Origin of the sequence: Sphingopyxis sp. DBS4, assembly GCF_024628865.1 — a bacterium.
Taxonomy (GTDB): domain Bacteria; phylum Pseudomonadota; class Alphaproteobacteria; order Sphingomonadales; family Sphingomonadaceae; genus Sphingopyxis.
The window spans coordinates 359,879-469,639 of sequence record NZ_CP102384.1 but is presented as its reverse complement, the minus strand read 5'-3'; the positions used below and the strand labels follow the sequence as shown (position 1 = coordinate 469,639).

The following is a 109,761-nucleotide window of genomic DNA, read 5'->3' as shown; positions in this document are numbered from 1 at the left end:
AGCCGGAACATCCTTAAAATTCAGATAAGGGCGATAATCCATCTGCTCAGCGAGCAGGAAAGGTAGGACAAATAGCGATACAACGAACAAATATTGTAGAAAATTACACTACAATTATTCCTTTTCTGATTATCAATTCCATCAAATAAAGATGGTTTGGATCATCTGCGCGGCTTGGTAGTGGAAATCGGTTCGCCTTTGACAGCCATCAAATCTCCACTGGCTCCCGCGCCGCCGCTGGGAACGCGAAGAAACAGGCGACACGGCGCGTTCGCTGTTCGCAATGCCATGCAAGCCGGCCAGCCTTGTCGCTGCCGGCAGCAAGCCAATGAGCAAATGACTCGCTAATTCAGCGAACCCAGGGAAAATCTGACACGCAGATCATACCGCGAGGCTTTGCTGCGTTTGCGTATGTCAAGTGTAGCTGCTAGCGGCTCGCCTATGGCGATGATTTTTCAGAAGCGGCGGTTTTCTGCGGGTCACCCCACGTATATTTTAGTCTTACAACCCCTTTGGCATTGATCATGTCGCGAAACCCGAACAGCCCCGGCCCGGCCGCATCCGGTCCCCTGACCGCGTCGATCCGCGAGCGGTCGATCGTGCTTGTCGGACTGATGGGGTCGGGCAAGTCGACGATCGGCCGCCGCCTCGCGCAGCGCCTCGGCATGGCCTTCGCCGACGCCGACGACGAGATCGAGCGCGCTGCGGGCATGACGATTTCCGACATGTTCGCCAAGTTCGGCGAAGCGCATTTCCGTGACGGCGAACGCCGCGTGATCGCGCGGCTGCTCGCGGGGAAGCCGCACGTCCTCGCCACCGGCGGCGGGGCCTTCATCAACGACGAGACGCGCGCACTGATCCTGAAGGACAGCCTGTCGATCTGGCTCGATGCCGACATTCCGACGCTGGTCGAGCGCGTCGCGCGGCGCAGCCACCGCCCCTTGCTCAAGAACCGCGATCCGGGGCAGGTGCTCCGCGAACTCGCCGCGGTCCGCAACCCCATCTATGCCGAGGCGCACATCCGCGTCAGCTCGGCGTCCAGCCCGCACGAATATACGGTGCGCGCGATCTTGGAGGCCCTGTCGAAATGGAACGCCTGACCGTCGAACTGGGGAGCCGCAGCTATCCGATCCTGATCGGCGACGGGCTGATCGGCGAGATCGGCCGCCACGTCGCGCCGCTCCTCAAGCGCCCGCGCACGATGATCGTCACCGACGAGCATGTCGCGCCGCATTATCTGGACTCGGTGAGCGCCGCGCTGGCGGCGGAGGGCGTTACGGTCTCGTCGCTCGTTCTGCCCGCAGGCGAAAGCTCGAAAAGCTGGGCCGGGCTCGCGCGCCTGACCGAATGGCTGATCGGCGAAGGGGTCGAGCGCAGCGATCATGTCATCGCACTGGGCGGCGGCGTGATCGGCGATCTCGTCGGTTTCGCCTGTTCGGTCGTCAAGCGCGGCTGCGCCTTCGTCCAGGTGCCGACCACGCTGCTCGCGCAGGTCGACAGCAGCGTCGGCGGCAAGACCGCGATCAACGTCACCGCGGGCAAGAATCTGATCGGCGCCTTCCACCAGCCCGCGCTGGTGCTGATCGACCCGGCAACGCTCGCCACCCTGCCGCGCCGCGAGCTTGGCGCAGGCTATGCCGAGGTGGTCAAATATGGGCTGATCGACGATGCCGCCTTCTTCGCCTGGTGCGAGGCCAACGGCGCGGCGCTGCTCGCGGGCGACGGCGATGCCCGGCATAAGGCGATCGCGCACAGCGTCGCCGCCAAGGCGCGGATCGTCGCCGCCGACGAGCGCGAAACGCAGGACATTCGCGCGCTGCTCAACCTCGGCCATAGCTTCGGCCACGCGCTCGAGGCGGAGACCGGCTATTCGGATCGGCTGCTCCACGGCGAGGCAGTCGCTGCGGGCATGGTGCTCGCGCATCAATTTTCGGCCGCGAACGGCCTCTGTCCGCCCGAGGACGCGGCGCGGGTGCGCGATCATCTCGCCAGCGTCGACCTGCCGCACAGCCTCGCAAGCGCAGGGATCAACACCGGCGGCGCGGCGCTCGCGGCGCATATGGCGCACGACAAGAAAGTGCGCGGCGGCAAACTGCCGCTGATTTTGACCCGAGGGATCGGACGGAGCTTCGTCACCGAGGATTATGGACTGGATAGCGTGGCGGCGTTTCTCGATGATCGCTGACGGCAGCAGTTAACGACCGGAAGCGGACCTATCTTCTCCCCTCCCTGCAAGGGAGGGGCGGGGGTGGGTGGCCGCCGAAGGCGGCGCTCTTCCGCGTTGCTCGCTACGCTCGCTACCCGCCCCTAACCCCTCCCTTTCAGGGAGGGGAATATCCGCTCCCCACCCCATAGCAGGCATCGCCTTCAAATAGGCCTTTCCTACATTATCCGGCTATGCCAGCCTTCATCCGGCTCTTTCCTTTGGTGAACAAAAGAGGTCGCTGTCTAACTCGCGGGTGCGGTCATGGCGGGGCGCGCCGAACGCGTCAGCACGCCGCGAGGTCCAAATCGGAGCGCGCACAGGGCTGAACTTTCCTGAACTTTGGAATGGCCAAGCGGCCTCGCGACGGCCGGGCCGAGCGATTAGGCCGCCTGACCGGCTTCGGCCTCTTCGCGCGCGCGTTTCGCCGCGGCACGCCGCTCGCGCAGCGCTTCGAGCACGCTGGCCGCCTGCCGACCGCCGCCGGCGACGAAGCGATAATCATGTCCCGCGCCGAGGTCGCCCTCGCTCATCTGCATGCCGAGCCGCTCGGCATCGAGCTGGCGCAGCGCCATTTCGACATCCTCGATCTCGCGCGGCGCGACCTCGAGTTGCTCGAGCGCCATCGCGCCAAGCGCGATCGAGCTTTCGAATACCTCGCGCACCGCGCCGACCGTTCCCGCCCCGTCGATCGCCAGCAATTGCCGCCGATCGAACACGCGCGTCAGCACACGCGCATTGGGGAACGCCTCGACCACCGGCGCCAGCGCTGCGGCGTCGAGGCTGCGGTCGTCGGTGCAGAAGATGATCAGCCGCGCCTCCTCGGCCCCCGCGCGGCGCAGCACGTCGATGCGCAGCCCGTCGCCGAAATAGACTTTGGTGTCGAAGCGACCCGACAGTTCGATCTGGCTCGGCTTCTTGTCGATCAGCGTCACCGAGCAATCGACCGCGTGGAGCATCTGCGCGACGATCTGGCCGAAGCGGCCATAGCCGATGACGAGCGCCGACCCGCGCGGCGCATTTTCGGGATCGTCGAGATCGGCCTCGCTGCCCGGCGAATATTCCAGATTGCGCGCGAACAGCATCAGGAACGGCGTCGTCATCATCGACAGGGTGACGACCGCGCTGAACAGGCTCGCCGCCGCCGGCGCGACGAGCATCGCATCGGCGGCCTGGGTAAAAAGCAGGAAACCGAATTCGCCGCCCTGGCTCAGGAGCAAGCCGAGGCCGAGCGCGGTGCTCCACGGCTTGCCGAACAGGCGGACGAGCAGCGTGAGCACTGCGGTCTTGACCGCGACCAGCCCGGCGGCGAGCGCGAGCACCAGCAGCGGCCGCTGCATCACGACGCCGACGTCGAGCACCATCCCGACCGCGAGGAAGAAGAGGCCGAGCAGGACGAGGCGGAACGGCTCGACGTCAGCTTCGATCTCGTGCCGATAGGGCGAATCGGCGAGCATAACCCCCGCGATGAACGCCCCCAGCGCGGTCGACAAATGGAGGCTGTGCATGAAGGCCGCGCTCGCCAGCACCGCGAGCAATCCGACGACCACGAACAATTCGCGCTCGCCATAGCGGCCGACGAGGCGGAGCAGCGGATTGACGATAAAGCGGCCGACCAGCACGAGGATCAAGATCGCGCCAACCGTCGTCAGCGCCATCTGCCACCCCGGCGGCGCCGACGGATCGGCGGGCGCGCGCGACAGCGCGGCGATGATCGTGATCATCGGCACGATCGCGAGATCCTGGAACAGCAGGATCGAAAAGGCCTTTTCGCCGAAGGGCGAGTTGATCCGCCCCGAGCTCTTGAGGCTCGGCAGCACCTGCGCGGTCGATGACAGCGCGAGCGGCAAGCCGAGCGCCAGCGCCGCCTGCCAACTGAAACCCAGCGTCACGAAGATCAGCCCGGCGAGGATCAGCCCTGTGACGACGACCTGCGCGAGCCCGAGTCCGAAGATCGCGCGGCGCATGTCCCAGAGCCGCCGCGGGTGGAGTTCGAGGCCGACGAGGAAGAGCAGAAAGGCGATGCCGATCTCGGCGAAGGCGAGCTTCGATTCGGCGCCGCCGACGAGCCCCAATCCGTGCGGACCGACGAGCGCGCCGGCGATCAGATAGCCGAGCACCGCGCCGAGACCGAGGCGACGGAAGAGCAGCACGAACAGCGTCGCGACCCCGAGCAGGATCGCGCCTTCGAGCAGCGCAGCGTCGGTCGCGGTTTCGCTGACGGCCGCAGCCGCCCCGGCCGCGAGACCCATCAGGCTCATGCCGGCGCCGCCTGTTCCTCAAGCGCCGCGACCGCGGCATCGAAGGGCAGCAGGATCGCCCCGTGACGCGCGGGATAGGCTTGCGCGGCGGCGAGCAGATCGAAGCCCGGCCATTCAGGCGACCCGCCCTCGCCCGCGAACCAGCTTGCGATCGCGTTGCGCGCGGCACGGAGTTCGGTCAGAGTCTTGCCCACCGCGTGGCGCGCGAGCAGCGTCGCCGATGCCTGCCCCAGCGCGCACGCCTCGACATGCATGCCGATGCCACTCACCCGGCCGCGATCGTCGGCGTCGACGTCGAGGATAATCGCGCTGCCGCACAGCGGCGCGCGCATCGATATGCGGTGGCGCGCGCCTTCGCGCGGCGGGAAATCGACCGACCCCACCGCGAGCGCCAATATGTCGCGATTATAGAGCGCGCCGCTCATGGCGCGCTCGCATCCGCCGCGGCCTGCTTGTCGGCGTCCACCTGCGCCGACCGCGCCTCGGCCCGCCGCTCGGCGATCACCTTGCTCAGCGCCGCACTTGTCGCGCTCAGCGCGGGATAGGTGCGGCTGTCCGTCATCCACGCCGGGCGCTGCGCGTTGCCGTAGCCGATGTCGTAAAGCAAGGTCGCCGCCATGAAGAGCAGGGTCGCGACGATCAGCCCCTTGATCGCGCCGAAGCCCGCACCCAGCCCGCGGTCGAAGCCTCCGACAAGCGAAGCGCGACTGCGCTGCCCCATCGTCCGCGATCCCCATTTGGCGAGCGCGAAGACCCCGCCGAACAGGATCACGAAAGCCAGCATCGCCGCGCCGCCGGGCGCCTCGATCCAGCGCGCGACGAAATCGGTGACGAGCGGGTGGAAAAAGCGCACCGCGAGGATCGCGAGGACCCAGGCGAGAAGCGACGTCACCTCCTGCACCAGCCCGCGCAGGAAGCCGAGCACCGCGCCGCCGCCGACGAGAGTCAGCACGATGATGTCGAGGGCCGTCAGATTTGCCATCGGACCGCAATCCAAAAATCACGCATGAAATACAACCGTTCGTGCTGAGCTTGTCGAAGCACCGTCCTTTTCTCCTTCCGGCCAGAAAGAACAGCCCTTCGACAAGCTCAGGGCGAACGGAATAACTTGATGTCAGCCGATCTAGTCACGCCCGAGCATCAGATCAACCAGTTCGCCCAATCGGGCAAAGCCGGTGACGCCGATCCCGTTCACGCCTTTCATGCCCTTTGGCCCCCAACCACTCGAAAAGCCGAGCTTCGCCGCCTCGCGGAGGCGCAGCGCGTCATGGGCGACGGGGCGGATTTCGCCCGACAGCGACAACTCGCCGAAAACGATCGCATCGGCAGGCACCGGCCGCTCGCTGAACGCCGAAATCAGCGCCGCCGCGACCGCGAGGTCGGCAGCGGGATCGGTGAGGCGATAGCCGCCCGCGACATTGAGATAGACTTCGGCCGCACCCATCTGGAGCCCGCAACGCGCTTCGAGCACCGCGAGCACCATCGCGAGCCGCCCGCTGTCCCAGCCGACAACCGCGCGGCGCGGCGTCGCGCCGCTGGCGAGGCGGACGGTCAGCGCCTGCACCTCGACCAGCACCGGCCTTGTGCCTTCCAAGGCAGGGAAGACCACCGATCCCGGTACGTCGCGGCCGCGATCGGTCAGGAACAGGCTCGACGGGTTGGCGACTTCGCCGAGCCCTTCCTCGCCCATCGCGAACACCCCGATCTCGTCGGTGCCGCCGAAGCGGTTCTTGACCGCGCGGAGGATGCGATAAAGATGGCTGCGCTCGCCCTCGAACGCCAGTACCGTGTCGACCATATGTTCGAGCACGCGCGGCCCGGCGATCGTCCCGTCCTTCGTCACATGCCCGACGAGCACGATCGCAGCGCCGCTGTCCTTGGCGTAGCGGATCAACTCCTGCGCGCTTGCGCGGACCTGGCTGACGGTCCCGGGGGCGCTGTCGATCAGGTCGCTGTGCATCGTCTGGATCGAATCGATGACGACGAAATCGGCGGTGCGACTATCAAGCGTCGCGAGGATATCGCGCACCGACGTCGCGCTCGCCAGCGCCACCGGCGCATCGCCGAGCCCCAGCCGCTGCGCGCGCAGCCGCACCTGCGCCGCGGCCTCCTCGCCGCTGATATAGACGACCGACTTGCCCGCCTTCGCGAGCCGCCCCGCCGCTTGCAAGAGAAGCGTCGATTTGCCGATCCCCGGATCGCCGCCGATCAGCGTCGCCGACCCCGCGACGAAGCCGCCGCCCAGCGCCCGGTCGAACTCGGCGATACCGCAGAGCATCCGGTCGGGCATGACGCTGTGCGCGTCCAGCGTTTCGAGCGCCAGCGTCCGCCCGCCGCGCGACAGGTCGTGCTTGGCCGAAAAGACGGTTTCCGCCGCCTCTTCGACCAGCGTGTTCCACTCGCCACAATCGGCGCATTGCCCCTGCCAGCGATAGCTGACGGCGCCGCAATTCTGGCAGACATATTGGCGTTTCGCTTTGGCCATGCGGCTTCGCATAGTCGGAACAAAGATGGAACGCCAGCAGATTATAAGTTCGTCATTGCGAGCGGAGCGAAGCAATCCAGGGCGGCTTGTCGCGCCCTGGATTGCTTCGCTCCGCTCGCAATGACGGGGAAAGGGTTATAGGGGATCAGCAACACCCGAATCACCCATCCAGCAGGAACGCCCGCGCCATGAAATTCTTCGCCGACACCGCCGAGATTGCCGACATTCAGGAGTTGGCCGCGACGGGCCTGCTCGACGGGGTGACGACCAACCCGTCGCTGATCGCCAAGTCGGGGCGGGACTTCAAGGAAGTGACGAAGGAAATCTGCGCCATCGTCGACGGCCCGGTGTCGGCCGAGGTCGTCGCGCTCGACCATGAAACGATGATGAAGGAGGCGGAGATTCTCCGCCGGATCGCCGACAATGTCTGCATCAAGGTGCCGCTGACGATCGACGGGCTCAAGACGTGCAAGGCGCTGACCAGCGACGGCACGATGGTCAACGTCACCCTCTGCTTCTCGGCGACGCAGGCGCTGCTGGCGGCAAAGGCGGGCGCGACCTTCGTCTCGCCCTTCGTGGGCCGCCACGACGACAATGGCTTCGACGGGATGCAGCTCATCGCCGACATCCGGCTGATCTATGACAATTATGCTTATGACACCGAAATCCTGGTGGCGAGCGTGCGCCACGGCATTCATGTCCTCGAAGCCGCGAAGATCGGCGCCGACGTGATGACCGCGCCGCCGTCGGTGATCAAGGGGCTGTTCAAGCATGTCCTCACCGAAAAGGGCATCGAAGGCTTCCTCGCCGACTGGGCCAAGACCGGACAGTCGATCTGACCTGCACGGAGGATTAGATTGCGGTGTGTCCCCGCGAAGGCGGGGACCCAGAGCGTTACAATGCCATTGTAGTATTCGCCGCTCTGGGCACCCGCCTTCGCGGGTGCGCACGCTTGTTTGGGCACGCCCGCCCTTTCCAGTTGACGTAAACGTTAACTCGCGCCGATACTCGCCCGAAAGGGAGAGATTCGCATGACCGACAACGCCGCCCCCGCCGTCCTGACCGAACGCCAGGGCCATATCCTGACCATCACGATCAACCGGCCCGAGGCACGCAACGCGGTCAACGCCGCGGTCCATGTCGGCATCGGCACCGCGCTCGACGAAGCCGAAGCCGACCCCGACATCCGCGTCGTCATCATCACCGGCGCGGGCGACAAGGCGTTCTGCGCGGGCGCCGACCTCGTCGCGCTGTCGCGCGGCGGCGCGCTCCAGCCCGACGACAAGGCGCAACAGGCGTGGGGCTTCGGTGGCTTTGCCGCGCACCCCATCTCGAAGCCGGTGATCGGCGCGGTCAACGGCTTCGCCTTCGGCGGCGGCTGCGAACTCGCGCTGATGTGCGACCTGATCGTCGCCTCCGAAAATGCGCAGTTCGGCTTGCCCGAAGTCAAGGTCGGACTGTTCGCCGCCGCGGGCGGCGCCTTCCGCATCGTCAAGCAACTGCCGCCCAAGCTGGCGATGGAGCATCTCCTGACCGGCGATCCTTTCGATGCCGCAACCGCGCTGCGCTATGGTTTCGCGAACCGCGTCGTCCCGCTCGCCGACCTCATGCCGACCGCCATCGCGCTCGCCGAGAAGATCGCGGGCAATGCGCCGCTGTCGGTGCAGGCCTCGAAGCGCGTGGCGCTCAGGATGCAGGACGGACAGATCGCCGGCGACGACGCGCATTGGGCCGACAACAGCCGCGAGCGCCGCGCGCTGATGGCGAGCGAGGACGCCCGCGAAGGTCCGCGCGCCTTTGCCGAGAAGCGCAAGCCCGTCTGGAAGGCGCGTTGATATGGCGATGACCGATCCCGAGCGCATTCCCGTCATCATCGGCGTCGGGCAGGTCAATGACCGCCCCGACGATCCCGATCAGGGGCTCGATTCGCTCGGGCTGATGGTCGCGGCGCTCAAAGTAGCCGCCGAGGACGCAGGCGTACCGCTCGCCGAGATCGACAGCCTCGCGATCGTCGACCAGATCAGCTTCCACCATCTCGGCAAGCTCTGCGAACCGCTGGCGGCGGCGATCGGCGCCAGTCCCGCGATCAGCTATCAGTCCGCTGCTCCGCACGGCGACACGCCGGTGCGCCTGCTCAACGAAGCGGCGAACCGCATCGGCGCGGGCGAGGTCAAACTGGCGGCGGTCGTCGGCGGAGAAGCGCTGCGCACCGCTGCGGGCCGCGCCGCCAAAGCCGCGAGCGGCGAGGACAAGAGCTATAACGCGGTGCGTCAGGTCGCGACGCGTCGCGAGCCCAATTACGCGCAGAAGCATGGGCTTTCGGCGCCGGTCGACGTCTATCCGCTCTACGAGAATGCGACCCGCGCGGCATGGGAACAGAGCCTTGAGGACGCACAGTTCGAAAGCGCCGAAATCTGGTCGCGCTTTTCCGAGGTCGCGGCCGCAAATTCCGGCGCGTGGATCAGGAAGCCTGCCTCGCCCGCCGACATCCTCCGCGTCGACGAGCGTAACCGCCCGATCGCCTTTCCCTATTCGAAGCTGATGGTCGCCAATTCGTCGGTGAACCAGGGCGCGGGTTTTCTCGTCGCCAGCCTCGCCGAAGCGCGCCGCCGCGGCATCGCCGAGGATCGCCTCATCTATGTCGGCATGGGCGCCGCGGCGAAGGAACCCGCGAGCATCCTCCGCCGCGACCGCTACGACGGCAGCGTCAGCATGGAGACGTCGATCACGCGGACGCTCGCGCTCAATGCCATGACCGCCCAGGATTTCGACTGCGTCGAGCTTTACAGCTGCTTCCCATGCGTGCCGAAGATGGCGCGCCGCATCCTCGACTGGCCGTCGGACCACCCCGCGACAGTCTTCGGCGGCCTGACCTTCGGCGGCGGCCCGATCGCCAATTATATGAGCCACGCCGTCGTCTCGATGGTCCAAAAGCTGCGGGGCGAAGGCCGCTACGGCTTCCTCTTCGCCAACGGCGGTTTCGCGACCGACAATCATTGCATCGTGCTGGGGAACCGGCCGATCGCGGCGGCGAGCTTTCCGCAGGATTTCGACTATCAGGCCGAAGCCGAGGAAAAGCGCGGCCCCGTGCCCGAACTGGCCGAGGAGTATGCGGGGCCGGCGACGATCGAGAGCTACACGGTCTTTTACGGACGCGACGGCGCGCCGAAGGCCGGCGTCGTCGTGGCGCGCACGCCCGAGGGCAAGCGCACCCTGGCGCACGTGGACGTGAGCGACGCTGGGACGCTGGCGTTCCTGACCGATGGGAAGGCGGAGCCGGTGGGGACGAGTGGGGAAATTGTCGCGCTCGATGAAGGCTATGGGTGGCGATCCTGAGCCTCTCCCCTCCCGCTTGCGGGAGGGGAGCTAGAGGTCGAACGAAACCCCCTGCGCCAGCGGCAGCGCGTCCGAATAATTCACCGTGTTCGTCGCGCGGCGCATATATTGGCGCCACGCGTCCGACCCGCTTTCGCGCCCGCCGCCCGTCTCCTTCTCGCCGCCGAAGGCGCCGCCGATCTCGGCTCCGCTCGTTCCCAGATTGACGTTGGCGATGCCGCAGTCGCTCGCCGCGAGGAAGCGTTCGGCCTCGCGCAGGTCGGTGGTGAAGATCGCCGACGACAGCCCCGCCGCGACCGCATTATGCTGGGCGATCACCGCGTCGAGATCATCATAGCGCATGACGTAGAGGATCGGCGCGAACGTCTCCTCCAGTACCGGCCCGACCTGCCCCGGCATCTCGATCAGCGCGGGGCGGACATAGAAGCTCGCGCCTTCGCCCACGCGCTCACCACCGTGCACGATGCCGCCCACCGCCTTCGCGGCGGCCAGCGCCTCCTGCATCATCTCGAAGGCGGCGCGATCGATCAGCGGTCCGACAAGCACCTCGCCCTCCAGCGGGTTGCCGACCGCGACGCTGGCATAGGCCGCCTTCAGCCGCGCGACGAAATCATCATAGATGCTGTCATGCAGGAACAACCGCCGCGTCGTCGTGCAACGCTGTCCCGCCGTCCCCATCGCCCCGAACGCCACGCCGCGCAGCGCAAGGTCGAGATCGGCCGAGGGCGCGACGATCACGCCGTTGTTGCCGCCGAGTTCGAGGATCGCGCGTGCGAAGCGCTGGGCGAGGCGTGGTGCGACGGCGCGCCCCATCCGCGTCGACCCGGTCGCCGACACCAGCGCGACGCGCGGATCGTCGACCAGCGCTTCACCCGCCTCGCGCCCGCCGATCAAAAGCTGCGACAGGCCTGCGGGCGCGTCGCCGAACCGCGTCGCCGCGCGCGCGAAGATCGCTTGCACGGCGAGCGCGGTCAGCGGCGTCTTTTCCGACGGCTTCCACACGACGCTATTGCCGCACACCAGCGCCAGCGCCGCGTTCCACGCCCATACCGCGACCGGGAAATTGAACGCCGAAATCACCCCGACGACGCCAAGCGGGTGCCAAACCTCCATCATCCGATGCCCCGGTCGCTCGGTCGCGATGGTCAGGCCGTAAAGCTGGCGCGACAGCCCGACCGCAAAGTCGCAGATGTCGATCATCTCCTGCACCTCGCCCGCGCCTTCGGACGGAATCTTGCCTGCCTCGATCGTCACCAGCGCGGCAAGATCGTCCTTCGCAGCGCGCAGTTCCTCGCCGAACAGTCGCACCAATTCGCCGCGGCGCGGCGCCGGAACCGCGCGCCAGGCACGGAACGCAGCGACCGCCTGATTCAGCGCCGCATCGACATCGGCAGCGTCGACGACGCGCACCATCCCGATCTGCTCGCCAGTCAGCGGCGTCAGCGCCGGCATCGATCCGTCGCTCCACGCCGTGCGGTCCACGCCCAGCGCGTCGAGGATTCGCCCGGTCTCCTGGCCCAGTTGAAGCATAGCATGTCCCTTCTTCGGCGCCTTCGCGCCTTGCAGTTTGCGGCTCGCGGGTTATCGACTCAAGCGAGCAAAGCAAAGCCCATTGGGAGAGTCGCCGTGTCGTCCGAATTGCCTCCGTCCGAACCCTTCGTTCCCGTTCCCGCCGACGCCGCCGCGAACACCCATTGCACCGCCGCCGATTACGATCGGCTCTATGCGCAGAGCATCGCCGATCCCGACGCCTTCTGGGCCGAACAGGCGAAGCGCCTCGACTGGGTGACGCCGCCGACGAAAATTGCCGGCTGGTCCTTCGATCCGGTCGACATCAAATGGTATGAGGACGGCGTCCTCAACCTTTGCCATAATGCCATCGACCGCCACGTCGCCGCCGGACATGGCGACCGTACCGCGATCATCTTCGAGCCCGACGCCCCCGACGGCGAGACGCGCCACATCAGCTATGCCGCGCTGCTCGCCGACGTCATCCGCTTCGCGAACACGCTCAAGAAGATGGGCGTCCGGAAGGGCGACCGGGTCACCATCTATATGCCGATGATCCCCGAAGGCGCGGTGGCGATGCTCGCCTGCGCGCGGATCGGCGCGGTCCATAGCGTGATCTTCGGCGGCTTCTCGCCCGAGGCGATCCATGGGCGGATCGAGGATTGCGCCAGCGACTGGGTGATCTGCGCCGACGAGGGGCTGCGTGGCGGCAAGACCATCCCGCTCAAGGCCAATGTCGACAAGGCGCTCGAACGCGTCGATGTGAAGGCGGTGCTCGTCATCGCCCACACCGGCGGCGACGTCGCGATGAAAGAAGGCCGCGACCATTGGTACGACGCGCTGTCGGCCGACGTCGGCGCCGAGTGCCCGTGCGAGCCGATGGACGCCGAAGACCCGCTGTTCATCCTCTACACCTCGGGCTCGACCGGCAAGCCCAAGGGCGTGCTCCACACCGTCGGCGGCTATGCGGTGTGGGTCGCCTCGACTTTCTTCTACGGCTTCGACTATCGGCCGGGCGAGATTTTCTGGTGCTCGGCCGATATCGGCTGGGTCACCGGCCACAGCTACGTCGTTTATGGCCCGCTTCAGAACGGCGCGACGAGCCTGATGTTCGAGGGCGTGCCCAACTATCCCGACCACGACCGTTTCTGGCGGATCGTCGACAAGCACAAGGTGAATATCCTCTACACCGCGCCGACCGCGATCCGCGCGCTGATGCGCGAGGGCGACGATTATGTGACGCGGCACGACCTTTCTTCCATCCGCCTGCTCGGCAGCGTCGGCGAGCCGATCAATCCCGAAGCGTGGCGCTGGTATCATCAGACCGTCGGCAAGGGCCGCGTTCCCGTCGTCGACACCTGGTGGCAGACCGAAACCGGCGGCATCATGATCACCACCCTGCCCGGCGCGCACGCGATGCAGCCGGGAAGCGCCGGACGCCCCTTTTTCGGGGTCCGCCCGCAGCTCGTCGATGCCGAGGGCGTGGTGCTCGCCGACGAACAGAGCGGCGGCGCGGCCGAGGGCAATCTCTGCATCACGCATAGCTGGCCGGGGCAGGCGCGCACGCTCTATGGCGATCACGACCGCTTCGCCGCGACCTATTTTTCGACCTACAAGGGCAAATATTTCACCGGCGACGGCTGCCGCCGCGACGGCGACGGCTATTGGCGGATCACCGGACGCGTCGACGACGTCATCAACGTCTCGGGCCACCGCATGGGCACCGCCGAGGTCGAAAGCGCGCTCGTCCTCCACGACCTCGTCGCCGAGGCCGCGGTCGTCGGCTTCCCGCACGACATCAAGGGCCAGGGCATCTACGCCTATGTCACCTTGAACGCCGGGGTGGAGCCGACCGATGCGGTCGCCGCCGCGCTCAAGCAGCAGGTCCGCACCGAAATCGGCCCGATCGCGACCCCCGACCATATCCACCTGACCCCCGCGCTGCCCAAGACGCGGTCGGGCAAGATCATGCGGCGGATTTTGCGCAAGATCGCGGAGAATGACTTCGGGTCGCTGGGGGATACCTCGACGCTGGCCGACCCCAGCCTGGTGGACGGGCTGATCGAGGGGCGGAAGAACAGGTAATGCTCCCCTCCCGCTTGCGGGAGGGGTCGGGGGAGGGCCTGTTTTAAGTCAAGGGGCGGAAGAGCTACACGCCCTCCCCTAACCCCTCCCGCAAGCGGGAGGGGGACCTAGAAATGAAAGTCCGGCAGTTCCGCCAGCGCGATCCCCAGCGCTTCGGCCCAGCCGTCGGCGACGCTCTGATAATAGGGGTCGTCGCGCTTGAACCGCCGTTCGCGAACGCTTACGAAATCGTCGCGCTCGTGGACCTTGAGGTCGATCGGCAGATCGACCCCGGCGTTCGCCTGAATCGTCGAATCGAACGAGACACACAGCAATTTCACCGCATCCTCGAACGACATCACCGGATCGTAGGAGCGCACGATCATCGGCCGCCCATATTTGGTTTCGCCGATCTGGAAGAAGGGATTGTCCTCGCCCGATTCGATGAAATTCCCCTCGGGATAGATCATGAACAGGCGCGGCTCGCTGCCCTTGATCTGGCCGCCGACGATCAGCGAGGCACGGAAGATCGATTCCGCCGCCGGCCCCTCGACGCCGTAGCGGGTGACGATGCCGCGCAGCGTCTCGCCGATGATCGTCGCGACCTGGAACATCGACGGTGCGGCGAGGATCGACGGATGCCGGTCTTCGGGCGCCTTGGTGCGCTCGTCGAGCAGGCTGACCACCGCCTGCGTCGTCGCGAGATTGCCCGCCGACATCAGCGTGATGACCCGCTCGCCCGGCACATGCCAGCTTCGCATCTTGCGGACCTGCGAAATGTCGTCGACGCCCGCATTGGTGCGGGTGTCCGACATGAACACCAGCCCCTTGTTGAGCCGCATACCAACGCAATAAGTCATCGAATCCCGTTTTCCCCCGCCCGGTTCCCGTCCGCTTATTGCTGGACCTGCAACTGGACAACCAGATTTTCCTCCGCCGCGCCATAGCGCATGCCGCGAACCGGGGCGGCATCGCGATAATCGAGCCCCGTGGCGACGCGGATATAGCGCTGGTCGGGCGAATGGCCGTTGCTCACGTCGAAGCCGATCCAGCCGATATGCTCGAAATAGGCCTCGGCCCAGGCGTGGGTTGCATCCTGCTGCGTGCGGTCGTTCATCATCAGATAGCCCGAGACATAGCGCGCCGGGTGACCGAGATGGCGCATCGCGGCGATGAAGATATGACTGTGATCCTGGCAGACGCCGCCCTCGCCCGCCAGCGCCTGCTCGGCAGTCGTCTCGGCATCGGTGACCCCGGTGCGCCAGGGCAATTTGCCGAGGATCAGCACCGACAGCGCATGGGCGCGTTCGATATCCGACGCGAAATCGCGCCCCAGTTGTGCCGTCAGCGCGCGCACCCCGCGTCCCGCGCGCGTCAGCGGGGTCGGGCGAAGGAAGGTCCACAGCGGCATCACGCCGCGATGCGGCCCGATCACCCCGTCCCACGTCACCAGCTCGACCTCGCCGGTGCAACGGATCGTCAGTTCGCGCACGCCGCCCTCGACCGACACCAGATCGACGCCATTGCCGTGATGATCGGCATAATGAAGCTGCCGCTCGCCTCCTTCGATCGCGATCGTCCAGCCGTGGATGAGCTGCTGTCCCGGCCGCTCCTTCGGCGTCAGGCGAAGCTGCTGGAGCGCATAGGCGACATGACCGTCGAATTGATAATGGGTGCTATGATCTACGCGCAGTCGCATCGTCACTCCACGAACCGGTAATCGCGCTCGACCTGGCGCGCGAGCGCTCCGGTGGCGCCGAGGAAGCCGCTCAGATATTCGTGCAGCCCGCCGTCGAAGATCGCCTGGATCGGCGCCGACAGCCGGTCGCGGCACAGCGCCGCGGCCATCCGTCCCGCCTCGGTCTCTTCGTCATAGCCTTGCTGGATCCGCCCCAGATGCTCCTCCACCCGCTCGCAGCAAAAGGCCAGGCTGCGCGGAAGCTGGCGATAGAGGATCAGGAATTCGGCGATCTTCAGCGCGCTGATCTCCGCCCCATAAAGCCAGCGATAGGCGCGGTGCGCCGACACCGAGCGCAGGATCGTCTCCCACTGCACATTGTCGATCGAGCCGCCGATATGCGCGACCGACGGCAACAGCAGATAATATTTGACGTCGAGGATGCGCGCGATGTTGTCGGCGCGCTCGAGGAAGGTGCCGAGCTGCGCGAAGTGAAAGCCGTCGTTACGCAGCATCGTCCCGTTCAGCGCCCCGCGTACCTGCCCGTTCTGGCGCCGGATCGCGGCGAGCACGTCGGGCAGATCATCCTCACGCACCTGTCGCTTCAAGAGCGCGCCCAACGTCATCCAGCTCGTATTGACCGCTTCCCACACCTCGCGGGTCAAGTGGGTGCGCGCGGTGCGGGCGTTGTCGCGCGCCTGCTTGATGACCGACAGGATGCTCGACGGATTGGCCGGGTCGCGTAGCATGAAGTCGACGACGCGTTGCGAGGCATAGTCATCGCCATGCACCTGCCCGAACCGCACGTCCTGCCCCGCGGTCACCAGCACCGACCGCCATTCGGCCTTGGCGGTGTTCGACCGCGTCAGCGCGATGCGGAATCCCGCGTCGATCAGGCGGGCGTTGTTCTCGCTCCGCTCCAGATAGCGCGCCATCCAGTAGAGGCTGCCGGCGGTCTTGCCTAGCATGGGCGCGCCTCCATCCCCTCTCGCAAGCGGGAGGGGCAGCGAGGCTTGGCAGCTTGCTGCCTAGCCGCAGCGGGGTGGGCAAGCGGCGGTGCGACACTGCCCACCCCGCTGCGACTAGCGAGCAAGCTCGCAAGTCTCGCTGCCCCTCCCGCCTGCGGGAGGGGGGCACAGCGCGCATGCGAGATGACCGCCATCCCCATCAATCCTCCAGCACCCAGGTATCCTTGGTCCCGCCGCCCTGGCTCGAATTGACCACCAGCGATCCCCGGGTCATCGCGACGCGCATCAGCCCGCCTGGCGTGATGATGATCCCCTGCGGCGACATCAGCACGAAGGGACGCAGGTCGACGTGGCGCGGTGCCAGCCCCGCCCTGGTGAAGATCGGCCCGGTCGACAGCGACAGCGTCGGCTGCGCGATATAGTTCGCCGGGTTGGCCTCCAGCTTCCCTCGGAACGCGGCGATCTCCTTCTTGCTCGCGGTCGGCCCGACGAGCATCCCATAGCCGCCCGAACCATGCACTTCCTTCACCACCAGTTCGGGCAATCGGTCGAGTACTTCCTTGAGATGCTCCACGTCCGAACAGCGCCACGTCGGCACATTGGGGAGCAGCGCTTTCTCGCCCGTATAAAATTCGATGATGTCGGGCATATAGCTGTAGAGCGCCTTGTCGTCGGCGATCCCCGTCCCCGGCGCATTGGCGATGGTGATGCCGCCGGCGCGATAGACGTCCCAGATGCCGGGCACGCCGAGCAGCGAGTCGGGCCGGAAATTGAGCGGGTCGAGGAAATCGTCGTCGACGCGGCGATAGAGAACGTCGATCGGACGATAGCCCTGCGTCGTCCGCATCTGCACGCGCCCGGCGACGACGCGCAGATCATGCCCCTCGACCAGTTCGGCGCCCATCTGGTCGGCGAGGAAGCTGTGCTCGAAATAGGCGCTGTTGTGGATGCCGGGGGTCAGCACCGCGACCGTGGGCGTGCCCGCGCATAGCGGCGGCGCGCAGGCCGACAGCGATTTGAGCAGGTTGAGCGGATAATCGCTCACCTCGCGCACCGAAATCCGCGCGAACAGCTCGGGGAACATCTGGAGCATCGTCTCGCGGTTTTCGAGCATGTAGGAGACGCCCGACGGGGTGCGGGCATTATCCTCGAGCACATAAAATTCGTCGGCGCCGGTGCGCACGATGTCGATGCCGCTGATATGGGTATAGACGCCGCCCGGCGGGTCCATCCCCATCATCATCGGCAGAAACGCCTCGTTGCGCGCGATCAGTTCGGTCGGCACGCGCCCGGCGCGCAAAATCTCCTGCCGGTGATAAATGTCGTGGAGGAAGGCGTTGAGCGCCCGCACCCTTTGCTCGATCCCGCGCGACAGCCGCCGCCATTCGCCCGCCGAGATGATGCGCGGCACGACGTCGAAGGGGATCAGCCGCTCGTCGGCCTCATCCTGTCCATAAACGTTGAAGGTGATGCCGGTAGTGCGGAAAAAGGCCTCGGCCTGCTGCGTCTTGCGCTGGATGCGCGCCGCGTCCTCGTTGGCGAACCAGTCGTGATAGTCGCGGTAGGGCGATCGGACCTCGCCCGCCTGTCCGGCGTCCGCATGGCCCGTCATCTCGTCGAAGAAGGAAATGCCCCAGCCCTTTCCACGCAACATGCCAACGGTCCGGCCGCGCGCGATGATCCGGGCGTGCGCGGCCCCTTCATTCCTGCCTGCTGCGTCGCTTGTCTGGCTACGCGGCCGTCAAGCTTATGGAGAGGATGCTAGCACCGCCGCGCGGGAAGGCAAGAGCCCTAGAACATTGAAAATAATGAGCCCACCCCGGCTCGTCGCGCCGAGATGAAAGTTCAAAACCCGAACAACAGCCGCACCCCCACGAACCCGACGAGCAGCGCGGTCAGCCGCCGGATCAGGGTCGCGCCGCCGGCGCGGACCGCAAGCTGCGTGCCGATCGCACCACCGATCAGCACCGCGACCAGCAGCGGCCAGTGCCCCGCAACCGCGTGAAGCATCGCCCCGCCCTTGCCCTTGATGAGCTGGCCGGTCAGCCCGAACAGGCTGTTGACGAGGATGAACAGGCTCGCGGTCGCGGCGACCGAGCGCGCCTCGGCCCAGCGGATGAGGTGGAGGATCGGCGCGAGGAAGATACCGCCGCCGATGCCGACGACACCAGCCAAATAGCCAATCCCCGCCGCGATCGGCAGCAACAGCTTTGCAGGAAGCGCGACGGGCTTCGCCGCCTGCGGCTGGAACATCAGCGCCAGCGCGGAGGCGAGCAGCGACAGGCCGAGGAGCAGGACGAGCAGCCCCTGCTTGACCGGGGTCAGCCCGCCGAGAAAGGCAAGCGGTGCCGCGACTGCGATCAGCGGCAGCGCCTTCGCCCACGGCATCACCCCGGCGCGCGCGAAGCGGATCGTCCCGCCGGTAACGACGATGACGTTGCACGCAAGGCTGATCGCCGGAACCAGCCCGACCGCGACGCCGCCGAGCAGCAGCAGCGCGGTATAGGTCGACCCGCCGCCGAACCCGACCGCGGCATAGAGCAGGGCGGTCAGGCCGAAGAAAGCGGCGAGGCTGGTCATGATTGTTCCCTTCCGGTGCGCCCATGCACTCCGTCATTGCGAGCGAAGCGAAGCAATCCAGGGCGGTTTGCGCCTACCCTGGATTGCCGCGCGGCTTCGCCGCTCGCAATGACGAATCAGGTACGAATCCGTCAAAGCTGCCCATGGCAATGCTTGTATTTGCGCCCCGACCCGCACGGGCACGGCGCATTGCGGCTGATTTCCAGCGCCGCATAGGGGTTTTCCCCTTCGGGCAGGTCGGGCCGCGGCGCCTGCATCGGCGGCAGCGTGTTCGCGATCACGCCCAACTCGCCCGCATCGATGTCGGCGCTGTTGTCCTCGCCGGTGAAGGGGTCGATGTGGGTGGTCAGGAAGTCGGGCAGTTCGGGCAGCGCCGCGGGCTCGGGCTCCTGGAACTGGAAATCGATCCGCGCGACGGTGCGCGTCACATCCTCGCGGATGTTCTGCAGCATCCGCTCGAACAGCGCGAAGGCTTCCTGCTTATATTCGTTGATCGGCTGTTTCTGCGCATAGGCGCGCAGGAAGATCGCCTGGCGCAGCGCGTCGAGCGTCGAGAGATGGTCCTTCCAATGATGGTCGAGGGTCTGGATCAGGATCGATTTCTCGACATTGTGCCACGTGTCCTGATCGACCTGCGCCGCCTTGCCGGCGGCCGCGGCATCGGCCATCTCCTGCAGCCGCGCTTCGAAGATTTCGGGGTCGAGCTCGTCTTCCTGCATCCAGTCGTCGATCGGCGGCGACAGGTCGAGGATATTGGCGACGCGTTCCTTGATCGCCTCGATGTCCCATTGCTCGGGATAGCTTCCCGGCGGGCAGGCGTCGGCGATGATCGCATTCACCGTCTCAGCCCGCATCTCGGCCATCACGTCATCGACGGTTTCGCTGTCGATAATTTCGCCGCGCTGTTCATAGACCACCTTGCGCTGGTCGTTCATGACGTTGTCATATTCGACGACCTGCTTGCGGATGTCGTAGTTGCGCGCCTCGACCTTCTTCTGCGCGGTCTCGATCGCCTTCGACAGCCATTTCGACCCGATCGCCTCGCCGTCCTCCAGATTCTTGTTCATCATCTTGGAAAAGAGCGTGTCGGGGCCGAAGATGCGGAGCAGATCGTCGTCGAGGCAGAGATAGAATTTCGACAGGCCGGGGTCGCCCTGACGCCCCGAACGGCCACGGAGCTGGTTGTCGATGCGGCGGCTTTCATGGCGCTCGGTCGCGAGCACGAACAGCCCGCCCGCGGCGCGCACGGCTTCGCGCTCGGCGGCGACTTCTTCGGTGATGCGCGCGATCGCGGCGTCGCGTTCGGGACCTTCGGGCACGTCCCTCAGCTCATCCTCGATGCGGAACTCCTCGCTGCCGCCCAGCTTGATGTCGGTGCCGCGGCCGGCCATGTTCGTCGCGATGGTCACCGCGCCCGCGCGCCCCGCCTGCGCGACGATATGCGCCTCGCTCTCGTGGAAGCGCGCGTTGAGGACGCTGTGCGCGACGCCTTCTTTTTCGAGATAGGAGGAGAGGAGTTCCGACTTCTCGATCGACACGGTGCCGACGAGCACGGGCTGGCCGCGCTCCTGCGCCTCGCGGATCGTGCGCGCGATCGCGCCGAACTTGTCGGTGATATTCTTGTAGAATTCATCCTCGTCGTCCTGCCGCGCGATCGGGCGGTTGGTCGGGATGGTGACGACGTTCATCTTGTAGATTTCGAAGAATTCGGCCGCTTCGGTCGCCGCGGTGCCGGTCATGCCGGACAGCTTGGGATACATGCGGAAATAATTCTGGAAGGTAATCGACGCGAGGGTCTGGTTCTCGGGCTCGATCTGGACGCCTTCCTTGGCCTCGACCGCCTGATGCAGGCCGTCGGACCAGCGGCGGCCGTCCATCATGCGGCCGGTGAATTCGTCGATGATGACGACCTTGCCGTCCTTGACGATATAATCGGTGTCGAGCTTGAACATCACGATCGCCTTCAGCGCCTGGTTGACGTGATGCACGACCTGGGTGTTCTCGATATCGTAGAGGTTGCTGCCCTGAAGCAGCCCCGCGGCTTCGAGCAATCGCTCGACATGCTCGGTGCCGTCCTCGGTCAGGCTGATCGATTTCGCCTTCTCGTCCTTTTCATAATCCTCCTCGACGAGCTGGTGCACCACCTCGTTGACGCGGATGTAGAGCTCCGACTTGTCGTCCGTCGGGCCCGAGATGATCAGCGGCGTGCGCGCTTCGTCGATCAGGATCGAGTCGACCTCGTCGACGATGCCGAAGTTGAATTCGCGGTGGACCATCTGCGCGCGGTCGAACTTCATATTGTCGCGCAGATAGTCGAACCCCAGCTCGTTGTTCGTCGCATAGGTGATGTCGCTGTTATACGCCTCGCGCCGCTGCATCTCGTTGAGGTTCGGAACGATGATGCCGGTGGTCAGGCCCAGGAAGCCATAGACCGCGCTCATCCATTCGGCGTCGCGCTTGGCGAGATAGTCGTTGACGGTGACGACATGGACACCCTTGCCTTCCAGCGCGTTCAGATAGCAGGGCAAGGTCGCCATCAGCGTCTTGCCCTCGCCCGTCGCCATCTCGGCGATCTCGCCGCGGTGGAGGACGATGCCGCCGATCATCTGGACGTCGAAGTGGCGCATGCCGAGCGTACGCTTCGACGCTTCGCGCACCGTCGCAAAGGCTTCGGGCAGCACGTCGTCGAGCGTCTCCCCGGCATCGAGCCGGTCGCGGAATTTCTGCGTCTGCGCCTTCAATTGCTCGTCGCTATAGGCTTCGAGCTCGGGCTCGAAGGCGTTGATCCTGGCGACGATCTTGCGGATCGAATTGACGTAACGCTCGTTGGACGAGCCGAACAGGCTCTTGGCAAGACTGCCGAACATAATGAATTTCCTTGGATTTCGATGCGATCGGGGCGGCATGGGCGCCGCGCGGTCTATAAAGAAAATCCCCGCGCGCGCGCAGGGAAGCGGCCCAGGACAAGGGCGGCGGCGGAAAAGGCTATTCGAGGGCGCGATCGACGCCGGTCAGCAGGCCGGGCAGATGCGGCGGCGGCGCCTTGCGCGGCTTGCCGGTGCTGGGACCGCTGCTCGCGCGGCGCGTGGGCGTCGTGGCGGCAGGGCGACGGTCGCTGTCGCCGGCGTCGGCCTTGCCCGCGCTTTCGGCGAGCAACACCAGCGACCCCATCGCCATCGGAACGGCGGGCGCGGCAACGGCCCGGTCTGCCGTAGCAAAACCGGTCAGCAACGCCAAAAGGGTCAGCAACAGCCGCAAGAATCGCCCCTCCAAAGATCGGGAGCGCAGATCATTGCATCCCGATGCCTGAACATAGGGTGAAACGGGCGCGGCGTCCAGACTTTGCTTATGGTTCCACCGAGCTGCCGCGGCCGGGCTCGGGCTCGACGATCGTTTCCGCCCGCATCGTCACGCGGCGCGTGACCGGCTTGCCGGCGGCATCGGTGAAGGGGATGTAGCGAACGCTCCCGCCGAACATATCACAGGGATTGCCCTCCAGCGGCAGGCCCACCGGAAGCCCGGTCGCCGAAAATTTGCAATCCCTGGCGATGCCGTCCGCACCGACGACAATAGTCATCGTCGCCGCCATCGGGCTCGACAGCGGGAATTTCCGGTGCGCGGGTTCGGCCGTCGCGCCCGCTGTCCGCGGCAAGACCCAGCTGAACACGGCCGGAACCTCCGATTTGACCGGCGTCCCCGCGCTGTCGAGCGCCGGCTCGAACCGCCCGTCGCTCCGCATCAGGGCGCAAGCCGCGGTATCGAGGTCCCTGACCATGCTGCTCTCGGTCACGGCGCAACGGATCACCTTGCCGGCGGCATCGAGGCTCAGCATCATGCCGACATCGCCTTCCTGCCGCGCCGCCAGGGCGGCGGGAGGATAATGGGCGGCCGCATCGAGAGTCACCATGGCGGGGTCGGGAAGCGGAGCGCGCGGCAATCCGCGGCGCGCCTCGTCGACCCGGAAACCCGATTGCGCCAGGCGTTCGAGATAATCGTCGGGAATCTGCCAGCGGATTCGGTTGGCGTAGGTGCCACCGACGCGCACGCCCTTGTCGTCGCGCTGCGTCTCGAACCTCGCGCGCTGCATGACCAGCCGGCACGTTGCATCGTCGAGCTCGGCATGGCCGCTCGACGCGGTGACCTCGCAGCGGCGCGGCAGTCCGTCGGGACCGACCGTCAGGCGAAACCCCGTCGTGCCTTCATGCGTGTCGCGCAGCGCCGTGATCGGATAATCATCGGTCGTGACCCAACTGCCGGGGTCGGTTGCCGGTCTGAAATGCAGCGGATCTTCCGTTCCATCCGCAGGGGCGCCGGCCTGCGCGGCCAGCAGCAACATCATCCACAACATTTGCGCATCCTCCCCCGTCAAAGCCCCGGATTCAGACCCTTTACCTCCAGCAGGAAACTCTTGGGCTTCTTGAAAAACTTGCTCTTGCGGTTGACCTTCAGCCCGACGACCTCGGCCAGTTCCATCACGAAATGAACGCAGTTGGCCTTGTTCAGGCTATAGCTCGGCTGCTTGCGGTCCTGCCATTCGCGAACCTTGGCGATCAGCCGCGCATAGGTCGCGTCGTCGACGGTGACGCTGAACTGCCGGTCGCTCTTGGCGATATAATCGTCCTTCGACGTCTGGACATAGCCCTTCACCGACCCGAGCAGGATCGCCGGGCTGACATTCTTCGCGGTGAAGCCGAAATTATTGTCGATCGCCTGCCCACTGCCGTCGAGCGTGCCCTTGACCGTGATGAAGGCGTGCGGAAAGCGGTCGCCGAAATCATGGCTGTAAAAGCTGACCGTCACCGCCGCCTCGGCGGGAAGCGCGGTGCCGAGGCAAAAGGCCAGCAAGGTCAGGAACATCAGGCGCAGGCGAAACATTGCCGCCCTGATAGCGACGCCACCCGCCCCTTGCCAAGCCGCGATTGCGGCTTGACGCGCCCGCCGGCTTCGCACCATCTGGTGCTGACATAAATGTAAGGGAGAGCGGGCGTGGCACGAAAGGCGATCTTCATCACCGGCGGCGGTTCGGGTATCGGCCGCGCGACCGCGCGCCATTTCGCAGCGCAAGGCTGGTTCGTCGGCATCGCCGACGTCAATGCGCGAGGGATCGACGAGACCGCGGCGCTGCTGCCCGAGGGCGCCTCGTCGCGCCACATCATGGACGTGCGCGACCGCGATCAGTGGACGGCCGCGCTCGACGCCTTTGCGGCGGTCAGCGGCGGACGGCTCGACGTCCTGTTCAACAACGCCGGAATCGGAACCGGCGGCCAGTTCGCCGACATGGCGCCGGAGGAGGCCGACCGGCTGATCGCGATCAACTTCGGCGGCGTCGTCAATGGAATCTACAGCGCGCTGCCGCTGCTCCGCGCGACGCCGGGATCGACGATCCTCAACACCGGCTCGGCGTCGGGCTTTTACGGCGTCGCCGGGCTCGCGATCTATTCGGCGACCAAATTCGCGGTGCGCGGGCTGACCGAAGCGCTCGAGATCGAATTCGCCAAGCACGACATCAAGGTTCGTTCGCTGATGCCGGGCTTCATCGACACCCCGCTGCTCGACCAGGTCGCCGCCGACAGCAACGAGCCCGCACGCGACCGCCTGTCGTCCAGCGGGTTCGAGATCGTCCCCGTCGAACGCGTCGCCGAGGCGGCGTGGGACGCGGTCCACGGCGCCAGGGTGCACGTCACCGTCGGCAAGATGGCCAAACGCCTGTCACGCCTCGCGCGCTTCTTTCCGGGGCTGATCGTCAAACAGTCGAAAAAGGTCGACGGGCTGGGCGGCGCGGCGCACTGATCCGGCTTGGTGTACCGATGCCTGCATTGGGGTGGAGATCTGCCATCCCCTCGTTCGTCATTGTGGCCTGGACCCGGGATCTGGTCGGCAGGACCGAGTAATCACTCCAAAGTTCAGCAAAGTTCAGCCCATTGCATTCCCCGATTGAGACCTCGCGGGGTGCAGAACGCACCCGGCACGCCTCGCCCTGGCCGCATCCGCAAGCTGGGCCGCGACCGCTTTTATCCACCAAATGAAAGAGCCGGATGAAAGCTGGCACAGCCGGATAATGTAGGAAAGGCCTATTTGGAACCGATATCGGCTTTGGGGTGGGGAGCGGCCGTTTTAGGGCAACGCATGCTGCCCCTCCCGCAAGCGGGAGGGGAGAGGAGCAGCCGCAATCGGTCGAAACCCGCCGCCGCTACTTCCCCGGCCCGCAGCTCACCGTCCCGCTGCCGAGGTTGCGCACGGTGCAGGCGGGGCGGCCGAGCACGACGGTCTTGCCCACCCCGCGCGTCGTCACCGCCGCGGTCTTCACCGCGTTCAGGATATGATCGCCCGCGCCTTCGCTGTCGCTGACCAGATCGTCGACCGAAAGCCTGCCCGCATCGACGACTCCCGCGCCCGACAGCGTCATCTGACCCTGCTTGGCCTTGCCGGCCAGCGTCATCGTGCCGTTGCCGATCATCGCGACGCTCAGCCGGTCGGCGTCGATCGCATCGACGCTCACCCGCCCCGGCCCGCGCAGCCCGATCGTGACCCGCGCGCCCTTGAGGCGGTCGATCCGCAGCGACCCCGCCCCCGCGAGCGTCGCAGCGCGCAGGTTCGCGGCGTTGATGCGGATCATCACCGGGCCGGGCGGGGTGCGGCGATTTTCGTCGCCCGCATATTTCTTTTCACCGATCACCAGTCGCCCGTCGCGGGTTTCGAGCGTCAGCCGGTCGAGCGCGTCGGTCGATCCGGTCGCCACCGCGCTCACCGGCGCGCGGGTCACCACCTCGACATCGACGTCGGTGCCGATCTCGATGGTCTCGAAGCTGGTGAGGCCATAGCGCTTCTCGGCCGCAGTCGCGGCGCCGGACAGGAGCAGGGCGGCGGCCGCGACGGCAGCCAGGCGCGAATAGCTGGTCATGTTGCCGCCTTACTGCGTTCGCAGGAGACGCGCCACAGGATGTTCCAGATGAAGCCGTCCTTTGGCCTCTCTGTTCCCCCGCCCTTCGACTGCCCGCAGAGCGGGCGCTCAGGATAAACTTCAGCCGCAGGCTGAAGGCGGGGGTCCATCTCCTGCTGGCGCAAGGTGGAACCGACCGGAGATGGGTCCCCGCCTTCGCGGGGACACGCAATGTTTGAACGCGAGCGATCTACCGGCAGGTCGCGGTCCCCGATCCCATTGCGTGCGTCGAGCATTTGCCGCCGCCGCCGATCGTCGCATCGCCCGAGCCGAGTATCTTGATGTCCGCGCTCGCGGTCGCCTGCGCATCGACGTCGCCCGATCCGGTGATCGACACCGCGAGCGTCTGCGCGACCAGCCCCTCGGCGTCGATGTCGCCCGATCCGGTGACGCCGAAATCGCCGCTGTCGATCGCGCCGCCCTTGACCTCGATATTGCCCGAGCCCGAAACGTCGAGGTCGGCGCTCTTCGCGGTCAGCTTCGCGACCGCGAGGTCGCCCGAGCCGGTGACGTCGAGCGTCGCTGCGTCGGCGGCCAGCGTGTCGGCGTCGATCGACCCCGATCCGGTCAGCTTCAGCGCCTGCAGCTTCGGCATGGTGATGCTGATCTCGACCCCTTTGCTGTCGTGGCGGGTGAAGCTGAAGCCTTCGCGCTTGCGGCCGATCGACAGCGTTGAGCCGTCGAGCACGATCTCCAGCTCGTCGAGTTCGGCCTGCGGGCCCTTGGCGCTGATCGAGAAGGCGTCGCCCTGGCGGATGGTGACATCGTCGGGGCCGGTGACCTTGACGCCGGTGAAGCCCTTGAGGTCGAAGTTCTGCGTCGCCGCAGGGCCAGACGCGACCACCCGCTTGCCGTCCTTGCTGCTGCTCGTCCCTTCGGCGCTGCACGCCGACACCGTCATGGCGAGAGCCAGCGGCAGAACCGCTATCGTCCAGTTTCGCATCGTCATTCTCCGCTCATTCTTTTTTCGTGTGTTACTTGATTAACACAGGGAGAAGGACTTGTCCACCTACCAGCGGAGCAGCGGCGCGAGCAGCACCCGCCCGGCGACGGCCCACAGCGGGATGGCGAGCCCGTGCCAGAGCGCGATATGGATCATATCGTTCGAAGAGCAGCGGAGCGCGACCGCCGCGGCGCCCGCCGCCCCCGCAGCGATGCCGACGACCCAGCCGGCGCGCGCGGGCGATGTCGGCGCGCCGCCTTTCAGCCAGGCGAACAGCGCGGCCCCGACGCCGATCCCGGCGATCAGTCCGTCGAGCGTGCAGCGCATACCATGATCGGGCCGCATTTCGGTCATCGCGCCGTGGCTGTCGGCAAACCCCATGAACAGTGCGGTCAGCGGCAGGGCGAGCGCGGCGAGCCCCGCCCAGCGCCATCCGCCATAGTCGCGCCCGACGCCCGGCAATCCCATGCGCAGCGCGCTCCAGCTCGCGGCGAGCGCCAGCGCGACGATCAGCCAGAAGGCGAGCATCGGCAGCGGCGCCATCGCCTCTCCCGCAGCGAGGTCGTGGCGCATCCCGAACAGCCAGAGCAGCAGCGCGCCGCCCGCGATCCAGCCCGCTGCGACCCACAGCCCGCCGCGCAGCACGCGCCGCGGGCGCACAGGCTTGAGCTCACCCGCCAGCCCCTCGATCAGTTCGTCGATCGACGCGTCGCTCATCTCACTCGCTTTCCACCAGTCCCGCGAGCGTCTTCAGCCCGCGATGGATGTTCACCTTGACCAGCGACTCGCTCTGGCCGCTGATGCGTGCCGCCTCGGCGATCGAGGCGCCCTCGATCTTGACCAGCGTGATCGCCTGCGCCTGCCCCGGCGGCAGCCGCGTCAGCAGATGGTCGAGGCTGAGCCGCGCATGCACCGCCTCGTCCTCTGCCGCGACCGCCGCGTCATGGTCGCCGAGCTCGGCCTCGTCGCGCTGGCGGCGAAGCGCGTCGATCCAGCGATAGCGCGCGATCGCCGCGAGCCAGGGCAGGAAGGGGCGCCCGCTGTCCCAGGTTGCAAGCTTGCGGTGCAGCGACACGAGGGTTTCCTGCACCAGATCGTCGATCTGGTGCGGCGCGATGCGGCGCGCGAAATAGCGGCTCAGCCATCGGCGGCAATCGGTCAGCAGCGCGCGATAGGCCGCACGGTCCCCGCGCTGCGAAGCAGCCATCAGGCGCGCGAGCGACGGTTCGTCGGGGCTCATCGGGGCACTCTATCAAGGATCGCGGCAAAGGGCATCGCCCCCGGTTCGCGGGCGCGGGCGCGCCGGTTACGCGCGCGGACGAAATTTCGCGCCATCTTGTCGCCACCTTCGCGGTGCAACAGACACGCTTTCCTTCCCGACGAGAGAGACGATGAGCGTAGCCTTCCGCCGCGAGAGCGACGACGAACATATGGAACCGGCTTTCGAATGGCCGATCCCGGTGGGGCCGAACCTCGTCACGCCGCGCGGCGCCCGCCTGCTCGCCGAGGAGGTCGCGCGCCTCGAGGCCGCCGTCGCCGCGACAAGCGAAGAGGAGGCGCGCAAGAAGCTGCTGCGCCGCCTGCGCTATGCCGGCACCCGCCACGCGACCGCCGAGGTGCAGGATGCGCCCACCGCCGATGTCGTCGGCATCGGCAGCCGGGTGCGCTACAGGCTGAACGGCGCCGAGCGTGCGGTGACGATCGTCGGCCATGACGAGGCCGACCCCACAGCGGGGCTGATCGCTTTCACCGCGCCGCTCGGCCGCGCGCTGATGGGCGCTGAAGTTGGCGACACGGTCGAATTCCAGGGGCGCGAGGATGCGATCACCGTCCTTGGCGCCGAAGCCGATCCGGAGGCGAACGCATGAAGGACAAGTTCGAACGCCACAAGCAACCGTGGACCGCCGCCGAGATCGACAAGCTCCACACGCTCGCGAAAAAGGGCATGGCGCTCAAAGCCATCGCCAAGGCGCTGACGCGCAGCGAGGAATCGGTGAAGATCCGCGCCAAGGCCGACGGGCTGTCGATCGCGAAGCTGCGCTGATCGTCCAATGACCGCTTTTGATTATGATGCCGTCGTGCTGGGCGCCGGCGCGGCCGGGCTGATGTGCGCGGCGGTCGCGGGGCAGCGCGGCAAGCGCGTCCTGCTGCTCGACCATGCCGAGCAGGTGGGGAAGAAAATCATCATTTCCGGCGGCGGGCGCTGCAACTTCACCAACATCCACACCGCCGCGGATCGCTATATCTCGGCGAACCCGCATTTCGCCAAGTCGGCGCTCGCACGCTATACCCCCGCCGATTTCATCGCGCTCGTCGATCGCTACGGCATCGCCTGGCACGAGAAAACATTGGGCCAGCTCTTCTGCGACGGCTCGGCGAAGCAGATCGTCGCGATGCTGCTCGAAGAATGCGCCAAGAACGGCGTCGATGTCCGCTGCGGCCAGCCGGTGCGCGAGGTCACGCACGGCGACGACCTGTTCCGCGTGACCTTCGGCGAGCAAAGTTTCACCGCCCCCAATCTCGTCCTCGCCACCGGCGGCCCCTCCATTCCCAAGATGGCCGCGACCGGCTTCGCCTATGACCTTGCGCGCCGCTTTGGCCTCAAAATCGTCGAGCCGCGCCCCGCGCTCGTCCCGCTCACGCTCGGCGGTGACGATGTGCTGTTCCGCGACCTCTCGGGCGTCGCGACCCCGGTCGAGGCGCGCGCGGGCAAGGCGGCGTTCCGCGAGGCCGCGCTCTTCACCCACAAGGGCCTGTCCGGTCCCGCGATCCTCCAGGTCAGCAGCTATTGGCGGCACGGCGAGCCGGTGATGATCGATTTCCTCCCCGACGCCTCACCGGGATGGCTGACCGAAGCCAAGCGCACGCGCCCGCGCGTCCCGCTCGCCGCGGCGCTGCCGCTGCCCGACCGGCTGGCGCGCACTCTCGCCGATCGCCTCGCGCTCCCCGGCGAGATCGGCGCCCAGACCGACCGCAAGCTCGCCGACGCCGAGGCGCAGCTCAAGCGCTGGATATTTCACCCCAACGGGACCGAAGGCTTCGCCAAGGCCGAGGTCACCGTCGGCGGAATCGCGACCGCCGGGCTCTCGTCGCAAACAATGATGGCCAAAAGCGTTCCGGGGCTCTATGCGATCGGCGAAGCCGTGGACGTCACCGGGTGGCTGGGCGGCTATAATTTTCAATGGGCCTGGGCCAGCGGACATGCGGCAGGCCAGGCCCTTTAGGAAAAGCTCGTAACCCTTCGTCACCCCGGACTTGATCCGGGGTCCATTCAGCGCTTCGTGGCAAGTGATGAATGGGTGCCGGATCAAGTCCGGTATGATGAATTAAAGAATCGGCGGCGCAGCCCGCCACGGAAAAGAAGAAAAATATGTCTTTCGATCATCTTTCACCCGTCCTTGCGGACGCCCTCACCGCGCGCGGCTATGAGGCGCTGACCCCCGTCCAGGCACAGGTCGTCGAGGCCGAGGCCCGCGGCCGCGACCTGCTCGTTTCCGCGCAGACCGGGTCGGGCAAGACCGTCGCCTTCGGCCTCGCCATGGCCGACGAACTGCTTGAGGAGGGCCGCCTGCCCTTCGCAGCGGCGCCACTCGCGCTGATCGTCGCCCCGACGCGCGAGCTCGCGCTGCAGGTCAGCCGCGAACTCGCCTGGCTCTACGCCAAGGCCGGCGCACGCATCGCGACCTGCGTCGGCGGCATGGACGCAAGCCGCGAACGCCGCAATCTCAATCAGGGCGTGCATATCGTCGTCGGCACCCCCGGCCGCCTGCGCGACCATCTCGAACGCGGCGCGCTCGACCTCGAAAGCCTGCGCGTCGCGGTGCTCGACGAGGCCGACGAGATGCTCGACATGGGCTTTCGCGAAGACCTAGAGGAAATCCTCGACGCGACCCCCGACACACGCCGCACCCTGCTCTTCTCGGCAACGATCCCGAAGCCGATCGCGCAGCTTGCCAAGCGCTATCAGAATAATGCGCTGCGCATCTCGACCGTCGGCGAGGATCGCGGCCATGGCGACATCGCCTATCAGGTGGTGACCGTCGCCCCCGCCGACATCGAAGGCGCGGTGATCAACCTCTTGCGCCTGCACGAGCCCGACACGGCGATGCTGTTCTGCGCGACGCGCGACAATGTCCGCCGCCTTCACGCACGGCTGGTCAATCGCGGCTTCGCGGCGGTCGCGCTGTCAGGCGAGCATAGCCAGAACGAGCGCAACCATGCGCTGCAGGCATTGCGCGACCGCCGCGCGCGCGTCTGCGTCGCAACCGACGTCGCCGCGCGCGGCATCGACCTGCCGAGCCTGTCGCTCGTCATCCATGTCGAAATCCCGCGCGACGCCGAAACGCTCCAGCACCGCTCGGGCCGCACCGGGCGCGCGGGGAAGAAGGGCACCGCGGTGCTGATCGTCCCCTATCCGCGCCGCCGCCGCGTCGACGGGATGCTGCGCGGCGCCCGCATCACCGCCGAGTGGATGAACGCGCCGACCGCGGCCGACGTTAACGCACGCGATCAGGAGCGGCTGATCGAAAAGCTGCTCGCGCCGCAGGAGCATGAACCCGAGGATATCGAGCTCGGCCAGCGCCTGCTCGCCGAACGCAGCGCGGAGGACATCGCCGCCGCGCTCGTCCGCGCGCACCGCGCGACGATGCCGCCGCCCGAGGATCTGATCGACGCCGGTCCGCGTCCGCGCGGCGAGCGTCCCGAACGCCCCGAGCGCGGGGAGCGTTTCGAGCACGGCGACCGGGCCGATCGCGGCGAGCGACGCGACCAGTTCGACGACAGCGTCTGGTTCAAGCTCAACATCGGCCGCCGCCAGAACGCCGACCCGCGCTGGATTCTTCCCCTCCTCTGCCGCCGCGGCCATGTGACGAAGCACGAGATCGGCGCGATCCGCATCGGGCCGTCGGAAACCTTGTTCAACATCCCGCTCGCCATCGCCGACCGCTTCGCCGAGGCGGTGATGCGCACCGCCAACCAGGACGGCGAGGACGACAGCGGGGTTGCGATCACCCCGGCGCCCGGCGGCGCGACCTATCCGCCGCGGCGCGAGAAGGGCGCTCACAAGGGATCGCACAAGGGCGGCGGCCCACGCGGCGACGGGCCGCGGGGCCCCCATGGCAAACCCGGGGGGTTCAAGGCCAAGCCCTTCGGCAAGGGCAAGCCGCGCTCGCCCCGCTGACTCACCCCTCCTCTGAAGAGGAGGGGCTTATATCGCATCAGACCTTGCGTCACCTGTTCGCTCGCCCCAGATGGGCTGCACCAGCAGGAGAGCGGCCATGCAGGCGATCGAAGCCTTTATCGAAACGCAGGGCGGACCCGAAGTCATCGACTGGCGCGAGGTCACGCTCGGCGATCCGGGGCCCGGCCAGGTCCTCGTGCGCCAGACCGCCGTTGGGCTGAACTATCTCGACACTTATCACCGCGACGGCACCTATCCGATCGAGCTTCCGGGCGGGCTCGGGGTCGAGGCGGCGGGCGAGGTGGTCGCGGTCGGTGCCGACGTCCACGGCCTCCAGCCCGGCGACCGCGTCGCGACCTTCGGCCCGCAGCGCAACGCCTATGCGAGCGCGCGGATCGTCCCCGCCGCATCGCTGTTCAAGCTTCCTGCCGCCATCGACGACGACACCGCCGCCGCGGCCTTGCTCAAGGCCTGCACGGTTGAGATGCTCGTCGAACGCTGCGCGAAAATCGAGGCAGGCTGGCCGGTGCTCGTCCACGCCGCTGCGGGCGGGGTCGGGCTGATCCTCGTCCAGTGGCTGAAGGCGATCGGCGCGACAGTGATCGGCACCGTCAGCACCGAAGCGAAAGAGCAGGTCGCGCGCGAGGCAGGCGCCGATCATGTCATCCGCTACAGGCAGGAGGATGTCGCGGCGCATGTTCGCGAGATCACCGACGGCCAGGGCGTCCCCGTCGCCTTCGACGGCATCGGCATGGCGACCTGGGCGGCGTCGCTGAAAGCCACGGCGCGGCGCGGGCTGATCGTCAGCTACGGCAATGCCGGCGGGCCGGTGACCGGAGTCAACCTCGGCATCCTCGCGCAGCATGGGTCGCAGTTCGTCACCCGGCCGACGCTGTTCGACTATTATCTTCACGCGGGCGAGCGGGCCGCCGGCGCGGCGCGGGTGTTCGAGATGATCGAAAGCGGCGCGGTGAAGATCACCGTCGGACAGCGCTATGGTCTGCAGGACGCAGCGCGCGCGCATGCGGACCTGGAGGCGGGGCGGACGACGGCGTCCAGCTTGCTGATTCCGGAGCATAGCTAGCTCCCCTTCCGCTTGCGGGAGGAGCAGCGAGGCTTGCTCGCTAGTCGCAGCGGGGAGGGTTCGGCAACGCCACATGCCCTCCCCCAACCCCTCCCGCAAACGGGAGGGGAGCTGTTACCCCTTCAACCGCTCCGCGTGCCACGCCACATGCTCGGCCATGAAGGTCGAGATGAAATAATAGCTGTGGTCATAGCCCGGCTGCATACGGATCTCGGCCTTCTGCCCCGCGCGCTCGCACGCCTCGACCAGCAACTCGGTCTTGAGCTGTTCGGCGAGGAAATTGTCGGCCTCGCCCTGATCGACGAGCAGGTCGGGCACGCGCAGTCCCTGATCGAGCAGCGCGCAGGCATCATAGGCCTGCCAATCCTCACGGTCGTCGCCGAGATAGCCGCCGAGCGCCTTTTCCCCCCACGGGCAGCGCGACGGCGCGACGATCGGCGAGAAGGCCGAGACCGAGCGGAAGCGGTCCTGATTGCGAAGGCCGATGGTCAGCGCGCCGTGCCCGCCCATCGAATGGCCGGTGATCGCCTGCCGCGTCAGGTCGGCGTCCGCAAAGTTGCGGAGGATCAGCGACGGCAGTTCATCCTCGATATAGGAGCGCATCCGGTAATGCTTCGCCCATGGCTCCACGGTCGCATCGACATAAAAGCCGGCGCCATGCCCGAAATCATAGGCGGCATCGGCATCGTCGGGCACCTCCTCGCCGCGCGGACTGGTGTCGGGCGCGACGAAGATCACGCCATGCTCGGCGCAGGCGGCGCGATACTCGCCTTTCTCCATCACATTGGCGTGGGTGCAGGTCAGCCCCGACAGATACCAGAGCACGGGCAGTTTCGCATCCGGCGCATGGTCGGGGATAAAAACCGCGAAGGTCATGTCGGTGCCGGTCGTCGTGCTGGCATGTCTGTAGACGCCCTGCGTTCCGCCATGGCTGCGGGTGGTCGAGACGGTTTCGATGGTCATGCGGGGTCCTGAACCGGAATGGGCGCGACGAGGGGATGATGTCCCCAATGACGCAAGAGGTCGAGTATCGTTGCACCGCCAAGCCCGAGGGTCGCGGTGTTGCGAAGCGGGTGGACATTCACCCGGTCGGCGGCCGCCAACCCCGCGTCGAGTACGACGGTAATGCTGCCCGGCGGCGCATTGATCGCGGCGAGCGGCGTCACCGATCCCGGTGCGATGCCGAGCAGCCGGTCCATATCCTCGGCCTTGCCGAAGCTCACGCGCTTGCTGCCGATCGCGGCGGGCAGCGCCTTCAGGTCGACACGCGCCGCGCCCGGCACGGTGACGAGCCAGAACGCCCCGCCACTGTCCTTCAAAAACAGATTCTTGGTATGCGCGCCCGGAATCGCGGCGTTCACCTCGTCGCTTTCGGCGACGGTGAACACCGCGACATGCTCGTGCGCGGCAAAGGGAATGGCGAGGGCATCAAGGTCCGCCATCAACCCCGCTTCGCCGCGCATCGCCATCCTTACATCCGGTGCAGCGCGCAGAGCTTGTTGCCCGCGGGATCGCGCAGATAGGCCAGATACATTTTCATGCCATTGCCCTCGCGCACGCCCGGCGGGTCTTCGATCGCGGTGCCGCCGGCTTCGACGCCCGCCGCGTGCCACGCGTCGGCCTGTTCGGGGTTCGCCATCGCGATGCCGATGGTGCAGCCGTTGCCCGCGGTCGCCGGCTGGCCGTCGATCGGCGCGGTCACCAGGAACAATCCGCCGTTATGCATATAGATGAGCCGGCCCTTCTCGTCCTGAATCCCCGGCTTGCCACCGATCGCCTGAAAGGTGGCGTCGTAGAATTTCTTCGACGCCTCCATGTCGTTCGACCCGACCATATTGTGACTATACATGTTCCGCTCCTCCTGATTCTGGTTGCGAATCGATACCTACCCTGCGCCGCCGATCAGGGCCAGCCGCCATTCTGCTCGGCATTCCCCGAAAGTGACGAACCCGAAAGCGGCGCGACCGGTCCTAGCGGAAAACCACCGTCTTGCGCCCGTCGATCAGCACGCGCTGCTCGGCGACCCAGCGCACCGCCCGCGCGAGCACCTGCGCCTCGATATCGCGCCCGGTGCGGATCAGGTCGTCGACCGACTGGCGATGGTCGACACGCTCGACCGCCTGCTCGATGATCGGCCCCTCGTCGAGGTCGCCGGTAACGAAATGGGCGGTCGCGCCGATCAGCTTCACCCCGCGCTCGTGCGCGCGGTGATAGGGCTTGGCGCCCTTGAAACCCGGCAGGAAGCTGTGGTGGATATTGATGCAGCGGCCCGCGAGCTTCGCCGACAAATCGCTGGACAGCACCTGCATATAGCGCGCGAGCACCAGATAGTCGGCCCCGCCGCGCGCCATCAGGTCGAGGATCGCGGCCTCTTGGTCTGCGCGGTTGGCGTCGCTCACCGGCAGATAGTGGAACGGCACGCCGTGCCATTCCGACAGGCGCCGCAGCGCCTCATGGTTCGAGACGACGCCGACGATATCGATCGCGAGGTTGCCGGTCGACCAGCGGTGGAGCAGATCGTTGAGGCAATGGCTGCCCTGCGACACCGCGATGACGAAGCGCGGCTTCGCGGCGCGGTCGCTGATCCGTGCATCCATTTCGAAGCGCGCGACGATCGGCGCGAAGGCCGCCTGCACCGCGGCCAGCCCCTCGGGAAAGCGCGGCCCCGCGCCGCGGAACTCGACGCGCATGAAGAAGCGGCCCGAATCGAGGTCGGCATATTGCTGGCTGTCGAGGATGAAGCCGTCGGCATCCGCAAGCAGCCCCGTCACCGCGGCAACGATGCCGACCTTGTCCTCGCACGCCAGCGTCAGGATATAGCGCGCGGCAGCGGTCGAACCCATGTCAGCCCGAAATCTTGTGGAAAGCGCAGAGCTTGTTCCCGGCGGGATCGCGCAGATAGGCGAGATAGAGCACACGCCCCTCGGTCGCCTGACGAATCCCCGGCGGATCCTCGGCAGTGGCGCCGCCATTCGCGAGGCCCGCGGCGTGCCACGCGTCGACCGCCTCGGGCGATGCCGCGAGCAGACCCAGCGTATGGCCGTTGCCGCACGCTGCCGTCCCGCCATTGACGGGCTGCGTAATGAGCAACCGCCCGCCGTCGTGAGCGTAGATCAGCCGTCCGCGTTCGTCGATCCGTCCTTCGGGCACGCCGAGCGTTCCGAGCACCGCGTCGTAGAAATTCTTGGTCGCGGCGATATCGTTCGCCCCCAGCGTCACATGGCTGAACATTTCGGGTGCCTCCGCTTCAGTAGACGACGACGCTGCGGATGCTTTCCCCCGCATGCATCAGGTCGAAGCCCTTGTTGATGTCTTCAAGGCCCATGACGTGGGTGATCATCGGGTCGATCTCGATCTTGCCCTGCATATACATGTCGACGATCTTCGGCACGTCGGTGCGCCCCTTGGCGCCGCCGAACGCGGTGCCGCGCCAGTTGCGCCCGGTGACGAGCTGGAACGGGCGCGTCGCGATCTCCTTGCCCGCCTCGGCCACGCCGATGATGATCGAGGTGCCCCAGCCGCGGTGGCAGGCTTCCAATGCGGTGCGCATCACCTCGGTATTGCCCGTCGCGTCGAAGGTGTAATCGGCGCCGCCGTCGGTCATCTGGACGATCGCCGCGACGACATCCTCGCGGCTCATGCCCTTCGAATTGAGGAAGTCGGTCATGCCGAACTTGCGGCCCCAGTCCTCGCGATCGGGGTTGATGTCGACGCCGATGATCCGGTTCGCGCCGGCAAGCCGCGCTCCCTGGATCACGTTGAGCCCGATACCGCCCAAACCGAAGACGACGACATTGTCGCCGACCTGCACCTTCGCGGTGTTGATCACCGCGCCGACCCCCGTGGTCACGCCGCAGCCGATGTAGCAGCTCGACTGGAACGGCGCGTCCTCGCGGATCTTCGCGACCGCGATCTCGGGCAGCACGGTGAAGTTGGAGAAGGTCGAACAGCCCATATAATGGAAGATCGGCTGACCCTTGTATGAAAAGCGCGTCGTGCCGTCGGGCATCAGCCCCTTGCCCTGCGTGGCGCGGATCGCGGTGCAGAGGTTGGTCTTGCCGCTGAGGCAGCTTTTGCACTGGCGGCATTCGGGGGTGTAGAGCGGGATGACATGGTCGCCGGGGGCGACGCTGGTGACGCCCGCGCCGACCTCGCGCACCACGCCCGCGCCCTCATGCCCCAGCACGCTCGGAAAGATGCCCTCGCTGTCGAACCCGTCGAGCGTGTACGCATCGGTGTGGCAGATGCCGGTCGCCATGATCTCGACCAGCACCTCGCCGGCCTTCGGGCCTTCGAGGTCGAGTTCGACGATTTCGAGCGGCTTCTTCGCTTCGAACGCGACGGCGGCACGGGTCTTCATGGGGCGGTCTCCTTCTCGGGCGCTCCAATCAGGCAAATGCGGCGGCAATGCAAGATCGGAGCGCGCAGCGACGCGGGCGGCATAGCAATTCGGCGTGATTTTATTCGGAAGGTCATAAAGGTCACGCCACGCACCCCTCTTGTTTCGCTTCCCCGGCGACCAAAGCCGGGAGCGAGGCGCAGGGCAGTGACGGGCAGGATCGCGGCGGTCATGGCAAGCAGGCTATGTCCACGAAATAATGTAGGAAAGCCCAATTTTAGCGCTCTGGGCGGGGCGAGGCGAGCGACGCCCACCTCTCCCGCTTCGTCATGCTGAACGCGTTTCAGCATCCATGACGCTATCCGGTCAGGGCGGTGCCAGTTGTTTTTCGCACAAAGACACGAAGCCACGAAGATGTCGCGTCGGCCGCGAAGCGGCTTTCTCTTGTGACCGTGCGACCAGCCGCACCGTTGATGGGGAAATGGACCTGTCGGCCCAAGCCTTCTTCTTCGTGGCTTTGTGGCTTTGTGCGAAACAAAAAGCGCAGCGTTGAAGGACAGATCAGGCCATGGACCCTGAAACAAGCCTGTCCTGAGCCTGTCGAAGGGTTCAGGGTGACGAGAATGGAAAGGTCATGCGCCTCTCACACGCCCCTCCCTTTCGTCACCCCGGACTTGATCCGGGATCCATTCAAACCAGCGCCGGACCAATGGATCCCGGATCAAGTCTGGGATGACGATGAAATAGAGTTGCGCTCGCCTCGCTTCTCCGCCCGCTGCGCCCGCAGGAGGAACCGATCTGGGCGGTCTATCCGCAAAGGCGGCATTTGCTGCCGAAGGTGCGGCTGCTGATCGACAAGCTGCGCGAGGAGTTGCCGGGGGCGTTGCAGCGGAGTGGGACAATATGACGCAGAATGGAGATTTTATTGAACAGCGTTGCAACGACTCATTTAGGACGAATTGCCAAAAGTAATCCCGAACTCCGCCAGCCTCACGGGAGCGAAACCTGATGCGCCGCAATCTTTCACCGTGTCTGATCGCCGCGGTTGCCGCCTCGACAATGATCGCAGTTCCCGCGCGAGGAGACACGCCTTATGACCCGGATGCCTATTACTGCCGGGAAGAGCCAACAAGTCCAGAGTTCGGAACGTTGCAAGCCTATATCTACGCCAACAAGCGAAGCGATTATCGATCCTTTGAGGGCGAATGGCGCAGCAATACAAAGGCTCCTCGGATCAGGGCTCATTGGGGCGGCTCCCTTTTTTCGCGAGACAGGAATGTCGAACGCGGGATCATTCAATTCTCTTACAACAACGTAGTTTCGGCGAACAAAGTCAGGATTCACATTGGCAGTTGCCCGATGAATCAAAAATCCTGCAAAAGCGCCCGGGACTACGCGAGCGACTTCAAACAAGGTGGTGGCTATCTCTCCGTATCGAACAACTGGGGAGCCGTCGTTTCGATCGGGCGAGCTAAGCGGAATTTGTATATCCAGATTCAAGACGAAGCGGGTGCCGTGCTTCGTGAAGACCGGCTACCGATGGCAATGCTGCTGAATGTCGAAAAAGAAATGAGTCGGCTGATGGATGCTGCTTCCGAAAAGCAAGCGCGACTCAAAGATCAATGCATGGCGCGCAAGCCCCTCAACACTCCACCACACTGACCGCCAGCCCGCCCTTCGACGTTTCCTTATATTTATCCCGCATGTCGCGGCCCGTCTGCAGCATCGTCGCGATGACCGTGTCGAGGCTGACGACATGCGTGCCGTCGCCGATCATCGCGATGCGGCTGGCGTCGATCGCCTTGATCGCGCCCATCGCGTTGCGCTCGATGCACGGGATCTGGACGAGACCGCCGATCGGGTCGCAGGTCAGGCCGAGGTTGTGCTCCATGCCGATCTCGGCGGCGTTCTCGACCTGCGCGTTGGTGCCACCCAAGGCGGCCGTCAGCCCCGCCGCCGCCATCGAGCAGGCGACGCCGACCTCGCCCTGGCAGCCGACCTCGGCGCCCGAGATGCTGGCGTTGCGTTTATACAATGCGCCGACCGCGGCCGCGGCGAGCAGGAAGGTGCGCACGCCCGCGGCGTTGCCGCGATAGCTGCGCCGGTAGTAGCGGATCACCGCGGGGATGATCCCCGCCGCGCCATTGGTCGGCGCGGTGACGACCTTGCCGCCCGCGGCGTTTTCCTCGTTCACCGCCATCGCCCACAGGTTGATCCAGTCCATCATCGCCATCGGATCGGACAGGTTCGCTTCGTGCCGCTCGCGGATGTCGGCGGCGATCTGCGGCGCGCGACGCTTGACCTTGAGCCCACCGGGGAGGACGCCGGTGCTGCTGCATCCCGCATCGATCGAGCCATCCATCGCCGCGGCGATTTCGTCGAGCCCCGCCTCGACCTCGGCAAGGCTGCGGTGGACGAATTCATTGTCGAGCATCATCTCGGCAAAGCTCTTCCCCGACGCGGCACCCATCGTCATCAGGTCGGCGCCCGAAGTGAAGGGAAAGGGCAGTTCCACCTCGTCCTCGGCGCCGCGACTGTTGCGCCCCGCCTCGTCCTCGTCGACGACGAAGCCGCCGCCGATCGAGAAATACATCCGCTTCGCAAGGATTTCCCCATCGCCGTCGCGCGCGGTGAAGCTGAGGGCGTTGCTGTGGAAGGGCTGGCGCTGCTTCATCTGGAAATGCAGGTCGCTCGCCGGCTGGAACCGGACGCGCTGGCGGCCGAGCAGATAGAGGAAGCCTTCGCTCGATGCGCGGTCCCAATGCGCCTTGATCGCGGCGAAGCTGGTCGAGGCCGGGATTTCGCCGGCGAGCCCCGCGACGACCGCGGTGTCGGCGGCGTGCCCCTTGCCGGTCAGCGCGAGCGAACCATAGAGGTCGGCCTCGACATGCGCGGTTTTTGCGAGCAGGCCATGCTCGTCCAGCCAGACGGCAAAACGCCGCGCGGCGACCATCGGGCCGACGGTATGCGAGCTCGAGGGTCCGACACCGATTTTGAAGAGTTCGAAGAGGCTGATCGTCATGGCGGCGCTATATAAGACGCATCGCCGGGGCGATAGGGACAGCAACGCCGAAATAAAAATCCTCCCTGCGGCGAAGCCGTGGGGAGGTGGCAGCCCGCAGGGCTGACGGAGGGGCAAGAGCGCTGGCGCCGTAGCCCCTCCACCATCCTTCGGATGGGCCCCCTCCCCACCGCTTCGCGGCAGGGAGGATCGGTTCGTCAGCCCGGATAGGTCCAGGCGCCGTCGCGCGCGAGATTCTCGGCGGCGAAGTCCCAGTTCAGCAGCTCGTCGACCACCGCGTCGACATAGGCGGGACGCAGATTCTTGCGGTCGATGTAATAGGCATGTTCCCACACGTCGATCACCAGCAGCGGCTTGATCCCCGCGGTGACTTCGGTGCCGGCGTCATGCGTATCGGTGACCGACAGCTTGCCGTCCTTCGCGACGAGCCAGGCCCAGCCCGACGCGAAATGGTTGACCGCGGTGTCCTTCAGCTTCTTCTTGAGGTCGTCCAGCGAACCGAAATCGCGGTCGATCGCCGCGGCGAGATCGCCCGACGGCGCGCTCTTCTTCGGCGACAGGCTGTTCCAGTAGAAGGCGTGGTTCCACGACTGGGCGCTGTTATTGAACAGCCCCTTGTTGCCCGCGCCCTCGGCGTGGTGGATGATTTCCTCGAGGCTCTTGTCGGCAAGCTCGGTGCCTTCGATCGCGGCATTGGTCTTGTCGACATAGGCCTTGTGGTGCTTGCCATGATGGGTCGCGAGCGTGTCGGCCGAAATATGCGGCGCCAGCGCGTCCTCGGCATAGGGCAGCGGCGGGAAAGCGATCGTCATGGCAGTCTCCATTTTCTGATTGGATAGGCCCTTAATTCGGCGCTTCGCCGGATGGTTGCAAGCCCTGCGCAGGCAATTTTTCCTTCCCCGCCCTCAACTCAGGTCACCATCGCGCGCAGCGCCGCGATCCGGTCGGCCTCTTCGGCGGGCTTGTCGCGGCGGATGCGCGAGATGCGCGGGAAGCGCATCGCCAATCCCGACTTGTGGCGTTTCGACGCATGGATCGAATCGAAGGCGACTTCGAGCACGAGCGACTTCTCGACCTCGCGCACCGGGCCGAAGCGGTTCAGCGTGTGGTCGCGAACGAATTTGTCGAGCCATTTCAGCTCCTCGTCGGTGAAGCCCGAATAGGCCTTGCCCACCGGCAGCAATTCGCCCGCGTCGCTCCAGCAGCCGAAAGTATAGTCGGAATAGAAGCTCGCGCGCCGCCCGTTGCCGCGCTGCGCATACATCATCACGCAATCGGCGACGAGCGGGTCGCGCTTCCACTTGTACCAGAGCCCGGCGCGGCGGCCCGCCACATAGGGCGCATCGCGCCGCTTCAGCATCACCCCCTCGATCGCCGCGTCGCGCGCGCCGGCGCGAAGCTGTGCCAGATGCTCGAAATCGCGCGCCTCGATCACCTGCGACAGGTCGAAATGGCTGGCGGCGAGGCGCGGCACGAACGCCTCCAGCTGCCGCCGCCGCTCGCTCCACGGCAGACCGCGCAGGTCGTTGCCGTCGACGCCAAGCAGATCATAGACACGCACGAAGGCCGGATAGTCGGCGAGCATCTTCTTCGAGACCGTCTTGCGCCCGAGCCGCTGTTGCAGCGCGTTGAAGCTTGCCGCTTCGCCGCCCTGCACTTCGCCGCGCACGAGCAATTCGCCGTCGATCACCGCATCCTGGTCGAAGGCCGCGACCAGCTCGGGAAAGGCAGCACTGATCTCCTCGCCGCCGCGGCTGTAGATGCGCGTCTCGCTACCTCCGCGCACGATCTGGACGCGGATGCCGTCCCATTTCCATTCAGCCGCGAAACTGTCGAAGTCGATCGCCTCTCCCTCCAGCGGATGCGCGAGCATGAAGGGGCGGAAGAAAGCGACGTCGGCAAGATCGGGCCGCGGCGCCCTCCCCTCGCCCCACGCGAAGAGCGGCGCATAGGGCGGCGGAATCGCGTGCCACAGCTCCTCGACATCATCGACGGGCACGGCGAAGGCCTGCGCAAACGCCTGCTTCGCGAGCCGAGCCGACACGCCGACGCGCATCCCGCCGAGCGCGAGCTTGAGCAGCGCATAGCGCCCGTCGGCATCGAGCCGGTCGAGCAACGACGCAAGGACCGCGGGCGCATCGCTGCGCGTCGCGGCAGAGAGCGCGTCGACGGCTTCGGTGACGCTGAGATCGGCTTTCGGCGCTGCCGCATCCGGCCACAGCAGCGCCGCCGTCTCTGCCGTATCGCCGACGAAATGCCGCGACAGGCGGAACAATTCCTCATCCGCCCGCGCGCCGAGCAGAGCGCGCACCGTCCCCGCCTTCACCGCCGGAAAGTCGAGGCTTTCGGTCAGCGCGGCGATCGCCCAGCCGCGATCGGGGTCGGGGGTGTGGCGGAGGTAATCGACGATCAGCGCCAGCTTCGTATTGCGCGAGCGCGTGTAGATCAGCCGATCGATCAGGGCCGCAAAGCGCTTCACGCCTCCTCCTCCAGATCGCGGCCGACGAGGTGCAGCGCACGCGCCTTGCGCTGGGTCAGTTCGCACCAGCGCAGCAGGCCATCTTCGCTGCCATGGGTGATCCAGCTTTCCCTGGGGTTCACCTCCGTGATCGTCGCGGTGAGTTCGTCCCAGTCGGCATGGTCGGAGATGACGAGCGGCAGTTCGACCATCCGCTGCCGCGCGCGCTGGCGCACGCGCATCCAGCCCGACGCCATCGCGGTGACCGGATCGGGCAGACGCCGTGACCAGCGGTCGTTCAGCGCCGAGGGCGGCGCGAGGACGATCTGCCCCGCCATCTCGGCCTTGTCCGCCTCGCTCACCAGCCGCAACTCGCCAAGGTCGACGCCGTGCGCCGCATAGAGCGCGCACATGCGTTCGAGCGCGCCGTGAATATAGATGGGCGCGCTCCATCCGGCGGCGCGCAGTTCGGCGATCACCCGCTGCGCTTTCCCCAGCGCATAGGCGCCGACGAGCACCGAGCGGTCGGGCTCGGCGCGCACCGCGCCGATCAGCTTGGCGATCTCGTCATGGGTCGGCGGGTGGCGGAAGACCGGCAGACCAAAGGTCGCTTCCGTGATGAAGATGTCGCACGGCACGACCTCGAACGGCGCGCAGGTCGGGTCGGGGCGGCGCTTATAGTCGCCGGTGACGACGATCCGCTCGCCGCGATATTCCATCGCGATCTGCGCGCTGCCCAGCACATGCCCCGCCGGGTGGAAAGAGAAACGCACCCCGCCGCGCTCGAACCCGTCGCCATAGAGGAAAGCCTGATTGTGTCTCGCTGCGGCGTCGACGCCGTAGCGCAGCGCCATGATCGCCAGCGTCTCGGGCGTCGCGAACACCGCGCCATGGCCGCTGCGCGCATGATCGGCATGGCCGTGCGTCACCGCGGCGCGTTCGACCGGGCGCGACGGATCGATCCAGAGGTCGGCGGGCTTTACATAGAGCCCATGTGGGTGCGGTTCGAGCCAGGGTTTGCCGCGCGTCGTCATCCTGCCCGCTTAGCATAAAGAACAAAGAAGGAACAAATCCCTTCGATGGTTCAGGCCTCGCGCCAGCGCGCCGGCAGGGCGACGTCGACGATCAGTCCGCCGGGCTCCCAGCGCCGCTCGATCGTGCCACCCAGATTGTTGCGCACGCTGCGCTCCATCAGCAGCGTGCCGAAACTCGTCCGCTCGGGCGGGCCGACGACAGGAGCGCCGCCGCTTTCGGTCCAGGTGAGGCGGAACAGCCGCGGTTCGCTTCCTTCGGGATCCTGCGTCCATGTTACCTCGACCTGACCTTCGGATCCGGTCAGCGCGCCATGCTTGGCCGCATTCGTCGCCAGTTCGTTGAACAGCAGCGCCATCGCGACCAGCGCATTTTCGGGAAGCAGCAGGTCGGGCCCCGACCAACGGATGCGCGGAAAACTTGCCTCCACCTCGCGCATCAGCGCGTGCATCGATCCGGTCATGAAATTGGCGCCGAGCAACACATTTTGCGCACGATTGAGCGCGTCGAGGCGGCTGCTGATCCGCTCGACATAATCATCGACGTCGCGCGCCGCGTGCCGCGTCAGCGAGATGATCGCGCTGACCGTCGCGAACAGGTTGCGCATCCGGTGGTGCAGTTCGCGCATCAGCAGATTGGCGTTTTCCTGCCGGCTCTTCTGTTCGGTGATGTCGATGCTGATGCCGGTCAGCACCGCGTCGTCATTGTGCACGTCCCAGTCGCCACGGATGCCGAGCCAGCGTACCCCGCGCTCGGGATGGACGATGCGGTGCTCGACCGCATAGGGGGTGCCGCTTGCCACCGCCTCGTCGATCGCCGCCTGAACGCGCGACCGGTCGTCGGGGTGGATGCGCTCGAAAATCCCTTCACGGGTGCGTAGCGCGCTTTCCCAGTCGGCGCCCCACAGGTCAGCGACCGCGCCACGCCATACCGCCGTTGCGGCGCGTGAATCGTAGCGCCATGTCGCGATTCCCGAATAGTCGAGCGCGCGCTCGAGCGTGCGGCGCGCCTCGTCTCGCTCGACGACGATGCGGCGCAGATCGGCCTCGGCCATGATGATCGCCGCGAAATCCTCGAGCCGCTCAAGCTCGCGGTCTTCCAGAAGCGCGCGCTCGCGGCGATCGATGATGCAGAGGGTGCCAAGCACCGCGCCATTGTAGGCGCGGAGCGGCACCCCCGCGTAAAATCGAATGAAGGGCTCCCCCGTCACCAATATATTGTCGCGAAAGCGATCGTCGGCGCGGGCGTCAGTAACGATCAAGGGGGCATCGCCGGCCACCACATGCTGACAGAAACTGATGTCGCGCGGCGTCTCCTCGATGTCGAGGCCATGCGCGGATTTGAACCATTGCCGGCAATCGTCGACGAGCGTCACGAGCGAGATTGGCGCATCGAACAGGTCGGCGACCAGCTTGGTGACCCGGTCGAATGCCACCTCGCGGCCGCTCCCCAGCAGCCGATATTCGCGAAGGGTATCGAGTCGCCATGTCTCGCGCTGCGTGGCATCGCCTTCCCCACCGTCCGCCAAGGCCGCTCCCCCTGTTCCTGTCCCCGCCGGTGTCGCTGCACCGATATCCGCGCCGGGCCGCTCTGCCATGAATCGAGTTCCTAAAAAAGCATTGTGGCGACCCCAGGAAAAACGGAACAATTCCGCTCCCTTAGGCCCAATTCGCTCGCGTCCCGGCAGAGTCTACGCTTTGCGCGCCAACAAGTTGCAGCAAAGCGGGACGCCTTGCCGACGGGAACCCGATGCGCGCGCCCCGCGTATCCCCTTTTGACAAGAGGGAGCATCATGATGAGCTTGGGAGAAGAAATCCGCGGACATCTGCCCTTTCTGCGGCGCTACGCGCGCGCGCTGACCGGCAGCCAGCAGCATGGCGACAATTTCGTTCACACGACGCTGGAGGTAATCGTCGCGGCCCCCGATGAATTCCGCACCGGCCCCGACACCCGCATCGATCTCTACCGTAATTTCCACCGCATCTGGGAAAGCGCCTTTCTCGACGACGGCGAAGGCGACGACGAGGAGGATCCGCTCGTCCGCGCCGCAAACCGCCGCCTCGCACGGATCACGCCGCTCGGCCGGCAGATGCTGCTGCTCACAGCACTCGAAGGCTTTTCGGTCGCCGAAACCGCGCGGATCACCGGCACCGATGCCGCCACGGTCGAAACGCTGCTCGGCGAAGCCGCGGGCGATATCGACCGCGAAGCGCGCACCTCGGTCCTGATCATCGAGGACGAACCGCTGATCGCGATGGAGCTCGAACAGATCGTTCGCGGCCTTGGCCACGACGTCGCGGGCATCGCCACGACGCACGACGACGCGATCGCCGCTTTCGAGGACAGCGACGCGGGGCTCGTCCTCGCCGACATTCAGCTCGCCGACGGCTCGTCGGGGATCGACGCGGTTCAGGACATATTGGCGGTCGCGCCGGTGCCGGCGATCTTCATCACCGCCTTTCCCGAGCGGCTGCTGACCGGCCATTGCGTCGAGCCGACCTTCCTGATCTCCAAGCCGTTCCGCGAGAATACGGTGCGCGCGGCGATCAGCCAGAGCCTGCTTTTCACACCGCAGCTCGCGGCCTGACCTTTTCCCGATGCGTCATCCCGGCGAAGGCCGGGATCTCACCGCCTCGGCCTGACGCATCGGCGAGATCCCGGCCTTCGCCGGGATGACGAAAGAAGGGGGATGCTGGCGCTTCAGTCCGGCGAAGGACCGCCGCCCGCCAGTCGATCGACATCGCCCATGATCGCGGCAAAGGCTTCGCTCGGCGCCAGCGGCGTCTCGCTCCGCAACGGCATCTCGCCGCTTTCGAGGATCGCGTGCAGCGCGGCGCGCGCGCGCGATACGCGGCTCTTCATCGTGCCGACCGCGCAGCCGCAAATCTCCGCCCCCTCTTCGTAGGAAAGCTGCCCCGCGCCGACCAGCACCAGCGCCTCGCGCTGGTCGACCGGCAGCAGCATCAGCGCGCGCTGGACGTCGGCGAGGTGCAGGCTGTCGGCCTGATCGTCGGGCGCGACGAGCAGCCGTTCGGCGGCGAGTTCATCATAGTCGGCGGTGAATTTCCGCCGCCGCATCTGCGACAAAAAGCAGTTGCGCAGAATGACGAAGGCCCAGCTCTTCATGCTCGACCCGCCGGGAATATAGGAGGCGCGCGCCTTCCACGCCTTCAGCATCGTTTCCTGAACCAGATCGTCGGCAAGGTCCGCATTGCCGGTCAGGCTGCGACCGAAAGCGCGCAGATGAGGCAACATCGCCGCCAGTTCGTTCTTGAAGCTGACATCGTCGAGAGGGCGGGCGGATTCGTCGCTGATAAAAGGGCTTTCGTTGCAGGGGGCCGGAACCAATAGCGGAATGAAGCACAGGCTTAGCGCCCGATGCAAGGCTTGAAAACCCTAAGTAACTCATATGCTTTCATATTGGCCGCGTGTCGCCGATGTGCCTTTCGCGCCACAGTCGGCGACAAAAATCGACGAGCCGCGGGAACCCGCGGCCAAGTCTGTCGTTGCTTCGGCATGGCAACGCACGGCAACAATGGCATCAATGGCGCGGACCGGCATCCGCCCGTATCCGATGCGCCGCGCCGGGCGAACGGCAGCTTTCCCGGCAGCGGCAGCGACCAGTGGCATCGCACGCTCACCGGGCGGCAGGCTCCCGAACCGGTGGGCGCGAAGCTGCGCATGATCTATGGCAATATCGTCGCCGAACAATTGCCCGATCATATGCTCGACCTTCTGTCGCGGCTCGACAGCAAAAGCCCGAAGCAATAATGGCCCGAACCGACACGGCGCCGCCACCGCAGGACGACAATTCGCTTTCGGACAGTGAGTTCAAGCAGTTGCTCGCGGGCGTGATCCCGCACCTTCGCGCCTATGGCCGCAGCCTGTCGGGCAACCCCGACCTTGCCGACGACCTGACGCAGGATACGATGGTCAAGGCCTGGGCCTCGCGCGACCGGTTCGAGAAGGGCACCTCGATCAAGGCATGGACCTTCGTCATTCTGCGCAACACCTTCCTGTCGCAGATGCGCCGCAACAAATTCCACGGCGAATATGACGAGGGTGCGGTCGAGCGCACGCTATCGACCCCGGCCCGGCAGGAAGATGCGAGCGAGATGGCCGACCTCCAGCGCGCGCTGATGGAATTGCCGCAGGACCAGCGCGAGGCGCTGATCCTCGTCGGTGCCGGCGGCTTGGCCTACGAGGAAGCGGCGGCGATCTGCGATTGCGCGCTCGGCACGATGAAAAGCCGGGTATCGCGCGCACGCGCCGCGCTCGAGGACATCATGGCGCGCGGACAATTCGCACAGAAGCGCGCCAATGCCCCCGCCGCGAGCGAAGCGATCGACGCGATCATGGACAGTGTCGAGGAAATCACCGCGCGGCGCGAGGCATCGGGGGGCTGAGCGCCTCTCGACATCCGGGCGTGGGCGCGCCACATTGGCCTCTCTCCCCAGCAAAGCGAGCCCCGCCCATGAAAAGCCTGTCCGCCCTCGCCCTGTCGGCCGCGATCGCCGTTGCCGCCTGCTCCACAGGTCCGGCGAGCAACGCCGCCGATAGTGCCGCGCTCGATGCCTCGGGCGCCCAGCCCGCGACCCCGCTCGCCGATGCGCCTTTCACGGTGCGCGAAGTCGCCTCGTTCGACGAGCCCTGGGCGATGACCTTCCTCCCCGGCGGCAAGCAGGCGCTGGTTACCGAGCGCGCGGGCAAGCTCAAGCTCTGGCGGGAAAGCGGCCCGGCGCTCGACGTCGCGGGCGTGCCGACGGTCGCCTATGGCGGTCAGGGAGGGTTCGGCGACGTGATCCTCGCCCCGGATTTCGCGTCGAGCGGCACCGTCTATCTGAGCTGGGTCGAGGCGGGCGATGGCGACAATTTCGGCGCGGTCGTCGGCAAGGCAACGCTGGTGCAGGGCGCGGCGCCGCGGCTCGACGAGTTGCAAGTGATCTGGAAACAGGATCCGAAAGTTCCCGGCCGCGGCCATTTCTCGCACCGCCTCGCCTTCTCGCCCGACGGCCAATATCTCTTCATCACCTCGGGCGAACGGCAGAAGTTCGATCCCGCGCAGGACATGGGAAAGAATCTCGGCAAGGTCATCCGCCTCAAGCCCGACGGCAGCGTGCCCGCCGACAATCCTTTCGCCGAAAAGGGCGGCGTCACCGCGCAAATCTGGTCGCTCGGCCACCGCAACCTGCTCGGACTGGCGTTCGATGGCAGCGGCAGACTGTGGCAGCAGGAGATGGGACCGAAGGGCGGCGACGAGGTCAATCTGGTCGAGCGCGGCGCCAACTACGGCTATCCGATCGTCTCGAACGGCGACCATTACGACGGCAAGGACATCCCCGATCACCCGACGCGCCCGGAGTTCGCTGCGCCGAAACTCTGGTGGAACCCGTCGGTCTCGCCCGCCGGGCTCGCCTGGTACGGCGGCGACCGCTATTCGGGCTGGAAGAACAGCCTGCTGATGGGCGCGCTGTCGGGCCAGGGGCTGATCCGCATGAGCATAGACGGCGACATGCTCCACAAGGCCGATCGCTGGGACTTCGGCCAGCGCATCCGCGAGGTCGAGGTGCGTGAGGACGGCTCGGTGTGGCTGCTCAGCGACGGCAAGGACGGCAAGCTGCTCAAACTGGTTCCGAAGGGCTGAAGCCCTTGTGCCCCGCCTTCGCGGGGGCGCAAAATCTGTTATAGGCCTCGCCATGCTTCGCGGTTTCCTCACCCGGCGCGCCGAATGGCCGGCGCGCATCGCCGATCCCGATGCGCCGCCGCCGCTGTCGCTGCTGTGGCGCGAGGTGGGCGCGCTGCTACGCGCGCTCGGCGGGCGCATCCGCCCGCTGCCGCCCGAGCCCAATCCCGACAGCGCGCATCCGCCGGTGATGGTCCTCCCCGGCTTCCTGTCGGGCGACTGGGCGACCAAGGCGCTGCGCGGCGACCTGCGCCGCGCGGGGTTCCGCTGCTATGCCTGGGGTCTCGGCTTTAACCGCGGCGCGACCCCCGACATCATCGACCGCATCGACACCCGTGTGCAGTGGATCATCGACCGCACCGGCCACGCCCCCGCGCTCGTCGGGTGGAGCCTCGGCGGCATCTATGCGCGCGAATATGCCAAGCATCATCCGGGCAAGGTCGCGCGCGTCGTCACGCTCGGCTCGCCCTTTTCGGGCAGCCGCCGCGCCAATCGCGCGTGGCGCCTCTATCACCTGATCGCGCGCCACCCGGTCGACAATCCGCCGATCGATTTCCACCCCGCACCGCGCCCGGCGATGCCGACCTTCGCGCTCTGGTCGAAGCATGACGGGGTCGTCGCGGTGAACAGCGCGCGCGGGTCCGCCCACGAAAGCGACCGGCGGATCGAGGTCGACTGCGGCCATATGGGCTTCGCCTATGCCCCCACCTCGGTCGCCGCGATCGTCAAGGCGCTGACCGAAGAGGTCGCCCCGCCCGCCTGAGCGCGCCGCTCAGCACACATCGATGCGGTCGAGCGGCGCCGCGCGCCAGCTCAGCAGCATCCGCCCCGGCCGCCGTCCCGCGAGCCCGGTCGAGACGAAGCCAACCCGGCGCAGCAGCGCGCGCGACCTTTCATTCTCCGGACGGCATTCGGCGACGATCGCACAGCCCGGCCGCGACGCGGCGAGCGCATCGACGACAGCACGCACCGCCTCGGTGGCGATGCCACGGCCGCGCGCGCGGGCGGCGAACCAATAGCCGATCTCATACTCGCGGCCCGCGCGGCGGTGGACGCCGATCACCCCGCTCAGACCGCCGCCGCTGCCGTCGCGCACCGCGTGAAAGACTTCGCCGCCGCCCGACCGCGCGATCAGGGCGCGCGCATCGTTTTCGGTGAAGGGCTCGGGCAGGAAATGGATTTGCGAGGTCACCGATTCGTCGGTGATCGCGGCAAGCGCTCCGGCGTCGTCAGCGTGCAGCGGCGCGATACGGCAATGGTCGGTCGATAAAGCAAGCAAAGTATCGGTCATGTCGCGTCTTCTTGAAAAGCGCACGCCGTGACCGGGGGTTGGTGGTGTGATGATGACCATTCGCCTGTCCGAACACGGCGGCGATGGTCACAGGGTGATGCCATGCCGCTCCTAGATAAAGGAGCGCCAATACGCCTTGAATCGAAGGGATCGGTCGTTGGTCATCGCCGCCGCGCCTATCAGCTTTGCGGGGTTCGATCAACCATCGGCGGGAATCGCAGGCGGACAGGCTGGCGGAGCGGCGGGCAAAGGCGCTAGAATGAGACCATATTTGATGGAATCGTCATCCCGGCGAAGGCCGGGATCTCATCGTCTCGGCCTGACGCACCGGCGAGATCCCGGCCTTCGCCGGGATGACGAGGATGGAGAACAATGTTTCAGCCTATTCTGACCACGCTCTAAATCCGGCGCATGGCCCTTTCCGACGCCGCCGCCTTCATCCGCGCCAACCTGCCCGTGCTGCCGGTTCCCGGCATCGCCGAAATCCGCCTGCACAAGGCGGTGCCGTCGAGCCGCGTCGGACGCCTCGCGGCGGACGGCGACGGGCCGCCGCCCTATTGGGCGCATCATTGGGCCGGCGGGCTCGCGCTTGCGCGCCATGTCCTCGATCATCCCGACGTCGTCGCGGGGCGCCGCGTCCTCGACCTCGGCGCCGGATCGGGGCTGGTCGCGATCGCCGCCGCCAAGGCCGGCGCGGCGCAGGCGATCGCCGTCGAGCCCGACCGCCACGCCCTGGCAGCGCTCGCGCTCAACGCGGCGCTCAACGATGTCAGGATCGACGTTCGCGCGGCGGACGTCGCCGCGCTCGACGTCCCCGATGTCGACACGGTGCTGGTCGGCGACCTCTTCTATTCGGACGAACTCGTGGAAACCGTCACCGCCTTTCTCGACCGCTGTCTCGATCGCGGCATCGACGCGCTCGTCGGCGATCCGTGGCGCCGTCCGCTGCCGCTCGCGCGTCTCGACGAAATCGCCCGCTACGAGGTCGCCGAGACCGGCGGAGCGACGAAGCCGAGCGGTGTCTTCCGCTTCCATCGCGACGGACCTTGATTTTCCACATTCATGTAATATATAAAGTTACATGAAACGCGACAGCCGATTATCGGGCGTGCTCCACGTCCTTCTCCACATGGCCGAGGCTGGCCGCCCCGCAACCTCCGAAAGCCTCGCAAAGGCGATGCAGACCAACCCCGTCGTGATCCGCCGCATATTGGCGGGCCTGCGCGAGGCCGGCTTCGTCCGGTCGGAAAAGGGCCATGGCGGCGGCTGGACGATCGCGCGCAATCTGGCTGCAATCACGATGCGCGATGTCTATGAGGCGATCGGCCGCCCCCATCTGATAGCGATGGGCAACCGCACCGAAGCGCCCGGCTGCCTCGTCGAACAGGCCGTCAACGCGGCGCTCGACACGAGCTTTCGCGACGCCGAGGCGCTGCTGCTCGACCGGTTCGGGCAAGTGACGCTCGCGACGCTCGCGGCCGATTTTCACGCGCGCATGGCGGCGCGCACTATCCCTGCACAGGAGCATATTCATGGCTGAAGGCGCGCAGTATTTCCTCGACAGTTTCAAGGATCCGGCCGCGGTCGCGCGCTATGCCGAAGGACCGCGGCGCTTCGTGCCCGGCCTCGACGGCCTCCACCGCATGACCGGGCTGCTGCTCGCCGAGCGCGTACCCGCAGACGCCCATATCCTCGTTCTCGGCGCGGGCGGCGGCAGCGAGATGAAGGCGATGGCCGACGCGTATCCCGGCTGGCGCTTCACCGGCGTCGATCCCGCCGGCCCGATGCTGGACCTTGCGGCCCAGGTGCTCGGGCCCGATGCCGGCCGCGCCGATCTGGTCGAAGGCTATATCGACGACGCGCCTGCCGGCCCCTTCGACGGCGCGACCTGCCTCCTCACCCTGCATTTTCTCGACCGGGCGGAGCGCACGCGGACCGCGGCGGAAATCCGCCGCCGCCTGAAACGCGGCGCGCCCTTCGTCGCCGCGCACGGCAGCTTTCCGCAAGGACCGGGCGAGCGCGACCGCTGGCTCGACCGCTATGCCGCCTATGCCATCGCGTCGGGCGGCGATCCCGAACAGGTCGCCAAGGGCCGCGAAGCGGTCGCCACGCATGTCGCCATGCTGAGCCCCGAGGAGGATGAAGCGGTCCTGCGCGCCGCCGGCTTCACCGGCGTCGAGCCCTTCTATGCCGCCTTCACCTGGCGGGGATGGGTCGGATACGCCTAGGCCGCGGCGCCGCGCGCCGAGCCGGCAACGAGGTTCATCACCAGCTTCGGCAGGCTGCGATAATTGGCGCCATGATATTGCGAGTCCGCGGGCAGCGCATCCTTCAGGCGGCGATGCGCCTCGGGCAGCGCGTGATAGGGCACGCCCGGCAGCAGATGATGCAGCGCATGATAGCGCAGCCCCACCGGCGCCCAGAGTTCGGGCAGCAGGCCCGGCGGCGGCACGTTGACGCTGTCGAGGAACTGGCCGGTCACGGTCAGCACCGCGCCGTCATTTTCCCAGAGGTGCGCGACCAGCGTGCGGATCTGGTTGAGCACCAGCGTCGCCGCCGCGATCGAACCGAAGATGATCAGCGCGCGCAGCGGCACCCAACCGAAGACGCCCGCGGCCACGAGCAGGCTCGACCAGACCCACGCGCCGGCTTCCTGCCACGCCCATTGGCGGCGAAACTCGCCCTCGGGCGATTTGCGGCGAAACATCGGGTTGATGATCATCCCCGAATAGCGCTCGCGCACCACGCGGCGTAGCGGCGGAATCACGAACGACAGCGGCGTCAGCACCGCATAGCGGAAAACGAGCGCGAGCGGCGCAAAGGCGGCCGCGACGACGAACAAAGGCACCGTCCACGGCTTCATCAGCGCGAGCGGCAGATATTCGGGATCCTCGACCGTGCCATATTTGGTGCGGTTGTGATGCAGGCTGTGAATGCCCTCGTACATGAAAGAGGGGATGAGCAGCGGCACGCCGACAAGGATGTTCCACGCGAGGCGGAACCCCGGCAACGCATTCTTGCGGATATGGGTGAGCTCGTGGATGAAACTGCCCGCGCGATAGAGCGCGAGCACCGCGACAAGGGCCGCGCACAGCATCCACGCCGTCGACGGCGCGAGGATCGCCGCCGCGACCCCGGCATAGCCGACCAGCGCCGAAGCGAGGAAATCGGCCCAATAGACGCGCGCGCTCGGCACGACGAGATCGCGCGTCAGTTCCGACGCCGCGCGGATCATCGCCATATCGTCGGCGATCGCCGATTTGGGCGCCTTCACCACCGGCGACTCCGACATCCGGTCGACAAGAGTGTTCATCGCTAACATGCCTATATCTTCACCATGATTTCGTGGCAGCAAAATGGCCGAATGCGGGTCGCCAGCGCCACGGCAATGCCCTAATGCGTCGCCAAACATATAGGATCGCTTCTTCAGGAAACCAGCATGACCGCCCATAACGAAGGCCCGATCACCATCCATCCCGTCCGCGACAAGGCCGAAAAGCGCGAGTTCGTCGAGCTCGCCTACCGCCTCAATCGCGGCGATCCGGCGTGGGTTCCGCCGCTGAAGGGCGAGGTTTACGGCCTGCTGACCCCCGGCGAGAATCCCTGGTTCGAGCATGGCAAGGCGCAGCTTTTCCTCGCGCGGCGCGGCGGGCGCACGGTGGGGCGCATTTCGGCGCATATCGACTTTCTCGCGCTCGAACAGCCCGCGGCGCAGGGCATGGGGCCGGGCACCGGCAATTGGGGCCTGCTCGAAGCCGAGGACGGCGAAACCGCGCACGCGCTGATCGCCGCCGCCGAGGACTGGCTGCGCGGCCAGGGGATGAACCGCGCGCTCGGCCCGCTGTCGATCTCGATCTGGGACGAACCCGGCCTGCTGATCGAGGGATTCGACACCCCGCCGACGATCATGCTCGGTCACAACAGCCCGCTCTATCGGGCGTGGATCGAGGCCGAGGGCTATCGCCCGGTCAAGACGCTCTATAATTATGGGGTCGAAATCGTCGACGGCTTTCCGCCGATCGTGAACCGCATCGTCGCGGCGGGCGAGAAGAATGCGCGCATCCGTATCCGCCGCGTCGACAAGAGCAAGTTCGATGCCGAGGCCAAGCTGATCATGGGCATATTGAACGACGCCTGGTCGGACAATTGGGGCTTCGTCCCGCTGACCGACGGCGAAATCGCCTATGTCGGCAAGAAGCTGAAGGACATCGTTTTCGAGGATCTGATCCGCGTCGCCGAAGTCGACGGCGAACCGGTCGCCTTCATGATCGTGCTGCCCAACATCAACGAAAAGCTGATCGACATGGACGGCTCGCTGCTACCCTTCAATTGGGCAAAGCTACTCTGGTGGCTGCGCAAGCCGAAAAGCCGCACGCTCCGCGTGCCTTTGATGGGCGTCGTCAAGAAGCTCCAGAACAGCCGCATGGCAAGCACCCTCGCCTTCATGATGATCGAGTTCATCCGCCGCGACGCGGTGCGCGACTATGGCACGCAACATGGCGATATCGGCTGGGTGCTCGACGACAATCAGGGGATGAACGCGGTCGCAGAGGCGATCAACGCGACGGTGAACCGCGTCTACCAGATCTACGACAAGCCGCTCTGATTGGTCGCTCGCCTTGATCCGGCAAGCGGTGTAGGCTTCGTGCACAACCAGCGGGCGGGGACAGTCTATGTGCCGGGCGATGATGTATCTGGGCGAGCCGGTGCAGCTCGACGACCTGCTGTTCAAGCCCGATAGCAGCCTCGTCAACCAGGCCTATATGCCGCGGATGCTGCACATGCTGAACCTCGCGGGGTTCGGGATGATGGCATGGGACAGCGCGAGCTTCGTTCCCGAACTGCCGCACCGCTATCGCTCGCCCTCGCTTCCCATTTTCGACGGCAATCTGAAATCGCTCGCGATCAAGACGCGCGCCGAATGCGTGATCGCGCATGTCCGCGGCGTCGCCTATTCGACCAGCGTCAAGGTCAGCGAGCAGAACACCCACCCCTTTCATTTTCCCGGCGCCGCGGTCGCGATGGCGCATAACGGCGACATCTATCGCATCGGCGAAATGAAGGGGACGCTGATGGCCGACATCGACCCCGAACTGCTCGCGCAGATTTCGGGATCGACCGACAGCGAGTGGGTCTATGCGCTGCTGCTCTCGCAGCTTCCCGACTGGCGGGTCGAACCGGCGCGCGACGCGCTGATCGCGGCGGTGCAGAATACAGTGGATCTGATCGAGGCGGCACGGCGGCATCACGGCATCGCCATCTCGTCGAGCTGCAACCTGTTCGTCACCACGGGGCGGCAGATATTGGGGCTGCGCCATTGCTTCGACTTCGGCCATTACCGCACCGGATCGCCCGACCAGCTCCACGAAGCGAATATGAATTTCCTGTCGATGTGGTTCACCACCGGGCGTGATTACGGCCTGCACGACGGCGAGTGGCAGATGGTCGGCGGCGAGGAGGAACCGCGCGCGGTGATCGTCGCGTCGGAGCCGCTGTCATCGAACAGCGCGACGTGGATGCCGGTGCCCGAATATGCGATGATCCATGCCGAAATGGACGGGAACCGCCCCGCGTTCCGGGTGGTTCCGCTGGCGCGATAGGCTAGCCCGCCGGGTTGCGCGCGGTGACGATCCAGGCGGCGCCGTCGATCATCACCGACCGCTCGCCCGGTTTCGCCGCGAACGCGCGCCGCACCGCCTCCGCCGCCTGCGCGCGGATCTCATCCGGCTGCTCGGCGAGCAGGCGCGCCAGCGGACCCACCTGAAAGGCCATGTCCACCGCATTGTCGACCGCCGCTTCGCGCGTCGCACCGTGCCCGAAGGGAACGGGATGGTCGAAAGGAGCGATGGAGACGTCGACGAACCCCGCGTCGGTCAGGATGCGCGCGACACGGCCGCTGTCGCCGAACGAGAAGGGGCCAGGCGCTTCGGGATCGGGCGGTGGTGGCAGGGGAATCAGGTCCGCGACCGCCGCCATCGGCAGGCGCACCCAGTCATTTTCCGCCCCGCCCCGCCAGCAGACGAACGCCAGCCGGCCCGCGGGCTTCAACGCCCCGCGCATATGCGCGAAGGCTGCGGCGGGATCATCGAAGAACATCACCCCGAAGCGCGAGAACAGCAGGTCGAACGCCCGCTCCGGCAGCGCCGCGGTCCCCGCATCGGCGAGCTCGAACGCCAGCGGCGCCCCGGCGGGAGCAGCCTCGCGCGCGCGGTCGATCAGCGGCGCCGAAATATCAACGCCCAGCACATGCCCGCGCGGTCCGACGCGCGCGGCGAGTGCGCGGCTCGTATCACCCGCGCCGCAGCCGACGTCGAGCACCCGGTCGCCCTCGCCCGCCGCCGCCGCCGAAAGTGCCGCGTCGCCGAACGCGACGAGCATCGCGTCGAGTCGTGTCTGATTGGCGACCCATTGCTCGCCGCTGCGCCCGTTCCAGTCGGCGACCTGATAGGCCTTGCTTTCCGTCATCATTTTCCCTTGCTGCTTGCTTCCTCAGGCCGCCACCGCATGTCCGCGGCGCATTGCGAGAATGCGCGCCTCGACCTGATCGAGCGCGTCGAGCGCGGTGACCAGATCGGCATTGACCGCCGCGCCGAGTTCGCGGCTGAGCGCGTCGCCGGTATCGATCATCTCGGCAAAGGTCGCGCGGTCGAAGGCGAGCAGCGTCGCTTGCTCGCTGGTCCTCAGCAGCCGGTCGTGTGTGCTGCCCGCAAGCATTGCGGCGATGCCGACGAACTGGCCGGGGCCGGTGACGGTGAGCTGATAAATGCCCTCGCGGTGCGGCAAGGCGCTGCGCACTGCGCCGCGCACGACAAGCCAGACCCGATCCGCCGCCCCGCCGACGGGTGCAAGGTCGGTATCGGCGGGCGCTTCGATCCGCGCGCCGGCGTCCCAGAAGGCGAGCCGCTGCGCCGGCGTCATCGCCGCACAGCACGGCAATTTCGCGAGAAAGGCTTCGGGCGTGAAGCTGTCCTCGGCCACCGGCGCGAGACCGCGCCGCGGGCGCGGGGTGAAGGCGCCGGGCTCGGCGACCAGCAGCGCCGCGATGTCGGCCGCCTTGGCGACGACGCGCCCGGCGATCAGCCGCCCGAGCTCGGCCTGCAATTGCAACGACGCGGGACGCAGCCGCGCCAGCGCGGCGCGGAACTGATCGGCGGGAAGATACCAGGTTGCAACGGGACCGCGCGCGATGCCCATCGCCGACCGCCTCAGGTCGCGGCCGATCAGCGCCATGTCACCGATCACCTCGCCCGGCCCGACCTCGGCGAGCTTCGCAAGCCCGCCGCCGGGCAGCCGTTTGCCGATATCGACACGGCCGGTATCGATCAGGAACAGCCCCTCGGCGCGCTCGTTCTGGACGAGGATCGCAGCGCCATCGGCGAAATGGCGCGGTACGAAAGCGTCGGCGAGCTCGGCGCGCTCGGCTTCGCCCAGTCCCGCGAAGAGCGGCGCGTCGGCCAGGTGAGTGGCCGACAGCGGGCTCATGCGAAGACCGCCCAGGTCGGCGCGTGGTCGCTCGCCTTCTCGCGCCCGCGATGATCCTTGTCGACCCCGGCATCGGTCAGCCGGTCGGCCATTGCAGGGCTGAGCAGCAGATGGTCGATGCGAAAGCCATGGTCGCGCTGCCAGCCGCCCGCCTGATAGTCCCAGAAGGTCCACACGCCGCCCGCCGGATGGCGGCTGCGGATCGCGTCGGTCCAGCCGTCGCCGAGGATACGGAAAAAGGCATCGCGCGATTCGGGCTGCATCAACGCGTCATTCGCCATCGGCCCGCGCGGGTCCCAGACATCGTCGTCATGCGGGATGACATTATAGTCGCCGGTCAGGATCGCCGGCACCTCGGCAGCGAGCAGCGCCTTCGCGCGTTCGCGCAGCCGCGCCATCCAGCGCAGCTTGTAATCGAACTTCGGCCCCGGCTGCGGATTGCCGTTGGGCAGGTAAATGCAGCCGACGCGCACGCCGAACACGTCGGCCTCCAGATAGCGCGACTGCTCGTCCTCGGCCTCGCCCGCGAGGCCGCGCTGAATTTCGAGCGGTTCGGTCCCCCTGGCGAGGATCGCGACGCCGTTGAAGCCCTTTTGCCCGTGATAGAGAAAGCCGTAACCCGCTGCCTCGATCTCCTTGGTCGGCATCGTCTCGTCGCTCGACTTGAGCTCCTGCAGGCAGGCGACGTCGGGCTGGGTTTCCTCGAGCCATTCGACAAGGCGCGGCAGGCGGGCCTTGATCCCGTTGATGTTGAAGGTCGCGACTTTCAGGGGCACCGGCTCACATCTCTTTCCGTTTGCCCTGAGCTTGTCGAAGGGCCGTTCTTCCTTCCAGCGTAAAAGAAGGACGGTGCTTCGACAAGCTCAGCACAAACGGAAGCGGTGTAGTCCCTAGACCGAGAAGCTCGATCCGCAGCCGCAGCCCGAGGCGGCGTTGGGATTTTCGACCTTGAACGACGATCCGCCGAGCGAATCGACGAAATCGACGACGCAGCCGCGCACCAGGTCGATGCTGACCGGATCGACGACCAGCTTCACTCCATCGGTTTCGGTGACGACGTCATCGGCATCGATGCTCTCGGCGAGGCCGAAGCGGTAGGTGAAGCCCGAACAGCCGCCGCCGTCGACCGCGAGGCGCAGCGCCGCCTCGGCTTCGCCCTTGCGGGTCGCGATCCAGCGGACGCGCGCCGCGGCGGCGGGGGACAGGCTAATGTCGGAAATCTGCGTGGCCATGGCCGCAAGATAGGAGGGGGGCGCTCAAATGAAAAGGGCGCCCCGGCCGTTTACCGTGGGGCGCCCCTCCTCTCCGACCCAGAGAAGCTTTATTCGGGACCGCCCATTGCGAGCTTCTTGTTACCCGTCATCGCCGCGATCGTCATCGAATCCGATGCGCAGAAGGGCAGCGGATTGACCGGCGACCCTTCGATGCGGACTTCATAATGGAGATGATTGCCGGTCGAGCGGCCGGTCGAACCGACATAGCCGATCACGTCGCCCTTCTTCACCTGCTGGCCGGGGCTGACGATATAGGACGACATATGGCCGTAGCGCGTCTCGATCTGGTTGCCATGCTCGATCTCGACATAATTGCCATAGCCGCCCAGCCGCTGGGCGCGACCGACGATGCCGTCGGCGGTCGCGTAAATCGGAGTGCCATAGGGCGCCGGAATATCGACGCCGTTGTGACGCGCGAGCTTGCCGGTGATCGGATGGACGCGCATCCCATAGGAAGACGAGAGCGACATCTGCTCGATCGGGCGGCGCGAGGGCACCGAGACGCCGATGTTCGCGGCCAGCCCGGTGTCAAGGCGCTTCCACGCCTGGAAGATCGCGCGCGCTTCGCGATCCTCAGTCTGCGCGACCAGACTCGCCGGGAAATTGTCCTGATCGGGTTCGTCGGGAACGGCGATGCCGGCATCGGCACCGGCAGCGTCCGCCGCATACGCCGCCGGAGCGGCAAGGCCCGTCAGCGCACCGGCGCAGACAATGAGGCCAAGATGAAACTTTTGCGCCAGAGAAGCGTATCGCACGTATCGACCCCGCAGTCCTTGTCGCCAGTGCCCTTTCTTAAGGGCCGCTGGTGCCGGATGTTATGTTCGGATGGGAACTCGTCCCTGCCCGCGAGTGTTGATGACGGCCCAAGCCTTACCAAGCAATAACGGCGTAATAGTCTTGCGTTAAACCGGCTTCACCGCGCGCCGAGTCGTTGAACGGCGGCTTAACGGAACCCCGGAATCGCGATTTTACGAGGCTTTGCCACGTTTCGACGGCGTTGAATCCCATTTCGTCGCACTTTTGGTTAAACCAGGCTGTGCCGGCGCGCACATGCCGGACTTCATCCTTGTAAATACGCGATAAAATCTTCGCAGACGGCGCGTCGCCGGCGGCGCGGAAGCGCTCGACGGTCGCGGGCGTGACGTCGAGCCCGCGCGCTTCGAGCACCATCGGGACGATCGCGAGCCGCGCCAGCGCATCGTCGCTGGTCGCCTCGGCGGCCTCCCACAGGCCGGCGTGGGCGGGGAGTTCACCATAGAAACTGCCAAGCTGGCGCAATCGCCGGTCGAGCAGCGCGAAGTGCATCGCCTCGTCGGCGGCGACCCCGATCCAGTCGTCGACGAAGCCGCGTGGAAATTCACCGCCGAAGCGCCCGACGAGATCGACGGCGAGATCGATCGCGACGAATTCGATATGCGCGAGCGCGTGGAGCATCGCGATCCGCCCGCGATCCGACCCGCCCTTGCGGCGGCGCGGCATCCGGTTCGGCGGCAGCAATTCGGGCTTTTCGGGCCACGCCGGACGATCGGGCATCGGCACGTCGCAGCGATGCGCGAGTTCGCCGCGCCGCCAAGCCCGCGCCAGCGCGCGCGCCGCGCGGCGCTTGTCGTGCGGGTCCGGCGTCAGCAGCACCGCGCGCGCAGCTTCGCCCAGCGTTGGCATCAAAGCGCCTTCGCAGCCTCCAGAACCGCGTCGGCGTGGCCCTTCACGCGGACCTTGCGCCACTCCTTCGCCAGCTTGCCGTCGGCGCCGAACAGGAAGGTCGAGCGTTCGATCCCCATATAGGTGCGGCCGTAATTCTGCTTCTCGACCCAGGTGCCGAAGGCTTCGCACACCGCGCCGTCCTCGTCGGAGGCAAGCCGCACGGTCAGCCCATATTTGTCGCGGAACTTGCAGAGCTTCGCCGGCGCGTCACGCGACACTGCCAGCACCTGCGCGTTCAGATGCGCGAAATCGGGCGCGAGGCGCGTGAAATCCTGCGCCTCGGTGGTGCAGCCCGGCGTGTCGGCCTTGGGGTAGAAATAGACGACCAGCGGCGCGCCCTTCATCGCCGCAAGGTCGATCGTCGCCCCGTCGGCGTCGAGCAAAGTAACCGTGGGAATGGCGTCGCCGATTGCGAGGGTCATGACTGTGTCTCCTGCTGCGGCGGGCGAATCGACGCCCACCAGTTGGCGATCTCGTGCCGTGCCGCGTCGTGTGCGGCAAGCAATTGCGGCCAGCCGGGCTCGCCGCACGCGCTCGCGACAAGCTGACGCGCGGCGGGCGTCGCGGGTTCCCCGTCGGGCGCGGTCAGGCGCAGCATGACGAGCATCCGGCCGAGCAGCGCGTGCGCGTCGCAAACCGCGGCGGGCGCCAGACCATCGACGCGCATACAGGCCAGCGCCGAGCCGATATTGGGGTCGTGACAGCGGCCGGTGGCAAGCTGTGTCACCTGCATCGCGAATTCGAGGTCGACGAGGCCGCCGGGACCGCCCTTGATGTCCAGCGGGCCTTTCGGCGGCTTGTGCGCGGCGATCTTGTCGCGCATCTCGGCGGCGTCCTTCGCCACCGCATCGCGATCGCGTGGGCTCGCGAGCAGATCGTCGATGATGCGGTGGAGTTCCGCCTTCGCGCCGTCCGAGCCATAGACCGGCCGCGCGCGGAGCAGCGCCATATGCTCCCACGTCCACGCCTCCTCGCGCTGATATCGCTCGAAACTGTCGAGGGTGACGACGAGCGGACCTTGCGCGCCTTGCGGCCGCAGCCTTGTATCGACGTCGTAGAGCTTTCCCGCCGCGGTCGGCACCGACATCGCCACGGTCACGCGCTGCGCGAGACGGTTGTAATAGGTCGTCGCGCCGAGCGGACGCGGCCCGTCCGATTCGGCGAGATGATCGCCGGTGAAAAGATAGATGAGGTCGAGGTCCGAAGCGTGCGTCAGCGCCCGGCCCCCGAGCCGGCCGAGCGCAAGGACGACCAGTTCGCTGCCCGGGACGCGGCCATGCGCCTGGACGAACTCCGCCACCGTCGCATCGGCGAGTACCTGCAACGCCGCCTCGGCCAGCTCCGCATAGCCGCAGGCGATCGTCATCGGGTCGCTCGCCCCGGCAACGAGTTGCACCCCATAGGCGAAGCGCCGTTCGCCGACGCGGTCGCGGACGCGATCGAGCAGGCGTTCATAGTCGAGCCCCGCCAGCCCCGGCGCCCATTCGGAGAGCAACTCACTCTTCGTTGCGGGCGCCTCGAACGCGCGCTTGTCGATCAACCCTTCGATCAGCTCGACCCGCGCGCCGAGCGCGTCGGCCAGAGTGGGGGCAAGCGAGAGGATGCGCGTCGCGATCCGCGCCAGCTCGGGCTGCGCCGCGAGCAGGTGAAAAAAATTGATCGCGCTCGGCAATCCGCCGACGAGCTTGTCGAAACGGAGCAAGGTCGCCTGCGGATCGGGCGCCGCGCCGATCGCCTTCATCAATTCGGGAAGCACCGTCTCCAGCGCGCCCTGCGCCGCCGGGCTGCGCAGCGCGCGGAGCTTGCCGCCGCGCCAGTCGGCGACGGTGCGAAGCGCGGCGTCGGGCGGCTCGAACCCCGCGGTCCTCAGCGCGCCCGCGAGTTCGCCCTCATCGCGCGGCAATCCGCCGGTCGCGGCGCGCTCGACCACCAGGCTGTCGTAGCAGGTGCCGACGTCGGTCACGACCGGCAGCAGCGCCGCGAGCAGGCCGGCGCCGTCGGCCTCGCCGTCGAGCCGGGCCACCGCGTCGAGCGCGTCGGGCGCGATGGGCAGGCTATGCGTCTGCTGATCCTCGATCATCTGCAGCCGATGCTCGATGCGGCGCAGCGTGGCGTAATGACCGGTCAGCCGCGCGGCGACCGCACCATCGACCCGCCCCGCCTTCGCCAGCGCGGCGAGCGCGTCGACGGTCGCGGGGACGCGCAGCGACGGATCGCGCCCGCCATAGATGAGCTGGTGGACCTGCGCGAAGAACTCGATCTCGCGGATGCCGCCGCGCCCGCGCTTCAGGTCGTAGCCGGGGCCGAACGCCTGCCCCTGCGAGAAATGATCGCGGATGCGGTCGCTCATCGCGCCGATTTCCTTGAGCTGCCGAAAATCGAGGCTGCGGCGCCAGATGAAGGGCTGGATTGCGGCGAGAAAATTCTCGCCAAGCACGCGGTCGCCCGCCGACGCGCGGCTGCGGATGAACGCCGCTTGCTCCCACGCGAGCGCCTCGGACTCATAATAGGAGATGGCGGCGCTTTCGGGGAGGACGATCGGCGTCACCTCGGGATGTGGCCGCAGCCGCAGGTCGACGCGCAGGACGTGGCCGTCGGCAGTGCGCGCCGACAATATCTCGACCATCCGCCGCGCGATCCGCACCGCCGCTTCGTCGGGGTCGTCGCGCGAACGACGTGGCAGCGTTTCGGGGTCGAAGATCAAAATCGGGTCGATGTCCGACGAGTAATTGAGCTCATGGCTGCCGAGCTTGCCGAGCGCGATCACCGCGAGCCCGCGCGCCTCCTCGCCCGGAACGCGTTCGGCGAAGGCGGCTTGGATCGCCGCGTCGCACGCCTGATCGGCGAAAACCGAAAGCAATCGCGTCGTCGCCGCGACATCATGCTCGCCCGACAGGTCGCCGAGCGCGAGCAGCAACGCCACGCGCCCGCGCCATTGGCGCAGCGTGCGCATGATGTCGTCGTCGACCGGCGGCGGCGCGACGAGCGCGAGCGCGGCGTCGGTGCCGTCGGCGAGAAACCGCGTCACGTCGTCGGGATTGAGCTCGGCGAGCCGGGCGAGGAAGGGCGCGTTGGCGGTCAGCCGGTCGAGCGCGGACTGGCGCGCGGATGCGTCGAGTACGGTCATCGAGTGCCGCTATCGCCTGCTCTCACCCAGCTATCAACCCTCCGTGCGTCATTGCGAGCGCAGCGAAGCAATCCAAGGCGGTTTACGCCACTCTGGATTGCTTCGCTGCGCTCGCAATGACGAGGCAGATTTACGCCGGCACGGTGCTTTCGTCGAAGAACAGCACCTGCGAAATCGCCGCGCGCAGCGTCGCGGGCTGATAGGGTTTGGTGAGCAGGAAGGCGGGCTCCGGCCGGTCGCCGGTCAGCAGCCGCTCGGGGAAAGCTGTGATGAAGATCACCGGCACCGTCATGGCGGTCAATATTTCCTGCACCGCTTCGATCCCCGAACTGTTGTCGGCGAGCTGGATGTCGGCGAGCACGAGGCCCGGCTGATGCGTCTGCGCGTCGGCGACCGCCTCGGCATGGGTGGTCGCGACCGCGACGACGTCGTGGCCGAGTTCCCGAACGATCATCTCGATATCCATCGCGATGATCGGTTCGTCTTCGATGATCAGGATGCGCGCGCGCGTCTGGCGATCGATCTCTTCCATCGCCTCGGCGATCAGCGCCTCGACAGCGGGAGCATCGCGGCCGATGATTCGCCCGGTCTCCGCGGTGCTGAAGCCTTCGACCGCGGTCAGCAGCAGCGCCTGGCGCGCCAGCGACGGAATGCGGCGAAGCCGCGCGTCGGCGACCGCGATCTCGGCAGGAATAGTCTCGTCGCCAGCCGCAGCTTGGTCCGTCATCAGACCGAAATTGTCGTGGACCATGCGATAGAGCTGAATCCGAAGCTCATTCCCCGCGTCGATCGCGTCCGGATGCGCCACCAGCGTTTCGAGCAGGCGCGCGACCAGCGCATCGCCGCTCTGCTGACTCCCCGAAATCGCGCGGCCATAGCGCCGCAAATAGGGAAGATGCGGCGCGATCGCCTGGCCTAATGACATGGATACCCTCCTGATACGGCGGAGAAATCCGCCGATTCCGAACCGTGACACACGAAAAAATCCGCATCGCCCGGCATAATTTCACCCCTTGGGAACGATTTAGCCGTAAATTAGTTTCCCAGGGAAGCAACAAAGGCGCATTGCGCTTTGGTTACCGCGCGGTTAGCAAAAGGGCCCATGTCGAGCGTCTGGCAATATGATGTCGTCTGATTCCGCTACGCCGCCCGAAAAGCCGGCCGGAAAGGACGCCGAGAAGAAACTCCCCGGGAAGGTGCAGGAGATTAATATCGCCCTGCGCCGCGCCTACGACTCTGCCGTCGACGAAACCATCCCCCAATCGATGCTCGACCTCTTAAACAAGCTGAACTGATTCATTTCCGGTAGCGCGCGGCGAAATCCGTCTGGAACGCCGCAAACGTCCCCGCCGCAATGGCGTCGCGCATCGCCTGCATCAGCGCCTGATAAAAATGCAGATTATGCTGCGTCATCAGCATCGCGCCCAGCATCTCGCCGGCGCGGACGAGATGATGGAGATAGGCGCGCGACCAGGTCGTGCAGACCGGGCAGTCACACGAGGCGTCGAGCGGCCCCAGATCCTCGGCATGTCTGGCGTTGCGGATGTTGACCGGCCCGTCCCAGGTGAAGGCCTGACCGTTGCGGCCCGAACGCGTCGGCAGCACGCAGTCGAACATGTCGACCCCGCGCGCGACCGCGCCGACCAGATCGTCGGGCTTCCCCACCCCCATCAGATAGCGCGGCTTGTCGGCGGGAAGCTGGCCGGGCGCGAAGTCGAGCACGCCGAACATCGCTTCCTGCCCCTCGCCGACGGCCAATCCCCCGATCGCATAGCCGTCGAAACCGATATCGGTCAGCGCCGCGGCCGAGCGCGCGCGCAGCTTCTCGTCAAGCGAACCCTGCTGGATACCGAACAGCGCGGCACCGGCCGCATGCTCTTCACCCGCGTCGAACCCCGCGCGGCTCCGCGCCGCCCAGCGCATCGAGCGCTCCATGCTCGCCTCGGCGCGCTTTGCGTCGACGCCGTTCGGCGGACATTCGTCGAATGCCATCACGATATCGCTGCCGAGCAGACGCTGAATCTCCATCGAGCGTTCGGGGGTCAGCATATGGCGCGAGCCGTCGAGGTGGCTCTTGAACGCGACGCCTTCCTCACTCTGCTTGGTCAGCGCCGACAGGCTCATCACCTGATAGCCGCCGCTGTCGGTCAGGATCGGGCGGTCCCAGCCCATGAAATTGTGGAGGCCGCCCAGCCGCGCCATCCGCTCGGCGCCGGGGCGCAGCATCAGATGATAGGTATTGCCGAGAATGATGTCGGCGCCGGTGGCGCGCACCTCGGCCGGGCGCATGGCCTTCACCGTCGCTGCGGTGCCGACGGGCATGAAGGCGGGGGTGCGGATCTCGCCGCGCCGCATGCGGATGACACCGGTGCGCGCGGCGCCGTCGGTCGCGGCGACCTGAAAAGCGAATCTGTCGGTCATGGCGCGCGCCTATGGCCGCGCCCGCGCCAAAAGTCGAGATTGCGCCGCGGGCGCCCTCAGGCCGCCTGCCAGTCGTTGGTCGTGGTAAAGGCGGGCAGCGCCAGATTGGCCTGCGCCTGCTGGCTTGCCGCCGCGATCAGATAGGGCGAGACGCGGTGCCGGGTGCAGAGGCCGCCATTGCCGTCGCTGACCAGCGACTGCTCGAATTCGATGCCCTGCTGATGCTTCATCGAGCGGCGGACCGTCGCGGTCGCAAGCTGGCCTTCGCCGAAGTCGATCACGAACTGCGTCCCCTTCGGCACGTCCAAAATGCCCTCGATGAAGGCACCCGTCGCCGACAGGTTGCGGATCACGACATTGTAGCGGTGGTTGCCGTGCACCGCGCCGACCTTGCGGAACATCTGGAAGCGGTCGTTGCGCTGGCGCGCCGGGCCCGATGGCTTGATGATCCACGATCCCGCCTCGGCATGGCCCAGCAGTTCGTCGCTCGATACCGGCTGGCTGTAGATATAGCCCTGCACATGGCTGACCGCGAGCTTGCGGATCAGGTCGAGCTGGTCGTGCGATTCGATGCCTTCCGCGGTCGTCTCCATGTCGAGCGCCTCAGCGAGCGCGACGATCGCGGCGATGATCGCCGCGTTGCGCGACCCCTTCTGGGTCGCCCCGCGCACGAAGCTCTGGTCGATCTTGATCTTGTCGAACGGCGCCGATTGCAGATAGCCGAGCGACGAATAGCCGGTGCCGAAATCGTCGAGCGCGAGGCGCACGCCGAGCCCCTTCAGCGCCTTGAACATCCGCGCCGTCTCGTTCGAATCGGCGAGGAACACGCTTTCGGTGATCTCGAGCTCGAGCCGGTCGGGCGGCAGCCCCGCGGCGGCGAGCGCGTTCGCCACGACCTTGGGCAGGTCGGCGTTGGCGAACTGGATCGGCGAGACGTTGACCGCGACGCGCAGTTCGCCGGGCCAGCGCGCGGCCTCCTCGCAGGCCTTGCGCAGCACCCATTCGCCGAGCGACCAGATAAGATTGGCCTCTTCGGCGATCGGGATGAAAACCGAGGGTGAAATCACGCCGCGCTCGGGATGCGTCCAGCGGATCAGCGCCTCGACCCCGGTCACCATGTTGGACTGCGCGTTGACCACGGGCTGATAGCTCAGCTCCATCTCGCCGCGCGTCAGCGCGTCGCGCAGATCCTCCTCGAGCTTGCGGCGATCCTCGGCCGCCTGGTGAAGGTCGCTCGAATAGAAAGCGAAGCGGCCGCGGCCATTGCCCTTCGCGGCATAGAGCGCGAGGTCGGCGTTGCGGACAAGGTCGTCGCTGGTCAGCCCGTCGAACGGCGCGATTGCGACACCGACCGAGGCGCCGATGATGCAGCGGCTGCCCTCGACCGAATAGGGTTGCGACAGGCTGGCGATGATGTCGGCGGCCATGTCGCCCAGCTTGCCGCGATCCTCGACGTCGGGAAGGATGATCTGGAATTCGTCGCCGCCAAGACGGCTGACCATCTCCTTGTCGCCGACGATCTTGAGCAGCCGCTCGGCGACCTGCTTGAGCAGCGCGTCACCCGCCGGATGTCCTAGCGTGTCGTTGACCTGCTTGAAACGGTCGAGGTCGAGCAGCATGATCGCGCAGCTCCGCTGCTGCTGCGCGAAGGCGGCGAGGGTCGTGTCGAGCTTCTTCGAGATATGGAAGCGATTCGCGAGCCCGGTCAGCGAATCATAGAGTGCGAGGCGCGAGGCGTCCTCGGCCGAACGGCGCTGCGCGGTGATGTCGGCGCCGCTGCCGCGATAGCCGGTGAAGCGGCCGCCGCCGTCGAAATGCGGGGACCCCGACACCGCCCACCAGCGATCGTCGCCCTCGAAGGCGCTGCGCAATGGCAGTTCGTCGAATTTCGACTGGCGGGTCATCAGGAACGGCAAGGTGCGCTGGCGCTCGCCATGGCTGTCGACGGGAAGGAACAGGTCGGTGAAGCTGGTGCCGAGCAGCGCGCCGCCCGTCCGCCCCATCAGCCGCGCGACCGCGTCGGTGATATAGGTCAGCCGACCATTCGCATCGGTCGACCAGAACCAGCCGCGGTTGCTTTCCTCATAATTGCGGACGAGCAGCAGCGCCTCGCGGGTGTCGAGATGCGCGGCGGGTTCGTCCGCGTCGCCGCGCGGTCGCACCTTGCGCGCGCCGATCTTGCCGAAAAAACCCCGCGCGCCGTCGTTCGCCACGCTTTCGTCGCGGTCGGTCCTGCCCCCGCTGCTCTTGTTCATGCCCGCTGCCACGAAGCCTTACCCACCCCTTAAGTCCGGGGTCCGCAATGCCCGCAATGCCTTGCCATATTGTAAATATCGGAGCTCCCGGCGCTCGCTCCTGTCCCATATAGGGAAAGTTGGCGTCGCGCCCCGCTTCGCCTATAGGCGCGCCATGCTGCTTTCCGATCGCATTCTCTTCCTCGACGGCGAGGCACTCGTCATCGACAAGCCCGAAGGCCTGCCGGTCGATCCGCCGCGCGACGGCAGCCTCAGCCTCGAAAATCATCTCGACAGCCTGCGCTTCGGCTTCAAGCGCTGGCCGCTCGCGGTCCACCGGCTCGACCGCGACACCTCGGGCTGCCTGCTTCTCGCGCGCAATCCCAAGGCGCACGGGCGCTTCACCCGCGCCTTCGAGGGGCGCGAGGTCGAGAAGCAATATCTCGCGATCCTCGCCGGGGTGCCGGCGGACGATCGCGGCATCATCGACCTGCCGCTCGGCAAGACGTCGACCGCCGAGGCGGGCTGGCGGATGGTCGTCGACCCGAAAGGCAAGCCGTCGGTGTCGCATTGGGAAAAGCTGGCGGTCGCGGGCGGCCGCGCGCTGCTCCGCTTCCGTCCCGAGACCGGGCGCACGCATCAGCTTCGGGTCCACGCGCTCGAAGGGCTCGGCTTTCCGATCGTCGGCGATCCCGTCTACGGCACCGGCGGGCCGAAGGATCGCACGATGCTTCATGCCGAACGGCTCGTCGTGAAACGTGACGTCAAGCCGTCGATCATCGCTGAAGCTCCCTTCCCCGACCGCTTCGCCGCGCTGGGGTTCGAGCCGCCGGAAGGCGCGGCGCCGACCCGTGGCTGACATCCCCGAAAGCGCGATCACGGAAAAATTCCTCGCGGGTACGGGGCCAGGCGGGCAGAATGTCAACAAGGTCGCGACCGCCTGCCAGCTTCGCGTCGATGTCTATGCGCTCGGCCTGCCCCCCGACGCCTATCGGCGATTGAAGACGCTCGCGGGCAGCCGGATGACGACCGAGGGCGAACTGGTCATTCTCGCGCGCCGCTTCCGCACGCAGGAAGCGAACCGCGCCGACGCGCGGCAACGGCTGAGCGAGCTGGTCGATGCCGCGCTCGTCCGCCCCGAAAAGCGCATCAAGACCAAGCCGAGCAAGGCGGCCAAGGCACGGCGCGTCGACAGCAAGAAAGCCCGCGCCACAGTCAAGGCCGGACGCGGCCGCGTGTCCTTCGACTAGCGGACGCCGAGGCGATGCAACTCTATCGCCTCGACGCCACGGCGGCGCAGATTTCCAACGCTTTCGGGGTCGAGACCGGCGACGATCCATGGACGGGCGACTATGTCGCGCCGGGCCGCCCGGCGCCGGTGATCGTCCCCGACAGCCGCGGCGGGCCGCGCCGTTTCCTGCGCCCGCGATTGTGGGGCGTCCCGCCGCCGCCACGCGGGACGCGGCCGATCACCAGCGTCCGCAACCTCGCCAGCCCCTTCTGGATCGGCACGCTGCGCCATCCCGAACTTCGCTGCCTGATTCCGGCGACGAGCTATGCCGAATGGTCGGGTCCGGACGGCGCACGCCGCCAGCATTGGTTCTCGCTTCCCGGCCGGCCGATTTTCGCTTTTGCCGGGATCCAGCGCCAGACCGGGGACTGGCCGAGCTTCGCGCTGCTCGTCACCGATCCCAACAGCCTCCTCGAACGTTATCAGCCAAATGCCATGCCGCTGATCCTTGCGCCCGAGGACCAGGAGCGCTGGCTGACCGCCGACTGGCGCGAGGCGAGCGGGCTCGTCGCGCCCTATCCCGGCCATTTGATGGCGGTCGGAGACGCGCCGCCGCACCCGTGAAATTCACCATGCTTCTTCACTTTAGGATAACCAATGGGGCGCTAGTTTCGGCCCGAATCAGATGAGGCTGGGACGCAGGACCGTGCAGACGACAACCAACGGCAAACCGGTAGCGCGGACGCGAGGCGCCGAGCGCGCGCCCGTGTGCGGTCGCGCGCGCTTTCGCGAGCCAGGCTTCAACCCGTTCGACGTCGAACTGTTCGATCTCTCCTCGACGGGCTTTCGCATGGTCACCTTCGCGCGCCCCAAGATCGGCAAGCACATCTGGGTCAACCTGCCCGGCCTGCAACAGCTCGAAGCCGTCGTCCGCCGCGCCGACGGCAATAATTTCGGCTGCGAGTTCGTCAATCCGCTGCATCCGTCGGTGGCAAAGCATCTGCAAATAAAGCTGCGATAGACTTCCTAAAGCTCGTCATTACGAGCGCAGCGAAGCAATCCAGAGTAAGCGTAAACCGCTCTGAATTGCTTCGCTGCGCTCGCAATGACGAAGAGGCTCAACCCGCCGCCGTTTCCGACATCTTCAGGATATGCTTCCACTCATCAGGCTTGACCCGCCCGACCGACAGGCGCGACAGGCGAATGAGGTCCATGTCGGCGAGCTTCGGGTCGGCCTTGATCGCCGCCAGCGTTACGGGATGCGCCAGAGCGCGCACCGGCGCGACGCGCACCACGACCCACGGCGATCCCTCTTCGGCGGTCGGATCGGGAAAGGCCTCTTCGGTGATCGTCAGGATCCCGACGCATTCCTTGCCGATATTGCTGTGATAGAAGAGCGCTTCGTCGCCGACCTTCATCGCCTTCATGTTGAGCTTGGCGCTGTGGTTGCGCACGCCGTCCCAGATACCGGTGCCGTCCTTGACGAGCTGGTCCCACGCATAGGCGTCGGGTTCGGATTTCATCAGCCAATATTGCTTTGCCATGGCGGCGGGTCTAGCCGAGCCCGGCGCGGGACGAAACCGCCTTTTTCCCTTTAACCCGCGCGCCGCAGCGCCTAAATCGCGAGTCATCCAGCGCCCGCCGGGCGCCGCCCCTGAATCGAATGGACTTCCCACGCATGACCGCTGCCGTTCCCGTCATTTCCATGTCGCTCCCCGCCGAGCAGTTCGCCCACGACTTCGGCGCCTCGTTCGAGCGCTTCGGCTTCGCGATGATCACCGATCATGGCATCGACCCCGCGCTGATCGACGATGCCTGGACGAAGGCGAAGGCCTTCTTCGCGCTGCCCGAGGCGGCGAAGCGCGCCTATCATATATCCGGCGGCGGCGGTGCGCGCGGCTATACGCCGTTCGGGACCGAGATCGCCAAGGGCGCGAAGGAGGTCGACCTCAAGGAGTTCTGGCACGTCGGCCGCGACCTGCCCGAAGGGCACCCGCTCGCCGCGCAGCAGCCGAACAACGTCTGGCCGCAGGAAGTCGACGGCTTCCGCGCCGTCTATGACAAATTGTTCGCCGAATTCGACCGCGTCGGCGGCCGGCTGCTGTCGGGGATCGCGCGCTACCTCGGCCTCGCGCCCGATTTCTTCGACGACACGGTGAAGGACGGCAACAGCGTGATGCGCCTGCTCCATTATCCGCCGGTCGCGGGCCCCGCGAAGGGCATCCGCGCCGAGGCGCATGAGGACATCAACACGATCACGCTCCTCCTGGGCGCCGAGGAAGCGGGACTCGAAATCCTCGACAAGGACGGGTCGTGGCTTCCGGTCAGTCCGCCGCCGGGCGCGATGGCGGTCAATGTCGGCGACATGCTCCAGCGGCTGACCAACAACCGCCTCCCCTCGACCACCCACCGCGTCCGCAACCCCGACGCGGGCCGCGCCAGCGTCGCGCGCTACTCGATGCCCTTCTTCCTGCATTTCCGCTCGGACTATCCGATTCGGACGCTGGAAAGCTGCATCGATGCGTCGCACCCGAATCTCTACCCGACGCCGATCACCGCCGACGACTATCTGCAGGAGCGGCTGCGCGAGATCGGGCTCAAAAAGTAGGAATTATGGCCCCAATCAGGCCATCTCGCTCCAGACTTGACAGGCGGGGCACCTGCCGAACCGCTTCCGAGTAAAAAACCGGAGCGACGGCAAACATGCGCTATTATTGAGCCTGCGAAGAGACGGAGCAAGACCAGCGTTCTTTCCCGGCGGCATCCAGCACGACGAACTTTTCTGCGGCGATGTGAAGGGTGAAAACGGTGTCGTCTCTTATGATCGGATCATGGCGGGTCGCGGGTAGATTTCGCCCGCTCTCGGCGAACCATGGGGAGGTGAGCCGCCCAACGATGATGAAGCGGCCGCGAGACCTGAGCGACGTTTCGTCGCCCGCCGTGGCGGACATCCGGAATTCGAATTCATTCCTCGGCCATTTGAACGACTCACGCCAGGGCTCTTCCTTCGGCGGCTCGGGCATTTTTTTCTCAAGCTCACGTCGGTTCCATTCGATCAGGCATGGCATGGCCTTCGGAATATCAAGTGAGGCAGCACTAACAAACCCCTCGGTCAATTCGACTTTAAATGGCGTGGTGTCCGTAGGGATGGTCTGAGGCCCTCGCGATTTCCTAAATACATCAACATCGAACTCGCGGTTAAACCGTCCGTAAATCATCTGTTCGGATGGAGAATAGGTCATCGCTACACCGGGTCCGTCAAAAGGCAGACAGACGGAAATTTGCCTGCCGTAAATAACTTGTGCCGTTCGCCTCAGCCTTTCCTGATATTCGACCGCAGATTCTTGTTCCTTTTTTTTCGATACGTTTTTGGCTTCGGATTGAAGCGCGCGCGCGAGAAGGCCGAATGGCCGGGTTTGACACTGGCCCGAATTGGCGGCCAAAGGACCATTTAGCTCGAACAGTGTGTTTAATGCTTCCGTGCTCGACATCTTTCGGGCCGACACTCCGTCAGACGCGAGCGCAGGCGGCGGAACTGGAGGGGCAGGTGTTTGGGCATATGCAAACGGCGCGGTGATCAAAGCGGCAATAGCCGTCAGGCGCGCAATCATTTCATTCATTTCTGACATCCCCTTGCAGCTTGCCCCAATAATCGAACACCGCCTGCTGCTGCTCGCGGATGAAGCGCGCCGCCGCGGCGCCCTCCCACGGGCCGTCGTAGCCGAGGAGCAGCGCGGTGCCGCCGACCCACCAGCCCTGCCCCGGCAGGCGGTCGCTCTCGCGCACCACCAGCACCGCGAGGTCGGGCTCGCCGTCGAGGGCGCAGAGACGGTCGACCTCGGCCAGCGTCCGGCACACCGCGCGCATCTTGGGCCGCGTGAAGCGAAAGCCGAGGTCGCCAAGCAGTTCGGAATAGCTGACGCTCCGCCCCTCACGCGCCGCCTCGGTCAGGATCGCGCGGATGCGCGGCACATCGCCGAGCGCCGAGACGTCGGCAGCGGTTTCGGGCGCGCCTAGACCTTGGTCTTTGGCAGCCATGGCACAAATCCCGAAGTGCGCTCGACGTAATCGGCATAGCGGGGGCGCGTCTTGTGCAGCCCCTTTTCAAGCAGCGCCTTGCCCGACCATTTGGTGAGAGTGAAGGTCAGGAATAGCGGCCCGATCACGCTCGCAAGCGCGATCCACGGGCCGAGGTCGGCGGCGATCAGCCACAGGCCCCACCATGTCAGCACGTCGCCGAAATAATTGGGATGCCGCGTATAGCGCCAGAGGCCGGTGTCGAGAACCTTGCCCTTGTTCGCGGGATCGGCGCGAAATCGCGCGAGTTGCGCGTCGCCGATGCTCTCGAACGCGATCCCGGTCAGGGCCGCAATCGCGCCGATCCATCCGGCAACGCCGACGGCGGGCGCCGCGTCCGCCGTGCTCGCCCAGATACCGATCTGCGCGGGAAGGCAAGTGACGAAGAGGAGCGGCGCCTGCATCAGGAACACCATCACCAGCGCCGAACGCGGCCAGCTCCAGCCGCGCTGCTTCATGACGCCGCCGAGGATCTTCCGATAGCGCGGATCCTCGCCCGCTGTACGCCAACGCCGGAACAGATGGAAGGCGAGACGCAAGCCCCACAAGGTCGTGAGGCCGAGCAGCAACAGCCCGTGCGGCGCGCCAACCCCGGCCTGCAAGGCGCTCGCCCAAGCCAGCATCACCATGCCGAATGCCCAAAAAGCATCGATGAACGACACGTCGCGGATGCGGACGGCGACCGCCCACAGGATCAGCACCACGGCAATCAACGCCGCAAAATTCAACCCCAGCATCGCCGGCAAGCCGCTCATCCGCCTGCTCCTTCTTCCTCCGTCCCCACGATGTCGTCGATCGAACGGACCGCGCGCTCGGGGAGTTTGGGAATACAGCCCTTATAGACGTCGAACACCTTCATCATGTCGGCCCGAAAATCGCCCGTCGGCCAGATCAGCGGCCCGAGCCCGCCGGTCCTGGTCCCATAATCCATCAGCCCGACGACCATCGGCACCTTCGCCGCCAGCGCGATCTGGTAGAAGCCGGTGCGCCATTTGCGCGCCTTGCCGCGCGTTCCCTCGGGCGCGACGGTCAGCATGAATTCGGCACGGCGCGCGAATTCATCGACCATCTGCTGCACCGCGTTGCTCGCATGGGCGCGATCGACCGGCACCCCGCCCATCTGGCGCATGAAGCCGGCGATCGGCCAGCGGAACAGCGACAGCTTGCCCATGAAATGCGGCCGCACCCCCAGATCGGCGGTGAGGCCGAGATAGTTGACGAAATCCCAGTTGCTCGTGTGCGGGGCGGCGATGATGATGAAGCGCCGCGGTTCAGGCACCTCACCCACCGCCTTCCAGCCGCGCATGCGATAGAGCAGCAACAGCAGGCGCCGCACGGCGCGCGCCACCAGTCCGGGCGGATCGTCAGCAATGGCGGTCAAATTTCTCTCCCCGTCGCAGCACTTGCGCGAAAGCCCGCGGGGGTGCAAGCGGCTTGCGGCCCGCTCCGCTTTCTGCTCCTTAGCGTTCTCAGCTTTCAGGAAGAGGGGAGAGACGATGAGGAAGGCAACCGCGCTGCTGGCGTCAGCGCTGCTGATGGCGACGCCGGGCCTGGCGCAGGAGGCGCCGCGCCCCGACCAGCTCGCTTTCCGTGACCTCTACAAGGAGCTGGTCGAGACCAACACGACGCTCTCCTCGGGAAGCTGCACCCTCGCCGCAGAGCGCATGGCGGCGCGGCTCAAGGCCGCGGGTTTCGCCGACGATCAACTTACGCTGTTCAGCACTCCCGAACATCCGAAGGAAGGCGGCCTCGTCGCCGTCTATCCCGGCACGTCGAAGCGCGCGAAGCCGATCCTGCTGATCGCGCATATCGACGTCGTCGAGGCGAAGCGCGAGGATTGGGAGCGCGACCCGTTCACGATGGTCGAGGAAAACGGCTATTTCTATGGCCGCGGCACCGCCGACGACAAGGCGCAGGCGGCGGTCTGGATCGACACGCTGATCCGTTTCAAGCAGGAAGGCTATAAGCCCAAACGCACGGTCAAGGTCGCGCTGACCTGCGGCGAGGAGACCAACGGCGCGTTCAACGGCGCCGAATGGCTCGCCGCGAACAAGCGCGACCTGATCGACGCCGAATTCGCGCTCAACGAAGGCGGCGGCGGCGACAGCGACGGAAAGGGCAAAGTGCTCGGCCAGTCGGTGCAGGTCGGCGAAAAGACCTTTGCCAATTTCCGCCTCGAAACCCGCAACCCCGGCGGCCACAGCTCGGCGCCGGTTCCCGCCAACGCGATCTACGAGCTCTCGGCCGCGCTGAGCAAGATCGCGGCCTATGACTTCCCGCTCGAGATGACCGACACGACGCGGCGTTTCTTCGCCGAAGCCGGCGCGGCGCGCGGCGACGAGACCGGCCGGGCAATGGTCGCGCTCGCGAAGGACCCCACCGACAAGGCGGCCGAGGCGATCGTCAACAAGGATGTCTTCCTGCACAGCAATCTGCGCACGACCTGCGTCGCGACTTTGCTCGACGGCGGGCACGCGGCGAATGCGCTGCCGCAGCGCGCGGGGGCGAACGTCAATTGTCGCATCTTTCCGGGGCACAGCATCGAATCGATCCGCGACGAACTGGCGACGCTGATCGGCGATCCGGGCGTTACCGTCACCCAGCTACCGCCCAAGCGCCCCGCCCCACCCGCGCCGCCGCTCGATCCCAAGGTGATCGGGCCGATGCAGACGCTGGTCGACAAATATTGGCCGGGGCTGAAGGTCGTTCCCGCGATGGCGAACGGCTATACCGACGCGACCTTCCTCGGCGCGGTCGGCATTCCGACCTATGGCATTCCCGGCATGTGGGGCGACCCCGACGGCAATGGCGCGCACGGCCTCAACGAACGCATGGAGGTGCGGTCGGTCTATGTCGGGCGCGACTATATGTATGATCTGGTGAAGGCTTACGCGGGGAAACCCTGATTCCGTCGTCATTGCGAGCGGAGCGAAGCAATCTCCAGCCCTCGGCTTTGCGCAACGCCGAGGGCTGGAGATTGCCGCGTCGCTTCGCTCCTCGCAATGACGAGGCGTGTCACCCCACGAAAGCCCGCTCGATGACGAAGTCGCCGGGCGCGGCGTTCGATCCTTCCTTGAAGCCCAGCGACAGGAAGCGCGCCTGCAGGTCGCGGATCATCGCCATGCTGCCACACATCATGATGCGATCGGTTGCGGGATCGAATTGCGTGGGGCCGGTCAGCGGATGGCCGAACAGGCGGCCGCTGTCGATCAGCGCGTCGATGCGCCCCTCAATGCGGAAAGGCTCGCGCGTCACCGTCGGCAGATAATGGAATTGCAGCAGCGCCAGATCCTGCACCAGCGGATCGCCCGCGAGCTGGCTTTCAAGCTCTTCGCGGAAGGCGAGATCGCTGACCTGCCGGACGCAATGGACGATCACGACCTGGTTGAAGCGGTCGTAGATGTCGGGGTCGCGCGCCAGGCTGAGGAATGGCGCGAGGCCGGTGCCGGTCGAGAGCAGGAACAGCCGCTTGCCCGGCAGCAGCGCGTCGGCGACGAGCGTCCCGGTCGGCTTGCGACCGAGATAGATGGGGTCGCCCGGCGCGATCTTTTGCAGACGCGACGTCAGCGGGCCATCGGGCACCTTGATCGACAGAAATTCGATCTCGTCCGACCAGGCGGGGCTCGCGATCGAATAGGCGCGCAGCAGCGGCCGCCCCTCGCCGCCCGGCAGGCCGATCATCACGAATTCGCCCGAACGGAAGCGAAAGCTCGGCGGGCGGGTGATCGAGAAGCTGAACAGATGCTCGTTCCAGTGGCGCACCCGCAGCACTTCCTCGACGGTCAGCGAGGCGGATGGGGCCAGTTTGGCGGCTGCGGCAATACGATCACTCATCACTTTGGACTTTCCTGATGCTTCATGGCGCCGACCGCGAGGACCGGCAGGTGGAATCCCGCGAAGGCCAGTCGTTCGATCGCTGCGCGCATCGCATGGGCGACCGGTCCGACGCTGGAATTGCCGACGAGCAGGGCGAGGGTGGCACGGGCGGCAGCTCCGTCCTCCAGCGAAAAGTCGCGCCAAAGTCCAAGCAGAATTGCTTCATGCTCTGAAATCTGGACGCAGGGCATCGGCGCCAGCTCGAGCGGCGCGGACGCTCCGGTGGCGAGAAGCGCCATCGCGACATGGAAGTCGGGAAGCGCCGCCAGTGCGCCCGTATCGGCAAAACCGCGGTGCAGCGCCTGCGGCGGACAGGCGCCGCGCGTCGCGGCGTGGGTCCAGCCGCGCATCGCCCACAAGAGGAAGCGGCCGCTGTTGGTCAGGCTTTCGACTGGCCGGTCGACAAGGGCGTACATGCGATTCTCCGTGCGGGATGCCGCGCGCTTATATGTTATTGCGAGTCATTTGCAACTATGCCATGATGAAAATCTGTACGAAAGGATGGCCTTATGTCCGAAGCGAACCGGCGATCGATGATGACCAGCCTTCCCGCGATGGCGACCGCCATCGCCGCGCTGGCCCTGCTGCTGCTCGCGCTGCTCCGATGGCAGGACAATGGCTGGGGGGCGCTCATATGGCTCGGCGCCTTCGTCGCGACGATCGCGATCCGCCTGCCCCACTCGCTGCGCAACCGCGCCAACGTCGTCGTCGATGCCCGCAAGGACGTGACCGAAAAGCTGCTGCTGACGGCGATGTTCCTCGCCATGATGCTGTTGCCGCTACTCCACCTCGCCACGCCGCTGTTTGCCTTTGCCGACTATCGCCTGCTCGACTGGGCGACAGGGATCGGCACCGCGTTGCAAATCCCCTTCCTCTGGCTCTTCTGGCGCAGCCACGCCGACCTCGGCCGCAACTGGAGCCCGGGCCTCGAGGTGCGCGACGGACATGCGCTGGTGACGAACGGCATTTATGACCGTATCCGTCATCCCATGTATGCCGCGATCTGGATTTCGGCGCTGGCGCAGCCGCTGCTGATCCACAACTGGATCGCGGGCGTGCTCGTCGTTCCGGCCTTTGCCGCGATGTGGTTCCTGCGCGTTCCGCAGGAGGAGCGCATGATGGCGCGCCGCTTCGGCGCCGAATGGGACGCCTATTGCGGCCGGACCGGGCGCCTCTGGCCCGGCAGCGCACCGATGATCGGGCCGCAGCTTTGACGGAAGGAAGCGCATGAGCGTCATCGACAGCATCGCCGCGCTCGAAGCGGTGGTCGGCAAGCAGCCGCCCGCGATCAACCTGAAGGTGATCGATCATGTCGATGCTACTGCGCGGCGCTGGCTTGCGGCATCGCCGCTGATGTTCGCAGGGATCGGCGATGGCGCCTCGATCGCGATCACCATCGGCGGCGGCGAACCGGGCTTTGCGAGCGCCGATGCCGCGACGCTGTCGGTGCCGCTCGACCTGATCGACGACCCCGCTCTGGTCCGGGCAGGCGCGGGGTTCAGCTCGCTGTTCCTGCTGCCCGGTATCGGCGAAACGCTACGCATCAACGGCCGGGTCGCGGACACCGAAAGTGGCATAGCGCGGATCGCGATCGAGGAATGCTATGTCCATTGCGCCAAGGCGCTGATCCGATCCGACTTCTGGTCGGCAGAGCCGCTCGTCGGCGCGCCGGACGAGGTCGGCGCCTTCGTCGCGGCGAGCCGCTTCATGGCGCTGGCGACCGTCGACCCGCAGGGGCACGCCGACCTCAGCCCCAAGGGCGATCCGGCGGGATGCATGGCAAGGCTGGCGGACGGCGCGCTCTGGTTCCCCGACCGCCCCGGCAACCGCCGCACCGACAGCTTTCGCAACATCATCGCGCAGCCGCGCATCGCCGCAGCGCTGCTGCTGCCGGGGTCTTCCGCCATTGCGATATTATCGGGCACGGCCTCGCCGACCAGCGACGAGGCGGCGCGCTTGCCCTTCGCGGTGCAGGGCAAGACACCGCTGCTCGTTACCACGGTACGCGACCTCGATATCGCGCTGCGGCCCAGTGCCGCGCTGGGGCGCGCGCGGCTCTGGCCCGCCGCTGCCGCGCCCGCCGATATCAAGCCCGCCAAGATGTTCGCCGAGCATATGCGGCTCAACAAGGACAAGGGCCTCGGTGCTCGCATCGCGAGCGCGGCGGTGTCGATTCCCGGCCTGATGCAGAAGGCGCTCGACAAGGATTACAAGGACAATCTCTATTAGCGGGCACCCGTCGGTGATCGCCCTTTGCCATGTGACGCCGCGCTTGCTATCGGCTCCGGGCAATGGCGAGTAACTCCGACGACCTTCCCCCTTCTGAGCCCCCAAAATCCCCGGGCGACGGCATCGACACCCCGTTCGACAGCGCTTTGTCCGAACGCTATCTCGTCTATGCGCTCTCGACGATCACCGCGCGCTCGCTGCCCGACCTTCGCGACGGGCTGAAGCCGGTTCACCGCCGCCTGCTGTGGGCGATGCGCGCGATGCGGCTCGACCCGAGCCAGGGCTACAAGAAGTCGGCGCGCGTCGTCGGCGACGTGATCGGCAAATTCCATCCGCACGGCGACACCGCGGTCTATGACGCGATGGTCCGTCTCGCGCAGGATTTCTCGCTTCGCTATCCGCTCGTCGACGGCCAGGGCAATTTCGGCAATATCGACGGCGATAATGCCGCAGCCTACCGCTATACCGAGGCGCGGCTGACGCGCGTCGCGATCGACCTGATGCAGGGGCTCGATGAGGGCACGGTCGATTTCAAGCCGACCTATAATGGCGAGGACGAAGAGCCCGAAATCATGCCGGGCCTCTTCCCGAACCTGCTCGCCAATGGCGCGAGCGGGATCGCGGTCGGCATGGCGACGAACATTCCGCCGCACAATGCCGCCGAGGTGATCGACGCCGCGCTGTTGCTGATCGAGAATCCAAAGGCCGAGCTGTCCGACCTGCTGGAGCATGTCAAAGGCCCCGACTTTCCGACCGGCGGCATCATCGTCGATAGCCCGGAGACGATCGCCCACGCCTATGAAACCGGTCGGGGCGGCTTCCGCGTCCGCGCGCGCTTCTCGACCGGCAAACAGGATGGCGTCTGGGAAGAGACGGGGATCGAGAAACAGCCAGGCGGCACCTGGCAACTCGTCGTCAGCGAGATTCCTTATGGTGTCGCCAAAGGCAAGCTGATCGAACAGATCGCGCAGCTCATCGCCGACAAGAAACTGCCGATTCTCGAGGATGTCCGCGACGAAAGCGCCGAAGACCTGCGCATCGTGCTGGTGCCGAAGAGCCGCAACGTCGACCCCGACATCCTCAAGGAAAGCCTCTACCGGCTGACCGAACTCGAAAGCCGCTTCGCGCTCAATCTTAACGTCCTCGACGCGACGCGGACGCCGAAGGTGATGGGGCTGCACCAGCTTCTCACCGAATGGCTCGAGCATCAGATCGTCGTGCTGGTCCGCCGCTCGAAACATCGCATCGCCAAGATCGATGACCGGCTCGAACTGGTCGGCGGTTATTTGATTGCCTTCCTCAACCTCGACCGGATCATCGAGATCATCCGCACCGAGGACGAGCCCAAACCGGTGATGATGGCCGAGTTCCTGCTCACCGACCGCCAGGCCGAGGCGATCCTCAACATGCGCCTGCGGTCCTTGCGCAAGCTCGAGGAAATGGAATTGAAGCGCGAGCAGGACGCGCTGACCGCCGAACGCGAGGAACTGGTCAAGCTGGTCGAGAGCCCGGCGCGCCAACGCACGCGGCTGAAGCGCGACCTCGGCGCGCTGCGTGCCGTCTACGGCCCCGACACCGCGCTCGGCGCGCGCCGCACGACACTGGCCGAAGCGGCGCCCGCGCGCGACATTCCGCTCGATGCGATGATCGAGAAGGAACCGGTGACGGTGATCCTCTCGAAGCGCGGCTGGATCCGCGCCCAGCGCGGCCATGTCGCGTCCGACCAGTGGGGCGAGTTCAAGTTCAAGGAAGGCGACGAACTCGCCTTCGCCGCGCACGCACAGACGACCGACAAGCTGCTGGTTGCCGCAAGCGACGGGCGTTTCTACACCGTCGGTGCCGACAAGCTGCCCGGCGGGCGCGGCTTCGGCGAACCGCTGCGGCTGATGGTCGACATCGATCCCGAGGCGCGCATCGTCGCGATGATCCCGGCGAGCGCCGAGGGGCGCCTGCTCCTCGCCTCGACGAGCGGCCACGGCTTCATCGCCCAGATGGCCGACGTCGTCGCCGAGACGCGCAAGGGCCGCAACGTCGTCAACCTGAAACCGAAGGCACAGCTTTCCGTCGTCCGCCCGATCGCGTCGGGCGACGACAGCATCGCCGTCGTCGGCGAGAACCGCAAGCTCGTGGTCTTTCCGATCACCGAAATGCCGGTGATGGCGAGGGGACAAGGGGTAACGTTGCAGAAGTATCGCGATGGCGGCCTGTCCGATGCGATCAGCTTCGTTTTCGCCGAGGGGCTAAGCTGGACGATGGGCGGCGACACCGGCCGCACCCGCACCGAAAGCGACCTCGGCCCCTGGCGCGTCGCGCGCAGCGCATCGGGACGGATGCCCCCCACGGGCTTCCCGCGGAACAACCGCTTCGACTGATCGCATTTACCTGTTGCCGTAAATCCCTTCTTTACTTCCGCTCCTTTAGGCAACGACCAATGGGGAAAGGTCGCTTAAAACCCACTCTTATGCCTATCGATAGAACCGGCGAAGACCGGCCATCCTTGTTCGTCGGCTGGATCGACGCCCTGCCCGTTCCGGCGGCGCTGATCCGCCCGCTGTCGCGCGGCAACTTCAGCCTGCACGCGAGCAATGCCGCGTTCGACAAGCTCGATTTGTCACCCGCCGGCGTGAACGCTCCCATCGAGCTGCGCCGCGCGATCGAACGCGCGCCCCAGGAAGTCGGCGGCGCGCAGGAATTTTCGTGCCGCCTCGGCAAAGGCGTCGCAGCGCGTGACCTGCGCGGCTCGATCGGCCCGCTTCCCGGCGAAGACGGCGACACCGGCCTGTTCCTGCTGACGCTGATCGACCGCACGCAGGAAATGATGACCGAGCGCAATTTGCGCCGCGAACTCGTCTCCGACAGCCTGACCGGCCTGCCCAACCGCGCCGGGTTCGAAGAACTCGTCGAGCAGCGCAGCGATGGCGAGGCGAGCGGCGACCACGCGATCCTGCTGCTCGACCTCGCGCGCTTTTCGCGCATCAACGAACATATCGGGCCGATGGCGGGCGACGAACTGATCATCACCGTCGCGCGCCGCCTGAAATCAAGCCTGCGCAGCGGCGACATATTGGCGCGTACCGGCGGCGACGAATTCGCCATCTCGTCGCGCGTCCCCGGCGGCAAGGCCGACGTACGCGAGATGGCGCGCCGCATCCGCGGCTGCTTCGACCATCCGTTCCGCATCGGCGAACTGAAGGTCAGCGTCGATTGCGCGATCGGCTGCGCGATCCAGCCCGGCATCGACACCGACATCGCCGACCAGATCCGCCACGCGCAGATCGCGCTGAAACGCGCCAAACGCACCGACCGCATCGAAATCTACGAGCCCGAGGCGGCGATCCTGTCCGACAATCGCTTTGGCCTCGAAACCGAGCTCAGAAGCGCGATCGAGGAGGATCGGCTCCACCTCGAATTTCAGCCGCTGGTCGAGCTGGCGACCGGCACCGTCGCAGGGTTCGAGGCGCTCGCGCGCTGGAACACCAGCGACGGACTGTCGATCCCGCCGACCGAATTCATTCCCATCGCCGAGGATTCGGGGCTCATCGTCCCGCTCGGCCAATGGGCGATCGGGAAAGCGGCGGCGACGCTCGCCGACTGGGACCGGGCGAACGGCGGCCAGTCGGTCGATTGCTATATCTCGGTCAACGTCTCGGCGATCCAACTCGTGCGCGACGATGTCGCGGCGGTGGTGCGCGACGCGCTCGCCGCCAATGCGATCGGCGGCGAGCGGCTGATGATCGAACTCACCGAAAGCGCGATCATCGGCGATCCCGACCTCGCGCTGTCGGTGCTCAGCGAATTGAAGGCGCTGGAAGCGCGCGTTGCGATGGACGATTTCGGCACCGGCTATTCGAACCTCGCCTATCTCCAGCGCCTGCCGCTCGACGTGCTCAAGATCGACCGCAGCTTCGTCGACCATATGGTCGAGGATCGCGACAAGGCGGCAATCGTCCGCACGATCCAGAGCCTGGCCGAGGTGCTGGGGATGCGGACGACGGCGGAAGGCGTCGAGACCGCCGACCAGGCGCGGCTGCTTTCGGCGCTCGGCTGCGACTTCGGGCAGGGCTTTCTGTTCGCGCGGCCGATGGAGGCCGAGGCGGCGCTCACCTATTGGCGCGGCGCGCTGGAGCGGCCGATCATCTGATCGACGATCGCGCCGACGCGCGCGGCATCGGGATAATCCTCCGTCACCCACTGCGCCTCGACCGCGCGCAGGATGCGGGCGACCTCGGGGCCCGCGGTCACGCCGCGCGCGATAAGGTCGCCGCCCTTGACCGGCAGCAGCGGTACCTCCCAACCGTTCAGTGCGGCGACCGCTGCTCCGGCGTCGGACGGGTTTGCCGCGAACAGCCAGGCGTCGCGCGCCGCCTCGACCCCGATGCCATGGGCGAGTTGCCGCGCGGGGCTGAGCACGCCGCGATGCGCCGCGACCGCGCCCATATGCTTGCGCTGCCGCGTCGACAGCCGGAGCCGGCTGGCCACCTGCTCGGCGACCGCGGCTTCGGCAGGAAGCAGCGCGACAAGGCGGCGCAGCGGAGCGGGATCGACCGCAGCGGCGGCCTCGTTGGCGAGCAGTCGGTCGAGCGCCCCGGCAAAGCCGTCGTCGAGCTCGGGCAGGATCACCGCGAAAATACCGTCCGCCGCCATCTGCCCCGCGATGGCACGCGGGTCGGGCAAGGACAATATCTTCAGCAATTCGTCGGCGACGCGCTCGCGCGACAGGCTCTTGAGCGACTGGCGCGCCGCGACGACCGCGGCATGGCTGGCGGGCTCCAGTTCGCCGCGTCCAAAGCGCGCCGCGAAGCGATAGAAGCGCAGGATGCGCAGATGATCCTCGGCGATGCGCGTCGCCGCGTCGCCGATGAAGCGCACACAGCCGGCCTTCAGATCGGCAATGCCGCCGAACCAGTCGTCGACCGCACCGCTGTCGGGATCGGCGTAAAGGGCGTTGATCGTGAAGTCGCGCCGCGCCGCATCCTCGCACCAGTCGCCCGCAAAAGCGATCGTCGCGCGGCGCCCGTCGGTGGCGACGTCGCGGCGCAGTGTCGTGATCTCGTGCCGCTCGCCGCTTGCGATCGCGGTGACGGTGCCGTGCGCGATGCCGGTCGGAATGACCTTGACATCGGCGGCTTCAAGGCGTGCGGTCACCTCCTCCGGCAACAGCGGCGTCGCGAGGTCGATGTCGGTCACCGAATGCCCGAGCAACGTGTCGCGCACCGCGCCGCCGACGACCTTGACCGCGCCGCCGTCGGCGCGCAGCGCCGCGACGATCCGCCGCAGGCCGGGCGCGGTGCGCCACGCCGCGGCGGGCAGCTTCGTCCCCGCCGCCATTCTAGCGATGCCAGCCCGGCGGCAGCCGCCGCGCGAGGTTGATGATGATATCGGCCGTCACGCCCCAGATCCGTCGTCCCTGCCAGTCCATGTCGTAATAATGGCGGTCCTGCCCCTGCCAATTGGCATGGTGCAGCTGATAATTGCCGGGGTCGAACAATATGTCGAGCGGCACTTCGAACCACGCCTCGACCTCGTCGGGATTGGGATCGAGCGGCAGGTCGGGCGGGATCACGCCGAGCACCGGGGTGATGTGATAGCCGCTGCCCGAGCGATAGGCGTCGGTCGGCCCCGCGATCGCGACGTCGCGGCGGTGGAGCCCGATCTCTTCCTCGGCCTCGCGCAGCGCCGCATCGACGACGTCGCGGTCGCCGGGATCGACCTTGCCGCCCGGAAAAGCGACCTGCCCCGCATGGCTGCGCAGCCATTGCGGCCGCTGGGTCAGGATCACGCCGGGGTCGGGCCGGTCGGTGAAGGCGATCAGCACCGCGGCATCGCGCAGGCTTTGACCGTGGAGCAGATAGGCTTCGTCCGATCCGGCGTCGGGGAGCAGATTGTCGAGCGCGACGCGCAATTTCTCCGACAGCATCAGGCGTCCACCAGCGGAAAGCACGCGCCGTTCGACCAGATCGCGGGCGGCTCCGCTCCGTCTGCGAGCGCCATCTCGACGATCTCGTAATAGAGCGCACGGTCGATACGTGCTTCGAGGCCGTTGCCGATGACCCCGCGCACATGCAGGCGCGGGTCGGGGGCATCGGGGTCTCGGCCGAAGCGCAGCGGGTGGTCGGGGCCCGCCATTACCAGATCGTCGGTGTCGAGCCGGAAGACGAGCTTGCGCGTTTGCCCTTCGCCTTCGCTTTTCATCTCGACCGCGCGGAAGGGCGTGTCCTCGACCGCGATGCGCAGCTTTTCGGCGGGGGTGACGAGGACATGGCCGCCGTCGGGCTCACGCCGCAGGATCGTCGAGAAGAGCCTGACCATCGCGGGCCGGTTGATCCGCCCGCCCTCGTGATACCAGCTCCCGTCGGCGCGAATCTCCATCGCGCTGTCACCTTCGCGCTCGGGGTGCCATTGCTCGACCGGCGGCAGTTGGCGCGCCGCGAGCAGTTCGGCAGCTTCGGCGAGCGAGAGCTGCGAGAAATCCTTGGGAAGCGAAGGCGCGGGGCTGACCATGGAACCGACATAGGGGGATAGGCGATCGGCGCAAGTCCGACCGCATAAGCGATTCGCGCAAAGGCCGCAGAGCGCGCAGAGAAGCAAAGAAATTCACGCGGAGACGCGGAGGCGCGGAGATTATGGCTCGGGCCGACAGGCCCCTTCATACTCCGCCCCGTCGCGATTCCAGACAGGTCGCAGGAGAAGGCCGCTTCGCGGCGGGCACCATCTCTCCGCGCCTCCGCGTCTCCGCGTGAACCAAATCACTGCGCGCTCTGCGGCCTCTGCGCGAATCTTCTCTAGCGCGGCCCGATCGTCCCCGCCGACGTCGGCAGCCCATGGCCGTTCACCGCCCGCGCCAGCAGGCGCCGCCGTTCGAACGGGCCCCGCAAGTCCCACGCCCCCGTCGCCTCCGCGGTGAAATCGAAGAAGCGGCCGTAATATTCGGGATCGCCGATCATCATCAGCGCGCTGTCCGCCCTGGTCTCCGCCGCCGTCAGCATATGCGCCATCAGCGCACGGCCATGCCCGCCGCGCTGGACGTCGGGACGCACCGCGACCGGGCCGACCATCACCAGCGGCGTCGCCGTGCCGTCGGCGGCGCGATGCGCAACCGGCCAGCACTGGATCGTACCGATCAAGGCGCCATCCTCGACGGCGGCGAAGCTCAGGGTCGGCACCGCATCCATGCCCTCGCGGATGCGATAGGCGGTTCGTCCAAAGCGGTCCGTCCCGAAAGCGGCGTCGAGGAGAGCCTCGACCGCCTGCGGCTCAATATCGGACAATGGAAGTAACTCGACCAACGCGCACCCTTTCGCTAATGCGGCGGCGCTTTAGGGTCCGGGGTCGGCGATGAAAAGCCGAATATCGGTCCTTCCCAACAGGAATTTCTTGTGACCGATACATTGTGGCTGGAAGTGGACGGGCTGACCGTCCAGGTGCTCACCGGCATCTACTCCGAAGAAACGCATCTGCCGCAGCCGCTGCGCATCTCGGTGCGCGCGAAGCTGGCGATCGCCGATCATTACGAGCCGACGACCCCGCTCAGCCGCTCGAAGAATTACATGCACCTCAAATTCGCGGCGACCGACGGCATCCCCAAGGACGTGCATTTCGTGCTCATCGAAAGCGTCGCCGACCATATCATCGACACCCTCTTCCTGCAGGACGACAAGGTCGAGGAGATCGAGGTCAAGATCGTCAAGCTGGCGATCGCCGAGGAAGGCGAGGAAATCGGGATCACGATGCGGCGCGCCCGAAAATGACGCAGAAGCTGGCGCTGGTCACCGGCGGGCTCCACCGCGTCGGCGCCGCCATCGCGGCGCGGCTGGCGCGCGAGGGCTATGCGCTGGCGCTGCACAAGCGGAGCGAGGCGGCCGCCGATCCGGTGCTGGCGGAGGCGCTCGCCGAGACCGGGGCGGAGCATCGCAGCTTCGCCGCCGACCTCGCCGATCCGACGGCGGTCGATGCGCTGATCCCGGCGGTAGTCGAGGCCTTCGGCCGCGCCCCCGGCCTGCTCGTCAACAACGCCGCTTTGTTCGCCGAGGGCGAATGGCCCGATCTGTCGGCGGCCGCAATCGCCGAGATGCTGCAGGTCAACCTGTCGGCGCCGGTGATGCTCGCGAAAGCGCTCGTCGCGGCGAGCGCCAGCGCCCGCCCCGCGATCGTCAATATCGTCGACCAGCGCGTCGCGCAGCCGGTGCCCGACCAGATCGCCTACAGCCTGTCGAAATCGGCGCTGTGGCAGGCGACCCAGACGCTCGCGGTCGCGTTCGGCGACCGCGCGCGCGTCAACGCCGTCGCGCCGGGACTGACGATGGCAACCAACGATTATTCGGACGCGCAGGTCGAGCGGCTCGCGAAGCGGATGCCGCTCGGCGCGCTGCCGACGCCCGCGCAGATCGCCGACGCGGTCGTCTATCTGGCGCACGCCGAGGCGGTGACCGGGCAGACGATCTTTGTCGACGGCGGCGCGCATCTGGCGCCGATGGGACGCGATTTCGTGGCGCTGGAAAGAGGCTGACCTCTCTTCTCCGTTCGTGTCGAGCCCTTCGACTGCCTTGGCAGGCGCTCAGGATAAACTTCGGCCTTGGCCGAAGTCGAGACACCCCGAAAGCTAGCGCCGTCCTGATGGGCATCTCGACTTCGCTCGATGCGAACGGGAATTTTAGCCAGCGCTTGTCAGTAAATATGCACCGCCTTGGTCACCAGATACCCATCCAGCCCCTCGGGCCCGCTTTCGCTGCCGAAGCCCGATTCCTTGATCCCGCCGAACGGCATGTCGCTCGCCGAGATGACGAAGCTGTTCACGCCGACCATGCCGCTTTCGATGCGGTCGGCGACACGGTTGATGCGGCGGCCGTTCTCGGTAAACGCAAAGGCCGCGAGGCCATAGGGCAGCCGGTTCGCCTGTTCGAGCGCTTCCTCCTCGGTGCCGAACGGACGGATCAGCGCCATCGGGCCGAAGGGTTCGTTGTTCATCGCATCGGCGTCGAGCGGCACGTCGGCGAGTGCGGTCGGCTGGAAGAAATAGCCGGTGCCGGTCGCCTCGCCGCCCGCGATCACCCGCGCGCCCTTTGCGGTCGCATCGGCGATCATCGCCTCCAATGCGGGCGCTCGGCGCGCGTTGGCGAGCGGCCCCATCTGGGTGTCGGAATCGAGCCCGCTGCCGACCCTCACCTTCTTCGTCCGCTCGGCGAAGCCCGCGACAAAGGCGTCGTAAATGCCCTGCTGGACATAGAAGCGCGTCGGCGAGACGCAGACCTGTCCCGCGTTGCGGAACTTCTGCGCGACAACGCGGTCGAGCGTGGCTTCGAGGTCGCAATCGTCGAAGATCAGCACCGGGGCGTGGCCGCCGAGTTCCATCGTGATCCGCTGCACGCGATCGGCGGCGAGCTTCATCAGATGCTTGCCGACCACGGTCGAGCCGGTGAAGCTGACCTTGCGGATCACGTCGCTGCCGAGCAGGTGACGGCTGATCATGTCGGGATTGCCGTAGACGAGTTGCACGACGTCGCCGGGGATTCCCGCGTCGGCGATGCAGCGCATAATCGCGCTGGTGCAGCCCGGCGTCTCCTCGGGTGCCTTGGCGATCACGACGCAGCCCGCGGCGAGCGCGGGAGCGATCTTCTTGACCATCAGATTGACCGGGAAATTCCACGGGCTGAACGCCGCGACCGGGCCGACCGGCTGTTTCAGCACCATCGCGCGCTGGCCGGCAGGGCGCTGGACGACGCGTCCCTCGATGCGTTTCCCCTCTTCGGCGAAATAGGCGAAGAGCGCCGCCGCCGACAGCACCTCGCCGCGCGCTTCGGCAATCGGCTTGCCCTGTTCGAGTGTCAGCAGCGTCGCGATCCGATCGGCGCGCTCGCGGATCAGCCCCGCCGCCTTGTGCATCAGTGCCGCGCGCTCGTCGGGGGTCTTCGCACGCCACACTGGCCAGCCGCGCGCCGCCGCGGCAAGCGCTTCGTCGAGGTCAGCCGTGGTCGCGACCGGCAGCTCGGCGATCGTAGCCGCGGTCGCAGGATTGAACACCGGCCGTTCCTCGCGCCCCTCGCCGCTCCGCCACGCTCCGTCGATGAAAAGCTGGAGGTCGGCGTCATAGGTCGCGGTCATGGGCGGGGCTCCGTTCTGGTCATAGTCATTGCGAGGAGCGAAGCGACGAAGCAATCTCCAGCCATCGGGTCGAATGAGGCCGGTGGCTGGAGATTGCTTCGCTTCGCTCGCAATGACGGGTGCGATATAGGAACGCCTCAGCGATAGTTAAAGCTGATGCTGATCCGTTCGCCCTTGCCCGAATGCGGCATCACTTCGTGCCGGAGCCAGCTTTCCCACAGGAAGACGCGCCCCGCAGCCGGTTCGGCGTAAATGAACGGGTGAAGGTACTCGGGCGCGTCGTCGGTACGCCCCGGCGCGGCCATCAGCATCGGCAGGCGCGGGTCCTCAAGCTTGAGCGCCCCCGATCCCGGCGGAACCGCGACGTAGAAGGTACCCGATACGATGCTGTGCGGATGGATATGCCCGCTGTGGGTGCCGCCGGGTTTCAGGATGTTGACCCACAGGCTGTCGAGCTTCAGCGGCTTGGCGAGGTCGAAATGGCACGCCTTGGCGAAGGCTTTCACTTCCTTGTCGAGCAGGCGCTTGAGATCATGAAAAGCGGGATCGCGCTCGGGCAGGTCGCCGAGGCTGGCGTAGCTGGTATAGCCCTTGTAGCCGTGCTCGCGGCTCCACGCGCGTCCCGCGCCATCTTCCTGTGCGAACAGGCGGCAGCTTTCCTCCAGCTCTTCGAGCAGGTCGGAGGTGCCAATGTCGGCCTCGTAAAAATGTGTGGCGAAGAGCGTGCGAACGGGCATGATGGGCGCAAAGCATAGGACAGGCGCAAGAGCAAGAAGAGAGGCTGGACACCCCCTGACCTTCTTTTCGTCACCCCGGACTTGATCCGGGGTCCATTATGCGCTGCGTTGGAAAGAATGGATGCCGGGTCCAGTCCGGCATGACGACGATTGGGAGAGAGGGAGAGGATATGGCCGAGTTTGAATTGATCGCCGACGGATTGCGCTTCCCCGAGGCGCCGGTGGTGATGGATGACGGCAGCGTCATCGTCGTCGAGATCGAGCAGGGACGGATCACACGCTGCTGGCCGGGCGGGAAGAAAGAGGTCGTCGCGACCCCGGGCGGCGGCCCCAACGGGCTCGCGATCGGTCCCGACGGCAAGCTCTATTGCTGCAACAACGGCGGCTTCCATTATGTCGAGGCGAACGGCTATCTCGCCCCGCACGGCATCGCGAGCGACTATTCGGGCGGGCGAATCGAGCGCATCGACCTCGACACCGGTGAAGTCGAAACCCTCTACAAATCGGGCGACAACGGCGTGATCCTGCGCGGCCCGAACGACATCATGTTCGACATGCATGGCGGCTTCTGGTTCACCGATCACGGCAAGGTCGACTATGCGAAGCGCGCCCACGATATCGTCGGCATCTTCTATGCCAAGGCCGACGGCAGCTTCATCGAGGAAGTGATCTTCCCATCGAACAACCCGAACGGCGTCGGCCTGTCGCCCGACGGCAACACGCTCTATGCCGCCGAAACCTACACCTGCCGACTGATGAAGTTCAACATCATCGCCCCCGGCAAGGTCGACGACGCCGCGGGGCCCGGCGGGCCCGGCATCCCGCTCTATCGCCCCGCGGGCTATAAATTCTTCGACAGCCTAGCGATGGAGGCGAACGGCAATATCTGCGTCGCGACGATCGGCGAATGCGGGATCAGCGTCGTCTCGCCCGCGGGCGAACTGGTCGAGTTCGTCGAGACCGACGATATCTTCACCACCAACATCGCGTTCGGCGGCGACGACATGCGCGACGCCTATCTGACCCTCTCGGGAAGCGGGCGGCTGGTGAAAACGCGCTGGGCGCGGCCGGGGCTCAAGCTGCAATATTGACGAGGGGCAACAGGGGATCATGCACCGCGAAACCCACGCCGTGGCGCGCATCGGCTGGCTGCGCGCCGCGATTCTCGGCGCGAACGACGGGATCGTCTCGACCGCCAGCCTCATCGCGGGCGTCGCGGCGGCGGGCGCCGAGCAGGCATCGATCCTCGTCACCGGTACCGCGGGGCTCGTCGCCGGCGCGATGTCGATGGCAGCGGGCGAATATGTCTCGGTCAGTTCGCAGCGCGACGCGGAGAAAGCCGACATCGCGACCGAGCGGCACGAACTGGCGACCGACCCGGCGTTCGAGCTCGAGGAGCTGACCCAAATCTACCAGCAGCGCGGACTCGACCGCGCACTGGCCGAACAGGTCGCGCGGCAGCTCACCGACCATAATGCGCTCGACAGCCATTTGCGCGACGAACTCGGTCTGACGCACGAGGCGCGGGCGCGGCCGGTTCAGGCGGCGGCGGCTTCGGCGGCGAGCTTTTCGGTCGGTGCGGCGCTGCCGCTCGCGACGCTGTTCGTCGATCGCGGCGCCTCGTTGCCGTGGACGGTATCGGGGGCTTCGCTGGTCTTCCTCGCGCTGCTCGGCGCGCTCGGCGCCTGGGCGGGCAATGCGCCGATGCTCCGTCCGGTCGTTCGCGTCACTTTCTGGGGCGCGATGGCGATGGCCGCGACGATCGCGATCGGATCGCTGTTCGGGGCGGTCGGCTAGCGCTTTTCCAGCCATTCGCGGAGCGCGACCGCATTGTTCCGCTCTTCGTCCTTTGCGGCATAGAGCAAGGTCACCGGCCCCGCCTTCGCCGCCGCGTCGAGTTCGGCCAGTGCCGCCGCGATCTCGTCGCCGCCGGCATCGAGTTCGGCGAAATATTCCTTGCGAAAGGCCGCCCAGGCCGCATCCGAATGCGCGGTCGCGTGATGAAATTCCTCGCGCATCGCGTCGGTCGGAGACAGGATTTTCAACCACGCCGTCAGCGTCGCCTTCTCCTTCGACACACCGCGCGGCCACAGCCGGTCGACAAGGAAGCGCGCACCATCGGCTTTCTCCGGCGGCTCGTAGATGCGCTTGACCGCGATTGTCAGTCCCTTCGCCATCTGCAAGACTATCGGCCAAGGCCGCGTGCGCCGCAAGCCATAAGGAGGGAAAAATGACCGACGCCTGGGCGATCGAGATCGACCGCGACGACATCGCCAAGGCGGCGCTCGTCGCCGATCCTGCCGCGCCGCTCGCGTCAGGCCAGATCCGCGTGACGCTGGACAGCTATGCGATGACCGCGAACAACATCACCTATGCGGTGTTCGGCAAGCCGTCGGGGCTGTTCGGCAACGATCAGGGCTATTGGGACTTCTTCGCCGAGCGGGACGCGCCGGGGCGCCTGCCGGTCTGGGGCTTCGCGACCGTCACCGAAAGCGCCGCCGAAGGCATCGCCATCGGCGACCGCTTCTACGGCTATTATCCGATGGCGCGCGAGGCGGTGCTGACCGCAGGAAACATCGGCCCCGGCGGTTTCACTGACGTTACGCCGCGCCGCACGACGCTGCCGCCGATCTACAATCACTATCAGCGGATCGAGGCGCTGGAGGGCTATCGTGCCGCCGACCATGATTATTGGCCGGTCTTCCGCCCGCTGTTCCTGACCGGCTGGCTGATCGCCGACCAGTTCGAGGACGAGGGCGATTATGGCGCCGCGCAGATATTGATCGCGAGCGCGTCGAGCAAGACCGCGATCGGCCTCGGCTTTTCGCTCGCGCAGCGGCAGGGCCCGCGTCCGCGGACGATCGGCCTGACGTCGGAAGCGCATGTCGCGGCGCTGACCGAGCAGAAGATCTACGACCGCGTGATCGCCTATGACGACATCGCGGCGCTCGACTCTGGCACCCCGTCTGCACTCGTCGACATGGCGGGCAACGGTGCGGTGACGGAGGCGGTGCACGGCCATTTCGGCGACAATTTGAAAGCCTCGATCATCGTCGGCAAGTCGCATTGGGATGCCGATGCCGGCGAGGCGGCGCTGCCCGGTCCCGAGCGGCAGGGCTTCTTCGCCCCCGGCCGCAGCCAGAAGCGGATCGCCGACTGGGGCGGCGCGGCGTTCGGGCAGAAAATCGCCGCGGCGTGGCTCGCCTTCATGGACGTCGCGCCGCGATTGGCGCGCATCGACAAGCGGAGCGGCGGCGAGGCCGCGCTCGGCGCCTATCGGGACATGCTGTCGGGCCGCGTCGATCCCAAGGTGGGAATCGTCGTCGAGCCCTGAGCGCACCGGTTGACGTTAACGTCAATCTGCGCTCTAGCCGCGCCATGTCTCGCTATACCCATGTCATCTTCGATTTCGGCGGCGTCATCACCGCCTCGCCCTTCGAAGCCTTCAACCGGCTGGAGGAGGAACGCGGGCTACCGCGCGACTTCGTCCGCCGCGTCAACAGCGCTGATCCCGACGGCAATGCCTGGGCGAAATTCGAGCGGGCCGAGATCGACGCGGCGGCGTTCGACAGCCTGTTCGCGGAAGAAGCCCGCGCGCTGGGGCACGCGCTCGAAGGCGAAGCGGTGCTCGCAGTGCTCGCCGGCGCGGTGCGCCCCGCAATGGTCAGGGCGCTCGATACGCTGAAGGCCCGGGGCTTCACGATCGGCTGCATCACCAACAATGTCCCCAGCGGCAAGGGTGCAGGAATGGCGCGCAGCGAAGCGATGGCGGCCGAGGTCGCGGCGATCATGGCGCGCTTCGACCATGTCATCGAATCGAGCAAGGTCGGCGTCCGCAAGCCCGACCCGCGTATCTATCAGATGATGTGCGAAGCGCTCGGCACCGAGCCTGCGACCTGTATCTATCTCGACGATCTCGGCATCAACTGCAAACCGGCGAGCCAGCTCGGTATGCACGCGATCAAGGTGACGAGCGGCGAACAGGCGCTCGCCGACCTGTCGGCGGCGCTGGGGATTATGCTGCCCTGAAGAGCAGGTTTATGAAAAGCCCCCGTGCTCCCGCGAAGGCGGGAGCCCATCTCCGGTTTGTGCAAGAAGGAGCCGGCGGATGATGGGTCCCCGCCTTCGCGGGGACACACGGTTTTCGCTTCAGGCCTAATGCGCCAGCAACAGCGGCACCCGGCCGCTGGTCAGCAGATAGCGCGTCACACCGCCGAAGATCGTCTCGCGCAGCCGGCTGCGGCCGAAGGCGCCCATCACGATCAGGCCGGCGCCCAGCGCGAGCGCTTCCTTTTCAAGCCGTTCCTCGACCGTGTCGCCATCGCGGGCGACCGTCTTCAGTTCGGCGTGGATGTCGTGGCGCGACAGATAGCGGAGCGCGTCGGTGGCGGGGACGTCGCCCTCTTCATCACCGACGGTGACGAGAACCACCGGCCGGCCGCCGAGCAGCGGGATCGCAGCGCGTAGCGCGTGCGCCGCCTGCGCGCTGCCGTTCCACGCGACCATCGCCGGGGTATCGGCGTCGAACGCCTTCACGCCGTGCGGCAGCGCCAGCACCGGCGTCGTCGCGGTCACGGCAAGATCACCCGCGAGCATCGGCGGCGGGCTGCCGCGCCGGTCCTCCTTCGCGGGCGGCAGGCTGACCACCGTCAGATCGGCGAAGGTCGCCGCCCCGGCGAGCGCGCCGACGATATCGCCATCGGCCATCGCGATGTCCCACGGCACATCCTCGCCCGCGAGCCGGTCGGCAAGACGGCTTTCGAGCGCGATGTCGTCGGCCTGCGCCGCGGCGAGCGCCTCGGCGGCGAAATAGGTGCCGCCGAACGGGTCGAAACTGACGAACTGCTGGAGCGGCGTCGCGATCAGCAAGGTCGCATGACCCTGAAAGCGGCGCGCGAGATCAAGCGCGACCTGCAGCCGGTCTTCGCAGGCGGAATCATTGTCGGCATGAACGAGTATCGAGCGCATGGGAGCCTCCTTTGGCCGTCCGATATGCAGGATAATGCACCACGAGGCGCGACGGTTCATTGACCGGCGTCAAGAACCGGCGCGATGCGCAGGCGCGCGGCCTGCTCGAAGATGCGGACCAGCACCGGCTCGGTATCGGCGACGCGCATCGCGACGTGGAACTCGACCGGCGCCGGCGGCGGCATTCCGGCGAGTTCGACGAGCGCGCCGCACGCGACCTCGCCGCGCACCATCGGTTCGGGGAAGATGCCGACGCCGCCCCCCGCCAGCGCGATGTCGATCATCATCCGGGCGTTGTTGCAGAGGTTGAGCGAGCGCGGCGCGATGCGCGAAGCGTCGATCGCGTCGCGCATCCGGCCGTGGATCGGCGAATGGCTGGCGAGCGACCAGACCGGCACCGCTTCATCCCCCGCACCGAAGGCCGCGGCAACCGCGGGGCTGGCGAGCCACACCAGCGCCACCTTGCCGATCGGACGCGACATCAGCGCCGGGTGCGCGACCGGCCCCGCGGCGAAGGCCATGTCGGTGCGGCCGGTAAGCAATTGCTGGATCAGGTTCGCGGTCAGGTCGATCTCGATTTCGAGGCCGACGCCCGGCATCTCCTCCTTCAGCGCCGCGACGAAGGGCGGCAGGCAGCTTGCCGCCGCGATCTCGCCCGCGCCGATCCGCACCACCCCGCTCGCCTCGGCAAAACCGCCGCTGCCGAGCAGCGCGCGTTCCATGTCGCGGAGCAGCGGCGCGCAGTCGCGCACCAGCTTGCGGCCCGCCGGGGTCAGCGACATGGTGCGCCCGTCGCGACGGAACAGCGCCGAGCCGAGCCGCTGCTCGAGCTCGCGCATCCGCGCCGACACCGCGGGCTGGGTGGTGTTGAGCCGCTCGGCGGCGGCCGAGAAGGTGCCGAGCCGGTCGATCCAGAGCAGGGTTTCGAGATGATAGAAGGCAATTCTATTGATCGACATTGCTTATCAATAAGCTAAAATCACTATGATTAGAATTGATATGTCAGATGCGCCAATGTCGCGCGCGATCACTTACCAAGGAGGCTGTTTCATGGGGAACAAGCGCTATTCCGACGCCGCTGCCGCGCTCGACGGACTGCTTTTCGACGGAATGCATATCTGTGCGGGCGGCTTCGGTCTGTGCGGCATCCCCGAACGGCTGATCGACGCGGTTCGCGATTCCGGGGTCAAGGAGCTGACGATCGCGAGCAACAATGCCGGGATCGACGGCGAAGGGCTCGGCAAGCTGCTCCGCACCAGACAGATCAAAAAAATGATCTCCTCCTATGTCGGCGAGAACAAGGAGTTCGAGCGGCAATATCTGGCGGGCGAGCTGGAGGTCGAATTCTGCCCGCAGGGCACGCTCGCCGAACGCTGCCGCGCCGGCGGCGCGGGCATTCCGGGTTTCTATACGAAAACGGGCGTCGGCACCCTCGTCGCCGAGGGCAAGGAAGTGAAGAGCTTCGACGGACAGGATTATATCCTCGAACGCGGCATCTTCGCCGACCTTGCGATCATCAAGGGATGGAAAGCCGACGAAAGCGGCAACCTCATCTTCCGCAAGACCGCCCGCAACTTCAACCAGCCGATGGCGACCGCGGCGAAGATCTGCGTTGCGGAGGTCGAGGAGATCGTGCCGACCGGCAGCCTCGACCCCGACTGCATCCATCTGCCCGGTATCTATGTGAAGCGCCTGATCGTCGGCGCCCCCTACGACAAGAAGATCGAGTTCCGCACCGTGCGGCCGCGGGAAGCAGCATGATGCGCGGCCTTGCCTTCGCCGCCGGTCTGCTGCTCGCGGGCTGCGCCTCGACGACGACCCAGACCGCGCCCAAGCCGCTGAGCGCCGACGTCATCGCCTCGCAGGTCGGCGAAAAACCGACGCCGACATCACCGCCTACGGGCCAGCAATGGCTCTACGGCTCGGCCGAGAGTGCGGTCGCGTCGGTGCAGGTCTATCGCTCACTTGCGTCCTATGTGCGCGCGGTCGCCATCTCGGCCGCGCCGCACAAGCAGGTCGTGCTCGCCGAGGGATCGACGCCCGCCGCGCCGCGCTTCGACGATTGCGGCGAGAAACCGCTCGCGGCGGTGTTCGACGCCGACGAGACGCTGATCTGGAATATCGGCGCGATGCGCTACATGGCCGAGCAGCACAAGGATTTCGACCCCGCGATCTGGGACCAGTGGGAAAAAACCGGGGCCGGCAAGGCGATCGCGATGCCCGGGGTGATCGACGCGGTGAACATCATGCGCAGCGCCGGGGTGACCGTGATCGTCAACACCAACCGCACCACTGCCAACGCCAAGGGCACCGAAGACACGCTGCGCGCGGCGGGGCTCGGCGAGTATAAGCATGGCGAGACGCTGTTCCTGATGGGCGACACCCCCGACGGCGCGAGCAAGGACGGACGCCGCGCACTGATCGCCTCGCGTTATTGCGTGATCGCGATGGGCGGCGACCAGCTCGGCGATTTCGCACAGGCGTTCAACGCGCGCGAGCTGTCGGTTGCCGATCGCAAGACGCTGGCGACCAGCGGCCCGATCGCCGACCTGTGGGGACATGGCTGGTTCCTGCTGTCCAACCCCGTCTACGGCCCGTCGATTCGCGGCGGCTTTGCCGACATCTTCCCCTCCGACAAGCAATGGGAGCCCAAGTGAATGGCCCAGGAAACCAAAGGCTGGACGCGTGATGATATGGCAGCGCGGGCCGCTCAGGAGCTGGAGGACGGCTATTACGTCAATCTCGGCATCGGCATTCCGACACTGGTCGCGAATCATGTGCCAGCGGGGATGACGGTGACGCTGCAGTCGGAGAACGGCATGCTCGGCATCGGCCCCTTTCCCCTCGAGGGCGACGAAGACCCCGACCTGATCAACGCGGGCAAGCAGACGATCAGCGAGCTGCCGCAGACCGCCTATTTCGGGTCGGAACAGAGCTTTGCGATGATCCGCGGCGGCCATATCGACCTCGCCGTGCTGGGCGGGATGGAAGTCGCCGAGAACGGCGACCTCGCCAACTGGATGGTGCCCGGCAAGATGATCAAGGGCATGGGCGGCGCGATGGATCTGGTCGCCGGGGTCAAGAAGATCATCGTCGTGATGGAACACAATGCCAAGGACGGCAGCGCGAAGTTCATCCCGGCATGTACCCTGCCGCTGACCGGCAAGAATGTCATCGACATGATCGTCACCGACCTTGCGGTGTTCAAGCGTGACGACCATTCGAGCCCGTTCAGGCTGATCGAGCTCGCACCGGGGGTGACGGCGGAAGAAGTCGCCGCTAAGACCACCGCCGCATATGAGGTCGCCATCTAGACAAAAATCCGTGCCGCGCATTCTGATCGGCCTTCTCGCGATCGTCGCGTTGGGGCTGACAGGCTGGTTCGGCGTGCGCGCCTTTGGCGGCGGTCATCCGCTCGCCAGCGTCGCGATCCCGATCAAGACGCCCGAAAAACTGCCCGACACGCCCGACGCGTGGCGCGGGCGGATCGACTATCGCGCGCTCGACAGCCAGTTATCGGCGCTGTCGCAGCGTCCCGAAATGGCAGGGCTCGCGGTGGCGGTCGTCGAGGACGGCGAATTGCGCTTCGTGCGGACCTATGGCGTCGCCGACAAGGCGACGGGCGCTCCGGTGACGCCGCACACGCTGTTCCGCTGGGCCTCGGTGTCCAAGACCGCGACCGGGGCGATGGCGGCCGCGCTCGCGGCCGATGGCGCCCTCGATCTGGACCGGCCGGTCGCCGACTGGCACACCTCGCTGCGCCTGCCGGGCGGCGCCGAGGCGCATGTGACGGTCGCCGAACTGCTGTCGCAGCGCACGGGGCTCACCAAGAACGCCTATGACGAGAAATTGGAGGAAGGACAGGACCCCGCGCTGCTCCGCGCGAATCTCGCCACCGCGCCGCTGCAATGCGAACCCGGCACCTGCCACACCTATCAGAATGTCGCCTTCGACACCGCGAACGAGATATTGGGCAAGGCCGCGAACAAGGCGTTCCCCGATGCGGTCGAGGATCGATTCTTCCTGCCGCTCGGCATGGTCAGCGCGGGATATGGGATGAAACGGCTGACCGGCGCCAAGGACTGGGCGCGGCCGCACAATGGCGCGCACGTCCGCCCGGTCAAGGAAGCCTATTGGCGCGTTCCCGCCGCCGCGGGGGTCGAGAGCGACATCGTCGATTTCGCGACCTGGATGCAGGCGATGATGGGTAGCCGGCCCGATGTGCTGCCCGCCGCGGTGCTGCAAATCGCTCACCGCCCGCGCGTCGGCACGGGGCGGCTCTATGGCGGCACGCTGCGGCAGGCGATCAGCGACGCCTCCTATGGGATGGGCTGGCGGAACTTCACTTATGACGGCCTCAGGCTCGAAGGCCATTCGGGCGCGGTGGCGGGCTATCGCGCGACGATGATTTTCGAACCGGCGACGCGAACCGGCGTCGTCGCACTGTGGAACAGCGACTGGGGATTTCCCTTCCGCATCCCCTTCGCGGCGATCGACAGCTATCACGGGCGCCCCGATGCGGGCTGGCTCGACCTGAGCAAATTGCCCGCGGCGCCGGGCGGGGCGGCGCGAACCGCCGCTGCCGTTCGCCCGCCGATCGGCTAACGCAAGACGAGGAGGCGACCGCATGTATGAGCTGATCACCGCCAACCGCAATTATTCGAGCTGGTCGCTGCGGCCTTGGGTGCTGATGCGCGCGCTCGGCATCGCGTTCGAGGATCGGATCGAGCCCTTCGCCGCGCCGGTCAATTACGATGCCTTCCGAGGCTTTTCGCCGACCGGGCAGGTTCCGGCGCTGCTCCACCAGGGGCGGACGATTTACGATTCGCTGGGCATCACCCTCTATCTGGCGGATCGGCACGAGGGCATCTGGCCCGCCGATCCCGACGCGCGTGCCTGGGCGCAATGCGCGGCCGCCGAGATGCACAGCGGCTTTTCGGCGCTGCGCGGCGACTGCACGATGAACGTCGGGGTGCGGGTGACGCCGAAGCCCATGTCCGACGCCCTCACCGCCAATGTCGCGCGCGTCCGCGAATTGTTCGAACAGGGGCTCGCGACGTTCGGCGGGCCGTGGCTCGCGGGCGCGGATTTCTCGGCGGTCGACGCCTTCTTCGCGCCGGTCGCCTTTCGTATCCGCACCTATGGCCTCAACGTCGGCGGCGGGCAGGCGTGGGTCGACCATATGCTGGCGCATCCGGCGATGCTGGAATGGGAGCGGCAGGCGCTGCTGGAGGCATGGCGCGAGGAAAGCCACGAGGCGGAACTGGCGGCGGCGGGGATAGTTACCGCGGATTACCGGACCGCCTAGCTATTCTGTCTCTGCGTCGTTTCGAGCGGAGCCAGAACATGATCATTTTTGACTAAATCGTCATCCCGGCGAAAGCCGGGATCTCGCCGGGGCGTCAGGTCGAGACGATGAGATCCCGGCCTTCGCCGGGATGACGGGATAAGAAAGGCGGTGTTTTGGTCTAACCCGATCTCGATCTATTCCGCCAACGCCTCGCGCACCATCGCAATCCCCGCTTCGCGTTGCGCTTTCAACTCGGCCCTCAGTTTCACCGGATCGCGCGCGAGCACGAAGCCGAAGCTGACCCCGCCCTCCTTGCCGATCGTTGCGTGATGCAGCTTGTGCGCCTGCACCAGCCGCTTGGCATAGCCGTGCCGCGGCACCCAGCGGAACCAGCGCTGGTGGACGAGCCCGTCGTGCACCAGCGTGTAGATGATGCCGTAGAGGAGGACGCCGAGCCCGATCCACGTCCCCGGCTCCCACGCCGCGGCGCCGCGGATCATCGGGCTGCCGGCGGCAAACATCGATATGCTCATCGCGGCGCCGACGAGCGCGAACAGGTCGTTCTTTTCCAGCATCCCGTCGTGCGGTTCGTGATGGTCGCGGTGCCACGCCCAGCCGAAGCCGTGCATGATATATTTGTGGCTCACCCAGGCGACGCCCTCCATCGCCGCCACGGTGGCGAGGATGACGGCGAGGATGGCGGGGGTGGACATGAGGGATTTATAAGCTTGTTGAAGACATGATGCCACATCCCCGTCATCCCGGCGAAGGCCGGGATCCCGCCGTTGCGTTTATCCGACAGGGTGAGATCCCGGCCTTCGCCGGGATGACGATATATCACTGGAAAGGCGCGCGACCGAAAATTGCGTTTTTGATCGCCACTCGCTTGCATTGTTGTTCGACTGGCGTAAGTGAACCCGCATGACTCGGCCCCGCACCCTTTATGAGAAAATCTGGGACGCGCATGTCGTCGAACAGCGCCCCGACGGCACCGCTCTGATCTTCATCGACCGCCATCTCGTCCATGAAGTCACCAGCCCGCAGGCGTTTGCGGGGCTTCGCGCGAGCGGGCGCACGGTGCGCCGTCCCGACCTGACGCTCGCGGTGCCCGACCATAATGTGCCGACGACGGCGCGGCTCGACGCGGCCGGCAACAAGCTGCCGATCGCCGACCCCGAAAGCGCGGCGCAGCTCGCCGCGCTGGAGAAGAATGCGCCCGAATATGGCATCCGCTATATCGACGCGGTCGCGCCCGAACAGGGCATCGTCCATGTCGTTGGCCCCGAGCAGGGCTTTTCGCTGCCCGGCACGACGATCGTCTGCGGCGACAGCCACACCGCCTGCCACGGCGGCATCGGCGCGCTCGCCTTCGGGATCGGGACGAGCGAGGTCGAGCATGTGCTGGCGACGCAGACGCTGTTGCTCCAGCCGTCGAAGACGATGGAAGTGCGCGTCGAGGGCGAGGTCGGCCCCGGCGTCACCGCGAAGGACATCATCCTTTACATCACCGGCACGATCGGCGCCGCGGGCGGCACCGGCCATGTCATCGAATATACCGGCAGCGCGATCCGCGCGCTGTCGATCGAGGGCCGGTTGACCGTCAGCAACATGGCGATCGAGGGCGGCGCGCGCGCCGGGCTGATCGCGCCCGACGACGTGACCTTCGCCTATCTCAAGGGCCGTCCCTATGCGCCGAAGGGCGCCGACTGGGACGCCGCGGTCGCTTACTGGAAAAGCCTCGCGACCGATCCGGGCGCGACCTACGACAAGACCGTCGTCATCGACGCCACCGACATCGCGCCGAGCGTCACCTGGGGCACCAGCCCCGAGGATGTCGTGCCGATCACCGGCGTCGTGCCCGATCCCGCGAGCTTCGCCGATCCGTCGAAGCAGGCCGCAGCCGCCAAGAGCCTCGCCTATATGGGGCTCGAACCCGGCACGCGGATGCAGGATGTGCCAATCGAAAATATCTTCATCGGCAGTTGCACCAACAGCCGCATCGAAGACATGCGCGCCGCCGCTGCGATCGTCAAAGGCCGCAGGAAGGCCGATAACGTCCGCTGGGCGATCGTCGTCCCCGGCTCGGGCCTCGTGAAGGCGCAGGCCGAAGCCGAGGGTCTCGATCGCATTTTCACCGACGCGGGGCTCGAATGGCGCGAGCCCGGCTGTTCGGCGTGCCTCGCGATGAACCCCGACAAGGTACCCGCGGGCGAGCGCTGCGCCTCGACCAGCAACCGCAATTTCGTCGGCCGCCAAGGCCCCGGCAGCCGCACCCACCTCGTTTCGCCCGCCATGGCGGCGGCGGCGGCGGTGACGGGCCGGCTCACCGACGTCAGGGAGCTTATGGCATGACCCCGCTGGAAAAGGTCGAAGGCCGCGCGATCCCGTTCGGGCTCAAGAATGTCGACACCGACGTCATCATCCCGGCGCACTGGCTGAAGACGACGACGCGCGAAGGCATGGGGCGCGGCGCGTTCGAGAGCCTGCGCGCCGACCCCGACAATCTGTTCGACAGCGCCGAATATAAGGGCGCGCCGATCCTGATCGCGGGCGACAATTTCGGCTGCGGGTCGAGCCGCGAACATGCGGCATGGGCGCTCGGCGACCTCGGCATCCGCGTCGTCATCGCGCCGTCCTACTCCGACATCTTCTCGGGCAATGCGGTCAAGAACGGCATTCTCCCCGTCGTGCTGCCGCAGGCCGCGATCGACCGGCTGATGGAGGTCGCGGCGACCGATCCCGTCCATGTCGACCTCGACACCCAGACGGTGACGACGCCCTTTCAGGACCGCTTCACCTTCGAGATCGACCCCTTCCGCAAGATGTGCCTGCTCGAAGGGCTCGACGAGATTTCGCTGACCGAAAAGAGCGACGCGGCGATCGGCGCCTATGAAGCCAAGCTCGACGCCGACCGTCCATGGATGCGCCCGGTCGCCGTCTCATGAATTAGCGGCACCGGCCCGCTCCCCCACCGGCCTCCCATAGGTTGCTATCGTTGGGGAGGCCGGGTGGGGGAGCGGGCCGGTGCCGCCACAACAAAAAGGAGAAGGAAGATGAAGGCTCTCTTGTCGACCGCCACCGGCGGCCCGGAAACGCTGACCCTAGGCGAGCTGCCGCGCCCCACCGCGGGCAAGGGCCAGATCGTGATCGATGTGAAAGCCTGCGCGGTGAACTTCCCCGACGTGCTGATCATCGAGGATAAATATCAGTTCCGTCCCGAGCGCCCGTTCGCGCCGGGCGGCGAGGTCGCGGGACTGGTCGCCGAGATCGGCGAGGGCGTGACCGGGTTCAAGGTCGGCGACCGGGTGATCGCGGGCTGCGGCAACGGCGGCATGGCCGAGGCGGTCGCGGTCGGTGTCCACAATGTCTATCACCTGCCCGAGGGGCATGATTTCGCCGAGGGTGCCTCGCTGCTCATGACCTATGGCACCAGCATCCACGCGCTCGTCGATCGCGGGCATATCGCCGAGGGCGACACGTTGCTCGTGCTCGGCGCGTCGGGCGGGGTCGGGATCGCCGCGGTCGAGCTCGGCAAGGCGTTCGGCGCGCGCGTCGTGGCCGGGGTGTCGAGCGAGGAAAAGGCCGCGATCGCGCGCGAGGCCGGCGCCGACGAAGTCGTCGTCTATGGCCGCCAGCCGTTCGACAAGGACCAGTCGAAGGCGCTTGCGAACCGGTTCAAGGAAGCGGTTGGCCCGAACGGCGCCAACGTCATCTACGATGCGGTGGGCGGCGACTATGCCGAGCCGGCGCTGCGTTCGATCGCGTGGGAGGGGCGCTATCTGGTGGTCGGCTTCCCCGCGGGCATTCCGCGGCTGCCGCTCAACCTGACGCTGCTCAAGAGCTGTGACGTTGCGGGCGTGTTCTGGGGGGCGTTCGTGATGCGCGAGCCCGAGCGCAACCGCGCCAACATCGCGCGGCTGTTCCAGCTTTGGGAACAGGGCAAGATCAAGCCGCGCGTCACCGGCACCTATGCTCTCGCCGACGGCGGTCAGGCCATCGCCAAGCTCGGCGACCGCAGCGCCGTCGGCAAACTCGTCGTCACCCCCTGAAATACCGGCCCGATCCCGCGCTGACCGCGGCGCTGCGCGACCTCGCGGCGTCGGGCCGGGTCGAGGTGCGCGTCACGCCGGGCGCCAGCCGCGACGAAGTGAAGATTGTCGATGGCGGCGTGCAGCTCCGCGTCACCGCGCCGCCTGCCGACGGCGCGGCGAACGAGGCGGTGATCGCGCTGCTCGCCGCCGCGCTCGGCCGGCCGCGCCGCGATCTGACGCTGCTGCGCGGCGCGACGGCGCGGATCAAGCTGATCGGCGTTGCGCTCGACTGATCGCATTCCCAGCAGCGAATTAACCCTTTATCAGGGGCTGGGCCTTATGGCCGGATGCAGGACTGTAGGGACCGCAGGTACTGACGATGGCAACGCGCCGGCCGAACAATGATGGGCAAGCCGCGAGTCTCGCGAATATTTCGCGCACCCGCCGCGCACAGCTCGTCGCCGAGTTCGAGGGTGAGCTCGGCATCGATCACAAGGCCCGCGCGCTTGCGGCCTATGAGGCCAAGCGCTGGAAGGTCATCAAGACGATCATCGTCTGGACGATCGCGATCATGTTCTTCACCATCGCCTGCCACAAATTGTGGCTGATGGGCCAGGACGTCGACAAGCCCTTCACAGACCTCGATCCGGTGAAGAGCATCTTCGGCCGCAGCGAATAGAATCGCCTCGGCGCACGCCGAGGCCCGCGATCAATACACCCGCGCCTTCGGCTTGATATATTCCGCGTCGTCCGACAGCGTATATTCGTGGACCGGGCGGTAATCGAGGCGGACGGTGCCGCCCTTGCCGCCCCAGCCGTCGAACCAGCTGATCGTGTGCTTCATCCACGTCTTGTCGTCGCGGTTCGGGAAATCCTCGTGCGCGTGGGCGCCGCGGCTTTCCTTGCGGTTGAACGCCGAATGCATCGTCACCGTCGCCTGCGCGATCAGATTGTCGAGCTCGAGCGTTTCGATGAGGTCGGTGTTCCAGATCAGGCTGCGGTCGGTGACATGGATGTCGTTCATCCGCTCGTAGGTCTTGGCGAGCTTTTCCTTGCCCTCGGCCATCAGTTCGTCGGTGCGGAACACCGCCGCGTGCTGCGACATCGCGCGCTGCATTTCGATGCGGACCTCGGCGGTCGGCGAACCGCCGTTCGCATTGCGGAAATGATCGAGACGACCAAGCGCGAGGTCGGCGCTGTCCTTCGGCAGCGGCGCCTGCGCGGCGCCGGGAGTCACCAGTTCCTTCAGGCGATGGCCGGTCGCGCGGCCGAACACCACAAGGTCGATCAGGCTGTTCGAGCCGAGGCGGTTCGCGCCGTGGACCGACACGCAGGCGGCCTCGCCGACCGCGAACAGGCCGGGGACGACCGCATCGGGATCGCCGTCCTTCAGCGTGACGACCTCGCCATGATAGTTACAGGGGATGCCGCCCATATTGTAATGGACGGTCGGCACCACGGGGAGCGGCTGGCGCGTCAGGTCGACGCCCGCGAAAATCTTGCCGCTCTCGGTAATCCCCGGAAGCCGTTCGTGGAGCACCGCCGGATCGATATGGTCGAGGTGGAGATAGATATGGTCCTTGTGCGGACCGACGCCGCGGCCCTCGCGGATTTCGAGCGCCATCGAACGCGACACGACGTCGCGCGACGCCAAATCCTTCGCCGACGGGGCATAGCGTTCCATGAAGCGCTCGCCCTCGGAGTTGGTGAGGTAGCCGCCCTCGCCACGCGCGCCCTCGGTGATGAGGACGCCCGCGCCATAGATGCCGGTCGGGTGGAACTGGACGAATTCCATGTCCTGGAGCGGCAGGCCGGCGCGCAGCACCATGCCGCCGCCGTCGCCGGTGCAGGTGTGCGCCGAGGTGGCGGTGAAATAGCAGCGGCCATAGCCGCCGGTCGCGAGCACGACCGCCTGGCTGCGGAAGCGGTGGATGCTGCCGTCCTCCATGCACAGCGCGATCACGCCGCGGCACACGCCGTCTTCCATGATCAGATCGAGCGCGAAATATTCGATGAAGAAGTCCGCGTCATATTTCAGCGACTGCTGATAGAGCGCATGGAGCATCGCGTGGCCGGTGCGGTCGGCCGCGGCGCAGGTGCGCTGCACCGGCGGGCCTTCGCCCATATTCTGCATATGGCCGCCGAACGGGCGCTGATAGATGGTGCCGTTGGCGTTGCGGCTGAACGGCACGCCGGCATGTTCGAGTTCGTAGACCGCGGCGGGCGCCTCGCGCACCATATATTCGATCGCGTCCTGGTCGCCGAGCCAGTCGGAGCCCTTGACGGTGTCGTACATATGCCATTGCCAATGGTCGGGCGTGTTGTTGCCGAGGCTGGCGGCGATGCCGCCCTGCGCCGCGACGGTGTGGCTGCGGGTCGGGAACACCTTGGTGATGCAGGCAGTCTTGAGCCCCGCCTCGGCGCTGCCCATGGTGGCGCGGAGGCCCGAACCGCCGGCGCCGACGACGACGGTGTCGTACGTGTGGTCGATGATCTTATAGGCTTCGGTCATGTCACATGCCCCCCGGAGCGAGCCCGGCGGCGGGCGCAAGCGCGATGCGGACAATGGCGAAGATACCGAAAGCGGCGCCGCCGATCGCGTAGAAATTCAGGATGACGAGCGACAGCAGCTTGGTCGCTTCGCCGTGGACATAATCCTCGATCATCACCTGAAGGCCGAGGCGGAAATGCCAGAAGACGCTGATGACGAGCAGGATCAGCGCAAGCGCGACCATCGGGTTCGACGCCCAGCGATAGACCGCGCCATGATCGCCGAGCGGCAGGCGGATCAGCGAGACGAAGAACCAGGTGACGAGCAGGAGGTTGCCGAGCGCGGTCAGGCGCTGCTGCAGCCAGTGGCCGGTGCCGTGATGTGACGGGCCGAGCCCGCGCACGCGGCCGAGGCGCGTACCGTTACCCATTGAGCGCCTCCTGCGCGATGTAGAGCCAGACGGCGGCGGTCGCGAGGATCGCGCCGACGAAAACGAGGATCGACCAAAGCCGGTTGGTCCTGAGCTCATAGCCCGCGCCGGTATCGAGCACGAAGTGGCGGAGGCCCGAGAAGAGATGCTGGAAGAAGGCCCAGGTCAGGCCGACCAGCACCACCTTGCCGAGGATGTTGGTCACCTGATGCAGCGCGCTGATTTCGGGGCTCGGATCTTTCCAGACGCAGGCGACGAAAGCGGCATAGGCCTCGGGACCCGCGGCGAGCGCGCCGAGCCACCAGAGGAACATCAGCGCCCCGACGATCGCGAGCCCGTCGCCCGTGATGCGGTGGAAAATCGAGACCGCCATCGAAGGCGCCCATTTATACACCTGCAGATGCGGTGAAAGCGGTCGCCCGCTCGTTTCCTTGCCAGCCATATCAGCCCCGTTTCGTGACTCTGTCGGTCGATGGGGGCCGGTTAAGCCTTCCCGCCGCGATATGCAATTGCTTAGCGCATGATGATGTCGGTTTAAGCCGGGCGAGACAGTCCGACAGGCCCACGCGGTCGAAGATTGACTTGCCTATATACGAATCATATATGCTTCATATATCTATTATCTATCAGGACCGACCATGGGCATCGTGAAAATCGACGACGAACTGCACGAGGAAGCGCGCCGCGCCAGCACCGTGATGTGCCGGTCGATCAACGCGCAGGCCGAATATTGGATGAAGATCGGCATGCTCGCCGAGGCCAATCCGGCGCTGTCGTTCAACGAAATCGTCCGGATGCAGCTCGCCGCGGCGAATGTCCGCCTCTCGGACCAGGCGGCGGCCTGAGATGGTCAAGACCCCCGACGAAATCGCCCTGATGCGCCAGTCGGGCCGCCTGCTGGCCTCGGTGTTCGAGATGCTCGACGGGCTCGACCTCGCGGGCCGCTCGACGATGGAGGTCAACGATCTGGTCGAGCACTTCATCACCGTCGACCTCGCCGCGCGGC

Annotated in this window: 116 protein-coding genes (1 of these 116 running past the window's edge); 52 read left to right on the top strand and 64 right to left on the bottom strand. The window is 66.5% G+C overall.

Going from position 1 to position 109,761, the window contains the following annotated elements:
- Positions 1-524 precede the first annotated feature (524 nt).
- Together NP825_RS02250 and aroB are read left to right on the top strand one after the other, a co-directional pair.
- Positions 525-1,100 carry a shikimate kinase gene (locus NP825_RS02250; RefSeq protein WP_257548047.1) on the top strand — a complete coding sequence of 192 codons (576 nt, stop codon included), beginning with the start codon at positions 525-527 and terminating at the stop codon, positions 1,098-1,100.
- A complete protein-coding gene (aroB, locus tag NP825_RS02245) occupies positions 1,088-2,185 on the top strand; it encodes a 3-dehydroquinate synthase (protein ID WP_257548045.1) in 1,098 nt (365 codons plus the stop codon). Before NP825_RS02250 ends, aroB begins: the two co-directional genes overlap by 13 nt.
- A 401-nt stretch (positions 2,186-2,586) precedes the next feature.
- Here the strand turns inward: aroB and NP825_RS02240 are convergent, their stop codons facing one another.
- The 4 genes from NP825_RS02240 to radA form a co-directional block, all read right to left on the bottom strand.
- A complete protein-coding gene (locus NP825_RS02240; RefSeq protein WP_257548043.1) occupies positions 2,587-4,464 on the bottom strand; it encodes a monovalent cation:proton antiporter-2 (CPA2) family protein in 1,878 nt (625 codons plus the stop codon).
- On the bottom strand, positions 4,461-4,889 hold the full coding sequence (locus NP825_RS02235; protein WP_257548042.1) for an iron-sulfur cluster assembly scaffold protein: 429 nt from the start codon (positions 4,887-4,889) through the stop codon (positions 4,461-4,463). Before NP825_RS02235 ends, NP825_RS02240 begins: the two co-directional genes overlap by 4 nt.
- Positions 4,886-5,446 (bottom strand): CvpA family protein, encoded by a 561-nt coding sequence (locus NP825_RS02230; protein ID WP_257548041.1) that lies wholly within the window; start codon positions 5,444-5,446, stop codon positions 4,886-4,888. The genes NP825_RS02235 and NP825_RS02230 overlap by 4 nt, the downstream gene beginning before the upstream one ends.
- Positions 5,447-5,587: 141 nt before the next feature.
- Positions 5,588-6,949, bottom strand: coding sequence for a DNA repair protein RadA (gene radA / locus NP825_RS02225; protein ID WP_257548040.1), 1,362 nt, complete (start codon positions 6,947-6,949; stop codon positions 5,588-5,590).
- A gap of 188 nt (positions 6,950-7,137) precedes the next feature.
- Here radA and fsa point away from each other — a divergent pair, with 188 nt between their 5' ends.
- The 3 genes from fsa to NP825_RS02210 all read left to right on the top strand — a co-directional run bounded on the left by fsa (position 7,138) and on the right by NP825_RS02210 (position 10,285).
- A complete protein-coding gene (gene fsa / locus NP825_RS02220) occupies positions 7,138-7,788 on the top strand; it encodes a fructose-6-phosphate aldolase (RefSeq protein WP_257548039.1) in 651 nt (216 codons plus the stop codon).
- 192 nt (positions 7,789-7,980) lie between these two features.
- Positions 7,981-8,784: an enoyl-CoA hydratase-related protein gene (locus tag NP825_RS02215; protein WP_257548038.1), complete on the top strand. Its 804-nt coding sequence runs from the start codon at positions 7,981-7,983 to the stop codon at positions 8,782-8,784.
- A 1-nt stretch (position 8,785) separates the two neighbouring features.
- The gene (locus NP825_RS02210) at positions 8,786-10,285 is read left to right on the top strand and encodes an acetyl-CoA acetyltransferase (RefSeq protein WP_257548037.1); all 1,500 of its coding nucleotides are present in this window, start codon (positions 8,786-8,788) and stop codon (positions 10,283-10,285) included.
- Positions 10,286-10,315: 30 nt separating this feature from the next.
- On the opposite strand, the gene NP825_RS02205 is transcribed toward NP825_RS02210, so the two are convergent.
- Positions 10,316-11,815, bottom strand: a complete 1,500-nt coding sequence (locus NP825_RS02205) for an aldehyde dehydrogenase family protein (protein WP_257548036.1) — start codon at positions 11,813-11,815, stop codon at positions 10,316-10,318.
- 96 nt (positions 11,816-11,911) lie between these two features.
- Here NP825_RS02205 and acs point away from each other — a divergent pair, with 96 nt between their 5' ends.
- Positions 11,912-13,879 carry an acetate--CoA ligase gene (acs, locus tag NP825_RS02200; protein WP_257548035.1) on the top strand — a complete coding sequence of 656 codons (1,968 nt, stop codon included), beginning with the start codon at positions 11,912-11,914 and terminating at the stop codon, positions 13,877-13,879.
- Between the two features lie 107 nt (positions 13,880-13,986).
- On the opposite strand, the gene NP825_RS02195 is transcribed toward acs, so the two are convergent.
- The 9 genes from NP825_RS02195 to NP825_RS02155 form a co-directional block, all read right to left on the bottom strand.
- Entirely contained in the window at positions 13,987-14,718 is a 732-nt protein-coding gene (locus NP825_RS02195; RefSeq protein ID WP_257548033.1) for a peptidase, read from the bottom strand.
- Positions 14,719-14,753: 35 nt separating this feature from the next.
- Positions 14,754-15,557, bottom strand: coding sequence for a transglutaminase family protein (locus NP825_RS02190; protein ID WP_257548030.1), 804 nt, complete (start codon positions 15,555-15,557; stop codon positions 14,754-14,756).
- Between the two features lie 2 nt (positions 15,558-15,559).
- The gene (locus NP825_RS02185) at positions 15,560-16,504 is read right to left on the bottom strand and encodes an alpha-E domain-containing protein (RefSeq protein ID WP_257548027.1); all 945 of its coding nucleotides are present in this window, start codon (positions 16,502-16,504) and stop codon (positions 15,560-15,562) included.
- Between the two features lie 199 nt (positions 16,505-16,703).
- Positions 16,704-18,158 carry a circularly permuted type 2 ATP-grasp protein gene (locus NP825_RS02180; RefSeq protein WP_374046518.1) on the bottom strand — a complete coding sequence of 485 codons (1,455 nt, stop codon included), beginning with the start codon at positions 18,156-18,158 and terminating at the stop codon, positions 16,704-16,706.
- Positions 18,159-18,349: 191 nt separating this feature from the next.
- Positions 18,350-19,084 carry a sulfite exporter TauE/SafE family protein gene (locus tag NP825_RS02175; protein WP_257548025.1) on the bottom strand — a complete coding sequence of 245 codons (735 nt, stop codon included), beginning with the start codon at positions 19,082-19,084 and terminating at the stop codon, positions 18,350-18,352.
- A 131-nt stretch (positions 19,085-19,215) separates the two neighbouring features.
- Complete coding sequence (secA, locus tag NP825_RS02170) at positions 19,216-21,951, bottom strand: preprotein translocase subunit SecA (protein ID WP_257548024.1); 2,736 nt, start codon at positions 21,949-21,951, stop codon at positions 19,216-19,218.
- A gap of 118 nt (positions 21,952-22,069) precedes the next feature.
- Positions 22,070-22,342 (bottom strand): hypothetical protein, encoded by a 273-nt coding sequence (locus NP825_RS02165; RefSeq protein WP_257548023.1) that lies wholly within the window; start codon positions 22,340-22,342, stop codon positions 22,070-22,072.
- Between the two features lie 88 nt (positions 22,343-22,430).
- A complete protein-coding gene (locus NP825_RS02160) occupies positions 22,431-23,432 on the bottom strand; it encodes a TonB family protein (protein ID WP_257548022.1) in 1,002 nt (333 codons plus the stop codon).
- 17 nt (positions 23,433-23,449) lie between these two features.
- Complete coding sequence (locus tag NP825_RS02155) at positions 23,450-23,959, bottom strand: hypothetical protein (protein WP_257548021.1); 510 nt, start codon at positions 23,957-23,959, stop codon at positions 23,450-23,452.
- A gap of 111 nt (positions 23,960-24,070) precedes the next feature.
- Between NP825_RS02155 and NP825_RS02150 the strand changes: the two genes are divergently transcribed.
- The gene (locus NP825_RS02150; RefSeq protein WP_257548020.1) at positions 24,071-24,874 is read left to right on the top strand and encodes an SDR family oxidoreductase; all 804 of its coding nucleotides are present in this window, start codon (positions 24,071-24,073) and stop codon (positions 24,872-24,874) included.
- A gap of 400 nt (positions 24,875-25,274) precedes the next feature.
- On the opposite strand, the gene NP825_RS02145 is transcribed toward NP825_RS02150, so the two are convergent.
- From NP825_RS02145 to NP825_RS02130, 4 genes are all read right to left on the bottom strand, one after another.
- Entirely contained in the window at positions 25,275-25,985 is a 711-nt protein-coding gene (locus NP825_RS02145; protein ID WP_257548019.1) for a head GIN domain-containing protein, read from the bottom strand.
- Positions 25,986-26,214: 229 nt separating this feature from the next.
- Positions 26,215-26,973: a head GIN domain-containing protein gene (locus NP825_RS02140; protein WP_257548018.1), complete on the bottom strand. Its 759-nt coding sequence runs from the start codon at positions 26,971-26,973 to the stop codon at positions 26,215-26,217.
- 60 nt (positions 26,974-27,033) lie between these two features.
- Positions 27,034-27,684: a DUF1109 domain-containing protein gene (locus tag NP825_RS02135; RefSeq protein WP_257548017.1), complete on the bottom strand. Its 651-nt coding sequence runs from the start codon at positions 27,682-27,684 to the stop codon at positions 27,034-27,036.
- A gap of 1 nt (position 27,685) precedes the next feature.
- Entirely contained in the window at positions 27,686-28,207 is a 522-nt protein-coding gene (locus tag NP825_RS02130; protein ID WP_257548016.1) for a sigma-70 family RNA polymerase sigma factor, read from the bottom strand.
- Positions 28,208-28,358: 151 nt separating this feature from the next.
- Between NP825_RS02130 and NP825_RS02125 the strand changes: the two genes are divergently transcribed.
- The 5 genes from NP825_RS02125 (at position 28,359) to NP825_RS02105 (ending at position 33,230) form a co-directional block, all read left to right on the top strand.
- Positions 28,359-28,835 (top strand): GreA/GreB family elongation factor, encoded by a 477-nt coding sequence (locus NP825_RS02125; protein WP_257548015.1) that lies wholly within the window; start codon positions 28,359-28,361, stop codon positions 28,833-28,835.
- The gene (locus NP825_RS02120; RefSeq protein WP_003052619.1) at positions 28,832-29,011 is read left to right on the top strand and encodes a hypothetical protein; all 180 of its coding nucleotides are present in this window, start codon (positions 28,832-28,834) and stop codon (positions 29,009-29,011) included. Before NP825_RS02125 ends, NP825_RS02120 begins: the two co-directional genes overlap by 4 nt.
- Before the next feature lie 7 nt (positions 29,012-29,018).
- Entirely contained in the window at positions 29,019-30,191 is a 1,173-nt protein-coding gene (locus NP825_RS02115) for an NAD(P)/FAD-dependent oxidoreductase (protein WP_257548014.1), read from the top strand.
- Positions 30,192-30,337: 146 nt separating this feature from the next.
- Positions 30,338-32,146, top strand: coding sequence for a DEAD/DEAH box helicase (locus NP825_RS02110; RefSeq protein WP_257548013.1), 1,809 nt, complete (start codon positions 30,338-30,340; stop codon positions 32,144-32,146).
- Between the two features lie 97 nt (positions 32,147-32,243).
- Complete coding sequence (locus NP825_RS02105; RefSeq protein WP_257548012.1) at positions 32,244-33,230, top strand: quinone oxidoreductase; 987 nt, start codon at positions 32,244-32,246, stop codon at positions 33,228-33,230.
- A gap of 114 nt (positions 33,231-33,344) precedes the next feature.
- On the opposite strand, the gene fghA is transcribed toward NP825_RS02105, so the two are convergent.
- From fghA to NP825_RS02070, 7 genes are all read right to left on the bottom strand, one after another.
- The gene (gene fghA, locus NP825_RS02100) at positions 33,345-34,193 is read right to left on the bottom strand and encodes an S-formylglutathione hydrolase (RefSeq protein ID WP_257548010.1); all 849 of its coding nucleotides are present in this window, start codon (positions 34,191-34,193) and stop codon (positions 33,345-33,347) included.
- The gene (locus tag NP825_RS02095; RefSeq protein ID WP_374046517.1) at positions 34,190-34,699 is read right to left on the bottom strand and encodes a prolyl-tRNA synthetase associated domain-containing protein; all 510 of its coding nucleotides are present in this window, start codon (positions 34,697-34,699) and stop codon (positions 34,190-34,192) included. The genes fghA and NP825_RS02095 overlap by 4 nt, the downstream gene beginning before the upstream one ends.
- Positions 34,700-34,701: 2 nt before the next feature.
- Positions 34,702-35,079 (bottom strand): VOC family protein, encoded by a 378-nt coding sequence (locus NP825_RS02090; protein WP_257548009.1) that lies wholly within the window; start codon positions 35,077-35,079, stop codon positions 34,702-34,704.
- Between the two features lie 121 nt (positions 35,080-35,200).
- Positions 35,201-36,073, bottom strand: a complete 873-nt coding sequence (gene purU, locus NP825_RS02085) for a formyltetrahydrofolate deformylase (RefSeq protein ID WP_257548008.1) — start codon at positions 36,071-36,073, stop codon at positions 35,201-35,203.
- Between the two features lies 1 nt (position 36,074).
- Complete coding sequence (locus tag NP825_RS02080) at positions 36,075-36,461, bottom strand: VOC family protein (RefSeq protein WP_257548007.1); 387 nt, start codon at positions 36,459-36,461, stop codon at positions 36,075-36,077.
- A 16-nt stretch (positions 36,462-36,477) separates the two neighbouring features.
- Positions 36,478-37,590: an S-(hydroxymethyl)glutathione dehydrogenase/class III alcohol dehydrogenase gene (locus NP825_RS02075; protein WP_257548006.1), complete on the bottom strand. Its 1,113-nt coding sequence runs from the start codon at positions 37,588-37,590 to the stop codon at positions 36,478-36,480.
- Positions 37,587-37,802, bottom strand: coding sequence for a hypothetical protein (locus NP825_RS02070; protein ID WP_257548005.1), 216 nt, complete (start codon positions 37,800-37,802; stop codon positions 37,587-37,589). The genes NP825_RS02075 and NP825_RS02070 overlap by 4 nt, the downstream gene beginning before the upstream one ends.
- A gap of 775 nt (positions 37,803-38,577) precedes the next feature.
- On the opposite strand from NP825_RS02070, the gene NP825_RS02060 reads away from it, so the two are divergent.
- The gene (locus NP825_RS02060; protein ID WP_257548004.1) at positions 38,578-39,231 is read left to right on the top strand and encodes a hypothetical protein; all 654 of its coding nucleotides are present in this window, start codon (positions 38,578-38,580) and stop codon (positions 39,229-39,231) included.
- Here the strand turns inward: NP825_RS02060 and NP825_RS02055 are convergent.
- From NP825_RS02055 to NP825_RS02035, 5 genes are all read right to left on the bottom strand, one after another.
- Complete coding sequence (locus tag NP825_RS02055) at positions 39,212-40,591, bottom strand: L-serine ammonia-lyase (protein WP_257548003.1); 1,380 nt, start codon at positions 40,589-40,591, stop codon at positions 39,212-39,214. The two genes, NP825_RS02060 and NP825_RS02055, sit on opposite strands and share 20 nt — an antisense overlap.
- Positions 40,592-40,788: 197 nt before the next feature.
- Positions 40,789-41,403 carry a superoxide dismutase gene (locus NP825_RS02050; protein ID WP_257548002.1) on the bottom strand — a complete coding sequence of 205 codons (615 nt, stop codon included), beginning with the start codon at positions 41,401-41,403 and terminating at the stop codon, positions 40,789-40,791.
- 98 nt (positions 41,404-41,501) lie between these two features.
- Positions 41,502-43,070, bottom strand: coding sequence for a cisplatin damage response ATP-dependent DNA ligase (locus NP825_RS02045; protein WP_257548000.1), 1,569 nt, complete (start codon positions 43,068-43,070; stop codon positions 41,502-41,504).
- Entirely contained in the window at positions 43,067-44,083 is a 1,017-nt protein-coding gene (locus tag NP825_RS02040; protein WP_257547998.1) for a ligase-associated DNA damage response exonuclease, read from the bottom strand. The genes NP825_RS02045 and NP825_RS02040 overlap by 4 nt, the downstream gene beginning before the upstream one ends.
- A gap of 50 nt (positions 44,084-44,133) precedes the next feature.
- Entirely contained in the window at positions 44,134-45,609 is a 1,476-nt protein-coding gene (locus NP825_RS02035) for a GAF domain-containing protein (RefSeq protein ID WP_306998087.1), read from the bottom strand.
- A gap of 267 nt (positions 45,610-45,876) precedes the next feature.
- On the opposite strand from NP825_RS02035, the gene NP825_RS02025 reads away from it, so the two are divergent.
- Positions 45,877-46,668, top strand: a complete 792-nt coding sequence (locus tag NP825_RS02025; protein WP_257547996.1) for a response regulator — start codon at positions 45,877-45,879, stop codon at positions 46,666-46,668.
- Between the two features lie 113 nt (positions 46,669-46,781).
- Here the strand turns inward: NP825_RS02025 and NP825_RS02020 are convergent, their stop codons facing one another.
- Entirely contained in the window at positions 46,782-47,336 is a 555-nt protein-coding gene (locus NP825_RS02020; RefSeq protein WP_257547994.1) for a sigma-70 family RNA polymerase sigma factor, read from the bottom strand.
- 261 nt (positions 47,337-47,597) lie between these two features.
- Between NP825_RS02020 and NP825_RS02015 the strand changes: the two genes are divergently transcribed.
- The 4 genes from NP825_RS02015 to NP825_RS02000 all read left to right on the top strand — a co-directional run bounded on the left by NP825_RS02015 (position 47,598) and on the right by NP825_RS02000 (position 50,527).
- Positions 47,598-47,852: a NepR family anti-sigma factor gene (locus NP825_RS02015; protein WP_257547993.1), complete on the top strand. Its 255-nt coding sequence runs from the start codon at positions 47,598-47,600 to the stop codon at positions 47,850-47,852.
- A complete protein-coding gene (locus NP825_RS02010; protein WP_257547992.1) occupies positions 47,852-48,487 on the top strand; it encodes a sigma-70 family RNA polymerase sigma factor in 636 nt (211 codons plus the stop codon). The genes NP825_RS02015 and NP825_RS02010 overlap by 1 nt, the downstream gene beginning before the upstream one ends.
- 68 nt (positions 48,488-48,555) lie before the next feature.
- Positions 48,556-49,725 (top strand): PQQ-dependent sugar dehydrogenase, encoded by a 1,170-nt coding sequence (locus NP825_RS02005; RefSeq protein WP_257547991.1) that lies wholly within the window; start codon positions 48,556-48,558, stop codon positions 49,723-49,725.
- 52 nt (positions 49,726-49,777) lie between these two features.
- The gene (locus tag NP825_RS02000) at positions 49,778-50,527 is read left to right on the top strand and encodes a triacylglycerol lipase (protein ID WP_257547990.1); all 750 of its coding nucleotides are present in this window, start codon (positions 49,778-49,780) and stop codon (positions 50,525-50,527) included.
- A 9-nt stretch (positions 50,528-50,536) separates the two neighbouring features.
- Here the strand turns inward: NP825_RS02000 and NP825_RS01995 are convergent, their stop codons facing one another.
- Positions 50,537-51,055, bottom strand: a complete 519-nt coding sequence (locus NP825_RS01995) for a GNAT family N-acetyltransferase (RefSeq protein ID WP_257547989.1) — start codon at positions 51,053-51,055, stop codon at positions 50,537-50,539.
- 411 nt (positions 51,056-51,466) lie between these two features.
- Here NP825_RS01995 and NP825_RS01990 point away from each other — a divergent pair, with 411 nt between their 5' ends.
- The 3 genes from NP825_RS01990 to NP825_RS01980 are packed head-to-tail and all read left to right on the top strand — an operon-like array spanning position 51,467 to position 53,283.
- Positions 51,467-52,105, top strand: coding sequence for a methyltransferase (locus NP825_RS01990; RefSeq protein ID WP_257547988.1), 639 nt, complete (start codon positions 51,467-51,469; stop codon positions 52,103-52,105).
- 31 nt (positions 52,106-52,136) lie between these two features.
- Complete coding sequence (locus NP825_RS01985) at positions 52,137-52,595, top strand: Rrf2 family transcriptional regulator (RefSeq protein WP_257547987.1); 459 nt, start codon at positions 52,137-52,139, stop codon at positions 52,593-52,595.
- Entirely contained in the window at positions 52,588-53,283 is a 696-nt protein-coding gene (locus NP825_RS01980) for a class I SAM-dependent methyltransferase (RefSeq protein ID WP_257547986.1), read from the top strand. The genes NP825_RS01985 and NP825_RS01980 overlap by 8 nt, the downstream gene beginning before the upstream one ends.
- Here NP825_RS01980 and NP825_RS01975 read toward each other — a convergent pair.
- Entirely contained in the window at positions 53,280-54,368 is a 1,089-nt protein-coding gene (locus NP825_RS01975) for a fatty acid desaturase (RefSeq protein ID WP_257547984.1), read from the bottom strand. The genes NP825_RS01980 and NP825_RS01975 overlap by 4 nt on opposite strands.
- Before the next feature lie 126 nt (positions 54,369-54,494).
- Here NP825_RS01975 and NP825_RS01970 point away from each other — a divergent pair, with 126 nt between their 5' ends.
- Positions 54,495-55,661, top strand: coding sequence for an N-acetyltransferase (locus NP825_RS01970; RefSeq protein ID WP_257547982.1), 1,167 nt, complete (start codon positions 54,495-54,497; stop codon positions 55,659-55,661).
- 67 nt (positions 55,662-55,728) lie between these two features.
- The gene (locus tag NP825_RS01965) at positions 55,729-56,655 is read left to right on the top strand and encodes a class II glutamine amidotransferase (protein WP_257547980.1); all 927 of its coding nucleotides are present in this window, start codon (positions 55,729-55,731) and stop codon (positions 56,653-56,655) included.
- A gap of 1 nt (position 56,656) precedes the next feature.
- On the opposite strand, the gene NP825_RS01960 is transcribed toward NP825_RS01965, so the two are convergent.
- The 9 genes from NP825_RS01960 to NP825_RS01920 form a co-directional block, all read right to left on the bottom strand.
- Positions 56,657-57,520, bottom strand: a complete 864-nt coding sequence (locus NP825_RS01960) for a class I SAM-dependent methyltransferase (RefSeq protein WP_257547978.1) — start codon at positions 57,518-57,520, stop codon at positions 56,657-56,659.
- 24 nt (positions 57,521-57,544) lie between these two features.
- Entirely contained in the window at positions 57,545-58,537 is a 993-nt protein-coding gene (locus tag NP825_RS01955) for a cyclic nucleotide-binding domain-containing protein (RefSeq protein ID WP_257547976.1), read from the bottom strand.
- Complete coding sequence (gene xth, locus NP825_RS01950) at positions 58,534-59,307, bottom strand: exodeoxyribonuclease III (protein ID WP_257551248.1); 774 nt, start codon at positions 59,305-59,307, stop codon at positions 58,534-58,536. The genes NP825_RS01955 and xth overlap by 4 nt, the downstream gene beginning before the upstream one ends.
- Positions 59,308-59,427: 120 nt before the next feature.
- Positions 59,428-59,769, bottom strand: coding sequence for an iron-sulfur cluster insertion protein ErpA (gene erpA, locus NP825_RS01945; protein WP_257547974.1), 342 nt, complete (start codon positions 59,767-59,769; stop codon positions 59,428-59,430).
- An 89-nt stretch (positions 59,770-59,858) separates the two neighbouring features.
- A complete protein-coding gene (locus NP825_RS01940) occupies positions 59,859-60,566 on the bottom strand; it encodes a M23 family metallopeptidase (RefSeq protein ID WP_257547972.1) in 708 nt (235 codons plus the stop codon).
- A 115-nt stretch (positions 60,567-60,681) separates the two neighbouring features.
- Complete coding sequence (locus NP825_RS01935; RefSeq protein WP_257547970.1) at positions 60,682-61,473, bottom strand: ferritin-like domain-containing protein; 792 nt, start codon at positions 61,471-61,473, stop codon at positions 60,682-60,684.
- Entirely contained in the window at positions 61,473-61,937 is a 465-nt protein-coding gene (locus NP825_RS01930) for a peroxiredoxin (protein WP_257547968.1), read from the bottom strand. Before NP825_RS01930 ends, NP825_RS01935 begins: the two co-directional genes overlap by 1 nt.
- Positions 61,934-64,642, bottom strand: coding sequence for a bifunctional [glutamine synthetase] adenylyltransferase/[glutamine synthetase]-adenylyl-L-tyrosine phosphorylase (locus NP825_RS01925; RefSeq protein ID WP_257547967.1), 2,709 nt, complete (start codon positions 64,640-64,642; stop codon positions 61,934-61,936). Before NP825_RS01925 ends, NP825_RS01930 begins: the two co-directional genes overlap by 4 nt.
- A 130-nt stretch (positions 64,643-64,772) precedes the next feature.
- A complete protein-coding gene (locus tag NP825_RS01920; RefSeq protein ID WP_257547966.1) occupies positions 64,773-65,567 on the bottom strand; it encodes a response regulator in 795 nt (264 codons plus the stop codon).
- 199 nt (positions 65,568-65,766) lie between these two features.
- Here NP825_RS01920 and NP825_RS01915 point away from each other — a divergent pair, with 199 nt between their 5' ends.
- A complete protein-coding gene (locus NP825_RS01915; protein ID WP_257547965.1) occupies positions 65,767-65,937 on the top strand; it encodes a NepR family anti-sigma factor in 171 nt (56 codons plus the stop codon).
- Between the two features lies 1 nt (position 65,938).
- Here NP825_RS01915 and tgt read toward each other — a convergent pair whose 3' ends face one another.
- Positions 65,939-67,063: a tRNA guanosine(34) transglycosylase Tgt gene (tgt, locus tag NP825_RS01910; protein WP_257547964.1), complete on the bottom strand. Its 1,125-nt coding sequence runs from the start codon at positions 67,061-67,063 to the stop codon at positions 65,939-65,941.
- Positions 67,064-67,119: 56 nt separating this feature from the next.
- Positions 67,120-69,330, bottom strand: coding sequence for an EAL domain-containing protein (locus tag NP825_RS01905; RefSeq protein ID WP_257547963.1), 2,211 nt, complete (start codon positions 69,328-69,330; stop codon positions 67,120-67,122).
- A 142-nt stretch (positions 69,331-69,472) separates the two neighbouring features.
- On the opposite strand from NP825_RS01905, the gene NP825_RS01900 reads away from it, so the two are divergent.
- From NP825_RS01900 to NP825_RS01885, 4 genes are all read left to right on the top strand, one after another.
- Positions 69,473-70,156: an RluA family pseudouridine synthase gene (locus tag NP825_RS01900; protein ID WP_257547962.1), complete on the top strand. Its 684-nt coding sequence runs from the start codon at positions 69,473-69,475 to the stop codon at positions 70,154-70,156.
- Positions 70,149-70,547 (top strand): alternative ribosome rescue aminoacyl-tRNA hydrolase ArfB, encoded by a 399-nt coding sequence (arfB, locus tag NP825_RS01895; protein ID WP_257547961.1) that lies wholly within the window; start codon positions 70,149-70,151, stop codon positions 70,545-70,547. The genes NP825_RS01900 and arfB overlap by 8 nt, the downstream gene beginning before the upstream one ends.
- Before the next feature lie 14 nt (positions 70,548-70,561).
- The gene (locus tag NP825_RS01890; RefSeq protein ID WP_257547960.1) at positions 70,562-71,152 is read left to right on the top strand and encodes an SOS response-associated peptidase family protein; all 591 of its coding nucleotides are present in this window, start codon (positions 70,562-70,564) and stop codon (positions 71,150-71,152) included.
- Between the two features lie 82 nt (positions 71,153-71,234).
- Positions 71,235-71,549 carry a PilZ domain-containing protein gene (locus NP825_RS01885; protein ID WP_257547958.1) on the top strand — a complete coding sequence of 105 codons (315 nt, stop codon included), beginning with the start codon at positions 71,235-71,237 and terminating at the stop codon, positions 71,547-71,549.
- A gap of 97 nt (positions 71,550-71,646) precedes the next feature.
- Here NP825_RS01885 and NP825_RS01880 read toward each other — a convergent pair whose 3' ends face one another.
- Positions 71,647-72,072 (bottom strand): EVE domain-containing protein, encoded by a 426-nt coding sequence (locus NP825_RS01880; RefSeq protein WP_257547956.1) that lies wholly within the window; start codon positions 72,070-72,072, stop codon positions 71,647-71,649.
- Between the two features lie 134 nt (positions 72,073-72,206).
- Between NP825_RS01880 and NP825_RS01875 the strand changes: the two genes are divergently transcribed.
- On the top strand, positions 72,207-73,136 hold the full coding sequence (locus NP825_RS01875) for an isopenicillin N synthase family oxygenase (protein WP_257547954.1): 930 nt from the start codon (positions 72,207-72,209) through the stop codon (positions 73,134-73,136).
- Positions 73,137-73,239: 103 nt separating this feature from the next.
- Here NP825_RS01875 and NP825_RS01870 read toward each other — a convergent pair whose 3' ends face one another.
- From NP825_RS01870 to NP825_RS01855, 4 genes are read right to left on the bottom strand one after another with little or no spacing between them, the layout of a single operon-like run.
- A complete protein-coding gene (locus NP825_RS01870; protein WP_257547952.1) occupies positions 73,240-74,148 on the bottom strand; it encodes a hypothetical protein in 909 nt (302 codons plus the stop codon).
- Positions 74,141-74,566, bottom strand: a complete 426-nt coding sequence (locus NP825_RS01865) for a ribose-phosphate pyrophosphokinase (protein WP_257547950.1) — start codon at positions 74,564-74,566, stop codon at positions 74,141-74,143. Before NP825_RS01865 ends, NP825_RS01870 begins: the two co-directional genes overlap by 8 nt.
- Entirely contained in the window at positions 74,542-75,360 is an 819-nt protein-coding gene (locus tag NP825_RS01860; protein WP_257547948.1) for a DUF1295 domain-containing protein, read from the bottom strand. The genes NP825_RS01865 and NP825_RS01860 overlap by 25 nt, the downstream gene beginning before the upstream one ends.
- Positions 75,357-75,986: a lysophospholipid acyltransferase family protein gene (locus tag NP825_RS01855; RefSeq protein WP_257547946.1), complete on the bottom strand. Its 630-nt coding sequence runs from the start codon at positions 75,984-75,986 to the stop codon at positions 75,357-75,359. Before NP825_RS01855 ends, NP825_RS01860 begins: the two co-directional genes overlap by 4 nt.
- Positions 75,987-76,101: 115 nt before the next feature.
- On the opposite strand from NP825_RS01855, the gene NP825_RS01850 reads away from it, so the two are divergent.
- Entirely contained in the window at positions 76,102-77,511 is a 1,410-nt protein-coding gene (locus NP825_RS01850; RefSeq protein ID WP_257547944.1) for a M20/M25/M40 family metallo-hydrolase, read from the top strand.
- A 109-nt stretch (positions 77,512-77,620) separates the two neighbouring features.
- Here the strand turns inward: NP825_RS01850 and NP825_RS01845 are convergent, their stop codons facing one another.
- Both NP825_RS01845 and NP825_RS01840 read right to left on the bottom strand, forming a co-directional pair.
- A complete protein-coding gene (locus NP825_RS01845) occupies positions 77,621-78,439 on the bottom strand; it encodes a ferredoxin--NADP reductase (protein ID WP_257547943.1) in 819 nt (272 codons plus the stop codon).
- The gene (locus tag NP825_RS01840; protein ID WP_257547942.1) at positions 78,439-78,897 is read right to left on the bottom strand and encodes a hypothetical protein; all 459 of its coding nucleotides are present in this window, start codon (positions 78,895-78,897) and stop codon (positions 78,439-78,441) included. The genes NP825_RS01845 and NP825_RS01840 overlap by 1 nt, the downstream gene beginning before the upstream one ends.
- Positions 78,898-78,990: 93 nt before the next feature.
- On the opposite strand from NP825_RS01840, the gene NP825_RS01835 reads away from it, so the two are divergent.
- The 4 genes from NP825_RS01835 (at position 78,991) to NP825_RS01820 (ending at position 84,851) form a co-directional block, all read left to right on the top strand.
- Positions 78,991-79,695: a protein-S-isoprenylcysteine O-methyltransferase gene (locus NP825_RS01835; RefSeq protein ID WP_257547941.1), complete on the top strand. Its 705-nt coding sequence runs from the start codon at positions 78,991-78,993 to the stop codon at positions 79,693-79,695.
- 13 nt (positions 79,696-79,708) lie between these two features.
- On the top strand, positions 79,709-80,710 hold the full coding sequence (locus NP825_RS01830) for a pyridoxamine 5'-phosphate oxidase family protein (RefSeq protein ID WP_257547940.1): 1,002 nt from the start codon (positions 79,709-79,711) through the stop codon (positions 80,708-80,710).
- A gap of 62 nt (positions 80,711-80,772) precedes the next feature.
- Complete coding sequence (parC, locus tag NP825_RS01825; protein WP_257547939.1) at positions 80,773-83,082, top strand: DNA topoisomerase IV subunit A; 2,310 nt, start codon at positions 80,773-80,775, stop codon at positions 83,080-83,082.
- An 89-nt stretch (positions 83,083-83,171) separates the two neighbouring features.
- Positions 83,172-84,851 (top strand): bifunctional diguanylate cyclase/phosphodiesterase, encoded by a 1,680-nt coding sequence (locus tag NP825_RS01820; protein WP_257547938.1) that lies wholly within the window; start codon positions 83,172-83,174, stop codon positions 84,849-84,851.
- On the opposite strand, the gene NP825_RS01815 is transcribed toward NP825_RS01820, so the two are convergent.
- The 4 genes from NP825_RS01815 to NP825_RS01800 all read right to left on the bottom strand — a co-directional run bounded on the left by NP825_RS01815 (position 84,815) and on the right by NP825_RS01800 (position 87,996).
- Complete coding sequence (locus NP825_RS01815) at positions 84,815-86,038, bottom strand: CCA tRNA nucleotidyltransferase (RefSeq protein WP_257547937.1); 1,224 nt, start codon at positions 86,036-86,038, stop codon at positions 84,815-84,817. The two genes, NP825_RS01820 and NP825_RS01815, sit on opposite strands and share 37 nt — an antisense overlap.
- Before the next feature lies 1 nt (position 86,039).
- Entirely contained in the window at positions 86,040-86,627 is a 588-nt protein-coding gene (locus NP825_RS01810) for a CoA pyrophosphatase (protein WP_257547935.1), read from the bottom strand.
- Complete coding sequence (locus NP825_RS01805) at positions 86,627-87,211, bottom strand: DUF1285 domain-containing protein (RefSeq protein WP_257547933.1); 585 nt, start codon at positions 87,209-87,211, stop codon at positions 86,627-86,629. The genes NP825_RS01810 and NP825_RS01805 overlap by 1 nt, the downstream gene beginning before the upstream one ends.
- Before the next feature lie 281 nt (positions 87,212-87,492).
- On the bottom strand, positions 87,493-87,996 hold the full coding sequence (locus tag NP825_RS01800) for a GNAT family N-acetyltransferase (protein ID WP_257547931.1): 504 nt from the start codon (positions 87,994-87,996) through the stop codon (positions 87,493-87,495).
- Positions 87,997-88,086: 90 nt separating this feature from the next.
- On the opposite strand from NP825_RS01800, the gene NP825_RS01795 reads away from it, so the two are divergent.
- Together NP825_RS01795 and NP825_RS01790 are read left to right on the top strand one after the other, a co-directional pair.
- The gene (locus NP825_RS01795) at positions 88,087-88,458 is read left to right on the top strand and encodes a dihydroneopterin aldolase (RefSeq protein WP_257547929.1); all 372 of its coding nucleotides are present in this window, start codon (positions 88,087-88,089) and stop codon (positions 88,456-88,458) included.
- A complete protein-coding gene (locus tag NP825_RS01790; RefSeq protein WP_257547927.1) occupies positions 88,455-89,216 on the top strand; it encodes an SDR family oxidoreductase in 762 nt (253 codons plus the stop codon). Before NP825_RS01795 ends, NP825_RS01790 begins: the two co-directional genes overlap by 4 nt.
- A 158-nt stretch (positions 89,217-89,374) precedes the next feature.
- Here NP825_RS01790 and NP825_RS01785 read toward each other — a convergent pair whose 3' ends face one another.
- Both NP825_RS01785 and NP825_RS01780 read right to left on the bottom strand, forming a co-directional pair.
- Complete coding sequence (locus NP825_RS01785) at positions 89,375-90,808, bottom strand: NAD-dependent succinate-semialdehyde dehydrogenase (RefSeq protein WP_257547925.1); 1,434 nt, start codon at positions 90,806-90,808, stop codon at positions 89,375-89,377.
- Between the two features lie 137 nt (positions 90,809-90,945).
- The gene (locus NP825_RS01780; RefSeq protein ID WP_257547924.1) at positions 90,946-91,545 is read right to left on the bottom strand and encodes a TIGR02466 family protein; all 600 of its coding nucleotides are present in this window, start codon (positions 91,543-91,545) and stop codon (positions 90,946-90,948) included.
- Positions 91,546-91,715: 170 nt separating this feature from the next.
- Here NP825_RS01780 and NP825_RS01775 point away from each other — a divergent pair, with 170 nt between their 5' ends.
- Both NP825_RS01775 and NP825_RS01770 read left to right on the top strand, forming a co-directional pair.
- Entirely contained in the window at positions 91,716-92,636 is a 921-nt protein-coding gene (locus tag NP825_RS01775; protein WP_257547923.1) for an SMP-30/gluconolactonase/LRE family protein, read from the top strand.
- A gap of 19 nt (positions 92,637-92,655) precedes the next feature.
- Positions 92,656-93,342, top strand: a complete 687-nt coding sequence (locus NP825_RS01770) for a VIT family protein (protein WP_257547922.1) — start codon at positions 92,656-92,658, stop codon at positions 93,340-93,342.
- Here NP825_RS01770 and NP825_RS01765 read toward each other — a convergent pair.
- On the bottom strand, positions 93,339-93,722 hold the full coding sequence (locus tag NP825_RS01765) for a DUF488 domain-containing protein (protein WP_257547921.1): 384 nt from the start codon (positions 93,720-93,722) through the stop codon (positions 93,339-93,341). The two genes, NP825_RS01770 and NP825_RS01765, sit on opposite strands and share 4 nt — an antisense overlap.
- Before the next feature lie 53 nt (positions 93,723-93,775).
- Between NP825_RS01765 and NP825_RS01760 the strand changes: the two genes are divergently transcribed.
- Together NP825_RS01760 and NP825_RS01755 are read left to right on the top strand one after the other, a co-directional pair.
- On the top strand, positions 93,776-94,879 hold the full coding sequence (locus NP825_RS01760) for a DUF2855 family protein (protein ID WP_257547920.1): 1,104 nt from the start codon (positions 93,776-93,778) through the stop codon (positions 94,877-94,879).
- A gap of 44 nt (positions 94,880-94,923) precedes the next feature.
- Positions 94,924-95,574 (top strand): HAD-IA family hydrolase, encoded by a 651-nt coding sequence (locus tag NP825_RS01755; RefSeq protein WP_257547919.1) that lies wholly within the window; start codon positions 94,924-94,926, stop codon positions 95,572-95,574.
- Positions 95,575-95,700: 126 nt separating this feature from the next.
- Here NP825_RS01755 and NP825_RS01750 read toward each other — a convergent pair whose 3' ends face one another.
- Both NP825_RS01750 and NP825_RS01745 read right to left on the bottom strand, forming a co-directional pair.
- Positions 95,701-96,513 carry a universal stress protein gene (locus NP825_RS01750; RefSeq protein WP_257547918.1) on the bottom strand — a complete coding sequence of 271 codons (813 nt, stop codon included), beginning with the start codon at positions 96,511-96,513 and terminating at the stop codon, positions 95,701-95,703.
- Positions 96,514-96,569: 56 nt separating this feature from the next.
- The gene (locus NP825_RS01745) at positions 96,570-97,472 is read right to left on the bottom strand and encodes a LysR family transcriptional regulator (RefSeq protein WP_257547917.1); all 903 of its coding nucleotides are present in this window, start codon (positions 97,470-97,472) and stop codon (positions 96,570-96,572) included.
- Between the two features lie 91 nt (positions 97,473-97,563).
- On the opposite strand from NP825_RS01745, the gene NP825_RS01740 reads away from it, so the two are divergent.
- From NP825_RS01740 to NP825_RS01720, 5 genes are read left to right on the top strand one after another with little or no spacing between them, the layout of a single operon-like run.
- A complete protein-coding gene (locus tag NP825_RS01740) occupies positions 97,564-98,274 on the top strand; it encodes a CoA transferase subunit A (protein ID WP_257547916.1) in 711 nt (236 codons plus the stop codon).
- Positions 98,271-99,170, top strand: coding sequence for an HAD family acid phosphatase (locus NP825_RS01735; protein ID WP_257547914.1), 900 nt, complete (start codon positions 98,271-98,273; stop codon positions 99,168-99,170). Before NP825_RS01740 ends, NP825_RS01735 begins: the two co-directional genes overlap by 4 nt.
- The gene (locus NP825_RS01730; protein WP_257547912.1) at positions 99,171-99,827 is read left to right on the top strand and encodes a 3-oxoacid CoA-transferase subunit B; all 657 of its coding nucleotides are present in this window, start codon (positions 99,171-99,173) and stop codon (positions 99,825-99,827) included.
- A gap of 10 nt (positions 99,828-99,837) precedes the next feature.
- The gene (locus NP825_RS01725) at positions 99,838-101,118 is read left to right on the top strand and encodes a serine hydrolase (protein WP_257547909.1); all 1,281 of its coding nucleotides are present in this window, start codon (positions 99,838-99,840) and stop codon (positions 101,116-101,118) included.
- 22 nt (positions 101,119-101,140) lie between these two features.
- Entirely contained in the window at positions 101,141-101,821 is a 681-nt protein-coding gene (locus tag NP825_RS01720; RefSeq protein WP_257547907.1) for a glutathione S-transferase family protein, read from the top strand.
- Between the two features lie 176 nt (positions 101,822-101,997).
- Here NP825_RS01720 and NP825_RS01715 read toward each other — a convergent pair whose 3' ends face one another.
- Positions 101,998-102,516 (bottom strand): sterol desaturase family protein, encoded by a 519-nt coding sequence (locus tag NP825_RS01715; protein WP_257547905.1) that lies wholly within the window; start codon positions 102,514-102,516, stop codon positions 101,998-102,000.
- Positions 102,517-102,724: 208 nt separating this feature from the next.
- On the opposite strand from NP825_RS01715, the gene leuC reads away from it, so the two are divergent.
- The 5 genes from leuC (at position 102,725) to NP825_RS01690 (ending at position 106,513) form a co-directional block, all read left to right on the top strand.
- On the top strand, positions 102,725-104,155 hold the full coding sequence (leuC, locus tag NP825_RS01710; protein WP_257547903.1) for a 3-isopropylmalate dehydratase large subunit: 1,431 nt from the start codon (positions 102,725-102,727) through the stop codon (positions 104,153-104,155).
- A complete protein-coding gene (gene leuD, locus NP825_RS01705; protein ID WP_257547901.1) occupies positions 104,152-104,748 on the top strand; it encodes a 3-isopropylmalate dehydratase small subunit in 597 nt (198 codons plus the stop codon). The genes leuC and leuD overlap by 4 nt, the downstream gene beginning before the upstream one ends.
- 108 nt (positions 104,749-104,856) lie before the next feature.
- Entirely contained in the window at positions 104,857-105,852 is a 996-nt protein-coding gene (locus tag NP825_RS01700; protein ID WP_257547897.1) for an NADPH:quinone oxidoreductase family protein, read from the top strand.
- A gap of 65 nt (positions 105,853-105,917) precedes the next feature.
- Positions 105,918-106,127, top strand: a complete 210-nt coding sequence (locus tag NP825_RS01695) for a DUF167 domain-containing protein (protein ID WP_306998059.1) — start codon at positions 105,918-105,920, stop codon at positions 106,125-106,127.
- An 86-nt stretch (positions 106,128-106,213) separates the two neighbouring features.
- A complete protein-coding gene (locus NP825_RS01690) occupies positions 106,214-106,513 on the top strand; it encodes a hypothetical protein (protein WP_257547895.1) in 300 nt (99 codons plus the stop codon).
- A 30-nt stretch (positions 106,514-106,543) separates the two neighbouring features.
- On the opposite strand, the gene sdhA is transcribed toward NP825_RS01690, so the two are convergent.
- Genes sdhA through sdhC form a run of 3 tightly spaced genes read right to left on the bottom strand, consistent with a single transcriptional unit; the run spans position 106,544 to position 109,197 of the window.
- Positions 106,544-108,346, bottom strand: a complete 1,803-nt coding sequence (sdhA, locus tag NP825_RS01685; protein WP_257547893.1) for a succinate dehydrogenase flavoprotein subunit — start codon at positions 108,344-108,346, stop codon at positions 106,544-106,546.
- A 1-nt stretch (position 108,347) separates the two neighbouring features.
- On the bottom strand, positions 108,348-108,755 hold the full coding sequence (sdhD, locus tag NP825_RS01680) for a succinate dehydrogenase, hydrophobic membrane anchor protein (protein WP_257547892.1): 408 nt from the start codon (positions 108,753-108,755) through the stop codon (positions 108,348-108,350).
- The gene (gene sdhC, locus NP825_RS01675; RefSeq protein WP_257547891.1) at positions 108,748-109,197 is read right to left on the bottom strand and encodes a succinate dehydrogenase, cytochrome b556 subunit; all 450 of its coding nucleotides are present in this window, start codon (positions 109,195-109,197) and stop codon (positions 108,748-108,750) included. Before sdhC ends, sdhD begins: the two co-directional genes overlap by 8 nt.
- Positions 109,198-109,393: 196 nt before the next feature.
- Between sdhC and NP825_RS01670 the strand changes: the two genes are divergently transcribed.
- On the top strand, positions 109,394-109,600 hold the full coding sequence (locus NP825_RS01670; protein WP_257547890.1) for a ParD-like family protein: 207 nt from the start codon (positions 109,394-109,396) through the stop codon (positions 109,598-109,600).
- 1 nt (position 109,601) lies between these two features.
- Positions 109,602-109,761, top strand: the 5' portion of a protein-coding gene (gene map, locus NP825_RS01665; protein WP_257547889.1) for a type I methionyl aminopeptidase. The gene runs 620 nt beyond the window's last position; only the first 160 of its 780 coding nucleotides appear in the window; its start codon is at positions 109,602-109,604; the stop codon falls past the right edge of the window.

Excerpts from the sequence above, each read along its gene's own strand:
- NP825_RS02250 (WP_257548047.1), top strand. The coding sequence starts at position 525 with ATGTCGCGAAACCCGAACAGCCCCGGCCCGGCCGCATCCGGTCCCCTG.
- aroB (WP_257548045.1), top strand. The coding sequence starts at position 1,088 with ATGGAACGCCTGACCGTCGAACTGGGGAGCCGCAGCTATCCGATCCTG.
- NP825_RS02240 (WP_257548043.1), bottom strand. The coding sequence starts at position 4,464 with ATGAGCCTGATGGGTCTCGCGGCCGGGGCGGCTGCGGCCGTCAGCGAA.
- NP825_RS02235 (WP_257548042.1), bottom strand. The coding sequence starts at position 4,889 with ATGAGCGGCGCGCTCTATAATCGCGACATATTGGCGCTCGCGGTGGGG.
- NP825_RS02230 (WP_257548041.1), bottom strand. The coding sequence starts at position 5,446 with ATGGCAAATCTGACGGCCCTCGACATCATCGTGCTGACTCTCGTCGGC.
- radA (WP_257548040.1), bottom strand. The coding sequence starts at position 6,949 with ATGGCCAAAGCGAAACGCCAATATGTCTGCCAGAATTGCGGCGCCGTC.
- fsa (WP_257548039.1), top strand. The coding sequence starts at position 7,138 with ATGAAATTCTTCGCCGACACCGCCGAGATTGCCGACATTCAGGAGTTG.
- NP825_RS02215 (WP_257548038.1), top strand. The coding sequence starts at position 7,981 with ATGACCGACAACGCCGCCCCCGCCGTCCTGACCGAACGCCAGGGCCAT.
- NP825_RS02210 (WP_257548037.1), top strand. The coding sequence starts at position 8,786 with ATGGCGATGACCGATCCCGAGCGCATTCCCGTCATCATCGGCGTCGGG.
- NP825_RS02205 (WP_257548036.1), bottom strand. The coding sequence starts at position 11,815 with ATGCTTCAACTGGGCCAGGAGACCGGGCGAATCCTCGACGCGCTGGGC.
- NP825_RS02195 (WP_257548033.1), bottom strand. The coding sequence starts at position 14,718 with ATGACTTATTGCGTTGGTATGCGGCTCAACAAGGGGCTGGTGTTCATG.
- NP825_RS02190 (WP_257548030.1), bottom strand. The coding sequence starts at position 15,557 with ATGCGACTGCGCGTAGATCATAGCACCCATTATCAATTCGACGGTCAT.
- NP825_RS02185 (WP_257548027.1), bottom strand. The coding sequence starts at position 16,504 with ATGCTAGGCAAGACCGCCGGCAGCCTCTACTGGATGGCGCGCTATCTG.
- NP825_RS02180 (WP_374046518.1), bottom strand. The coding sequence starts at position 18,158 with ATGTTGCGTGGAAAGGGCTGGGGCATTTCCTTCTTCGACGAGATGACG.
- NP825_RS02175 (WP_257548025.1), bottom strand. The coding sequence starts at position 19,084 with ATGACCAGCCTCGCCGCTTTCTTCGGCCTGACCGCCCTGCTCTATGCC.
- secA (WP_257548024.1), bottom strand. The coding sequence starts at position 21,951 with ATGTTCGGCAGTCTTGCCAAGAGCCTGTTCGGCTCGTCCAACGAGCGT.
- NP825_RS02160 (WP_257548022.1), bottom strand. The coding sequence starts at position 23,432 with ATGTTGTGGATGATGTTGCTGCTGGCCGCGCAGGCCGGCGCCCCTGCG.
- NP825_RS02155 (WP_257548021.1), bottom strand. The coding sequence starts at position 23,959 with ATGTTTCGCCTGCGCCTGATGTTCCTGACCTTGCTGGCCTTTTGCCTC.
- NP825_RS02145 (WP_257548019.1), bottom strand. The coding sequence starts at position 25,985 with ATGACCAGCTATTCGCGCCTGGCTGCCGTCGCGGCCGCCGCCCTGCTC.
- NP825_RS02140 (WP_257548018.1), bottom strand. The coding sequence starts at position 26,973 with ATGACGATGCGAAACTGGACGATAGCGGTTCTGCCGCTGGCTCTCGCC.
- NP825_RS02135 (WP_257548017.1), bottom strand. The coding sequence starts at position 27,684 with ATGAGCGACGCGTCGATCGACGAACTGATCGAGGGGCTGGCGGGTGAG.
- NP825_RS02130 (WP_257548016.1), bottom strand. The coding sequence starts at position 28,207 with ATGAGCCCCGACGAACCGTCGCTCGCGCGCCTGATGGCTGCTTCGCAG.
- NP825_RS02125 (WP_257548015.1), top strand. The coding sequence starts at position 28,359 with ATGAGCGTAGCCTTCCGCCGCGAGAGCGACGACGAACATATGGAACCG.
- NP825_RS02120 (WP_003052619.1), top strand. The coding sequence starts at position 28,832 with ATGAAGGACAAGTTCGAACGCCACAAGCAACCGTGGACCGCCGCCGAG.
- NP825_RS02115 (WP_257548014.1), top strand. The coding sequence starts at position 29,019 with ATGACCGCTTTTGATTATGATGCCGTCGTGCTGGGCGCCGGCGCGGCC.
- NP825_RS02110 (WP_257548013.1), top strand. The coding sequence starts at position 30,338 with ATGTCTTTCGATCATCTTTCACCCGTCCTTGCGGACGCCCTCACCGCG.
- NP825_RS02105 (WP_257548012.1), top strand. The coding sequence starts at position 32,244 with ATGCAGGCGATCGAAGCCTTTATCGAAACGCAGGGCGGACCCGAAGTC.
- fghA (WP_257548010.1), bottom strand. The coding sequence starts at position 34,193 with ATGACCATCGAAACCGTCTCGACCACCCGCAGCCATGGCGGAACGCAG.
- NP825_RS02095 (WP_374046517.1), bottom strand. The coding sequence starts at position 34,699 with ATGGCGATGCGCGGCGAAGCGGGGTTGATGGCGGACCTTGATGCCCTC.
- NP825_RS02090 (WP_257548009.1), bottom strand. The coding sequence starts at position 35,079 with ATGTATAGTCACAATATGGTCGGGTCGAACGACATGGAGGCGTCGAAG.
- purU (WP_257548008.1), bottom strand. The coding sequence starts at position 36,073 with ATGGGTTCGACCGCTGCCGCGCGCTATATCCTGACGCTGGCGTGCGAG.
- NP825_RS02080 (WP_257548007.1), bottom strand. The coding sequence starts at position 36,461 with ATGTTCAGCCATGTGACGCTGGGGGCGAACGATATCGCCGCGACCAAG.
- NP825_RS02075 (WP_257548006.1), bottom strand. The coding sequence starts at position 37,590 with ATGAAGACCCGTGCCGCCGTCGCGTTCGAAGCGAAGAAGCCGCTCGAA.
- NP825_RS02070 (WP_257548005.1), bottom strand. The coding sequence starts at position 37,802 with ATGACCGCCGCGATCCTGCCCGTCACTGCCCTGCGCCTCGCTCCCGGC.
- NP825_RS02060 (WP_257548004.1), top strand. The coding sequence starts at position 38,578 with ATGCGCCGCAATCTTTCACCGTGTCTGATCGCCGCGGTTGCCGCCTCG.
- NP825_RS02055 (WP_257548003.1), bottom strand. The coding sequence starts at position 40,591 with ATGACGATCAGCCTCTTCGAACTCTTCAAAATCGGTGTCGGACCCTCG.
- NP825_RS02050 (WP_257548002.1), bottom strand. The coding sequence starts at position 41,403 with ATGACGATCGCTTTCCCGCCGCTGCCCTATGCCGAGGACGCGCTGGCG.
- NP825_RS02040 (WP_257547998.1), bottom strand. The coding sequence starts at position 44,083 with ATGACGACGCGCGGCAAACCCTGGCTCGAACCGCACCCACATGGGCTC.
- NP825_RS02025 (WP_257547996.1), top strand. The coding sequence starts at position 45,877 with ATGAGCTTGGGAGAAGAAATCCGCGGACATCTGCCCTTTCTGCGGCGC.
- NP825_RS02020 (WP_257547994.1), bottom strand. The coding sequence starts at position 47,336 with ATGTTGCCTCATCTGCGCGCTTTCGGTCGCAGCCTGACCGGCAATGCG.
- NP825_RS02015 (WP_257547993.1), top strand. The coding sequence starts at position 47,598 with ATGGCAACGCACGGCAACAATGGCATCAATGGCGCGGACCGGCATCCG.
- NP825_RS02010 (WP_257547992.1), top strand. The coding sequence starts at position 47,852 with ATGGCCCGAACCGACACGGCGCCGCCACCGCAGGACGACAATTCGCTT.
- NP825_RS02005 (WP_257547991.1), top strand. The coding sequence starts at position 48,556 with ATGAAAAGCCTGTCCGCCCTCGCCCTGTCGGCCGCGATCGCCGTTGCC.
- NP825_RS02000 (WP_257547990.1), top strand. The coding sequence starts at position 49,778 with ATGCTTCGCGGTTTCCTCACCCGGCGCGCCGAATGGCCGGCGCGCATC.
- NP825_RS01995 (WP_257547989.1), bottom strand. The coding sequence starts at position 51,055 with ATGACCGATACTTTGCTTGCTTTATCGACCGACCATTGCCGTATCGCG.
- NP825_RS01990 (WP_257547988.1), top strand. The coding sequence starts at position 51,467 with ATGGCCCTTTCCGACGCCGCCGCCTTCATCCGCGCCAACCTGCCCGTG.
- NP825_RS01985 (WP_257547987.1), top strand. The coding sequence starts at position 52,137 with ATGAAACGCGACAGCCGATTATCGGGCGTGCTCCACGTCCTTCTCCAC.
- NP825_RS01980 (WP_257547986.1), top strand. The coding sequence starts at position 52,588 with ATGGCTGAAGGCGCGCAGTATTTCCTCGACAGTTTCAAGGATCCGGCC.
- NP825_RS01975 (WP_257547984.1), bottom strand. The coding sequence starts at position 54,368 with ATGAACACTCTTGTCGACCGGATGTCGGAGTCGCCGGTGGTGAAGGCG.
- NP825_RS01970 (WP_257547982.1), top strand. The coding sequence starts at position 54,495 with ATGACCGCCCATAACGAAGGCCCGATCACCATCCATCCCGTCCGCGAC.
- NP825_RS01965 (WP_257547980.1), top strand. The coding sequence starts at position 55,729 with ATGTGCCGGGCGATGATGTATCTGGGCGAGCCGGTGCAGCTCGACGAC.
- NP825_RS01960 (WP_257547978.1), bottom strand. The coding sequence starts at position 57,520 with ATGACGGAAAGCAAGGCCTATCAGGTCGCCGACTGGAACGGGCGCAGC.
- NP825_RS01955 (WP_257547976.1), bottom strand. The coding sequence starts at position 58,537 with ATGAGCCCGCTGTCGGCCACTCACCTGGCCGACGCGCCGCTCTTCGCG.
- erpA (WP_257547974.1), bottom strand. The coding sequence starts at position 59,769 with ATGGCCACGCAGATTTCCGACATTAGCCTGTCCCCCGCCGCCGCGGCG.
- NP825_RS01935 (WP_257547970.1), bottom strand. The coding sequence starts at position 61,473 with ATGCCAACGCTGGGCGAAGCTGCGCGCGCGGTGCTGCTGACGCCGGAC.
- NP825_RS01930 (WP_257547968.1), bottom strand. The coding sequence starts at position 61,937 with ATGACCCTCGCAATCGGCGACGCCATTCCCACGGTTACTTTGCTCGAC.
- NP825_RS01925 (WP_257547967.1), bottom strand. The coding sequence starts at position 64,642 with ATGACCGTACTCGACGCATCCGCGCGCCAGTCCGCGCTCGACCGGCTG.
- NP825_RS01920 (WP_257547966.1), bottom strand. The coding sequence starts at position 65,567 with ATGTCATTAGGCCAGGCGATCGCGCCGCATCTTCCCTATTTGCGGCGC.
- NP825_RS01915 (WP_257547965.1), top strand. The coding sequence starts at position 65,767 with ATGTCGTCTGATTCCGCTACGCCGCCCGAAAAGCCGGCCGGAAAGGAC.
- tgt (WP_257547964.1), bottom strand. The coding sequence starts at position 67,063 with ATGACCGACAGATTCGCTTTTCAGGTCGCCGCGACCGACGGCGCCGCG.
- NP825_RS01900 (WP_257547962.1), top strand. The coding sequence starts at position 69,473 with ATGCTGCTTTCCGATCGCATTCTCTTCCTCGACGGCGAGGCACTCGTC.
- NP825_RS01890 (WP_257547960.1), top strand. The coding sequence starts at position 70,562 with ATGCAACTCTATCGCCTCGACGCCACGGCGGCGCAGATTTCCAACGCT.
- NP825_RS01880 (WP_257547956.1), bottom strand. The coding sequence starts at position 72,072 with ATGGCAAAGCAATATTGGCTGATGAAATCCGAACCCGACGCCTATGCG.
- NP825_RS01875 (WP_257547954.1), top strand. The coding sequence starts at position 72,207 with ATGACCGCTGCCGTTCCCGTCATTTCCATGTCGCTCCCCGCCGAGCAG.
- NP825_RS01870 (WP_257547952.1), bottom strand. The coding sequence starts at position 74,148 with ATGAATGAAATGATTGCGCGCCTGACGGCTATTGCCGCTTTGATCACC.
- NP825_RS01865 (WP_257547950.1), bottom strand. The coding sequence starts at position 74,566 with ATGGCTGCCAAAGACCAAGGTCTAGGCGCGCCCGAAACCGCTGCCGAC.
- NP825_RS01860 (WP_257547948.1), bottom strand. The coding sequence starts at position 75,360 with ATGAGCGGCTTGCCGGCGATGCTGGGGTTGAATTTTGCGGCGTTGATT.
- NP825_RS01850 (WP_257547944.1), top strand. The coding sequence starts at position 76,102 with ATGAGGAAGGCAACCGCGCTGCTGGCGTCAGCGCTGCTGATGGCGACG.
- NP825_RS01845 (WP_257547943.1), bottom strand. The coding sequence starts at position 78,439 with ATGAGTGATCGTATTGCCGCAGCCGCCAAACTGGCCCCATCCGCCTCG.
- NP825_RS01840 (WP_257547942.1), bottom strand. The coding sequence starts at position 78,897 with ATGTACGCCCTTGTCGACCGGCCAGTCGAAAGCCTGACCAACAGCGGC.
- NP825_RS01835 (WP_257547941.1), top strand. The coding sequence starts at position 78,991 with ATGTCCGAAGCGAACCGGCGATCGATGATGACCAGCCTTCCCGCGATG.
- NP825_RS01830 (WP_257547940.1), top strand. The coding sequence starts at position 79,709 with ATGAGCGTCATCGACAGCATCGCCGCGCTCGAAGCGGTGGTCGGCAAG.
- parC (WP_257547939.1), top strand. The coding sequence starts at position 80,773 with ATGGCGAGTAACTCCGACGACCTTCCCCCTTCTGAGCCCCCAAAATCC.
- NP825_RS01820 (WP_257547938.1), top strand. The coding sequence starts at position 83,172 with ATGCCTATCGATAGAACCGGCGAAGACCGGCCATCCTTGTTCGTCGGC.
- NP825_RS01815 (WP_257547937.1), bottom strand. The coding sequence starts at position 86,038 with ATGGCGGCGGGGACGAAGCTGCCCGCCGCGGCGTGGCGCACCGCGCCC.
- NP825_RS01810 (WP_257547935.1), bottom strand. The coding sequence starts at position 86,627 with ATGCTGTCGGAGAAATTGCGCGTCGCGCTCGACAATCTGCTCCCCGAC.
- NP825_RS01805 (WP_257547933.1), bottom strand. The coding sequence starts at position 87,211 with ATGGTCAGCCCCGCGCCTTCGCTTCCCAAGGATTTCTCGCAGCTCTCG.
- NP825_RS01790 (WP_257547927.1), top strand. The coding sequence starts at position 88,455 with ATGACGCAGAAGCTGGCGCTGGTCACCGGCGGGCTCCACCGCGTCGGC.
- NP825_RS01785 (WP_257547925.1), bottom strand. The coding sequence starts at position 90,808 with ATGACCGCGACCTATGACGCCGACCTCCAGCTTTTCATCGACGGAGCG.
- NP825_RS01780 (WP_257547924.1), bottom strand. The coding sequence starts at position 91,545 with ATGCCCGTTCGCACGCTCTTCGCCACACATTTTTACGAGGCCGACATT.
- NP825_RS01775 (WP_257547923.1), top strand. The coding sequence starts at position 91,716 with ATGGCCGAGTTTGAATTGATCGCCGACGGATTGCGCTTCCCCGAGGCG.
- NP825_RS01770 (WP_257547922.1), top strand. The coding sequence starts at position 92,656 with ATGCACCGCGAAACCCACGCCGTGGCGCGCATCGGCTGGCTGCGCGCC.
- NP825_RS01765 (WP_257547921.1), bottom strand. The coding sequence starts at position 93,722 with ATGGCGAAGGGACTGACAATCGCGGTCAAGCGCATCTACGAGCCGCCG.
- NP825_RS01760 (WP_257547920.1), top strand. The coding sequence starts at position 93,776 with ATGACCGACGCCTGGGCGATCGAGATCGACCGCGACGACATCGCCAAG.
- NP825_RS01755 (WP_257547919.1), top strand. The coding sequence starts at position 94,924 with ATGTCTCGCTATACCCATGTCATCTTCGATTTCGGCGGCGTCATCACC.
- NP825_RS01750 (WP_257547918.1), bottom strand. The coding sequence starts at position 96,513 with ATGCGCTCGATACTCGTTCATGCCGACAATGATTCCGCCTGCGAAGAC.
- NP825_RS01745 (WP_257547917.1), bottom strand. The coding sequence starts at position 97,472 with ATGTCGATCAATAGAATTGCCTTCTATCATCTCGAAACCCTGCTCTGG.
- NP825_RS01740 (WP_257547916.1), top strand. The coding sequence starts at position 97,564 with ATGGGGAACAAGCGCTATTCCGACGCCGCTGCCGCGCTCGACGGACTG.
- NP825_RS01735 (WP_257547914.1), top strand. The coding sequence starts at position 98,271 with ATGATGCGCGGCCTTGCCTTCGCCGCCGGTCTGCTGCTCGCGGGCTGC.
- NP825_RS01730 (WP_257547912.1), top strand. The coding sequence starts at position 99,171 with ATGGCCCAGGAAACCAAAGGCTGGACGCGTGATGATATGGCAGCGCGG.
- NP825_RS01720 (WP_257547907.1), top strand. The coding sequence starts at position 101,141 with ATGTATGAGCTGATCACCGCCAACCGCAATTATTCGAGCTGGTCGCTG.
- NP825_RS01715 (WP_257547905.1), bottom strand. The coding sequence starts at position 102,516 with ATGTCCACCCCCGCCATCCTCGCCGTCATCCTCGCCACCGTGGCGGCG.
- leuC (WP_257547903.1), top strand. The coding sequence starts at position 102,725 with ATGACTCGGCCCCGCACCCTTTATGAGAAAATCTGGGACGCGCATGTC.
- leuD (WP_257547901.1), top strand. The coding sequence starts at position 104,152 with ATGACCCCGCTGGAAAAGGTCGAAGGCCGCGCGATCCCGTTCGGGCTC.
- NP825_RS01700 (WP_257547897.1), top strand. The coding sequence starts at position 104,857 with ATGAAGGCTCTCTTGTCGACCGCCACCGGCGGCCCGGAAACGCTGACC.
- NP825_RS01690 (WP_257547895.1), top strand. The coding sequence starts at position 106,214 with ATGGCAACGCGCCGGCCGAACAATGATGGGCAAGCCGCGAGTCTCGCG.
- sdhA (WP_257547893.1), bottom strand. The coding sequence starts at position 108,346 with ATGACCGAAGCCTATAAGATCATCGACCACACGTACGACACCGTCGTC.
- sdhD (WP_257547892.1), bottom strand. The coding sequence starts at position 108,755 with ATGGGTAACGGTACGCGCCTCGGCCGCGTGCGCGGGCTCGGCCCGTCA.
- sdhC (WP_257547891.1), bottom strand. The coding sequence starts at position 109,197 with ATGGCTGGCAAGGAAACGAGCGGGCGACCGCTTTCACCGCATCTGCAG.
- NP825_RS01670 (WP_257547890.1), top strand. The coding sequence starts at position 109,394 with ATGGGCATCGTGAAAATCGACGACGAACTGCACGAGGAAGCGCGCCGC.